Annotated in this window: 116 protein-coding genes and 1 pseudogene; 25 read left to right on the plus strand and 92 right to left on the minus strand. The window is 39.6% G+C overall.

Translation table 11 applies throughout. The features are described from left to right. The 4 genes from Q0590_RS24760 to Q0590_RS24775 all read right to left on the minus strand — a co-directional run. Window positions 1-247 (minus strand): DUF7002 family protein (locus tag Q0590_RS24760; protein ID WP_302040313.1); only part of this gene is annotated, 247 nt, incomplete at its 3' end. Continuing rightward, window positions 248-1,885, minus strand: coding sequence for an adenylosuccinate synthetase (locus tag Q0590_RS24765; protein ID WP_302040314.1), 1,638 nt, complete (start codon window positions 1,883-1,885; stop codon window positions 248-250). Continuing rightward, on the minus strand, window positions 1,861-3,492 hold the full coding sequence (locus Q0590_RS24770; protein WP_302040315.1) for an ImmA/IrrE family metallo-endopeptidase: 1,632 nt from the start codon (window positions 3,490-3,492) through the stop codon (window positions 1,861-1,863). Before Q0590_RS24770 ends, Q0590_RS24765 begins: the two co-directional genes overlap by 25 nt. Beyond that, window positions 3,489-4,079: a hypothetical protein gene (locus Q0590_RS24775; protein WP_302040316.1), complete on the minus strand. Its 591-nt coding sequence runs from the start codon at window positions 4,077-4,079 to the stop codon at window positions 3,489-3,491. Before Q0590_RS24775 ends, Q0590_RS24770 begins: the two co-directional genes overlap by 4 nt. A gap of 131 nt (window positions 4,080-4,210) precedes the next feature. Here Q0590_RS24775 and Q0590_RS24780 point away from each other — a divergent pair, with 131 nt between their 5' ends. From Q0590_RS24780 to Q0590_RS24795, 4 genes are read left to right on the plus strand one after another with little or no spacing between them, the layout of a single operon-like run. After that, the gene (locus Q0590_RS24780; protein ID WP_302040317.1) at window positions 4,211-4,897 is read left to right on the plus strand and encodes a multiubiquitin domain-containing protein; all 687 of its coding nucleotides are present in this window, start codon (window positions 4,211-4,213) and stop codon (window positions 4,895-4,897) included. Continuing rightward, window positions 4,872-6,044 carry a ThiF family adenylyltransferase gene (locus Q0590_RS24785; RefSeq protein ID WP_302040318.1) on the plus strand — a complete coding sequence of 391 codons (1,173 nt, stop codon included), beginning with the start codon at window positions 4,872-4,874 and terminating at the stop codon, window positions 6,042-6,044. The genes Q0590_RS24780 and Q0590_RS24785 overlap by 26 nt, the downstream gene beginning before the upstream one ends. Beyond that, window positions 6,025-6,462 (plus strand): ubiquitination-like system serine protease family protein, encoded by a 438-nt coding sequence (locus tag Q0590_RS24790; RefSeq protein ID WP_302040319.1) that lies wholly within the window; start codon window positions 6,025-6,027, stop codon window positions 6,460-6,462. Before Q0590_RS24785 ends, Q0590_RS24790 begins: the two co-directional genes overlap by 20 nt. Before the next feature lie 41 nt (window positions 6,463-6,503). Then, complete coding sequence (locus Q0590_RS24795; RefSeq protein ID WP_302040320.1) at window positions 6,504-7,430, plus strand: S1/P1 nuclease; 927 nt, start codon at window positions 6,504-6,506, stop codon at window positions 7,428-7,430. Between the two features lie 120 nt (window positions 7,431-7,550). Here the strand turns inward: Q0590_RS24795 and Q0590_RS24800 are convergent, their stop codons facing one another. The 17 genes from Q0590_RS24800 to Q0590_RS24880 form a co-directional block, all read right to left on the minus strand. Continuing rightward, window positions 7,551-8,480, minus strand: coding sequence for a hypothetical protein (locus tag Q0590_RS24800; protein WP_302040321.1), 930 nt, complete (start codon window positions 8,478-8,480; stop codon window positions 7,551-7,553). Between the two features lie 194 nt (window positions 8,481-8,674). Then, a complete protein-coding gene (locus Q0590_RS24805) occupies window positions 8,675-8,896 on the minus strand; it encodes a hypothetical protein (RefSeq protein ID WP_302040322.1) in 222 nt (73 codons plus the stop codon). 2 nt (window positions 8,897-8,898) lie between these two features. Next, window positions 8,899-10,359 (minus strand): hypothetical protein, encoded by a 1,461-nt coding sequence (locus Q0590_RS24810; protein ID WP_302040323.1) that lies wholly within the window; start codon window positions 10,357-10,359, stop codon window positions 8,899-8,901. A 46-nt stretch (window positions 10,360-10,405) separates the two neighbouring features. Beyond that, window positions 10,406-10,993: a hypothetical protein gene (locus tag Q0590_RS24815; protein WP_302040324.1), complete on the minus strand. Its 588-nt coding sequence runs from the start codon at window positions 10,991-10,993 to the stop codon at window positions 10,406-10,408. 419 nt (window positions 10,994-11,412) lie between these two features. Then, a complete protein-coding gene (locus tag Q0590_RS24820; RefSeq protein ID WP_302040325.1) occupies window positions 11,413-12,045 on the minus strand; it encodes a hypothetical protein in 633 nt (210 codons plus the stop codon). 6 nt (window positions 12,046-12,051) lie between these two features. After that, window positions 12,052-12,924: a hypothetical protein gene (locus Q0590_RS24825; RefSeq protein ID WP_302040326.1), complete on the minus strand. Its 873-nt coding sequence runs from the start codon at window positions 12,922-12,924 to the stop codon at window positions 12,052-12,054. Between the two features lie 61 nt (window positions 12,925-12,985). Beyond that, complete coding sequence (locus Q0590_RS24830; RefSeq protein ID WP_302040327.1) at window positions 12,986-18,652, minus strand: LPD1 domain-containing protein; 5,667 nt, start codon at window positions 18,650-18,652, stop codon at window positions 12,986-12,988. A gap of 22 nt (window positions 18,653-18,674) precedes the next feature. Next, the gene (locus Q0590_RS24835; RefSeq protein WP_302040328.1) at window positions 18,675-27,383 is read right to left on the minus strand and encodes a zeta toxin family protein; all 8,709 of its coding nucleotides are present in this window, start codon (window positions 27,381-27,383) and stop codon (window positions 18,675-18,677) included. A gap of 7 nt (window positions 27,384-27,390) precedes the next feature. Continuing rightward, on the minus strand, window positions 27,391-28,404 hold the full coding sequence (locus tag Q0590_RS24840) for an adenine nucleotide alpha hydrolase family protein (RefSeq protein ID WP_302040329.1): 1,014 nt from the start codon (window positions 28,402-28,404) through the stop codon (window positions 27,391-27,393). A gap of 12 nt (window positions 28,405-28,416) precedes the next feature. Beyond that, the gene (locus Q0590_RS24845; RefSeq protein WP_302040330.1) at window positions 28,417-28,950 is read right to left on the minus strand and encodes a class I SAM-dependent methyltransferase; all 534 of its coding nucleotides are present in this window, start codon (window positions 28,948-28,950) and stop codon (window positions 28,417-28,419) included. Between the two features lie 27 nt (window positions 28,951-28,977). Beyond that, complete coding sequence (locus Q0590_RS24850) at window positions 28,978-29,451, minus strand: hypothetical protein (protein WP_302040331.1); 474 nt, start codon at window positions 29,449-29,451, stop codon at window positions 28,978-28,980. Between the two features lies 1 nt (window position 29,452). Further along, window positions 29,453-30,685, minus strand: coding sequence for a phosphoadenosine phosphosulfate reductase domain-containing protein (locus Q0590_RS24855; protein WP_302040332.1), 1,233 nt, complete (start codon window positions 30,683-30,685; stop codon window positions 29,453-29,455). A gap of 22 nt (window positions 30,686-30,707) precedes the next feature. Beyond that, complete coding sequence (locus tag Q0590_RS24860; protein ID WP_302040333.1) at window positions 30,708-30,977, minus strand: hypothetical protein; 270 nt, start codon at window positions 30,975-30,977, stop codon at window positions 30,708-30,710. An 8-nt stretch (window positions 30,978-30,985) separates the two neighbouring features. Continuing rightward, complete coding sequence (locus Q0590_RS24865; RefSeq protein ID WP_302040334.1) at window positions 30,986-31,789, minus strand: Eco57I restriction-modification methylase domain-containing protein; 804 nt, start codon at window positions 31,787-31,789, stop codon at window positions 30,986-30,988. A gap of 711 nt (window positions 31,790-32,500) precedes the next feature. Beyond that, window positions 32,501-32,833, minus strand: a complete 333-nt coding sequence (locus Q0590_RS24870) for a hypothetical protein (RefSeq protein ID WP_302040335.1) — start codon at window positions 32,831-32,833, stop codon at window positions 32,501-32,503. 93 nt (window positions 32,834-32,926) lie between these two features. Then, the gene (locus tag Q0590_RS24875; protein WP_302040336.1) at window positions 32,927-34,249 is read right to left on the minus strand and encodes a hypothetical protein; all 1,323 of its coding nucleotides are present in this window, start codon (window positions 34,247-34,249) and stop codon (window positions 32,927-32,929) included. A gap of 229 nt (window positions 34,250-34,478) precedes the next feature. Continuing rightward, window positions 34,479-34,667 carry a hypothetical protein gene (locus Q0590_RS24880; RefSeq protein ID WP_302040337.1) on the minus strand — a complete coding sequence of 63 codons (189 nt, stop codon included), beginning with the start codon at window positions 34,665-34,667 and terminating at the stop codon, window positions 34,479-34,481. A 137-nt stretch (window positions 34,668-34,804) separates the two neighbouring features. On the opposite strand from Q0590_RS24880, the gene Q0590_RS24885 reads away from it, so the two are divergent. Then, window positions 34,805-35,092, plus strand: a complete 288-nt coding sequence (locus Q0590_RS24885) for a hypothetical protein (protein ID WP_302040338.1) — start codon at window positions 34,805-34,807, stop codon at window positions 35,090-35,092. A 214-nt stretch (window positions 35,093-35,306) separates the two neighbouring features. On the opposite strand, the gene Q0590_RS24890 is transcribed toward Q0590_RS24885, so the two are convergent. The 6 genes from Q0590_RS24890 to Q0590_RS24915 all read right to left on the minus strand — a co-directional run bounded on the left by Q0590_RS24890 (window position 35,307) and on the right by Q0590_RS24915 (window position 39,264). Then, window positions 35,307-36,113 carry a hypothetical protein gene (locus Q0590_RS24890; protein WP_302040339.1) on the minus strand — a complete coding sequence of 269 codons (807 nt, stop codon included), beginning with the start codon at window positions 36,111-36,113 and terminating at the stop codon, window positions 35,307-35,309. Window positions 36,114-36,210: 97 nt separating this feature from the next. Continuing rightward, on the minus strand, window positions 36,211-36,669 hold the full coding sequence (locus tag Q0590_RS24895; RefSeq protein WP_302040340.1) for a hypothetical protein: 459 nt from the start codon (window positions 36,667-36,669) through the stop codon (window positions 36,211-36,213). Between the two features lie 359 nt (window positions 36,670-37,028). After that, window positions 37,029-37,601: a hypothetical protein gene (locus Q0590_RS24900; RefSeq protein WP_302040341.1), complete on the minus strand. Its 573-nt coding sequence runs from the start codon at window positions 37,599-37,601 to the stop codon at window positions 37,029-37,031. 20 nt (window positions 37,602-37,621) lie between these two features. Continuing rightward, window positions 37,622-38,083 (minus strand): hypothetical protein, encoded by a 462-nt coding sequence (locus Q0590_RS24905; RefSeq protein ID WP_302040342.1) that lies wholly within the window; start codon window positions 38,081-38,083, stop codon window positions 37,622-37,624. Window positions 38,084-38,109: 26 nt separating this feature from the next. Beyond that, window positions 38,110-38,502, minus strand: coding sequence for a hypothetical protein (locus tag Q0590_RS24910; RefSeq protein WP_302040343.1), 393 nt, complete (start codon window positions 38,500-38,502; stop codon window positions 38,110-38,112). Window positions 38,503-38,922: 420 nt separating this feature from the next. Then, the gene (locus tag Q0590_RS24915; protein ID WP_302040344.1) at window positions 38,923-39,264 is read right to left on the minus strand and encodes a hypothetical protein; all 342 of its coding nucleotides are present in this window, start codon (window positions 39,262-39,264) and stop codon (window positions 38,923-38,925) included. A gap of 807 nt (window positions 39,265-40,071) precedes the next feature. Here Q0590_RS24915 and Q0590_RS24920 point away from each other — a divergent pair. The 17 genes from Q0590_RS24920 (at window position 40,072) to Q0590_RS25000 (ending at window position 53,711) form a co-directional block, all read left to right on the plus strand. Then, window positions 40,072-40,842, plus strand: coding sequence for a ParA family protein (locus Q0590_RS24920; protein WP_302040345.1), 771 nt, complete (start codon window positions 40,072-40,074; stop codon window positions 40,840-40,842). Window positions 40,843-40,853: 11 nt separating this feature from the next. Further along, window positions 40,854-41,153, plus strand: coding sequence for a hypothetical protein (locus Q0590_RS24925; RefSeq protein WP_302040346.1), 300 nt, complete (start codon window positions 40,854-40,856; stop codon window positions 41,151-41,153). Window positions 41,154-41,549: 396 nt separating this feature from the next. After that, window positions 41,550-41,690, plus strand: coding sequence for a hypothetical protein (locus tag Q0590_RS24930; protein WP_302040347.1), 141 nt, complete (start codon window positions 41,550-41,552; stop codon window positions 41,688-41,690). Window positions 41,691-41,865: 175 nt separating this feature from the next. Next, window positions 41,866-42,099 carry a hypothetical protein gene (locus Q0590_RS24935; RefSeq protein ID WP_302040348.1) on the plus strand — a complete coding sequence of 78 codons (234 nt, stop codon included), beginning with the start codon at window positions 41,866-41,868 and terminating at the stop codon, window positions 42,097-42,099. Between the two features lie 216 nt (window positions 42,100-42,315). Further along, window positions 42,316-42,552, plus strand: a complete 237-nt coding sequence (locus Q0590_RS24940; RefSeq protein ID WP_302040349.1) for a hypothetical protein — start codon at window positions 42,316-42,318, stop codon at window positions 42,550-42,552. Next, the gene (locus tag Q0590_RS24945; protein WP_302040350.1) at window positions 42,549-42,881 is read left to right on the plus strand and encodes a hypothetical protein; all 333 of its coding nucleotides are present in this window, start codon (window positions 42,549-42,551) and stop codon (window positions 42,879-42,881) included. Before Q0590_RS24940 ends, Q0590_RS24945 begins: the two co-directional genes overlap by 4 nt. 745 nt (window positions 42,882-43,626) lie before the next feature. Continuing rightward, entirely contained in the window at window positions 43,627-44,781 is a 1,155-nt protein-coding gene (locus tag Q0590_RS24950) for a replication initiation protein (RefSeq protein ID WP_302040351.1), read from the plus strand. A gap of 75 nt (window positions 44,782-44,856) precedes the next feature. Then, a complete protein-coding gene (locus tag Q0590_RS24955) occupies window positions 44,857-45,228 on the plus strand; it encodes a hypothetical protein (protein WP_302040352.1) in 372 nt (123 codons plus the stop codon). After that, on the plus strand, window positions 45,228-45,440 hold the full coding sequence (locus tag Q0590_RS24960) for a hypothetical protein (protein WP_302040353.1): 213 nt from the start codon (window positions 45,228-45,230) through the stop codon (window positions 45,438-45,440). Before Q0590_RS24955 ends, Q0590_RS24960 begins: the two co-directional genes overlap by 1 nt. Window positions 45,441-45,507: 67 nt before the next feature. Continuing rightward, window positions 45,508-45,933 (plus strand): hypothetical protein, encoded by a 426-nt coding sequence (locus Q0590_RS24965; RefSeq protein WP_302040354.1) that lies wholly within the window; start codon window positions 45,508-45,510, stop codon window positions 45,931-45,933. Between the two features lie 497 nt (window positions 45,934-46,430). Further along, complete coding sequence (locus Q0590_RS24970; protein WP_302040355.1) at window positions 46,431-46,772, plus strand: helix-turn-helix domain-containing protein; 342 nt, start codon at window positions 46,431-46,433, stop codon at window positions 46,770-46,772. Further along, window positions 46,769-47,686, plus strand: coding sequence for a PD-(D/E)XK nuclease family protein (locus tag Q0590_RS24975; RefSeq protein ID WP_302040356.1), 918 nt, complete (start codon window positions 46,769-46,771; stop codon window positions 47,684-47,686). The genes Q0590_RS24970 and Q0590_RS24975 overlap by 4 nt, the downstream gene beginning before the upstream one ends. Window positions 47,687-47,688: 2 nt before the next feature. Continuing rightward, the gene (locus tag Q0590_RS24980) at window positions 47,689-50,097 is read left to right on the plus strand and encodes an argonaute/piwi family protein (RefSeq protein ID WP_302040357.1); all 2,409 of its coding nucleotides are present in this window, start codon (window positions 47,689-47,691) and stop codon (window positions 50,095-50,097) included. Beyond that, entirely contained in the window at window positions 50,094-50,465 is a 372-nt protein-coding gene (locus Q0590_RS24985) for a hypothetical protein (RefSeq protein ID WP_302040358.1), read from the plus strand. The genes Q0590_RS24980 and Q0590_RS24985 overlap by 4 nt, the downstream gene beginning before the upstream one ends. A 1-nt stretch (window position 50,466) precedes the next feature. After that, window positions 50,467-51,615, plus strand: a complete 1,149-nt coding sequence (locus Q0590_RS24990) for a hypothetical protein (protein ID WP_302040359.1) — start codon at window positions 50,467-50,469, stop codon at window positions 51,613-51,615. A gap of 392 nt (window positions 51,616-52,007) precedes the next feature. Further along, window positions 52,008-52,166: a hypothetical protein gene (locus tag Q0590_RS24995; RefSeq protein WP_302040360.1), complete on the plus strand. Its 159-nt coding sequence runs from the start codon at window positions 52,008-52,010 to the stop codon at window positions 52,164-52,166. Window positions 52,167-52,253: 87 nt separating this feature from the next. Next, window positions 52,254-53,711: a deoxyguanosinetriphosphate triphosphohydrolase family protein gene (locus Q0590_RS25000; RefSeq protein WP_302040361.1), complete on the plus strand. Its 1,458-nt coding sequence runs from the start codon at window positions 52,254-52,256 to the stop codon at window positions 53,709-53,711. Window positions 53,712-54,235: 524 nt separating this feature from the next. Here the strand turns inward: Q0590_RS25000 and Q0590_RS25005 are convergent. The 39 genes and pseudogenes from Q0590_RS25005 to Q0590_RS25195 all read right to left on the minus strand — a co-directional run. After that, entirely contained in the window at window positions 54,236-54,385 is a 150-nt protein-coding gene (locus Q0590_RS25005) for a hypothetical protein (protein WP_302040362.1), read from the minus strand. A gap of 72 nt (window positions 54,386-54,457) precedes the next feature. Continuing rightward, window positions 54,458-54,904: a CHAP domain-containing protein gene (locus Q0590_RS25010; protein WP_302040363.1), complete on the minus strand. Its 447-nt coding sequence runs from the start codon at window positions 54,902-54,904 to the stop codon at window positions 54,458-54,460. Window positions 54,905-54,948: 44 nt separating this feature from the next. Then, window positions 54,949-55,317 (minus strand): hypothetical protein, encoded by a 369-nt coding sequence (locus Q0590_RS25015; protein WP_302040364.1) that lies wholly within the window; start codon window positions 55,315-55,317, stop codon window positions 54,949-54,951. Window positions 55,318-55,357: 40 nt separating this feature from the next. Next, window positions 55,358-56,041, minus strand: coding sequence for a hypothetical protein (locus tag Q0590_RS25020; RefSeq protein ID WP_302040365.1), 684 nt, complete (start codon window positions 56,039-56,041; stop codon window positions 55,358-55,360). After that, window positions 56,042-56,680: a hypothetical protein gene (locus Q0590_RS25025; protein ID WP_302040366.1), complete on the minus strand. Its 639-nt coding sequence runs from the start codon at window positions 56,678-56,680 to the stop codon at window positions 56,042-56,044. Window positions 56,681-56,888: 208 nt separating this feature from the next. Beyond that, window positions 56,889-57,149, minus strand: coding sequence for a hypothetical protein (locus Q0590_RS25030; RefSeq protein WP_302040367.1), 261 nt, complete (start codon window positions 57,147-57,149; stop codon window positions 56,889-56,891). Window positions 57,150-57,167: 18 nt separating this feature from the next. Next, window positions 57,168-57,398, minus strand: coding sequence for a hypothetical protein (locus Q0590_RS25035; protein WP_302040368.1), 231 nt, complete (start codon window positions 57,396-57,398; stop codon window positions 57,168-57,170). Then, entirely contained in the window at window positions 57,395-58,354 is a 960-nt protein-coding gene (locus Q0590_RS25040; RefSeq protein WP_302040369.1) for a patatin-like phospholipase family protein, read from the minus strand. The genes Q0590_RS25035 and Q0590_RS25040 overlap by 4 nt, the downstream gene beginning before the upstream one ends. 30 nt (window positions 58,355-58,384) lie before the next feature. Next, the gene (locus tag Q0590_RS25045; RefSeq protein ID WP_302040370.1) at window positions 58,385-58,987 is read right to left on the minus strand and encodes a hypothetical protein; all 603 of its coding nucleotides are present in this window, start codon (window positions 58,985-58,987) and stop codon (window positions 58,385-58,387) included. Further along, window positions 58,987-59,640, minus strand: a complete 654-nt coding sequence (locus Q0590_RS25050; RefSeq protein WP_302040371.1) for a hypothetical protein — start codon at window positions 59,638-59,640, stop codon at window positions 58,987-58,989. The genes Q0590_RS25045 and Q0590_RS25050 overlap by 1 nt, the downstream gene beginning before the upstream one ends. A gap of 4 nt (window positions 59,641-59,644) precedes the next feature. Continuing rightward, window positions 59,645-60,094 (minus strand): hypothetical protein, encoded by a 450-nt coding sequence (locus Q0590_RS25055; protein ID WP_302040372.1) that lies wholly within the window; start codon window positions 60,092-60,094, stop codon window positions 59,645-59,647. 27 nt (window positions 60,095-60,121) lie between these two features. Beyond that, window positions 60,122-60,697 (minus strand): hypothetical protein, encoded by a 576-nt coding sequence (locus tag Q0590_RS25060; protein ID WP_302040373.1) that lies wholly within the window; start codon window positions 60,695-60,697, stop codon window positions 60,122-60,124. 63 nt (window positions 60,698-60,760) lie between these two features. After that, the gene (locus Q0590_RS25065) at window positions 60,761-61,894 is read right to left on the minus strand and encodes a hypothetical protein (protein WP_302040374.1); all 1,134 of its coding nucleotides are present in this window, start codon (window positions 61,892-61,894) and stop codon (window positions 60,761-60,763) included. Between the two features lie 4 nt (window positions 61,895-61,898). Continuing rightward, window positions 61,899-63,047: a hypothetical protein gene (locus tag Q0590_RS25070; RefSeq protein ID WP_302040375.1), complete on the minus strand. Its 1,149-nt coding sequence runs from the start codon at window positions 63,045-63,047 to the stop codon at window positions 61,899-61,901. Between the two features lie 8 nt (window positions 63,048-63,055). Next, on the minus strand, window positions 63,056-64,240 hold the full coding sequence (locus Q0590_RS25075) for a hypothetical protein (RefSeq protein WP_302040376.1): 1,185 nt from the start codon (window positions 64,238-64,240) through the stop codon (window positions 63,056-63,058). 4 nt (window positions 64,241-64,244) lie between these two features. After that, window positions 64,245-66,329, minus strand: a complete 2,085-nt coding sequence (locus Q0590_RS25080) for a hypothetical protein (protein WP_302040377.1) — start codon at window positions 66,327-66,329, stop codon at window positions 64,245-64,247. Window positions 66,330-66,338: 9 nt separating this feature from the next. After that, complete coding sequence (locus Q0590_RS25085) at window positions 66,339-68,684, minus strand: pectinesterase (RefSeq protein WP_302040378.1); 2,346 nt, start codon at window positions 68,682-68,684, stop codon at window positions 66,339-66,341. 5 nt (window positions 68,685-68,689) lie between these two features. Then, window positions 68,690-69,439 carry a hypothetical protein gene (locus Q0590_RS25090; RefSeq protein ID WP_302040379.1) on the minus strand — a complete coding sequence of 250 codons (750 nt, stop codon included), beginning with the start codon at window positions 69,437-69,439 and terminating at the stop codon, window positions 68,690-68,692. 13 nt (window positions 69,440-69,452) lie between these two features. Next, on the minus strand, window positions 69,453-69,722 hold the full coding sequence (locus Q0590_RS25095) for a hypothetical protein (protein ID WP_302040380.1): 270 nt from the start codon (window positions 69,720-69,722) through the stop codon (window positions 69,453-69,455). Between the two features lie 41 nt (window positions 69,723-69,763). Then, window positions 69,764-69,964: a hypothetical protein gene (locus Q0590_RS25100; RefSeq protein ID WP_302040381.1), complete on the minus strand. Its 201-nt coding sequence runs from the start codon at window positions 69,962-69,964 to the stop codon at window positions 69,764-69,766. A gap of 82 nt (window positions 69,965-70,046) precedes the next feature. Further along, window positions 70,047-70,721: a transglycosylase SLT domain-containing protein gene (locus Q0590_RS25105; protein ID WP_302040382.1), complete on the minus strand. Its 675-nt coding sequence runs from the start codon at window positions 70,719-70,721 to the stop codon at window positions 70,047-70,049. 168 nt (window positions 70,722-70,889) lie between these two features. Further along, entirely contained in the window at window positions 70,890-71,051 is a 162-nt protein-coding gene (locus tag Q0590_RS25110) for a hypothetical protein (protein ID WP_302040383.1), read from the minus strand. Window positions 71,052-71,105: 54 nt separating this feature from the next. Beyond that, window positions 71,106-71,498, minus strand: a complete 393-nt coding sequence (locus Q0590_RS25115) for a peptidoglycan-binding domain-containing protein (RefSeq protein WP_302040384.1) — start codon at window positions 71,496-71,498, stop codon at window positions 71,106-71,108. Between the two features lie 47 nt (window positions 71,499-71,545). Further along, complete coding sequence (locus Q0590_RS25120; RefSeq protein WP_302040385.1) at window positions 71,546-71,782, minus strand: hypothetical protein; 237 nt, start codon at window positions 71,780-71,782, stop codon at window positions 71,546-71,548. A gap of 2 nt (window positions 71,783-71,784) precedes the next feature. Beyond that, the gene (locus tag Q0590_RS25125) at window positions 71,785-72,513 is read right to left on the minus strand and encodes a hypothetical protein (RefSeq protein ID WP_302040386.1); all 729 of its coding nucleotides are present in this window, start codon (window positions 72,511-72,513) and stop codon (window positions 71,785-71,787) included. Between the two features lie 12 nt (window positions 72,514-72,525). Beyond that, window positions 72,526-72,981 carry a hypothetical protein gene (locus Q0590_RS25130; protein WP_302040387.1) on the minus strand — a complete coding sequence of 152 codons (456 nt, stop codon included), beginning with the start codon at window positions 72,979-72,981 and terminating at the stop codon, window positions 72,526-72,528. Then, window positions 72,978-73,409 carry a hypothetical protein gene (locus Q0590_RS25135; protein ID WP_302040388.1) on the minus strand — a complete coding sequence of 144 codons (432 nt, stop codon included), beginning with the start codon at window positions 73,407-73,409 and terminating at the stop codon, window positions 72,978-72,980. Before Q0590_RS25135 ends, Q0590_RS25130 begins: the two co-directional genes overlap by 4 nt. Before the next feature lie 125 nt (window positions 73,410-73,534). After that, window positions 73,535-74,818: a hypothetical protein gene (locus tag Q0590_RS25140; RefSeq protein ID WP_302040389.1), complete on the minus strand. Its 1,284-nt coding sequence runs from the start codon at window positions 74,816-74,818 to the stop codon at window positions 73,535-73,537. 12 nt (window positions 74,819-74,830) lie between these two features. Next, window positions 74,831-75,883 carry a hypothetical protein gene (locus Q0590_RS25145; RefSeq protein ID WP_302040390.1) on the minus strand — a complete coding sequence of 351 codons (1,053 nt, stop codon included), beginning with the start codon at window positions 75,881-75,883 and terminating at the stop codon, window positions 74,831-74,833. Between the two features lie 3 nt (window positions 75,884-75,886). Next, window positions 75,887-76,636 (minus strand): hypothetical protein, encoded by a 750-nt coding sequence (locus Q0590_RS25150; RefSeq protein WP_302040391.1) that lies wholly within the window; start codon window positions 76,634-76,636, stop codon window positions 75,887-75,889. A gap of 236 nt (window positions 76,637-76,872) precedes the next feature. Continuing rightward, window positions 76,873-77,244: a hypothetical protein gene (locus Q0590_RS25155; RefSeq protein ID WP_302040392.1), complete on the minus strand. Its 372-nt coding sequence runs from the start codon at window positions 77,242-77,244 to the stop codon at window positions 76,873-76,875. A gap of 7 nt (window positions 77,245-77,251) precedes the next feature. Then, the gene (locus Q0590_RS25160) at window positions 77,252-77,647 is read right to left on the minus strand and encodes a hypothetical protein (protein WP_302040393.1); all 396 of its coding nucleotides are present in this window, start codon (window positions 77,645-77,647) and stop codon (window positions 77,252-77,254) included. A gap of 4 nt (window positions 77,648-77,651) precedes the next feature. Then, window positions 77,652-78,548, minus strand: a complete 897-nt coding sequence (locus Q0590_RS25165) for a hypothetical protein (protein WP_302040394.1) — start codon at window positions 78,546-78,548, stop codon at window positions 77,652-77,654. Window positions 78,549-78,603: 55 nt separating this feature from the next. Beyond that, window positions 78,604-78,963: a hypothetical protein gene (locus tag Q0590_RS25170; RefSeq protein WP_302040395.1), complete on the minus strand. Its 360-nt coding sequence runs from the start codon at window positions 78,961-78,963 to the stop codon at window positions 78,604-78,606. Between the two features lies 1 nt (window position 78,964). After that, a complete protein-coding gene (locus tag Q0590_RS25175; protein ID WP_302040396.1) occupies window positions 78,965-79,240 on the minus strand; it encodes a hypothetical protein in 276 nt (91 codons plus the stop codon). Further along, window positions 79,234-79,701 (minus strand): hypothetical protein, encoded by a 468-nt coding sequence (locus Q0590_RS25180; RefSeq protein WP_302040397.1) that lies wholly within the window; start codon window positions 79,699-79,701, stop codon window positions 79,234-79,236. The genes Q0590_RS25175 and Q0590_RS25180 overlap by 7 nt, the downstream gene beginning before the upstream one ends. 129 nt (window positions 79,702-79,830) lie before the next feature. Then, window positions 79,831-80,508, minus strand: a complete 678-nt coding sequence (locus tag Q0590_RS25185; protein ID WP_302040398.1) for a hypothetical protein — start codon at window positions 80,506-80,508, stop codon at window positions 79,831-79,833. Window positions 80,509-81,392: 884 nt separating this feature from the next. Next, window positions 81,393-83,810: a TonB-dependent receptor gene (locus Q0590_RS25190; RefSeq protein ID WP_302040399.1), complete on the minus strand. Its 2,418-nt coding sequence runs from the start codon at window positions 83,808-83,810 to the stop codon at window positions 81,393-81,395. Between the two features lie 244 nt (window positions 83,811-84,054). Continuing rightward, window positions 84,055-84,174, minus strand: a pseudogene (locus tag Q0590_RS25195) (transposase); the annotation flags it as partial. A 237-nt stretch (window positions 84,175-84,411) separates the two neighbouring features. On the opposite strand from Q0590_RS25195, the gene Q0590_RS25200 reads away from it, so the two are divergent. From Q0590_RS25200 to Q0590_RS25210, 3 genes are all read left to right on the plus strand, one after another. Next, entirely contained in the window at window positions 84,412-84,780 is a 369-nt protein-coding gene (locus tag Q0590_RS25200) for a phosphoribosylpyrophosphate synthetase (RefSeq protein ID WP_302040401.1), read from the plus strand. A 355-nt stretch (window positions 84,781-85,135) separates the two neighbouring features. Then, the gene (locus Q0590_RS25205; protein ID WP_302040402.1) at window positions 85,136-85,408 is read left to right on the plus strand and encodes an acyl carrier protein; all 273 of its coding nucleotides are present in this window, start codon (window positions 85,136-85,138) and stop codon (window positions 85,406-85,408) included. 332 nt (window positions 85,409-85,740) lie between these two features. Next, window positions 85,741-85,881, plus strand: a complete 141-nt coding sequence (locus tag Q0590_RS25210; RefSeq protein ID WP_302040403.1) for a four-helix bundle copper-binding protein — start codon at window positions 85,741-85,743, stop codon at window positions 85,879-85,881. A gap of 95 nt (window positions 85,882-85,976) precedes the next feature. Here Q0590_RS25210 and modA read toward each other — a convergent pair whose 3' ends face one another. The 26 genes from modA to Q0590_RS25330 form a co-directional block, all read right to left on the minus strand. Next, the gene (modA, locus tag Q0590_RS25215) at window positions 85,977-86,732 is read right to left on the minus strand and encodes a molybdate ABC transporter substrate-binding protein (protein WP_302040404.1); all 756 of its coding nucleotides are present in this window, start codon (window positions 86,730-86,732) and stop codon (window positions 85,977-85,979) included. A gap of 49 nt (window positions 86,733-86,781) precedes the next feature. Next, entirely contained in the window at window positions 86,782-87,366 is a 585-nt protein-coding gene (locus Q0590_RS25220) for a hypothetical protein (RefSeq protein WP_302040405.1), read from the minus strand. Further along, a complete protein-coding gene (locus Q0590_RS25225; protein ID WP_302040406.1) occupies window positions 87,363-89,522 on the minus strand; it encodes a DUF5916 domain-containing protein in 2,160 nt (719 codons plus the stop codon). Before Q0590_RS25225 ends, Q0590_RS25220 begins: the two co-directional genes overlap by 4 nt. An 86-nt stretch (window positions 89,523-89,608) precedes the next feature. Further along, window positions 89,609-90,403, minus strand: coding sequence for an ABC transporter permease (locus tag Q0590_RS25230; protein WP_302040407.1), 795 nt, complete (start codon window positions 90,401-90,403; stop codon window positions 89,609-89,611). A 1-nt stretch (window position 90,404) separates the two neighbouring features. Beyond that, window positions 90,405-91,049 carry an ABC transporter ATP-binding protein gene (locus Q0590_RS25235; RefSeq protein WP_302040408.1) on the minus strand — a complete coding sequence of 215 codons (645 nt, stop codon included), beginning with the start codon at window positions 91,047-91,049 and terminating at the stop codon, window positions 90,405-90,407. 46 nt (window positions 91,050-91,095) lie between these two features. Further along, window positions 91,096-91,176 carry a chromate resistance protein ChrB domain-containing protein gene (locus Q0590_RS37595; protein ID WP_366970513.1) on the minus strand — a complete coding sequence of 27 codons (81 nt, stop codon included), beginning with the start codon at window positions 91,174-91,176 and terminating at the stop codon, window positions 91,096-91,098. A gap of 48 nt (window positions 91,177-91,224) precedes the next feature. Then, the gene (locus Q0590_RS25240) at window positions 91,225-92,208 is read right to left on the minus strand and encodes a DUF1259 domain-containing protein (RefSeq protein ID WP_302040409.1); all 984 of its coding nucleotides are present in this window, start codon (window positions 92,206-92,208) and stop codon (window positions 91,225-91,227) included. 90 nt (window positions 92,209-92,298) lie between these two features. Beyond that, window positions 92,299-93,066, minus strand: a complete 768-nt coding sequence (locus Q0590_RS25245; RefSeq protein ID WP_302040410.1) for a 3-keto-alpha-glucoside-1,2-lyase-like domain-containing protein — start codon at window positions 93,064-93,066, stop codon at window positions 92,299-92,301. A gap of 26 nt (window positions 93,067-93,092) precedes the next feature. Beyond that, window positions 93,093-93,809, minus strand: coding sequence for an ABC transporter ATP-binding protein (locus tag Q0590_RS25250; RefSeq protein WP_302040411.1), 717 nt, complete (start codon window positions 93,807-93,809; stop codon window positions 93,093-93,095). Further along, window positions 93,796-95,358: an ABC transporter permease gene (locus Q0590_RS25255; RefSeq protein WP_302040412.1), complete on the minus strand. Its 1,563-nt coding sequence runs from the start codon at window positions 95,356-95,358 to the stop codon at window positions 93,796-93,798. The genes Q0590_RS25250 and Q0590_RS25255 overlap by 14 nt, the downstream gene beginning before the upstream one ends. Before the next feature lie 14 nt (window positions 95,359-95,372). Next, entirely contained in the window at window positions 95,373-96,392 is a 1,020-nt protein-coding gene (locus Q0590_RS25260; RefSeq protein WP_302040413.1) for an extracellular solute-binding protein, read from the minus strand. A gap of 142 nt (window positions 96,393-96,534) precedes the next feature. Further along, window positions 96,535-97,362 (minus strand): DUF1206 domain-containing protein, encoded by an 828-nt coding sequence (locus Q0590_RS25265; RefSeq protein ID WP_302040414.1) that lies wholly within the window; start codon window positions 97,360-97,362, stop codon window positions 96,535-96,537. An 8-nt stretch (window positions 97,363-97,370) separates the two neighbouring features. Continuing rightward, window positions 97,371-98,483 carry an efflux RND transporter periplasmic adaptor subunit gene (locus Q0590_RS25270; RefSeq protein ID WP_302040415.1) on the minus strand — a complete coding sequence of 371 codons (1,113 nt, stop codon included), beginning with the start codon at window positions 98,481-98,483 and terminating at the stop codon, window positions 97,371-97,373. Between the two features lie 58 nt (window positions 98,484-98,541). Next, on the minus strand, window positions 98,542-101,700 hold the full coding sequence (locus Q0590_RS25275) for an efflux RND transporter permease subunit (RefSeq protein WP_302040416.1): 3,159 nt from the start codon (window positions 101,698-101,700) through the stop codon (window positions 98,542-98,544). Between the two features lie 36 nt (window positions 101,701-101,736). Then, on the minus strand, window positions 101,737-103,134 hold the full coding sequence (locus Q0590_RS25280; RefSeq protein WP_302040417.1) for a TolC family protein: 1,398 nt from the start codon (window positions 103,132-103,134) through the stop codon (window positions 101,737-101,739). A gap of 94 nt (window positions 103,135-103,228) precedes the next feature. Continuing rightward, window positions 103,229-104,491, minus strand: coding sequence for a sensor histidine kinase (locus Q0590_RS25285; RefSeq protein WP_302040418.1), 1,263 nt, complete (start codon window positions 104,489-104,491; stop codon window positions 103,229-103,231). Beyond that, window positions 104,488-105,165 (minus strand): response regulator transcription factor, encoded by a 678-nt coding sequence (locus Q0590_RS25290; RefSeq protein ID WP_302040419.1) that lies wholly within the window; start codon window positions 105,163-105,165, stop codon window positions 104,488-104,490. The genes Q0590_RS25285 and Q0590_RS25290 overlap by 4 nt, the downstream gene beginning before the upstream one ends. A gap of 50 nt (window positions 105,166-105,215) precedes the next feature. Beyond that, entirely contained in the window at window positions 105,216-105,674 is a 459-nt protein-coding gene (locus Q0590_RS25295) for a thiosulfate sulfurtransferase GlpE (RefSeq protein ID WP_302040420.1), read from the minus strand. A 193-nt stretch (window positions 105,675-105,867) separates the two neighbouring features. Next, window positions 105,868-106,923: a Cj0069 family protein gene (locus Q0590_RS25300; RefSeq protein ID WP_302040421.1), complete on the minus strand. Its 1,056-nt coding sequence runs from the start codon at window positions 106,921-106,923 to the stop codon at window positions 105,868-105,870. Between the two features lie 128 nt (window positions 106,924-107,051). Further along, complete coding sequence (gene chrA / locus Q0590_RS25305) at window positions 107,052-108,389, minus strand: chromate efflux transporter (RefSeq protein ID WP_302040422.1); 1,338 nt, start codon at window positions 108,387-108,389, stop codon at window positions 107,052-107,054. 192 nt (window positions 108,390-108,581) lie between these two features. Beyond that, entirely contained in the window at window positions 108,582-108,770 is a 189-nt protein-coding gene (locus tag Q0590_RS37600) for a DUF2490 domain-containing protein (protein WP_366970511.1), read from the minus strand. Window positions 108,771-109,105: 335 nt separating this feature from the next. Next, complete coding sequence (locus Q0590_RS25310) at window positions 109,106-110,341, minus strand: MFS transporter (protein ID WP_302040423.1); 1,236 nt, start codon at window positions 110,339-110,341, stop codon at window positions 109,106-109,108. Next, window positions 110,313-111,149 (minus strand): nucleoside phosphorylase, encoded by an 837-nt coding sequence (locus Q0590_RS25315; RefSeq protein WP_302040424.1) that lies wholly within the window; start codon window positions 111,147-111,149, stop codon window positions 110,313-110,315. Before Q0590_RS25315 ends, Q0590_RS25310 begins: the two co-directional genes overlap by 29 nt. Window positions 111,150-111,161: 12 nt before the next feature. Continuing rightward, window positions 111,162-112,274, minus strand: coding sequence for an MBL fold metallo-hydrolase (locus Q0590_RS25320; RefSeq protein WP_302040425.1), 1,113 nt, complete (start codon window positions 112,272-112,274; stop codon window positions 111,162-111,164). Between the two features lie 31 nt (window positions 112,275-112,305). Next, window positions 112,306-112,971 carry an ArsR/SmtB family transcription factor gene (locus tag Q0590_RS25325; RefSeq protein WP_302040426.1) on the minus strand — a complete coding sequence of 222 codons (666 nt, stop codon included), beginning with the start codon at window positions 112,969-112,971 and terminating at the stop codon, window positions 112,306-112,308. A gap of 874 nt (window positions 112,972-113,845) precedes the next feature. After that, on the minus strand, window positions 113,846-115,111 hold the full coding sequence (locus Q0590_RS25330; protein WP_302040427.1) for a hypothetical protein: 1,266 nt from the start codon (window positions 115,109-115,111) through the stop codon (window positions 113,846-113,848). Window positions 115,112-115,343 lie beyond the last annotated feature (232 nt).

The following is a 115,343-nucleotide window of genomic DNA, read 5'->3' on the forward strand; positions in this document are numbered from 1 at the left end:
ATTTGCCTAGAGCCTTTTCGGATATAGGTTTCTGATCTCTTAAGGAAAATAAATTATCGCCAATTCTTATTTCCTGGTGAATTATTCGCCGGGATCGTTTAATCCGCTCAAGGGATTGATCACCAGTCATGTCAATCAATGCATTAGCACTATAGATTGTTCTTTCTTTGATGATGTTGATTGCATTCCTTTCACTTGTTAAATGGTAAAGGAAAGGTCTTTCTTTTATAAATTTTTGTAAATCCATTTAGATCCAGTTTCTCCGGTCAATTACAGCACGGAAATCAAATTTAGTTCCTATTAATGAGACTTTTACACCCGAACAACGTTCAATTTCCTCAATGAACCGACGGGTTTCTTCGGTGAGGTTTTCGTATCTTCTGGCCTGTTCATTCACCACCGAAATATAATCCGTAAATGTAAGTGCAATATCTGTGGGGGAATTTAACTCACAGGCTTTACGAAATAATGCCCAACTAAATTCGGCGATCCGACGAGGCCGTTTTGTAGTGGTAGTAATTTCTTTAGCTAATAAATTAGCTTCATTTTTTCCTGACCGTTTGGCAATCTCTCCCATATCAATTTCGATGCTTCCAAAACCTCCTGAATTACCACCCACTCGGATGGGATAGGTTCGGGTTACCATAATAATTTTTCGAATCCGGCGAGGAGAAATACCTGCTTCAGAAAGACAACCTGAGACGGAGGTATCCCGTGAAGTAACGTAAGGATATGGACCGTGGTGTAAACTTAACCCAGACCCTTGCGTGCCTTCCAATAGAATTTTTTTATTTTGACTATATAACTTTTCTAGTTCAGCAGCAGTATCTCCAATAAAATGCTTGAGGGCATTACAATGTTTAGCTTTATGGGAATCCTCCCCCATTAAACGAGCAATAATATTAGAAGCAGTTGCTGCTCCTACACCTTGTGCGGTGGAACCTATCTTTTCCTTAACTTTTTCCTCCAGTTCAATATCTTTTGGTGTAATGATATTTGCATTGGCATCAATTATTAATCTTCCTTTCTCTATCTCAAATGATTGTATTTCATCGAGCATTTTCGTTAGGTTTAATACAGCACCAGGCCCTATAAGAATCTTAGCATTAGGTGCTCGATATGATCCAGATGGCAACAAATGAAACACATGATTGTTAGGTTTCTGAAAAACGGTATGGCCGGCATTGGGTCCGCCTACTCGCATTAAACAATCGTATTCAGGGGAAATATGTGCAGCAATTTGCCCTTTTCCTTCCGAACCAAATTGACCACCAATGATGACATCCACCAGATTATTATGTGTAGATGGTAGAAGTCTGAAAAAGCTAGCCACCCGGATAAAAACATCCTCAGCGTTACATTTGTCAGTATCAATAATTAAATCAGCTTCTTCTCTCAGACTATTAACTTGGGCTTCAGTAGGATCAGATTTATATTGGCTATACTTTTCAAGTTGTTTATCAGGTGGAAGGTCTATATCTTCTCCCCTTTGAGAAAACCGTTTTTCTAATGTTTGAACTGAAGCTTCTAGATGAATGTGATAAACAAAATAACTATAAGCCTCTCGCATATATTGAATCTGCCCAAGAATGCGAACAGAATCAACAACATATAAATCATTACTTGAAAAATCGGAAGCAAATTGATGTTGAAAATAATCGAGAACCCATTTACCTCCTCCTTCACGATCCAGTTTTTCACCATACTGTTGAAGAAACGATCGATCAGGTAGTTTACCGTTCAGGTGTTTTTGAGCGAAATAGTATAGTCCTTCTTTTGTTTTGCAATGCTTAAAACCAAATCGATTTTCAAGCATTGCCGTTAAGGTACTTTTACCGGTACAAATTTCGCCTGAAAGAACTAAAATAACTTTTTTGTCTCCCACGTTGATTGTTCTTTAAATACGGTGAGGTTCGATTTTTCTTTTGGATTATAGGGTTTCCCAGGCAATAAATAGATACATACCTTGATATTGTAACTAGTCAGCTCATCGTGAATCATTCCGATTATTAAATTCCAATCTCCTCCAGCATGACCTGCACCAATTGTTGGCATATGAATCGATGCCTCCATATCTAAAGCGGTTGTCCTTAACTGGATAAGCCCTTTTCGAAGTTCATTATATTTCAATGGAATTTCATTATCCTTAGGGAATAATCCTTTCTGAGCCAGAATTTGAAAAACAAACAAGTCTCGATCTAATTGCACTAGGTTTGTGTTACCTAAAATGAAACGGGATCGATCTGCTTTCCACTCTTGTACTGCCTCCTTCACCTTGGGGTAATTCTTACTAAGTGATTTACCAAATCCACTTCCTAAAGCACCACTCGTATTGACCACCTGAGCAATAATTTTTTTCCCTTTCCCACGGGGTTTGGTTGCATCGCCAAATTCGATAATGACCTTTCTTTCATCGGCCGCAGTTGGCGCAAGGTGTTCTGGAACGAGCAGAATCCCCACTCGAGGTTTCTTTTCACGACGGTAGGCTGAAATACCAGCACTTGAAGCATGAAAACGGTGCCCATTTGAAAGTTCCCATGGCGTAGTATCCTCTGCTGTATGCCCTGGCGTAAAGCAATCAAAGGCTCCTGATTCTGCAGGTATTTCAAATCCTGGAGATAATTTTACAGGGAATGTTTTGGAAGCTGAATAATAATCGAGTGTAATTCTGTTATTCGATTCAAATATGCCAATGATTACTGCACATGGTTTATCGATAACCTCTGTATACCGAATAAAAACCGATTCTAAAGACGCTTTGTATCGAGTTGCTAATTGAATTAGTCCTTTCATAGAAGACTCTGCCTGATTTGCATCATGTGAAAATATTGCATAAGGTAGCTGTATCTCAGCTGCTGCTGCATTGCACAATCGCTCTAGTTGTCTATTCTCAACTGGAAATTCTTCTCGATTATGAATAGCTTGAGCACAATCCGAAAATAAAGTATGGGCAATTTCATGAGCAACTGAAAAATTGACTCTAGTCTGCTTTTGTTGCGGATTATATTGAATTTGAAAACTTGAATTTGGTTTAGGAATAATTCGTGCATCTATAACCTGATCATTAGGTATGATATCAAAACCTAAGTATCCAGCGAGTGCAATAGGGTCATATGGTGGGCCCTGCCATCCTAATTCAAATCCTTTGAATACTAGGTCACGAGCTCGACTTTTGATTTCATTTATTGGATCCTCATTTTGTGATTCGTAAATTAACTGCTTTACTGAAGGATGGTTCCAATACCTCTCAGAAACACCATAATTATTGTTTTTCCATTTCGATTCTTGTTTTTGTAACTCAGGTAAACTGGGCTGAAGCTGTTTTTGAAGCTCTCTAATTTTAGCCATTCCTTTAGAAACAACGGACTCTACGTCATACCCTTCTTCTGTCAAATATTCCTTTGCTCTTTGGGCTGAAGAGCTGTTATGTTCAATATTTGACATTATGAGCCGTAGAAAATTATCTTTAGTAAATTTGATGTCCTCGCTCATAGTGTTTGATTTATATTGTATTTTTTTGCTATTTTATCTAAGATCCTGTTTAACCTTTTCATGGCATTGTCAAAATCATTCTCTGATAATTCTGCTTCCTCCATAACTTCTCTCCGCTTATACCCCTTCTCTCTAATTAAGTTAAAAACCAGTAAAGCTAAGGTATCATTAGCCAATTTTGTATGAATTTCAGCAAGAATTAGTTGGTAATCTAATTCATCATCGAAATTAGCGCATACAAATGGCATAAGCGATTCAAAGTACCAGTCACTATCATCCGATTCATCTTGTGCGCCCCAAAAGGATAAATTTACTGTGGATTTGTTCTCAGAACTTTTTAAGTCATTACTGATTAGCCTTCGGAGAATATAATATTTAAGATAATTAACTAAAGATCCTTTAGAAGGATCATATAGTTCCGGGTTCATTAAATGCTGGCTGATAGATTCCTGCACATAATCATCCACTTGCATTCCCTTTGCATAGGAATCGGACTGCTTTCCACGAGGCCATTTGTGGGATTTTAAAAGCTGATGAGTAAAGGCCAGCAACTGAGTATATAGATCTTCCGAGATAACTGTATCCATGTAACATAAAGATTTTAGCCGCACCGGGTGAGTTTACTATTCTATGCTATTAAAGTAATTTTTTTTTCCACGTGCGGCAAAAAATACTTTTTGGATAGCATTGCTCTGTATAAACAATTTTTCAACTAATTATGGAAATACAGAAACACCACAGACCTGGCGCACCTCGCCAGCTAGAGCTCAAGATTGAAAATCAGCTATTTTATACTGATCAGCAGTATTGGACCGGAACAGAATTAAAAGCGAAAGCAGGCATTCCAATGGAAACAGAATTATTTCTTTCTATCCAAAAGCCTTACCAGGACGAACTTATCGAGAATGATACCCGTGTCAATCTTGCTCGCCCCGAAACTGAGTACTTCTATGTTAAAAAGAAGCTACTGTACACAATAAACAAAGTAGAATTTACCTCTTACAAACAGTACATCAGAGGAAGTCAAATTCGGGAGCAAGGCAAAATATCACCCGAAGATGAAATTTACTTGGATAATAAAGAAGGTTGGGAGGATGACCCGATTCTAGATGACGAATTTGTCGATCTAGCCCGCCCTGGTAAAGAGCATTTTTACTCAAAAAGGATCGGCACAGAAATTATCCTGATTATTAACGGCAGGGATCGTTCATGGAGTAAAAAAACTATCTCATTTGCAGAAGTGATCCACTTGAAGGATGGCACTGGCGAAAACGGTTCCAAAGCATATACTATAACATATACAGATGGGCATCCACAAAATCCATCCGGAGAAATGGCCAAAGGAGAAGTAGTACGAGTTAAAAACCAAATGAGATTTTATGTTACAGCAACTGATAAGTCATAGTCCTGATTTGAAAAAATTGAGAGACGAAGGGTATGAATTGGAAAGGAAAGGTGGATACTTGTGTATCCACCATATCCCATATGTAACCTCATCACGCAAGGTTGCATACGGAACCTTAATTAGCGATTTAAGTATTACAGGTAACAAGGCTGGCCCACCTTCAACACATGCGATCTATTTCATGGGAGAGGTACCATGCCACAAAGATGGAACAAGGATGGATGAAATCATTAATTCTAGTCCTAACCAACCTATTGAGGGGTTAATTGGCAACCATTATTTTTCGAGTAAACCTGCTTCTGGAAAATATGATAACAATTACGATAAGTTTACTCGCTACATCAATTTATTATCAACCCCAGCCCGGTCCATTGATCCTTTAGCCACTGCGCTTACCTTTAAACCATACATTGATGACGAAGAAAGTGTATTTCACTACTTTGATTCTAACGCTAGTCGAGCCAACATTGATCAATTGATGGATGTTTTTAAGTCACAATGTATTGCTATTATAGGACTAGGCGGATCTGGTTCTTATATCCTTGATTTTGTATCTAAAACACCGGTAGCTGAGATTCACCTTTTTGACGCAGATGTCTTTTCACAACATAATGCTTTCCGCTGTCCAGGTGCTGCTTCTATAGATATTTTGGAAAAATCGCCTTTGAAAGTTGATTATTTTGCAAACATATATTCTAAAATGCACAAAGGGATTCAGGTTCACCCAGAGTTCATAACCCAACATAATATCCAAAAGCTGAGCGGATTTAATTATGTTTTCATCTGCATAGACAAAAATTCACTTCGGAGTGATATTATCAATGGGTTAAGTCTTTTGGAAATTAACTTCATTGATGTAGGCCTAGGTGTCAATCTTCAGGATGGTAAGTTGATCGGCATAATCCGGACAACAACTGGTATACAACAATCCTATGACCATCTTATCAAAAGAATCAGTACTGAAGATACTGATAATAATGAGTACGTCACGAACATACAAATTGCCGACTTGAATGCAATGAATGCATGCAAGGCTGTGGAAAAATGGAAAAAGCTAAGTGGGTTTTACCAAGATGATATTGGAGAACTACATAGCACCTATACGTTAAGTGCATCAATGTTACTAAATGGAGACTTTACAGCCTAAGTTTGTCGATGTAATACCTGAAAAGCTTGAAGATGGTATAATATATATTTCAATGAATAGAAGTATTGCTCTACACTTATGTGTTTGCGGATGTCAGAATGAAGTAGTTACTCCCTTTTCACCAACAGATTGGGAGTTGCGATTTGATGGTAGTTCCATTTCGCTATATCCTTCGATTGGGAACTGGGAATTTCCTTGTAAATCCCACTATTGGGTTACAAGAAATGTTATTAAATATTCAAATACCTGGAATAAAAAGCAAATTCAGGCTGGCCGAGATCAAGACAAACGTAATAAAGCAATATATTCCAATCATAAAGTAGTTAATATGGCAATTTTAAAGCCCGTTATAGTAAAAAAATCTAGGTTGTTAAAATTATGTAATCAACTTTTGAGCTTATTGAAAATTAAAATATAGAGATATCTTCGTTTTCTCTGAAAACATGAGACCAATTTACTATGAAACTTATCTATTTGAAGCGTTTATCCTTTTTCCTCATTCTAATACTGAGCTTATCCTCTTTTACCTATGGCTGGAATAAGCCTACCCATATGGTCATCGGTGCCATTACCTATCGGGAACTGAAAGCCACCTCTCCTAAAGTATTAGAAAGGATACTGGCCATCCTCAAACAGCATCCGTATTATCAGACGCAGTGGAAAGATGAAATGAGCAAATACAAGCTAGTAGAGGAAGAAGATCTTTATCTGTTTATGATCGCTGCCCGGTGGCCAGATGATGTGCGAAGTGGAGAAGGTAACTATCACCATCCTACCTGGCATTATATCAACTATCCCTTTCAACCTGCAGAAAAACAAGCATCAGAGACTTATTCTATAGCAGGTGAAACTATTGTTACGGCATTTGAAGAGAACCTAGCTATCTTGAAAAGTAATGTAGAGGATAGTAAAAAGGCAGTTGCCTTATGTTGGGTCATGCACCTGATTGGGGATGTACATCAACCCTTGCATACGGCTACTTATATCACGGACCTATATCCACAAGGAGATAAGGGAGGCAATTTAGTGAAGATCAAGGTAGAGGAAAATGCCAAAACGATCAATCTACATGCCCTATGGGATGGATTAATTCTTGGTTCAGGAAATTATCAAGACATCCTCAACACAGCCATAGAGCTACGCCATAGAATCACTAGAAACACTCTGGTTGAATTGAAAGAGAAGGATTTTTCACAGTGGGCTAAGGCAAGTTATGAGTTAGCCAAAACAAAGGCCTATCTCAATGGAGCACTTATAGGCAGCACAGATGATAACAATGGCGCACTATTACCTAAAGGCTATACCACATCTGCAAAGGCAGTTGGTGAGAAACAAGTAGTCTTATCTGCTTATCGACTTTTCGAGTTGTTAATACATGTGTTATAAAAGTAACCTTACCTCAATTATCTTATAGCCTATTACACGTTTGAGCACCCATAAGTAGCGCTCATGCAGTGGTCCATCTGGTTTGTGCATACTTAGGTTATCGGGGTTAGTTTAATGAATTTATTGGATATAATGCATTTTCATCTGGCAAAAGGCATCTATGGCAGTCCGATGATCATACTTAGGTTTGCCCTTTTCATTGCGTTCAGCCAAGATGTTTTTAAGTATTTTTTTATTCTGAATAAGGTATTTTTCACAGGCAATTCTAAACCAATATGGCGTAGTACCGATGATTTTATTATCTAAGTTCCGCACATACACAAAATATCGTTGATTGCCTCTGTTATACTGTTCGTCTACGATAAGCTGAGCCAGTTTCATTAATTCATAATTGGGAATCCGGTTGCGGTACCGGTCGATATCGTCTAACTGGTGATGAAAACGGATAACCGAACAGTTCTGCCATACCCTAGGATGCAAGGCAGACAAAGACTGATAATGAATGAGTAAATCTAAATCTCTATGCCTGTTTGTGGTAATTGCTCCGATCAGCTCCACAGTATTTACGCCAATCACATAGTTGTTTATATCTTCCATGACTAGCATCCCATTAGTATAAGTAGTCAGCAATTGATACAAAGTCTGGCATTTTTCATCTATGGTCATTGGCTGGCCATCCGCTTTTAAGGGTACTACTCGTCTGGCCTCAATAGCTTTGAGCCTTGATACATCTTCTACAGCTACTGATACAAACTTTTCGTAAGACCGTTCTAGTGGTGCATTCACATCAAAAACGAGTACTTTTCTGCCTTTTTTGGTAGGAGTAGTTTGCAAATACCTTTCGATTTCTTTGATAGAGGTATAGGTTTTTCCAACGCCCTTCATGCCACAAACGACCATCATTAACGGCTCACGTGGTTCTTTAGCTTGTTTTGGCACATTGCCAGAAGGCATTGGAGGCCTATCTTTAATTGTAATTTGAGCAGGCTTTTGTGACCGATTTTGGTCACCCTGCTTACCTTTTGCTGTAGTAACTTCTGCTTTGCTCATTGATTTAGGAGATTAAAAAATAGCAGATGAATAGGTCTATAATGCATTTTGGCCGTTTGTTATAGGCTTTGGTCAGTAGGTGAATGCAAGAGCGGCCATAAGCAAAAGGCCTCTGATTGGACCGTAATTGGTCCATAGACCGGAACCGGTCAAAGGACTTTGCCATAAAAAATAACTCTTGCGATTAAAAGTGATTACCATAAAATGACTACCATGAGCCAGAAAAAAATACTGAACATGGTCAGCAAGTGGCTCTCTGATATATAGCGAACAGCATTAAATATTCGTTCTAACTTCTTTTCCAGTGGATTATCAGTCAGCATTACATACACTGATACCGATGTGCCTATAATCAGTCCGACAGGTAAAGAGAAAAGGACTTTTACAAAGTTAAAAAATGTAAGTCTGTGTCTCATCCTTATAGCGGCTTTTTTTCATCCCTGTATGCTCGTAAATCTTCCATTAACTTTTTACGCTCACCGGCCATGCGGTTCATGGCAATAAAGAGCACCACTACTAACCAGATCCCATAGACTGCCAGCGCCAGACCTGGAGAAACCCGTAACCGCTCAGCCGTTACCAGGTTGGATAGTGGCTCACGCATGTAAGGCAAAATGGTGCGAACTTCTTTATCCAATGTTTGCAGATTTTCTCTGTTCATCTGCTTGATGTCATTGGCAACACGCTTACGAATTACGGCATCTTCATTTTCCATAATCCGGCCTGCTTCACGCTCGTTGATTTCTACAAAAGAGAAGGTAATACGTGGCAGCATAGCTTCAGCCATACCCATAATGGTATTGGTTGAAAACTTATTCAGTGCTTCTGAAGCTTCTGGAGGCATTTGATAGCCTTCAGCCTGTCCAGCTCCCTCACTTGTGGAGGTAGGGTTGATTGTAAAGGCTGGCGGCTCATTATAAGAAGTAGAGCTAGGTGCTCCCTGTGCAGCATTATTGCTTGATTGTTCACTACCGGCAAATTCATCTGCAAGGGCATCCACATTGATTTCTCCAGGTGCAAAACCTTCTTCGCTTGCAGGTGCCGTAGCATTATTGGACCTAGTTTGGTCTATAGGCGTTTCTACTACTTTGGCATCTTCTACCAAATTAGTATTATTCATCAATTTAGAGATACCATCGTTGTTATTACGCTCAATTACTGGCTCATTAAAAGGAGAAAAGTCTACGGAAGCTTCGGGAGATTCATTGCCAAGGCTTGTGTCTACTTCATCCCCGGTGAAATTCAGGGTATCCGATGAAGCCAAGGCAGCATCTATATTGGCATTTGTGGCCAGGACTTGTTCTATGTTACTGGATCTGGACGAATTTTGAATGATTCGGTGCTCGATAGGTTGAGCCATAGCAGCCTGGGTAAGGCTTGCAGCTACCGGCTTATTGGACCTAGTTTGGTCCACTGTGGTTTCTTTGCCAAAAGCCTCCATATAGGCCTTTACCTGACCAGCAATAATTTCATACTTTTTGCAGAGCTCTTTATTGTACTGAGGCGTTTCTAAAATATCCTCCATGTTTTTTACAAGCTTATGCACATAGGACCTTGCAGCCAGGTTATACAAATCAGCAATTTCATTTAAAGACAATGGCGAATGTTTACGTAGGATAGCTACGCAAATCATTCTGGCCTCAGATATATGATGATTACCTTTGGTATTGAGAATCTGTGCAGGTGTTGTATCGTAAAGTTTGGCAGCTACTTTGAGTGTATAGGCATTAATTGTTTCAGGCTTGGATTTTCCCATTTTAAGGTCTGTAGGATTCATTTGCAGATTATCTAAATAGCTTTTCACTTCTTTTTTACCATACTTACCCATGAGTGATTCTACTGTGTCATGGATTTGTTCATTACCGGCTACTTGTAGCATAGACTTGAAAAAATTAAAAGAATAGGGTTATTGTCAGCTTAAAAAATTAGAAACTGTACTGATCAAGCAGATTGGAAGCAAATGTTTCTAGGGTGCATATCTCAACTTGTGTGGGTTTACCTTGCAGACTGCCACCGGCATGAGAAAGAATTTGTACTACCGGCTTTTTCTTTACTACCTGCAAGTGGATAGAAGCTTTGCCATTATGCAAAAGGCTTTGTTCTTCCAGATAAGAAGTTATCTGGTCTAAGAAAGAGCCAAGCACCTCTCCATTAATAGAGGACAAATGCGGCTTAATCATAGAAGCTAAGGGACCAAATTCTGATAAAGCCTGGTCTGCATTTTTCAATACAACATCTAAGATTTCATCATTGGAGATATAGCTTTTCAGGTTGATTTTTTCTTTCAGGTTACCTTTAGATGAATCTTTGAAAGAATAAATAGAAATCATGGTAACAAGCTTGCCTTCCACATCTTCATTATAGATCATATACAGCAGCTTGCCACCATTCTGCACCTCTTGTTCTTCAATCTTTGCCTGTAGTTTTTGAGTAGCTATCGGGACAAAACCCTTGATCATACCCATTAGCGGATTAGAACCGGCAGTAGTGAAATTGGAAAATAAGTTTAACATGTTGGCTGAGCCATTTAAAAAGTAAGAAAAATGGGTGTCGCTCTTGTTTGCTTTGGATGAGAGAGGCAACACCTAAAAAATTTATTGCACCTCCCCTTTGGAGTGCTCTTGGTTTCTTCAGTGTGGCTAGACAGGAGAGAAAGGGCCGTAAAAAATTTACTTGAACTTACTAGTATTGGAAGCAAACGGCACGTACATAACCTTACACTTTCTCTTATCTATCTGAAACAAAATTCATTAAATAATCTAACTTGAATATTTCGTTATGGCTTCATAATGAATCTTATGTAAGTGAAACGGGCAAAAAAAAGCAGCTATGTAACCCCATAGCTGCAAAAGGCCTTAATTTTAAAAATAAGCGGTATTTTAACTACAATTGTTTACACACCCTCAGAAATGAGGGGTGTGTAAAACAAAAATTAAAGTTTCACTATCGTATATGCGGTGCTCTTTTTTGGCTTCTTTACGTCAAAAAATTTCCCATTGTGCCAGCCTGTAGAAGTCCAACCAAAAAAGCCTGGGTCAAAACCGGCTTGGATTAACTCAGCTTTGCTATACTCTACTTTACCGGTATCGTACAATCTTTCCAATGCTTTTTCTATGCCAGACATACGCTCGGAAAGCTTCTGCCTGGGCTGTTTAGTTGCAGCCTTTGGTGTTTCCACTGAAAGAGTAGCAGGTTCAATGACTTGTACTTGTTGTGTTTCTATCGGTGTTTCCACTGGAAGGGTAACAGGTACAATTACGGGTGCTTGCTCGGTTTCTACCGGTGCCGGTATGGTTGCATTGGACCTTATTAGCTCCATTACTTCCTCTTCTTCTTCCAATGACACATCAAACTGGCTTAAATGCTCGTCAATTTGGGCAGAAATTTCATTTGACCAGCTTGTTAATTCTTTATTCTCATTGGGTTTACCTTTTTCTACCCAGGCTCTGTTCCATTCCTTGATTTCATCTTGCAATTCTTCCGGAAAGGACTTTACACGAATGCCTTGGTTGGCAAAAAGCGAATCTAATTGCGCTTGATGCCTATATTTTTTTGGTGCAGGCATATAAAATTAAGCAGCAGCTTTTACTTCTTTTTTGGCAAACTTCTTATCTAACTTAGCCACTACTTCATCAATTAAGCGGCTACCTTTTTGCATAAAATCCTCAATATAGGAGTTAGCTTTTGAGCCGGTTAACGATACATGCAACCTTGGTAATAAGGTATCTACATAGTAGGCAAGCTCTTTTCTAACGATTCCCTTAAAACGGTGAGACTTATCTTCCCCTTTCAGTTCATCATTTGCCGCAGCAAGGTTGGCATTGGTTTTTACCACCTCTTCAAACATGGAGAATACATGATCAGTCACCCTGGCTGTTACTGACTTCTTAATAGAAAAAGCATCTTGATAACTCATAGCCTGTACTTGGGCTATTTTTTCTTCTAGCTCACTATCTGTCAAATCCACTTTTTCCCTTAAAGTGGTGATTCTTTTCTCTTTGTATTCATTCAATTTGGCCAGCTTTTTCTGGTTGTTACGGTCCCGTATGGCCAGTTTGCAATCCTCAAAATACTTATCTTCAGCCCTCAACTCTTCCAAGGTTTTCTGTTTTTTGGAAGGTTTGGCCGGTCTATCTTTGCTTACTTTGGCTACTGGTGCTTTTTTAAAAGCAGGCTTTTTTGGAGCAGGTTTTTTAGCCGCAGGTTTGGATGAATTTTTTTTTGGTACTGTGCTCTTAATTCCCAATGCTTCCGGGAAGTTTTTCTCCATATAGGCTTCCAGTAAATGGAAGTTTTCTGCTTCAATCTCAATTAAATCTATATCAGAAAAAGCTTCTGTACGCTGAGCTAGTTCTTTTAATTCTTTAATAATCGCAGCATTTTTGATCTTGGAGAAGTCAATAGATTCGTAACGAGCTTTAATTCCTGTAACTGGTGTTGACATAAGAAAAAATATTAAAAAATAGAGGCTACCAAAAGCAGCCTCTTGGTTAAATGAGTGTTTTTTACGCAGTAAGTAATAAAAGTCTGATTTTTGCCTCTGCAGCTTTGGCTTTTGCTCTGGCTAGTTTCAGCTTTTTCTCTCTCTTTTCATCTATGGCAGATTCCAGGGTAATACTTGATTCATCAGCGTATTGTCCCATCTGCACGTGATAAGCCTTTTTGCCTTGATAATCAGTGGCAGATACCTGACTTTGTGTAGCCGAAAAATCTTTCCGGTTCCTCTTTAGAGTACTCCAGAGAAGTGTGGCTATCTTTTTCAGTTCAGTTACCGAACCATCGTAAGGCGCATAGCTAAAATTAATAGCTTTTCCACTTAACTCCTTCACATCCACAACTACTACATTGGGTAATACCGGATAGGCTTGCGTATGTTTAAAGTCAAAATAGATGTTATCTGCTACAATTTGCGCTAAATCCGGATATTGCCCTAACACATTGGCTGGTACTCGCAGGTTACGTTTTATGGCATCAAAAACCACGTTTTTATGTACTGACTGCAAAGAACCATTGCCTAAATAAATACCAAATAAATCATCCGGCCAGGTAACTTGCTGTTTGCCATTCTCTGAAGGTTTCACCTGTGCAATCTTGGAAAACTCTTCAAAGGTGAGCATGTGCGGAAACTTTTTGGTGAGTTCAGCTACCGGCTTTTGCAGATCCGGATATAGTGCTAGGATAGAAGCATCTATTTGATGGCCACGTTCATAGGCATAGCGAACCGCATTGTAATGTAACTTCACACCCATTCGGATATAGGAAGGAACTTCACCGGCCAATACTGGCAGGTTGCCTTGATCAATCAAGGTGTAAAGGTGAGAATAGCTTTCTATTTCGGTAGAATATTCCCGGCCTGCATAACAGATCAGATAGTCTAACAAGCGCATAGCATAGGGTTGAGCTGTATAGGTTTGCCGTAAATGCTTGTTTTGTTCTTCACTCATACTAGCAGCTACCGGCTCTTTATAAAGGTGCTCTAAACCGTACTCTTGTAATACCTTCAGGGGTACATACCGGCCTTCTTCAGCCGCTACTTTTACATTTTGCTCATGCAGCTCACTGATTCGTTGCCGTTCCCATTGCGGAGAATTTTTCAGATATACCTCTCTTAATCCTTTTTTGGTATACTGCCAAGCATAGCCTGTTGAGCCAGTAGGGGCTTTCTCTACATTTGGATTGCCACGTAAGCGTACTTTGTACTCTTCTAGTACAGCAGTCGGTACCAGTTTTTCCTGGGTTAGTGCTTCTGCTATTAAGGCATAATGAATATCCTTGAGTAGCTGCATTTGCATTTCTTTTGATTTGCCATTCCACCACCTGGAAGTATTGCCATGCAAGTACTCTACTTTGTGCAGTTCTTTATTATTGAGTTTGGACCGGATTAAGGCATATGTTTTATAGGTATCATCATCAATTCTCCAGCCTAAGCTATACCACCTATCAAACTTCATTTCCCAGGCCTCTTGTTCTTTTTTAGGAGCTATCAAGGCAAGGTCCGGATATTCGGCCAGTACTCTTGCAGGTACCTCTTTACCCTCTTCTATGGCTCTTTTTACTAAGTCCTTATGGTGAGCCTGGTAATTAGAGACAGGAATATGCAAGGCACCCAGGAAAGCCATTTCTGTAGAGGCGGACCGCAAAAATTCACGTAAGGCATAGTGATAAGCAGATAGCTTGTAGGGCTCAACCTTACCGGCCTCTATTTTCACTGATACCTGGTAGAGCATATCAAAAGCATTTTTTACCTTGTTATCTCTGGCCTTAATGGTGAGGATAGAACCAGGTTGCTTTTTGTACTCAAATTCCCCTATTTGGGATGAAATCTTGATTTTTTTGAAATTGGCATTGAAGAACTTCTCAATTTCTTCTTCTGAATTTTCCAGGAAAGACAGGTTATGTTCAGCCATTGCTTTGACAAAACTATCATGAGTAAATTTGACAGGCAGCTTTACCGGTGTTAAAACCGCTTCAGCTTTCCAATACTCAATCTCTTCCGTTTTGCTTTGATCTACATAGCCAAACAGTTGTCTTTTAAACAAGGCTACCTGCAAGCGCAAATAATCTTTTTCTGACTTGTCATTGTAGCGAATAGAGATTGGACCATTGGCAGCTGTGGCATGAAGTTTTAATAAGTCATACAGCTCGTCATTGTCTCTCCTATCAAACTCTTGCCACTGTAGCCCAACTTTAACTGGTCCCGGTCTCTGTTCATTGGACTTAACTTGGTCCATTTCTTTGTTTGGCTCTTGCTTTTTAGCAGGCAAGGAATTATTCACGATTCCTGTAAGTACATGAGTAGTTAGTCCACTTACTACTACCTCTTTATTTTCCGGAAAGTCAACTTTAATTTCTGCAAACAGGGTTGTAATTTCCTTGTACAGCTCCCTTTGTGAAGTTTCATTACGGGTATACCAACTAAGTAAGTTCTTTTCAGCCATTGGCATATCCCACATTTTGCCCTCTACAGCTTGTAGTTCGGAAGGCCAATTGAGATACTTCAGCTTGTCATGGTATTTGTTCCAGTAAATGGTAAACTCTTTTTCAATATGATAAGAAGTACGCCATACTCTGGCCTTTCTGCCATAGCCTCTATCCTCAATGTAGGTCCATTTTTTATAAATGAATTTGCCTAACTCCAGTAACTCGGCATCCAGTTCAATAGCCATTTTCAGCTTTTGGTCCCTTAATAGCTCTATTCCAGACTTTTCGCCAAACCTTTTTACACACTCAGAACCAACTTTTAATAACCACTTTTTACTATCATTTTGCAGATAGTAAATAACTGAGATATTTGGCTTTGAGCACAGTTCACATGATAAAGTGCTTCCTGTTATCTTGTACTTACTAGGAGCATCCCCATAGCCTTTTGGAAAATCAAAAACAGGCATTTTGATAATCTCTCCATTGCGTTCTGTCTCAGAAAATCCATTAATCGGTACAGCCTGCCAATCGGTTCTTTGGGTACCCATTTGCCGCAAATTTTCTGCTACTCGTTTGTCATAGGTAGTCTCTTTGGCATTGGACCTAGTTTGATCCATTTCTACCTGTTCTTCTTCCCGGTAAACTGTCGTAGTGCTTGGCTGATCAATTGACTGTTCCCCTTCAATGGAGGTTCCGGCCTGCTTTTCATTAAATTCAGTCTTAACCTTCTCTAAAGCATCCAGTTTGTAGTCCTCAGCAAAGTAAGACATATAGGCTCTCTCCAGTTCTTCATTGCCTCTTACTTCACTGCCTGTTTGAGCAATAATGCTGCGGTACCGGTTGGCTACATTATGTGCTGCATAGTACTTATCCTTCACCGGTGCCTCATTGTACTCCTGCTCAATTTTGGCAAGCATAAACTCTTTGTAAGGTGTATCAAACAAACCAAGATAATTTGGCCCTTCATATAGTTCTTCCGTTTGATTATCACTTGCAGGTACATTTTGAACATCAAGCTCTCCTGAGCGAGTTTGCTCAGGTAATGTAGATTCATTTACAACTACCGGTTGGGGTAATTCTTCGTGGTTTTTGTCCGTTTTATGTGACCGTTCTTGGTCACTCTCGTTTTCTTCATATAGCTCCACATATTCATCTTTGCGGATAGCAGAAACAGGAGGTAAATAATCCCCAATACCATATATTCTTTTAAAAACAGCTATTACATTTTCAATTTCAGCATCTATGAGTTCAGCTTCTTTGCCAAATGGGTAAGGCCTAGCAGGATCTCCATTTTTCTCAATAGATACCAGGTAATTATTGGTCCGGCCTTCAGCCTCCAGTTTCCTTAAAATGAAACTTTCAAAAGCACGTGCGAATAACTCATGCGGCTCAATCCAGTACTTGGAACCCATTTTTTGTGAGATATGGTAGTACTTGGAAGTAGAAAGGCGCATAGGTACCTCAATCACATCTTTATTAAATTTGTGAGCCAGGTACCCATAATAATTTACTACACTAGGACTTTTGGCTTCAGCAGAACGGGCATAAATCGGATAAAGCTTCTGTATTTTGGCAATACACTCTTCCAGGGTATCTCCATAGGCTACATACTTTTTAGTAGTCTGCCTCCTAAAACGGACTGTTACGGTCTCATTGGTATACGGGTCACCATTGCGGATAATATTCATGAGATTTTCAAAAGCTTTTCTCATATCCTTATTATCCACCTTCAGATGTGTTGCGAAAGTATAGCTGGCTCTGTGTATATCTTTTTCAGAAATCACATTATCCAGGTAGTGCGCCCATTCGTGCGCTGTAGAGCCATCCCCGTTATTTTTATTGAGATTGATGATTTTACGTGCAGCAAAGTATACGGCCTTACTTCCGGCTACTCCACGTGTGGCAAATGCAATAGAGAGGCCTCCTAATTGATTTACAGCCTTAATATCCAGGTTGAGCATTTCTGCCAGGTCTGCCATAGCACCCAAAAAATGCCGTACATCTTCTTTGCTGCGCTTATCAGATACCGAATTACCAAATTCTACTTCTTTAAAGCCAAACTGCTCTTGGATAGCTTTTACAGAAATATCGCTAATTTGTATACCACCAGCCCTTTTGATAAAATGCAATGGCGGCTTGGTATTGATCTTTTCTTTATTTTCTGATTCTGTAGCCGGTTTCTTTGTAGCTTTCTCTTGCTCGGTCCAACTCCAATCCTCTTCTCTGGCTTGATACTTTGCAGGGGTAGACCAACCGTTGCCTGCTTTGAAGATATTGCTATCTAATGTTTCTAAATGATTCTTATACCGGTTCTCAATCAATATGCGGTATTCAGATTTTTTAGCCTCAAAATCAGCTTTACTGGCCAGCTTGCCATAGGTTTCTCTAACTTCTTTCCATAGCTGCTCTTCATTATTCATCAGTACAGAGAGCTTTTCCTTCATGTTGGCTTTTCTCTTTTCCTGACCGGCTATATAATTGACTATCCATTTTTGCTCAGTTTCCTTGCTTGAAGGTTCTCGTAGCTCTGCCTCAGCATAGGCTAAATAAGCCGCATCCGAAGAGGCATTACACTGATTGATGAAGCGAATACCGTAAATGGTCTGCATTTTAGCTTTCAAATCCGTATGTAAAGGAGCATACCCTTCATATTCAACCTTTACCGAATTTTCCAAACGCCAACCTTTAGAAAAGTACTGTTTGAGCTGAGATAAATCGCCCAGGTAGTGTCTCTCTACCTTGATGAATTTCCTGGCATAGCGGTTTACTTCATCCAAGGTTTTGAGAACATTCAGCACACTGGCAAATTCAGTGATATTTCTCGTATACACCTCTCTGGCATCGGCAGAATCATAGGGTTTACTTCCAAGTGCCTCACGCAACTTTACTTTGTAAAAAGCAGCACCGGCAGACACACCCATAGCTTTTTGCTCAGCTATATCTATTTCCGGCCAGATCTTTTCCTTGGTAACCTGCTTATGAGCATTAACAGGGTCCTTTTCTAAATCTGCTAAATGTTGAACAGAAATAATTTTTACGGCCACCTGCTCTTTGCGAGAACCCCCTACCCGACCTTGGGAATCTTGAAATTCTTTGTGCTTTTGTGCCTCACGTAAGCGCTGTTCGACTAACTGATCTAACGTTTTGTCCCGCTCAAAAGAGTTAGCGCCACTTTCCCCTTCCGTTGTATTGGTATTGTCAAATAAATTAACCGACTCGACACCAGTTAATTCTAGGTTATTGTTTTCCATAGCTGCTTGAAAGATTAAAAAATTAAGCAGCCATAGCCGTAACTATGCGGATTCTAGCATTAGCTGCAGCCGCTTTTGCTCTAGCCAATTTTATTTTCTTTACCTTGGCAGCATCTTCATTCGACCGTTCTTGGTCAATAGCTGTTAGCACCGTAGAGGATTGCTTCATCTTAGCAATCAAGTTGTAATAGTTGTCCTGTAATTCTTTCCAGGCAGCTACCCGATCTTGGTCCCTAAAGTATGCTGTGTAAATATCCTCCAGGTTAGAAGTAGCTCTTTTCTGACCATGGGAATCTACCCACTCATTGTACTGATCTAACAGGCCTTGCTTATCGAATATGGCTTCAGGGAATTGCTTAACAAACTTCTTTTTGATTTCTCCTAAGATATACTCCACGTAGTTCATTGGATTGTCTGCAGGTGTTCCTTCATTCCTATCTGTGGCAGGAGCACTCGATTGCGCTGTAGCTTGGCCTACATCGGACCTAACTTGGTCCGTATCATCCATATATTCTCTACTTTGCGGAATAGATTTACCTCCTTTTTCCAGTTCTTCATAGGTCACCCCATCTACTACAATGTAGCCATCCACCATTGTTTTGATCTGATTCAAGGCCGTATCACCGGCTGCATAGGCCTCTTCGATTACTGTGATTGGCACAAACCGGCCAGAGTTCTGGTAGCGCTTCAGTACCCTTTCTTTTGATACCTCAAATGGCACACGCACGAACAACACATAAATCTGATACCCATAATTGCGCAGTTTCTCAATTAATGGAATATAGTTTTTCATTTTGTTCATGGTTCCATCGTACACCAGGTCATAGGTACAAGGTATGCCAATCTGGTCCAAAATCATGTTTACTACATCCTTGGTTTCATCATGCGTTGCATTAGCGTTCCATCCTCTGTATTCAGGCAATTTGGCTCTTACTTCGTCAGCATCTACATGGACAAGCTTGGAAGAATCGTTAATCCACTTATAAGGAGACTTCTTTAAGAAAGTAGATTTACCACTACCTGGCAGGCCTCCGGTAAGGATAGCTACCGGCTGTTTGGTCTGGCAAGGCTTATTCTGTGTAAACTCAGCGACAATTTTAGCATGAAGTGCTTGCCTGTCACCGGTATAAATACCTTGCTCATTGATGTAAAGCTTTTTGGTGGATTCCTGTTTGGCAATTTGTTCTTCCAAAAAGGCAATTGCTTCTTCTGTAATCAGACGTTTACCATCCGCATCCATTGGAGGCACAGAGTTAAACTTAGGCCTGATAACCGCTTGTGGTACTACTGGTGTAGATTTCTTACCATACTCCATCCGTTCAGCAAGAAGCGGCAATACTTTTGCAAACTCTTCTACACGCTCCATGACAGATTTAGAGTTGTAGTTTTCACGCTTACGCTGCTCAATGATTTCATCGGCAATTTTCTGTATGGCATCTTTGGCTGTAGCAGTAGTCTTTTCTTTCTGAACCTGTTCAATCTGGGCTTCCAACTTCTGAGTATGCGTATCTAGCGTTTCATAGGTTAGGCCATAGGCTTTTAGTATGGTTTCATCCCCTTTGAATTTGGTCCTGGCCACTGATTGCAGCTCATAGGTGAACGAGTAAGCATAATCTAAGCGGTTGGTTTCCAGAAAATCATTCATAATTCGCAGTAGCGCCTTCACATCAGCTTTTTGAATCTTATCCAGCTCTTTAGCCTCTTTAGCAAGCCCTCGCAAATTGTCCCGTAGTTTCTCCGTGAGTTCAGCCGTTTTCTTAATCGCCTCTTTATAGCGTTCTACTCCAGCAATATCTGACCGGATGCCATCTATTTTATCTTGCAGCCTTTCTCCAATGACTTGTATTTCAGATTCAGCAATCTTGTATGGGTCCGTAATCAAGGCTGTTTTCAGCTCAGCAGGGTTTAACTCTTCTAGTTTCAGTGTATTTTCCCGGTTGTTGTCGGCAAAAATTTCATTGATACGAGAGGTTTTTTCCTGTAGCTTCTGGAAAATGAAAGAATCAATAGAGTTCTCCATTAACGGATTGATAATGAAGGTATGCTTATAGATGTTGCCATAGCGCCAGATCCGGCCTTCGAGCTGCTTGACATCGGTTGGGTTCCAATCCAAGAAACAATTAAAGATGAAGGCTGCACGTTTCTGCAAGTTCATACCCTCTTTGATAGTGGAGCTACCAATGAGGACTTTTATACGCTTCTCTTCCGGTAAATCGAAGTTCATACCGGTTTTTTCATCATAGCCAATGCCTAAGAATTTATTCTTGATAGATTCTTTTCTGGCAGCAGCTATACCACTGATTGCAATACCTACTTCATCCTTGGTATAGCCAATTTCATACTGCAAGTAGTCTTTAATATGCTGAAAGAAATCGGTCCCCCGGTCCATGTAGATAATTACACCAGGTACCGGCCAGCGATTCGCCTCACAGAACATTTTTATCCTACGGATACATTCTATCACGTATTGTAGCTTGGGTGACTGCTCTATATAGGATTTATAGGTTGGCATACCTAGTTGAGAGCAAGAGTACAAATGCGGAGATAAAGCAATATTTCTAGCTAGAGACAAACCACGTAATACCTTTACACCTTGTTTTTCATCACTTGACAAGGTAGATTCATCCACCTCTATACCTTCAGAACGCATGGCATCTTCATCTTCTACAAAATCCATTGAAGACTGGTTGGTACATAGGTCCTCAAAACTGAATGAGGCTTCATTCATATAGTTTTCTACATCCTGCATATAGCGTTTTTGCTGTGCAGTCATAGGAAGTTTAGTCTCTATGCGCTCCTCATCAGACAGAGGTATGAGTACGCCATCTACCTTTTTATTGAGTAGCGGCAATACAATCTTATTTGGCCTCTCTACACCCACATCTTCACCGGTTTTGTAGTTGATAAACCTGCGGATTAGCTGTTGCATAGCTACCAGGTTATCAAATCCCATCACTACCTGTTTTCTTTCCGGCTTCATCTTGGCAGAAATCACCAGTTCATTAGAAGTAGCTACATAGGTATCGAAAAAGGCTTTTAAGTTATTCACCCCGGCAGCTTCTAGCTTGTTGTAAGCGACTAGCGCCAGCATAGAGTAAATTTCTAATGGAGAATTGGTAAATGGCGTTGCAGTGAGCAAAAGCACATTCCGGCCTTGGTTGTGGTGCTGAATGTAGTGTGAAATCATAAATCCTTTCAGCGCTATAGCCGAAGGTTGGCCAGACTGAATTTTATAGGGTGACTTATCCCGGCTCTTAACTTCTAGCTTGCTATCACCAGAGCCTACTTCACGCTCAATTAAATCTCCTTTTACAGAGGTAAATACTTTCTTCAGCATGTGCGCTTCATCACAGCAGAAAAAATCAAAGCCAAAGTCTTCCAGGTTATAGAGACTTCCTTTGATACCTCTACCCATTAAGGTTTGCAGCTTTTCACGTAAAGCCGCTTTTTCTTTCGCACTTTGGGTATCTCCTTGGTTTAAGATGTCATAGAACACATCTAACATATCCGCTTCAGTAGTTTGGGTGAAGCCAATTAACTCCAGGGCATCCTTGGTAACTACGGTAATGGAATATTCATCTACCTGCCTTGCAATACCCCCATCGGCTATTTTCTCAGCCATATCTACACCCAGGTTGTAATATTCATTTACCTTGATTGTAGGCAGCAAACCTTTAATTTCTGCAATGAACTGCTTGTATACCTGGTTAGGTACTACAATCAGAGGCCTGCGGCAATAGTCAGCCGCCATAAATTGAGCTATGGTAAATATGGCACAAAACGTTTTTCCAACTCCTACGTCATAGGCAATAATGCCACTTCCTTCATTTAAGATAAAGGCTACACCCTCTCTCTTTTCAGGACGAATCGAAACATCTCCATTGTAGAACTTACCAAACTCAAAGGCTATCGGTATTTTATCGTAATTGATCTTTTTGAAACCGTTATAGGTCTGGTTCCATTCATAATCTATTCTGAGCTGCGTTGCTGGAGATAATTCTTCACGCAAGAAAATATCAAACAAACGTAAGCCTTCCGACATCGCTCTTTGCTTCTTACGCATGTTATCCGCTTCTATTTGCTTATCCTTTTTTGGATTAGACAAGCTGGCATTATCCAAAAAGAAGCTAATCACTTCATTACTGGTTGCTCCATTTCTAAACTCATTGGCTGTAAGTTTGCTCAGATAGCCTCTGAAAGATTGATTAAGGGACTGGTTATACTCTTCTATCCCAGCCTTTACATACTTGCCATTTTCATGTTTATAAGACATACGGGTAAAGGGGATGCCATCTTTCAGTGAGGAAATGGTAAACTGCTTGGCAAAGTTGGAAATAGGATTAATCTTTAACCTACTCTGTGCATTTGGGTCCGTAATAGAGAGTTTTGGAGGGAATAACTTTTCTAAAGTATCTATCTGCTTGTTAAACTGTTGCTCTCCTACTACTTCTATGATTTTAGAAGCATTTTGCTTCATCAGGGAAATTTTCTGATAGAGGTTTCCACTATAGAAAATCGGTGCATACACATACGCTGAGCCATCATAGCAACATACCCCATTCTGTAGCCATTGCGTAAAGGTATCTTCTGAGTAGCTGTAATGGAACATGATGCTCCACATGCCGCCTAACTGTTCTCCCTGGCTCCATTTGTACCATACATAACACTCAATTTCGCCTTTGGTCAACTGGGGGTTATAATCTTGCAGGGCTTCCTCAAAACAGTAAACTGGTCCACAATCCCTACCGGTTTTGAACTGCTTTTCTGCTACCAGGTGCTTAACAACTGCATTTTTTGTATTCTCGATTGCTTTAGAAAGATTTTCCAGAGCAACCTGGTTCTCAACCGGTAATTCATGCGCTATTACCGTTTCATTTACTGATTCTTTCATCGTAGAAGGAAGATTATAAGGAATTTTAGTAAGGGCAACTGATAAGGTGCCGGTGACAATGTGTATGATTTTACCAAATCTGGTAGTAGCTGCTTTTAAGGTACCTAAGACTTTCTCCGGATTCTTTGTAAAATATTCTCCGTTGACAATGGACCGAGAATGGTCCATTGAATTTGATCCTATCGGTTCTAGGCTTTTAATGATTTCCAAGCCAGGTACATGGTCAGCAAGGCTAGGCACCTTTGTAGCGGATTGGGAAGTTTCTAGTTCTTCTTCATTTGAGCTAGTTTGCTCAATAGCAGGCTCATTTACATAAATGATATTGGAAGTAGCCGTAACAACATGATTCCCTTCAGCCATGCCATATTGATCAAGAAACTGAATAATTCTCAGGTTCTGACCTATGGTATGCGTAACCATGGCTTGTTTTTGCTCCCCATTATAGAGTACATAGTGGATTTGCGGCTTGTCAAGTGCTACAGGCGTTTCTTGTGGCTGTTCAGTCAGCACTTTGCTACGGTCAACCTCAATAGTTTTAACAAACTGCGTAGGATTGATAATATCCTTAATTTTAAGGACTACTCTATTGCCATCCGATGAAGAGGTAACAGCCTCATTGTAGAAACCATTGGCATTTTTTACCCATACAGTCCGGCCAGATAGAGTTGACCGATCCTCTTCAATGGCATCAGGCCGTATGTGCTCAGTGGACTGTATCTGGTCCACCCTATTTGAGTCAAAGGGAACATGGCCTGTTGTAGCTGCATATTGCTCTTGTTGTTTTAAAGCATGGTAGGTAGTAATTAAGTACTCTTTTACCAGGTCTAATTCATGCACTTTATAGCTACCTCTTGGTTTACCACCTTCCGGACCGGTAACATTAATCCGGTTGTCACCATGCCAAATAATTACTCGCAACACTTCATCTTTCGATACTTTCTGGTCGGTAGCGATTTCATAGTGTATAGGGTAATTATCAGAAGTTTTGGTAACTTTTCCTTTGCATACCACACCGGCAGCTTTCAAATCAGCGAGTAGCTTTTCAAAATGTTCTCTTTTACCTTGGTTCTCCAGCTTTGGCAGCGTATCACTATCATCTACCAAACTTGGATAATGTTTGATATGATCAGCTAAGTCTTTTGGCTGCACCATATCCGAATTAGATACCAAATTGGACCATTTTACCGGTAATCCCTTTTGCAAGGCATCTATCAATACATGGTAATGAACAAAGCCTACGCCATATACATCTTTTCGTTTGTTCCCCTCTCTTCGTTCTTCATATTTTCCATCGGCTCTGCGGTGATAGGTACCCATTGCCGGTGAAGGCATATATTTTTTAAATTCTTCCAGGCTCATCTCCCAGGAATTTTTGCTCTCCAGTAAAGAGGTAAACGGGTCAGCCTGCATAACTTCTACCGGCTGAGAGGCCCGCTCAAATGGAAACTGTTCAACCGGCCTAACTTTTCCTTGCTCCATCATTTCTAACCACTGATTAGAACCATAAGGGTCGGTTTCATCAAAGTCATTTTCCGGCATCCGCGCGTTGACAAGTAAGGAAGTAGCGGTAGATTCTAGGATAGTGATATAGAAAGTATAATCGGCATCTGCCATTATAAATTTCTTACCTGGTGCAAATTGCTCTTTATCTAAAAGGGCATCTAAACTAAAATGAGATAACTCTTTTTTAGGGATCGGTTTGCTATAGACAACAATGCCAAATCTCTCATCCGGACTTGTAGCCTCTTCAAAGCGCAAGAAATTTTCTTTGGGATAGGTACCTATATCAAATGGCCTAAGAGCCATTACATATTTGTACTCTCTTTGTGGCAAACTTGGTACTTCTTCGATACTAGAAGCTACTACCTTTTCAGCTGTCGGTGCAACCAAACTAGCCTCTACAGCCTGTGCAGGCACATTTGAAACAGGGTAGATCCTGTCTAGGAACTGTACAATTTTTGGATTCAGTTTGGAAACAATATGTGTCCTAAGAATTTGCTCTTTGGTTGGTTTCTCTCCAAACAAACTAGCACCTTGGGTATCGGCTACAGAGTAGTTATAAGCCTCTATAGACTTCTTAAAAATGATTTTACCTGCTGAAAGTAGTTGATGTAACAGTAAGCCATCACGTGTAGGCTTTGCATCAAAAACAGACAATTGCAAAACATAGTCAGTTATGGTTAACTTAGAAGAGTGCATTTTCTTTTGGAGCACAACAGCTTCATTAATGGCCGGTATGAGTGAAAACCCATCTTTAAACCCTCTGTTTTTCAGTAATACAGTCAGTGAGCCAATAATAATCTGCCTAAAAATCTTTACTCCTTCCAGGTTGGCTGCAATCAGTGGTTCCCGTTCTAGGACCATACCGGCTGCAAGTGATTCTATCAAATCTTTCCCGGCTGAAGTAAAGCCTTGCTCATAATAGCTGCTCATTTGTGCCTCTGTAATGATATTGCAATCAATGAGCTGCTTTTTAATATGGTTTTGTGAAGAGTAATTAGCGTAAAAATCAGAGAACGTATCATAATAGGATAGTTCATTGATCATGGCCTCTTGGCAACGGGGTGACTGTGCGAATATGGCACCTAGCTTAATAGCTCTGTCAACAGGGGATTCCCCTTTTTTAGTATCCTGGTTGTATTTTGCCATTTCAGCCGTATTATAGGCTGCAAAATCATAATCTACCCGTACCAGGAATGGCTTACGAATCTTTAAATACTGGTTGGTATAAAAGGTACCGGTTGGATTTTCTACATTTGGATTAATTACCTGGTCACCTAAGATTAAGGCCGTAAGCGCCTTTTCTTCTATGCCATAGCCACCTCTTTTGATTTTATGAAGCAATACCTTTTTATACTCCTCGTACTTTTCCGGATATTGTCTGGCTGCCAACTTGGTTGACATGGTGCGGTTGTTTCCTGAAATGACAATGCCATCTACTGTTATGATCGGAGTACCGGACACGTTCACAGAAGTAGAAATAATGCGTTCTGCATCTAAATTCTGTGCATACTCTACTACCTGCTTTTGTGCATTGGTATCATGCAGGTAATTACGGTCATTGATATTGGCACCGGTAGCATTTAACGGATAGCCTTTTGTGGTAACAAAGGTTCCTTCATTATGCGAAGCTAGAATTTCATCCAGGTCAACAATGGCATAATGGACCTTATGCTTTTCACCATTGGCCAGGGTTAATATTTCATCATAGCCTAATAAGGCATTTTTTAAAAAGTTAGGCCGTAAACTTCCTACCTGTGGATTCACCTGGCTAATGAATTCAGCCGGCTTAGTATCAATTTTATTTGAAGGCGTGATAGCTTGTAGGAAAGCCGGTTTTTGTAAAGACTGTACCTCTTCCAAAGCTTTATTAATAATCTGTGCAGCTTCGTCTGACCGTTTATGGTCAACAGACTGTTTCAAGTCTGAATGTACATCATTGTTCATACGAAGAGTAGTAGCAGTATGGCTAGTAGGGTGCGAATCATGGCTATTAGTTAAAGTAAGATCAGTTGCATGAGTATGGCGTGAATCCGGATTAGAACTTCTAATTGAAGGATTGGCAGCAATAGCAATGTCATCATCATCATTGGAAAGGGAATTAAAACCATCGTTGAACACATGGGCATTTTCTTTTTCCCAGGCAGACTTTACCTGTAGTATGGCTGAATCTTCCGGGAACAGCTGGGCGAGTTTAAAAAATAGCTTATTGTCCAGCAGGTCTAATTTCCCATTAGACTGGCCGGTATACCCATTGAGCACCCGTAGCGCATTTTTAAGTGGCTCTGGTGCCTGGGTAAAGTCAAAGCCGATATTGGTTAGTTGCTCGATTAATTTCATGGTTATTTTAATATTGGGATTGTACACAGTGACCATGCGACATTTTGTACTCATTGAGTTGTTCCATCGTCATGTGTCCATATAATGCTTCCGCTTCTTTGAGTGCTTCCGGCAATAACTTTTCGCCAAAAACGCCCAGGTTCACCGGTGAATCTTTAAATTTTATAATCTTGTTGGCCTCAAATTCTACCCACTCGTCAAAGTCCCCAGGATAATTGCGGTATAGCCATAGCAGCTCCACCAGGTTCATGTAAGGACAAATTTTGCAGTTGGAAGGCATAGGCACCTTTTCACCGACACTCAGAATGTACTGCTGGCAAGCTTTTCTATCCATTTTAAGGTCCACTAATGGATATTGCTTTTCGATTGTAGAAATCATCCAGGCTGGCAGGTCCTTATTATCAGAAATGCGTTTCTCTTCTTTTTGGGCTATGCCAATAAGGACTGTTATTTTTCCAAATGCCTCTACAAACTCCCAATAGGCCGCTTTTTCTCCAATGGTGCGAAGCTTATATCTGGTATAGATATAATCTTCTAAAAAGCGGTAAATGACATTGATTTTAAGGTTAACCGTACAGTTTTTCCGGAACCGGTTTGAGCCGCAGGTACTAGTTGCCCTATACTGTTCTTTGAGGCTCTGCCAGGTACGGCCATGAAAACCCATATCTTTTGTGATGAAGTAAAACTCTATGTTATGCTTCTCACAATAGGTTTTGATGTACTCAATGTGCTCATAGGTATATTCGTGCTCATTGCCTGTGTCTGACATGATTACCACAAAGTCATTAGGGGCATATGTTGACCTAAATGCCTTGTCGTTCACATACAAGTAAAGGAGCGCTGTAGAATCCTGGCCACCTCCAAAAGAGAGTACAGTAAGCTTTTGATTATTGGAGTAACGCTTCTGCATCAGGTTCTCCCGGTCCCGTTTATCGGCCTGTATGATTTCCTCTAGGGTTGTTGCTCCATTGAGTAGCTTATCGGTAAATAAATCATACTGTAGGATATGTGCCTTTTTCATCCCCTCTCCCTCCTACTTTTTGCAGATAATAATTCCTTCAAGCAAGGCATAGCGCTTGAATACTGTAGCAATTTCCGGCAGGTAGCTTTCCATTTCCCGGTTGGCCTGGTAGGTACCTCTCCCGGTGATTTTCCCTTTGCCGGTGCCGTTTCCTTCATAGATAGTGATATAGCACTGGCCACCTTTTTTTAAATGCTTGTAGGCAGTCTGCAATAGCTCCAGCCGCAGGTCCTTTTTCTCAATGACATTTAAGGTATTGGATATGGTAACTGTATCTACATATTGCTCAGTGAGCTGGCAGGCAGTGGACTGGTTAATCTCAAAAGGAAGTGAATACGGGTCATAGCGTAGATTCTTTACCTTTAATTTCCGTAGGTAGGAAGTAGCATGAGCATACTTGCCAGCGCCTAAATCTAGGTTTGTAGTGCCTGATAAAAATTGAGCAATCTTAAACAGCCGGGGTACCTGCTTAATGGAAGTAGCAGCTACATTATTTTTTTCTCTTCTATCCTTTAGCTGAGAGGGTTTACTTTTACACGTGATCATAACAGTTGAAAAAATTATTGGCTAAGGTTATTTTGGCAGACTATTGCGCCTCAATACACCATCCCAATATGATTTATAGCCTATTTTATATTTGTTTACATGCAGGTCGTAGGTATCAGCAGACCGTTTTTTAGCTTTCTCTATGGAAAAGCCGGTGTAATCCTCTCCTACCATAAGCCATTTGTGGTGATAGACCATTGGCTCTGAACGCTTATTAGGATACTGTCTAACGGTTCCATCAAAATGCACCACTACATAAGGTCCTACTAGTGGTTCATTGGCTTTATCAAAGTCTGGCGAGTAGATAAAACTGATTTTCTTTTCGCTTTGATTGTATTTGACAATGTTATAGACAAACTTTTTGGGTAAAAGCTTTTTAGCCTTGGTTAACGGTCCTTGGGGTAATACATGCTCATACTGAATATGTACATAAACTGCATCTGCCATTTGTTTACCAATGCCATAAGCCGCAGAACGTTTAAGTCTTGTTTCGATTCTCATACTAGCTTGCTCCAGATTCTTTCATATTTGAGGCACCGGCAGGCAATACCCAATTCTCTACTATAATAGGTGCCGTAAATTCATCTATGGCCTGGTTTACCCAATACACTAAGTTTCTATCATCCCCTTCAAAATTTTTGCGTAGGAATGAATTACCCAAGGCCGCATGAGCAGCTACCGAATATTCATTGAACATGGTAAAATCAAAGTCCTTTTCTATCTCTACCAGGCGCTTGATTTTTTGAGGTGAGATTTCAGCTATGGTAGCGAAAGTATCTTGATCATTGAATATGCAGCACTGGCAGCTACATCTTGACCAACCAAGGACATAGCAAGGGTGAGGCTGCACTTTATACTTTTCCATAATCGCCCATACTTCCTTATCGGTCCAATCAATGATAGGCCTCCAAACCAAGGCTCTCCTGGTCCTGGTCATGCCATTGTAGGGCTTTATTTCATCGTACTCAGCTCGTTTGTCAGATTCCAACCTGCGTTCACCGGTGCAGATCATAAGCTGGCAATTGTAAAAGCGGTCAGAATTGGTAATAGCTTTTGCCATTACATCAATTTTTACTTTGCCAGAGCACCAACGAACTTGTATATCCTTATGCTTTGCAGGGAATTTTCTTCTAGTTGAAAAGAATTTGGGTTGTTGTTGACATTCTACCTCTGAATATTCGCCTCCCGGTTCCTGCTGAAAGAAAATAGATTGTGAGGTTTCATTGGTGCGGTACATTTCCCGAACAATGCCACCTTTTCTATAGGAGAATAAAAGCTTGAATCCAAAATGGTCAGCAAATGCCTGACAATAGGAAGTAGTACATGCCCAATCAAACAATAGCTCTCCATGCCCATCAATTTCATGGTGCCACAATTCGATGCGTTCTGTTCCCAGGCCTAACTCAAAGGCCAGGAACAAGGCCATAGCAATAGAATCTTTGCCACCAGAAAAAGCGATCAAGATTTTTACATGCTCTTCTATGAGCCAATTTTTAATCATATCCCGTTTAGAAGAAAAGTCAGCTTCATCAATAATGCGCTGCGCTTTGTCTTTAGGTCGGATAGAATCTATTTCTTCAATCAATTTGTCTACATCAAACAAGTTGAGCTGATCATTTGACCGTTTCAGGTCAATCTCAGGCCTGAGCACTTTAGCCGGTCTTTTTGCTTTACCGGTAAGCTTTTCAATCTTGGCTCTGCTTTCTGTAGCTTTTTGTATGGTTGTCTTTGCCATTGGGTAAATTCACTAGGCCGGATTAGTACACATCCGGATGAAAAGGATTGAGTTCTCTTTCGATTTGTGCAATGGCTTCACTAACAGTCATGCCGGTTGCTCCACAAATGCGAACTATTTTTAAAATGATTTCCTTCATACCCTCTATGGTAGACTTGGCTACACAGACATGAGGTGTGTTTTTCTCATTGCAGAGTGTCAGCTCCACCTGGGCAAGGCCTATGATTTCTTCTAACTTTTTGCGGTAGGAAGGAGTAAAGCCATTCAAATACTCTTCAAAGTCAATTTTCATTGTGTTGATCATTTTAATTTTTCAAAAACCACTATTTCTGTAGACACATCTGTATCGGTAAAAACCTTTTGTGGCAAGCGGTAAGCATCTAGCAGTTTACCTTTGCGTAGAATTTCTATTTTCACTTTGGATAGTGGCCGGTCTAAAAATAGGGTACCACCATTCTCCAGCGCTGCACCGATCACAAGAACCAATAGGCCACCAGGCAGCAGTATATCTAAGCCACGTGTGATAAAATATTCATCGTAGCTTTCTGCAAGGGTCGCTTTTTTCTCACCCATACCGGCATACCGGCCTTCAAACTTGCCATAAGGAGGGTTGCCAATGATTAGATCAAAGCCAGGTTGCTTTCCGGACTTGATTTCTGCCATGACTTCTTTGGCATTTGGGGTATTGCCACGAAAGAACATAGCCTCAAAAGATGCATGGCGGATAGTGACTTGGCGAGCAGGTGTGCTTGGATATAAAATAGAGGCTATCTGAGTAGCTACGGGTGAAATATCAAAACCTACCAGTTCGCATTTGGAAGGAGCATAAGCGAAAAATTTACCTATGCCGCAAGCAGGCTCTAGCATACGGGTAAAGTCACGCTTGGAATGAGCATAGGCCATAGCCCACATTTTCTCAATTAGTGGCTCTGGTGTATAATACTCATACAAAATGCGAGAATCTTCAATGTCAGTCCCTTTTGTGCCGCCATAACCACTGTACGCTCTCAATAGCTCGAGTTGAGCTGCGCTAAATGTTGCACTTCCTTGCTGTAAGAAAGCCTCAATCTCTCTGTTAACTTCTACCCTAGATGTTTTCTTCATGGAGTATGGATAAAAAAATATATTTCCAGGCTATAACTATTGCCATAGTCACCTGACAGTTGGAAGGAAGGAAGAGAGCAGATCTGGAAGGTAAAGAACGGACCGGGAAGTGGTCTAACGTAATCAATTTTGCCCTTGATTACCGGCTAACCTATAGAGAAAACTACTCTAAAATGAATCACAGACCGTTTCGGGTCTTTTGATTCTTCGTGTTCTACAGGTTAAAATTCGATAATTTGTTAGAGGACTATTCGCCAATCCTACGTGAGAGTGAAAACAGGTAAGGATTATAGTCACTTTCTTAGGCTATTTTTTGGTTCTCTTGCAGGCTTTTGCCATACATCTTGAAAAAAAGGCCTATTCAAGTAACCGGCTGAAAAACTTTAAACTACATCAAGCCTGTAAGAGAGTGAGCAAAAAAGAAGATACATTCCACGAATTATGACAAAAACCACGAAATTATTACGGCTAACGTTATAATATTCCGTTATAAACTTTATATAAAACTTCTCAAAAACAAGCTAAGAGTGTTTCATTTCTCGGTTTTGCCTCTCTATTTTAATTATAAGATTTATAACATTTACTTATAATTACCTATGATTTTTATTTACAAATTACCTGTTCTCTCTTTGCTTCTGCGAGAGAACAAGAAGGGATATAAAAAACTGCTTCATTTTAAAAATTAGGTCATTTTTTACCATTTGTTCTCTGCTAGAGAACAAAATCAGAGAACACTTTTTTGTGTCTACCGAAAGCATGAGAACAAAGAACAGCATTTTTCGGCCTCAAGGTAGGCAGTAGAGCACCGGGAATCATGTAAAAAGTGGTTAAATTTATTATCTTGGCCTTTTTTTGTGCCGATGAACCGGTGTGAACCGCAATTGACATGATTAGTTTTAGCCATTTTTGGAAGAGAGAACAGCCATTTTTAGCCATTTGTTCTCTCTCTAGGCCAAACCAAGAACAAGAGAGAACAGGTACTTGGATAGTAAAAAGTGCTTCATTCTCTAAATTTGGCTGTTTTTGATAAGTTTGTCTGATCAAAGCACTTTTGATATTGATTTTTTATAAGCGATATTACCCGGGAATTGTCAATGACCTTCGGGGTAAACTGCTCGTTCACTACAGCCTAATTGGTTAGGCCGCTTCCATTTCCGCTTGTTTATTGGACCGGCTATAGGCAGTCCGGCAGAGGTCAGAACAATAACTTTTTCTACGATTAGCTGTTTTGAAACTCTTTCCGCAGTTCTTACAAGCTTTCTTAGTTATCTTCAGCTTGGAGTTTGACAGGTTTCTTTTTTTATTTATTGCAGGTTTGGTTAAATCTACCTCTGGTAAATGGTTTAGCGGATTGCCTGAAAGAAAATCTTCCTCTTCATTTATATGGGAATCCTCATATTTATATTCCGCTACTTGTAACAATTCTTTTACTGGTTCACTTACTAGCATGGCACCGGCAGTCAATGGTTTATTTTCCGCATCTATAGCAGGCTCTATTTGATTTTCTTTTTTAGTTGAGGCATTGCCTTGATTTACTACAGGCAAATGATTTACGGTATCTGCAATGGCTTCATTTGTCACAATTTTTTCTATAGCCGGTGTAACGGTTGGGACCATACCTGGCAGAGATTCTATACCTTTAGTTTGTAACGGTTGTGTTACGGTAGATTGTAACGATTCTTTGTCTTGATCAGTTGATAGTTGTGGCGCTATGGCCGGTATTGATTGTAACAGTTCTTGTTGCAATGCTTGTAACGGTTGAGCCGTTGCAGTTGTCACAATTGGCGTAACGCTTTTTGAACTGTTTTCAGTGTTCTCTTGTGAGGATTTTAGGTGTTCTCTAATAATGGTTTCTAGCTGCTTAGAGAACGTTACAGCATTGTGCTTCATTTCTTCTGCAACCCACTGTTTAACAGTTTCTTTCATATCATTTAGAGAACGCTCAGAAGTGCCAGTAGAGAACACTTTTGGGGTGTTCTCTTTTCGTGGTTCACATGTTCTCTCCTGTGTTCTCAGATAGCTACTAGAAACATGCTGTTTTTCTGGAATTAAAGCAGCTTTTTCACGCTCTGCCATGACTACTTCAGTCAGGTAATAAACCATGCCGGAAAGGACAATAGAAAAAAGGACCGTAGTAAGGATGGCTTCAATGTAGAGCCATGCCTCCGGATGAATAAAATTGATTACCTGGTTGAGCTTTCCCCCTCTCCCATAGTAGAGCATATTGAGCACGAATAACAGGCCGGTATACATCTTTACGGCTTTATTTTTTTTACGCATCACAAGCACCCATAAGCCTCCTTCAATACCTAGTGCAAAGTTTAACGCAATCAGTTTGTCTAACCACTCATAGCCGGTGCTCATATTGGCCGTTTGCATAGCCAGGTAGGAATTATGGATAATGGCCATTAAGGATAAGGAAATAATTGGCCAGTAAATCCAACTCTTTGAAAAATTCATTTTTTACGATTCTTGTTATGTTGATAGGAGAATAACTTTTGAAACCATTCCGGATAAGCAAAACAGATATTGTACTGGAGAACATAGCGGATGATTAAAATTTGAATCGAAAGGTAGAAGGTTTTGTACTTGTAAGGAGATTGAAATTCATCAAATAAAATACATAAACCAATAGCATTTAGCTTTTTGATATGAAAGGAGATTGTATGGACCATAGGCAGTGTAAACGTTACACGTTGTGGTGTAGCTGCTGATAAAACTCTAAAAATTCTTGATCGGCTTTCTTGTGGTGGACAACAAACATAATCAGTCCATTCTCCAGGCAGAATTTATCCACTATATTGATACTGGCATCTGCCTGAACTGCTTTATAAACTTCTGATTGATTTGTTCCCGGTGGGTTTGCTATTCTCTTCATGCACGATGATCATTGCGCATTATTTTTTAAGCGTTTTTCTTTCCTATTCTTTAGCTGTTCTCTGTTCTCTTTTTTCATGCAATCCTGTTCACTTTTTCGGTATAACATTGTATAAAAATTAAACAACTCAAATAATTATGGAAAGTGCTTCATTTTACCAAATTGAGCTAAAACAACCATTCAAGTCTACTGAAGAGAACGCCCTTTTACAAAAGGTAACAAACTTTTTTGGGTGTCAGAAAGAACATACAGATATACGCACTCTGGCCGATGAATTTGAAAAGCTCATAGATCAAGAGACTTTATCTGGCCACTTCCTATATGCAACCTATACCAAGTACAGAGCTACCGTAAATATGAAGCTGAACGGCCAATATAAAGGTGCCTGGTTGGAGGTTACTATGGATAAGGACTTGCAGGAGTAAAAAGTATTGCTTTGGAAACCGTTCTTTACTCTATTGCGTAGAGAGCAAGAGCACTTACTATACTTTTCGGTCATTTCTAAATCTTTTCAGCGTAAAGGCCATTACAGAATGGCTTTTTACTATATTTACCCTATCACGCATCTATCTACAGCAAATATTTTTGCCACAAAAGCAGGCTCATTGGAGTAATTTCTAATGGACTGCTTTTGTGAGTTTAAAGGCTACTTGGCTGCTCCCGGTTTTCATACCATTGCCTGCCTGACTCTATGGTATGGGTTTCCTGCTCTATGCGCTCGGTATTGCTCCGGATGATGTTTTCTTTCATGCGGCTCAAAATAGCCTGGGCTTGTAAAGGCCCTTCTTTTAAAAGCCTTTCAGTCAAACGGTCTGCCTTTACTTTGATTAGGTAACGCTCGTCTGCAGTATCTCCTACATAGTTGTAGTCATGCAAACTACTTACGTTGAGGTCATAATTGCACCAGAGCCATTCTTCTATCTGCCTTTTACCTGCATAGTAGGTAAACATGGTTCGCCCAAAGTGAGAAAGCTTTCGTTGATATAACCGGTTGGCATGGCAAGTAACTACAATGTCAATTCCGGTTGGCAGTGAGCACAGATAGTCAAGTAGCTGCTCATGGCCTTGTTCACTTACCTCGTAACGATATTTAGGCCGGTCACTGCTTTTTATCATTGGCGGCATGGGTGGATCTACATACAGCACTACTCTGCCAAGGGTGGTAAAATCTAATGCTTGCAAAAATTCCATATAGTCAGCGTTCCATAGCTCTATCCAATCAAAGTTCATTTGCTTCCATTTATGGATTACCTCATAGTCTATATCATTGCCTATGGTCCGTTTACACGCTTTGATGTTCTGTACTACTGCACAATTACCCAAAAATGGAACAATGAGCGTGTCATGTGGTCTGATCAAGTTAATTACCGGTTGGAAATAATTTTTGCTACCTCCTTTAAAGTGAGACAATCCCTCTACTTTGGCTGGTATTATTTTTTTTATCATAGTGGTTGCTTGTCTGAAGTAATAGAAATACGGTATACGAGAGAATTGTTCTAAAAACCGTTTCACTAGGGAATTGAAACGGTTTTTGGCTATTGTTTTAATCTAGCATCTCTCTTTCCTGCATAATTGGCAATACGTAGTGTAACCGATATAGGGCAAGTTGCTCATGTGATAACTCTAAACAGGTATATCTACCTACACCTACCATTTCTATTAACTTTTCATTGTCGGGTAAATCTACTGCTCGTTTATTTCCTTTTTTATTGTTTACCCAAATCTGGCACACAGCAAAATCATTTTTGTTTCTGAACATTAATTTTAACATTCGCTCAAATTGTGTGTTTGCTTCCAGGTCCGGCCTATCAGACCAAAACCGGGAATAAAATGTAAGTGTTTCCATGCCTTTTTGTTTCTGAACTTCTTTTTTCCAAGCAAACCATATCACATATATGGAGTTCTCTTTATCCATTTTGGATTTTGGCAAATCCATTACTGCCTTCCTTGGGTCCAGCTTTGCTAGGTAGTCTTGTTCTACTAAAGAATATATATCAAACATGAGTATTGGTCTGTTTATAGGTTTTTTTATAGATTTTTGGCAATAGAAGGAGAGCTATGGGTCTATCTTTCCCATAACAGCCATTTTTAGCGTATTTTTGCGCCCCGGCCCCCTGGTGCATTTTTAGATAGAAAAGAAATAGAAAATTTTTCTGGTCGCAGATGCCCAGGTTCAAAAGGTCTACCTTTTTTTGGAAATTCAGCTTTTTCCTACTTTTTTTAGCAAGGTTTTGTACAAAAGCCGGATTTCTACCCTGACATCTTGGCAGCGTTCAATTAAACACTAGCCGCTTACTTTTCTATTATTATATATTTCTTTTCTATTATTTTCAAAGTAGAAAATAGTATATGCAAAATTTTCTACGGGTGATACCGTAGATGTGCCTCTATTAAATCGGTCATAGTGATTTTGAAGGGTGCTTTATTTTGCCTTTTTCCACTTGCACCGAACTTATCTACAAGTTTATCCACAAGAAAATCTAAATTATCCACAGAAAGGGACATTGGAGCATCCTTTTTTTCTACTTTGAATAGTACAAATTTTGGGTTTAATTTTAGCTCAATACAGTTAATTAGCTCGTCTGTGAATTTGTGCTGTATTTTGCGTTTGGAGAGCACCAGGCCTGCTTTCATCAACCTGGGTATGATATTATGGCTATTGCGTTCCCGGTTCTTTTTACCGGTACATAAATAGCCAATATTGGAGTGCGTAATAGGAAGCAGATAGGTGAGGTCAGTGGTGACTTTGTTCTTTAGGCAATAGTCGCTGTAAATTTCAAACATGGCATCTTTGGTCTGGCCACGTATTTCATCCTTCAGATCACTGCAACTGAGGTTATACTCTTTAAAATAATTCTTTAAAGCTAGTCTTGTTTTAAACTCATTGGTCCGATATAAGGTAATTTGTTTGGGAGAATATTTTGGCTTGTCCATGGATAATATATTTTAATGGTTTAGCGGTTTTGGAAATTGGTAATTAATTGAGCAATGGTAGGTTGCTCAAATAGTTTATTAGATAGATTGAGTTGGATTTCAAAATCTGTTTCTGCCTTGGTCGTAGGTATGATATGAAAAGAGCGCACAAAGCCGGTCCGTTGCAACCTGCCCAGGCTGGAGAGCACCGTTACATCTTTCTTATCCTGTTGAAAGAAAGATTCTGCTATGTGTACATATCCTTCGTGGCTCACGTATTCCTTGGTCTGTGTATAGCACTCATAGAGATAAAACATGACCAACTTTCGCAGTACGGTCAGCTCTGCACTTTTGATAAAATCCTTTTTTTTAGTTTGTCTTTTATTGTAGCAGTCTAGCGCCCGCTTAAAATCCGCATGTAGGTAGCTGTTATTGGCAATGGTTTGAAATTCTCTGCACGCTTCATTGTATTCTGCAAGCGTTAATGCTTGTAATGGTGGCATAGTGGTTAATGGTTAAGAGTGGAACATCAAATGAATAAAAGTTCTTGGGTAAAGCTCACGTAAACAGGCCTGGAGGTATTGGAATCTAAAAAGATGGCTGAATCCTGGTGCAGGGTGATCATACCCGATTGCTGAAGCTTGAGCAAATGCTCCCGGATGGTTTTGGCGTTAAGGTTCCATACACCACAGGCCTGTATTTCTGGATAATAACAGGCAAACACATTATATGGGTCTACCTGGGAAGCGGCTAAATGCCTCTCATATACCTTCAATAAGGCTCTAGCTACTTCGGCATCGGTATTAGTGATATGATCCGCCTGTCTACGGTTGTAGTTATAACTACGGACAAAATCATTGAGAAAGGTTAAGCTTTTCTTTCTCGAAAAGATTTCTCTTTCGCTTTGTTTGGATTGCTGCATAAAAAATAAAGTTTAAGTTGAACAATAGGTGAATTGGAAAAAGCTTACTCAATATCCAGGCTTGAGGTCCTCTGCCTTACCAGTAATAAGAGGATTTATTTGGTCCATAGGCAGTATTTGTTCGAGTTATGGGAAAGAAAAAAGGCCTTTGCGTTCACCTGCTTAACTTGGTGAAACAAAGACCTTGGATATTTCTAACTGGCTCAAAAAAACCTTTTTTCGACAACCAACGAATGTTTTTTTTAATATCTTTGTCATGATATTGTTTCGTTCATGGATAACCAAAATGGTATCACTCCCTTAAAATTTAGCGGTTTTAAGGAATTTCTTTGGGTTAGCTCATCGGACTGGTAATCTTGAAGCTAACCTGCCAAACTATAAGTTTGAAAAACAGGGAACTGCTATTCCCTGTTTTTTTATTTATGCTGATTCTGCCAGCATCATCCTTTCTGCATCCAGATCAATGGCAAGCTTGTCTCCTACTCCTTTAAATTCTGCCGGTAATTTTAGCCGGTGTGAAGTTAAATCTATGCCAAAGAATGATTCGTACACTTTCAGCCTACGCAATGGTATATCCCATATTGCTTTGTTAGCCTGCGAATCACTTACCAGGAAATTTTGCCATGATATACCTAAGCAACGAAACAACTCTCGTAGTTCTCGCTGTTTAATTACAGATAACTCCATGTACAATCTCCAGAGAGCATTGCCCTCTGTTTCACTGCGCTTGGGTTTTGATTTAAAATTGCTTGTTTTGTCCATTTGATTGAGATTGTTGCTTCTCTATCTACAGCAAACATTCTCAAAAAATTGAGTTGTAAATCAAAACCTTGAACAGAGAAATTACAATTTATAACGCTCGTTTATATTACTTATAAGGTTATGTTATAAAAAATTTATCCTTACCCCTCTCCTTTTTGAAATTTCAGGCTTTTAATTGTACAGATAGCTAAAATCCAATTTTTGTTAGTAAAAATTTATATTGCCACAAAGAGCTGTAACATGCTAAGTAACAAATAGGTAAATACCTACATGGGATAGGCTAAAACACTTATGTGGAGTATTGGCAGAATATTACATCTACCATACTAAACATGTTCATTTAACACCTTTGAAACAAAACTTAAAAAAATTCTCATATAACCGTCTAAAATCAAGCATTTTACGCTATTTGCTAAACTTTTTAAACAAATTGTATTTTTCCGATGTTATAGACAATTTATTAGGTGAATTGGGCGTTACAGACAGGTTATTCGCTGATTTTTGGTAAAAAACGTTAATTTTCTTACGTATTGCAACAAAAAAAATTCTTTATTTTTTGCCTTTTTTGAAAACATTTTACTAAAAATCATACATTATTTTTTAAAAACCTTGCTCTATTTCTGGTATTGAGCCTTTTAGTAAAAAATCCTCTCCATTTTTCTTGTTTGGCTTACTTGATCTACATATATTGCCATATAGATATGTAGATGTATAGATATGTAGATATGTAGGCAAAAAGATGTATTCATGTATAGCTATATAGACAGCTACCGCAAAAACAAGTTCCAAACGTTAAATAAACACAGAATGGCAAAAATCATTTCCATTGTTAACCACAAAGGAGGTGTAGGCAAAACCACCTCCAGCGTAAACATTGCGGCCTCTCTCTCGCTCATGGGCTATAAAGTCCTGGGCGTAGATATGGACCCCCAGGCACATTTTAGTATCCTTTCCTCACAGATCAGAGACTATGGTGAAGAGGTAGTAGGCAATTTGATGCTCAAAAGGCGAACATTCGACCAGGTAGTACAAAAGTCCACTACCTATGAGTTCCTGCCTTCCTCCAAAGAAATGACCAGGTTAGAAAAAGAAATTTCATTTTCTGTCTCTCCGGTCAAAGCCTTGGCTCATGCTTTTACCAAAGCAAAGGTTTCAGAGCTATATGATTTTGTAATCATTGATTGTCCTCCGGCCTTGGGTACCCTTACGCTCAATGCGCTCAATGCCTGCCAGTATGTAGTATCTAGTTTTACACCAGAGCCACTTACCTGGGCAGGCTTTACGGATATGTTTACAACCATTAATGCTGTAGCCGAATACGACAATCCAACGCTCAAATATGCCGGTGTGTTCTTTACCAAGTATCATCCCAACATGCGAAACCGGGAAGCACATGCCATAGCCGATGTTGTACGGCAAACGGAAGGAGAGCAAGCTTTTACCACTTATATCCGGTCTGATTTGAACTTACAAAAGATGCTGCTGCAAAAAAGGTCAGTCCTAGAGTTTGCGCCAGAAAGCAATGCGGCCATTGACTACAAGAATCTAACCGATGAATTATTAGAAAAAATTAATTAACCTATTTTTTTATGAGTGATAAGAAAGAAAATCCCTATGCAGCCATAGATACACGTGGCAAAGGCAAAGATAAACCGGTAAAATCTACCTGGAAACCCTCTTCAAGCAAACGCCAATCTCGCAACTGGTCTTTCAGAGAAGATGTACTTGACATTATTAATCGGGTGAATTTTCATCAATACAAAGATTTTAACCAAATTGTAGAAGAGGCCATTTTAAATACCTATGGCTCACTTTCCAAAGAAGAACTTCCGGATATACCAGAGCAGGCATACGGCAAGTATGGCAACTTTTACAAAGACCGTAAATAATACTAGCCTTTACATGAAATAAGCCTAAGTAGGGCAAACTACTTAGGCTTTATAGATATGTGCAGCACACGTACCTAGCGTTCCAAACGGTCATTTCAAAGGTAGCAACAAGACAGCACTAAAAAAAATTCTATCTGCTTTGCTTTTTTAGCACTCTGCCAATTGCAGTTACCTTTTTAATAATTTATTCCAAATGAGTAACAAGCAGAACATTGATTTAATGACTGATTTAGAATTTGTCAACTACTACATAGAAAACCGGGGACCATTTGCAGATCCGTTCCAAGTTCGAACACAGTCAACCGAAAAGGCATAATTGGTATTGTCAGCCATTTACCCATTGAAAAGCACAGAGCCAAAGCTGTAGCGTATGCTAGGTTAGGCAAATCGGGTAAAGTGTTTGGAGATACTGAAATAGATGCCATTGCAGGCCGGATCATGAAGCTAGAAAAGTTACGTAATGAGTTTATGCGTGTGTCCATTACCGATGTGCATACGTTTCAGGAACTACTCTACAAAATGAGTGATCTAACGTAAGAAATAGCGAATTACTTTCTAAAGGAGGATTTAACTATTACCGGTACTAGTGATATGGCATAAGTGTCTATATATCTACACATATAGTCATATTTACATCTACATATCTATACGTGTAGATATGTAGATGAATTAAGAATTTAGCTGATTATCGCTTTTTATCAAACGCTCTTTTATGAACTTTCAGCCACAAACACTCTCCATTGAGCAAGCAGTCAGAGTGCTCCTGACAGGAGGGACCATTATGGTTAAAGACTTTCCTGATTATGCCTATGAGCAGGTGAGTGGTATTTCTTCTTTTACTTCCTTTAACCTCTGCATGCTGGAAGGCAGGGACCCCATGAGCCAGGAAGAGCTGACCAATTACCTGAAGCAATACCAGGCAATCGAGTTATGGAATTTTAATTAAGCAAGCTCATACCAACAAAAAGCCTAAAAAAACTCAACAGTCAGGTCCGAAAATCCATTGATGTATAGAAAAACTTTTAAAGGAGGCCGGTGCCAGCCATAAATTTCCAAACTGATAGACAATGGCCAGGTTACCGGCATCTACTTTCAGATCACTCTAGACAACCAGCCATTTGTTTTTAAGCTACCGGCTAAAGTAGATCTAGCGTTTGAGAAAATGTACAGGCAGGTAAAGGGTAGGAGTGAGGCCACAAGGAAATCAACCTTGGAGCAGGCACAGCGAACAGCCTGGAAAAGTTTGCATGAATGGGTACATCTGCAACTAGATAGGATTGAGCAAAAGCATATTGAGCCAATGGAGGCTTTCTTTCCATACCTGTATGATTTGCAGAACACCCATACTTTGTATGAAAAAGCCAAGGTGCAAAACTTTAAACTTTTAGAAAATCCATGAATAGAATATCCCTTACTAACGGTTGTAAAATTGAGTTTACTGAATCAGTCTACACTCCTTATGAGGAAGGTAAAGTATCAACCTTTATTGGTGAGCGTACCATCACAGGAAGAATCATAAGTGAAGATTACTCTAAAAAATCCGGCTATCATTTCTTTACCATTCATGTCTATTCCTGTATAGGCACCAATGCTTATCTAGTTGAAAAGGGCAGTAAGATTGTTAGGAGAGGCACAGTAGTCTATCCCAAATTGCAGGTAATTTCTTTTCCGGATAATTATCAGCTGCTACTAGAAGAAAAAGAAAAAAGAAAAGGAAAGACTTATTAGAACCTCTAACCCAAAATAAAGCCCTATAAACCATTTTCCCTGGCTAGCCATACAACGCACCAGGCCTACGGCAAGAATCGCCTATATGCAGCCATATTCATTTTAGAACCTTGACAGTGAAGAGTACATTAAGGCCTATATGGATGAAGAGGATTATCAAGAACTTTGCAAAATAACTGGTGGAAGGTACTAAAGCAGGAGGGGAGATGCTGTCCTTTATAGTTTGGCCAAAGGAGGAACAAAGTTTGGGAAAACTTTTTGACGCAACTTTTTGAAAGAGAAATTGGCCAGCAAGTGCTAAGGTGGTTTAAACTTGCACATTTTATACCACCTTTAAATACTGGGTTACAAAGGTGAAACCAGCCTTTTCTCATTTTCACCTTTTCAGTTTTTTTAAAAAAATGCTGATGTTCAGAACTTAGTTAGCTAATTTATATACTAATTTAACTAATTAGAGGCCTTGTAACTGTCTGAAAAACAAAATATTACAGCGATAAAGGTGGTGTAAAATGTGCAATAAGGTGTAATAAAATGTGCAAAACGGCTGTGAAAGGTGGTGTAAAATGTGCAAAAGGTGGTGTAAAATGTACGCTACGTCTTTGAAAGGTGGTAGAAAATGTGCAAAGGTGGTAGAAAATGTGCAAAACGGCTGTAAAAGGTGGTGTAAAATGTGCAAAAGGTGGTAAATACTATTGTTATTTTACCACCTTTTACTATTTTTAGCCAACCAACCTAAACCCAATTTATGTATCATCAACTCTCGATATGGGAAGAACAGAAAAATCCCATTGTTCGGATGCATAACCATTTGATTACAGCCAATTTAGGATACTTTGAATTGCTTTCTATGCGAATATTCCTGCTTATGATCGCAAAGCTCAAATGGGATGATAAAGATTTATTGCCAATCCGGATTAATTTATCAGATATACTTCCAAGCTACAAAGGAGGGGATCATTTGCAAGTGATCATCAAAGCCTGTGACGAGCTGAAGGAGAAAATGAAAGACATTCGCATACTATCCATTAACAGCAAAGGCAAGCAGGTCTATGAACGTATGACTGTTATTGATAACGTTAAGTATGTGGAGGATACCGATTACATTGAGGCTGAGTTTGGAAGGAAGATCAAACCTTATCTGATTGATCTAAAAGAAAACTTTACTCAAACAGAACTGCAGGAAATCATAAAACTGAAAAGTACTCATGCTATCCGGATTTACCTACTAATAAAAACCCTTTACCGTTCTGGCCAGATTTATACTACTACAGTCAACGACCTCAAATTAATGCTCTTGGGTACGACGGAACGTTATAGAGAATACAAAGAATTTAAAAAGTTTATCCTAAAGCAAACTCAGACGGCACTGGATAATACCACTGCTGCTTTCGATTTTGAGGAAGAACGGAAAGGCAGAGCCATAGAAACCTTGTATTTTAAGCCAAAAAATCAACCTAAATATATTGTAGCCAACTCTAACCTCACTGATTCGACCAAGGCCATTTTGGAAGCATACCAGGTTAACCTGTCACGCATCAATGAAATGCTTGCAGATGGTGAGGTTACAGAGGCCTATATCCTGTATGTAGTGGATATAAAACTGAAGGATAAAAAAGTAAAAAAACCGGGAGGTGCTATTTACAAAGCCATTATAGAGAAACACTTATGGACCGATTTTGAGAAAAACAAAGCTAAACCCAAAAAGCTGGTAACAACTCCAAAGGTAGCGCCAGCCGGTACTGACCATGTTGAGCAAGCCATTCAGGTAATTACAATGGCGCAGGCAGAGCAAATGTATGCCGAAGAAAAAAAGGCCGGTACTACTAAATGGCCTTTTGCCGGATATGTAAAAGGACTGAAAACTGGCCGTAGTATCCTTGTAGATGGATTTGTGTACTAATTATCAATTATCAACCAGTTCCGAGGAGCGGTAAAAGCAGCAAATAAAGTTTAGCTGTAACTATACCTTAAACCTATGCCAAGTGACATTCTTTTATACGGAGATTATAAAACCTGGGAAGAGATTTCTCATTATATCCGCTTTGTTCGGGCTAACGGCAAGTGTGAACGATGTGGAGCTATACATGGAGAACCGCACCCCAAGAACGGAAAACCGACTCGGTTATATTGCTGCCATTTGGACCATACCAAGTCCAACCATAGTGAAGAAAACCTGCTATCTATGTGTGATCTATGCCACCTGGAACATGACAAAAAGCAACATGCTTCTGGTAGAAGCTTTTCTAGGCGCTATGGCAAAAGAGCCAAAGAAGTGCTCTATGGCTTATTTGATGAAAAAATAGAAATCGTAGGCAAGCGCAGGAAACGAATCAAACGAGCTGACTAATGGAGAATACCGAAAGATTACAGATTATTCAGGCCATAGACCACTACTGCCAGCAGTCAATGGAAGAGTTAGCGGCCATGCCTATAACAGAGTTGCAGCTGCTATACAACAGATTACTAAATGACCGCTTACGGACCTGTGTATTTTGCCATACCAGGTTTGCCGAGCATGAGCTGAAGTGTCCTAAATGCAAATCCACTTACCTCTACTGAGCAATAAACCAATTGACTAAACTGACAAAACTATTTTAATCCATTTTCCACCCTACTTTGTAGGACCATGAAAAGAGCACCGATCAGAGAAATGCACTACAGCTTTATAGGATTAGCTAATGCTGATAGTGAGTGCCTGCTAGATATTTTCTATTTTGATAGTGGCGCTGCCTTAGTTATTGCTACAGAGATAGCCGAAAATCCAGGAACTACCATTGTTAATGCGGCTGAAATCTTAGCCAATGAAATCTGTGAAAAGTTTGATATTGACCCCATGAAGCTTGTTTTTGTGGAGCGTACAACGCCTCAGACCAGGCAACAATCTTTCAAAGAATTTCAGAAAGAATGGATGCTGCCCGATGATATAACAGAGGCCTGTACCTTAATTTATTTTCCAGATAAGCTCTCTGGCAAAGCCTTACGCCATGCACAGTTTAAATATCTAAAGACAGAAGATATGAAAAAGTTTTATGAGGCAACCAACGGCAAATAACCTTTCGTAAATAGAAGCAATTCAGCCAGCTATGAGTGGTTCTAGTTATAAATGGACGAAAACCGGTGTTTTCAACTATTTATTATTTACCTGAAAAAGACAGATATTTGGTATAAAATTTTAAATATTGATTATTCCATTATTCTAATAAGAACGGATATGGATGATTAATATAATACATGTTTGAAAGGTTTATTTCCTTCTTTAATTTTCTGGCTTTAACTGCATAAAATTGTATAATATTCATATTTAGAATAGCTATACAAGGTGGAAAATGACATGGGAATGAATATTGAAAAAAGGAGGGGAAAATCAACCGAAACTATTTTGCCTTATGGTAAAAGGGAAATTATCCAACATATGACCAAGACTATGTAGTGTATAGTATTTGAGTTTATTATTAATCATAATCTAAAATAATTATTAAACTTTTTGCTTGACAAACTTAGCAATGTTTGTTATTTTTGCTCGACAAACTTAGCAACGCTTATTATTATATGGCAAATTATGGAGAATATTTCAAGGCATTACGGGAAGCTAAAGGTTTAACACTCAGAGAAGTAGAGAGAGCTACCCAAGTTTCAAATGCTTACTTAAGTCAATTAGAATCGGGTAAGATTAAACAACCTTCACCAATTAACTTACATAAACTCGCACAATTATATGAAGTTAGATATGAAGTTCTAATGGAACGCGTTGGATACCCGATTCCTCAATCAGAAGATCATTCTGATCTTAAGAAAGAGAATCCTTTATTGACTAAGTTTGGCCGAATTACGGATGAAGAAGAAAAAGAGTTATTGGGGTATTTAAAATTTATTCGTAATCGAAAAAAATGATTTGGTCTCCCTCTGCTCATAAGATATTTTCTCGTTGCCCAAGACAATGGTTTTATAAAAACGTTATGGCTGATGGGCGGGTCAAGAAAGATCCATTAAGAATAGAAGCCACCAGATTATCCAAGTTAAAAACTATAGAAGCTTGGCGCGGAATGGTTGTCGACCAAGTAATAAGTGACTTTATTATTCCCCGCCTAAATCGGAAAATGACGATTGTTAAGGATGAAGTAATATCTATTGCTCGAAAAATTTTTGACAAACAGTTTGAATTAGCTTGCCTAGCTCCACAAAATTACTCTAAAATAGAGGTTGGTCTATTAGAAATCGAAAATGGGAGCTCCATATCGAGCGAACAAATAGAAAAAGCTTGGGCAGAAGTAGAAAGTGCTCTCAATAATTTTTTACTGGATGAAGAGCTGCAATCTGAACTCAAATCTGGAGATTATTTAGTACCGCAACGTCCTTTAACATTTAAGGTGGGTTCATTTTCAGTACGTGGATTTCCTGATTTAATTCTTTTTCGTCAGAATTCACCTCCAATAATTTATGATTGGAAAGTCCATTTCTTTGGTACTATTAGTTATGAGCAGCAATTAATGGTATATGCCTTGGCACTTACTCGAATAAAGCCTCACGTAGATTTTGAACGGTATATTATAGGACATGTCGGGGAAGATATTCGCCTTACCGAGGTACAGTTGATTTCTCATAACTCAAATTATAAAAGGCATTATTATGTAACATCCTCAAAGCTAGAGGAGATAGAGTCATTTATTTCGGACAGTTTACTAAAAATGTATTTGGCTGGTGGTTATCGTAAGTATAGTGAGATCTCAGCTAGCGATTTCGATACTACCCATTATCCGGAAAATTGTACTTTCTGTTCATTTACCAAACTTTGTAAAAAAGCTTAAGTATGAATCAATATGAAACTAACATTTTCTCTATTCTGAATGTAGGAAAGCTTTCGGCGCATTATCGTTTGTTTAAAATCATTGGCCTTAGCGAATCAAGTGAGGAATACGATGTAAATGTGCAATACATCATTAAACACCTTAGCTATAAACTTAGCCATCCTGTTACAGTAATTTCAGATGAGAAAGTAGCTAATCAACCTACACTTTATCTGGTTGTGAAAAATGAACCCAATATACTAAAGCAAATTCCAACAGAATTTGAGGTAAAAAAGAGAGAGATCGTATTTTTTAAATCAACCGATCAAGTATTTCGGTTAGACTTTCTACATTATGATAATTTTACAAGAGAGATTTGCCGAAGGTTCTTACAGTTTGAACTAAATAGTGAAATTAAAAAGTACAGCAGCCTATGGCAACCCGGTGCAGGTCAGCCATTTTACAGTAAAATTTCATATGAAGGTAATGATAATGTTGTTATTTATAATGGATTTTTACCCCGTATTGTTGAATTGCCAGGCGGCGGTTGGGGGATTGCAGTTGAAATTACTAAGCGATATGCTGTAAGAACTCCTTTGCCTCCTTTTATTACCCGTTCCGAATTTGATCAAGTAAAGGACAATCACTTTATTTATCACTACGGGCACACTTGGTATGAGGTACATGCACATGAGTTGAGTGATTTAAATGCTGCTGAATACCGATACAAACGAGAGGATGGAGTTTGGACAAATGTAATTGAAGACCTACATCGGCAAGCTGGTTCGACTATGCCACCTGAAGTATCACAGTTACCTGATGATGTGGCATTACTTATTTATTCTAATAATCGCGGCGAAGAACGTCGCATACCGGCTGGTTTATGTTATCGGGTTTTAGATACAGAAGATCCATTGGTTGGTAAACTTCACCAACATTCTATTATTGCGCCCTTTAATAGACGAAAAAATGCTTATGTAGTACGAAATAAATACTTTAAACAGCTTAGATATGGAGATACGCTCCTTCATATTGATAATAAGGCAATTCAAGTAGATAAAAAAGTATTTGCATTTCCTGATCAGGAGCTTGGTAATGGCACAATTCTATCTACCATTGGTACAGAAGGGGCTTTTTCAATTTCGATCAATGAATTAGGAAAGCAACGTAAGAAACTGTTGCAAGACCCCACTGTTGGTTGTTATACTCAGCGGCCTTTTGAACGCCAGTATTTGGTGTTACCCCAAAGCATTGCAAATTCTTTTGGTAAAACCCATTTTCTAACGCATTTGAAGAAAGAGGTTGAACGGATGCATCCTAGTAAAGAGGGATGGAACCCTGAAATTATAACTTATAATGATCGGAATACTCGAAAGAGCTTAGAGTTAGGTCTAGAGATCTTGGCGAACCTTCAAAAAAGCATTAACCTACGAGTAGGTGGATATGCATTAATAGTCATTCCACGCCTAAACCGATCTAAACGCACCCAAGATGACTTAGCAACTCTTTGTGTGGTAGAGGGCCATAAATTGTTGAATTTAGAAGTGGCTGTAATGCACTCAGACACCCTAACCGAATGTTATGATTACCAACCGAATAGAGGTTATTATATAAAAGAAGACATGAAAGGTTTATATTTTGGTTATGTGCAAGGTGTTGCTTTAAATAAAGTAATTTTAAATAATGAGCGTTGGCCCTTTGTTTTAAAAACACCTCTCCATGCAGACTTATATATTGGAATTGATGTAAAACATTCAGTAGCAGGCTTTACTTTTTTGACCAAACAATCTGATAATATTAAGCCTATTCGCTATAAAACAAAACGTAAGGAACAGTTAGCTACTTCTAAGGTTAGTACAATACTACAAAAACAGATACAAACTTTGTCTGCATTTGAGACAATTCATACAATTGTTATTCATCGAGATGGGCGCATATTTAAGTCTGAACTACAAGGTATTTTGCACGCTGTAGAAGAACTAAAAAAAATAAGCGTATTACCTATAGATACAACAGTTACTGTGGTTGAAATACCAAAGCACTCAACTATGGGCCTTCGTTTGTTCGAAGAAAAAAGCTCATATGATATTCTACAAACAAAAGTTGATAATGGAGCTGTTATGAATCCCCAAGTTGGTTCTTGGGTCGCTATCAATGAACGAGAAGGTTTTGTATGTACAACTGGAAGAGAATTCTACCATCGTGGCACTTCCTTACCACTGTATGCAAAAATTGCGTTTGGGGTTATGTCATTAGAAGCCGTGTTACGTGATATTTACTATCTTTCTACCTTATCTTACACTAAGCCAGATGACTGTTCACGTGACCCATTAACAATTAAAATGACCGACCGCCGTATTAATGACTACGGTGGTAAGTATGATGATGAGAGCTTTGAATTACTAAAAGAATTAAATCTTGATGACTTATGAGCAAAACTGGAGTAAATACTAATATTGTCCGTGTAACAGGAAAATATTTGGATTTGATCAATGACTTTATTGTGAGTCGTAGAAGCTCAATAGACCATCATTACAGAGGAAAACAAGAGGAAGTAGTTTCTTTATTGACTAAAATTACCGATGATAAAAATACTGACTTACCCATACAACTACTTACAGTAATAATAGAAAGAGACCTTAGGGAGCATAAAAAACGGCCAAAGGAGTTTCTGTTAAACCTTGTAAGAAAGTTAGCTAGTGAAGAGTCTTCTGAAGAGACATTGCATGAGTTAGAAATAGTGGCTTCTGCACTTAATAATAAACATATAGAAGCTTTGTCTAAGATTAAAGGAGAATAGAATGCTAGAATACATTGACGGTGCCATATTAGAGGCCATTGAAAAGGCAAGGACATTAAAGACAAAGATACCTGGCGCTGCTAATTTATTTCCAGATTTTGAAGCATTAGTTGTTAAAGCTGAAACAGAAATAGATTCCTTAATAGGGTATTTAATGCATATCTATGAAAGTACTGATTATCAAAATCCAGACAATCTTCGACAAAAGATATTACAATATCAGCGTATAGTGGGTTCCTTGTCCATATTGGAAAATGTGGTAATTGCTGCCATTGCACGAAGCCATAAGGACGATGAATATGTAAATAGGCTAGTAAGAGCTATTTGTCGGGAGATTAATTACCCATTACAAAAACCAATAGCTTCTTGTTTATCCCAGAAATACTATCATATATATCCAGATTACGGACTTTTATGTATTCCACTTCTCGAAGCCGATTTTTTGTTACACATTGCTGATATTTATCATGAATTAGTTCATCCACTAATTGAGTTGGACAATCCAAAACTAGAGCGATTTAAGCAAGAATTGGGAAGTTTTAATGTAATTGTTAAACAATTTTTTGGAAAAGAAATTGAACGAGTAGAGCGTAATAGTTCCCGCAAAGATTTTATTGATATGTTACATTTGTGGAGCGATTGCTGGATTGAGAAATGGTCAGTTGAATTCTTTTGTGACCTATTTGGGCTTTATACGCTAGGACCGGCGTATGCCTGGTCTAACTACCACTTATGTGTAAAAATATCTACAGATGTTTTTGAGACCCCACTTTTTGCTGTGACATCTCATCCCCCGGATGATGCACGTATGCAAGTACTATTTCATGCACTGGAATTGATGGGATATGGCGTAGAACGTCAAAAAATAGGTTTAAAGTGGAATGAATATATTAATATTATGCAATTTAAAAAACATGCAGAATACGCTTATGCTGTACCGGACACCCTACTTGAGCAGATTGCCGTTTCTGCTTTTGAAGCTACAAAAACTATCTCATGTCATATTGCAACCGAAGGAGAACAAGGTGCAATTTCAAAAATGCTTAATGATGCTTGGCTTGAGTTTTGGAAGGAGCCTGTAGCTTTTCCTGAGTGGGAACGAAAAACGGTTAAGAAATTTAAAAGTAGTCTGGTTGCTCAACACAATTAATTTTCTAAACCTACTAATAAATATTCTACAAAAGTGTTATTTAACTTCGCGCTTTAGTTTAAAGAGCAATGATAAAAGAATTAGCTGTTCCCACAACCATTATAATCAGATTAAGTAAATATCTTTTTTCAGCATTAGTACAATCATAGAAGATACTATAACTATCCTACATCTAAGCGTTATAAACGCTAATAATAAAGTTAAATGTAATCTTGTAAGTATCCTAATTATTTAATTATCTTAGCCAATAATTGAAAAGGTCACATTTGATATAACAAGTTGTATAGAACGTGTATGTTATAAATTGTTAGTACAACAATACAAATCAATTCTATAATTTATACGTTATATAAATAGATACTAACTATAGACTTTCACCTTAATTAATACTCATGAAAACATCCGAAGTCGCTCAAAAAGAGAATGAAGTAGTTAAAGAAGTTCGTTTGAACGCGCTAGAAAAAGCGTATATACCTGAAAACTCTAGTAAGTCTTTTGTATTAAAAAAGACTTCTGGTTCAGCAAAGATTATGATCAAAGGCAAACGTTAATTGTTTTTATGATATATTAAAAAATATACCGGCTAAATGGCCGGTATATTTTTTTAAAAGCATTTTTCATTTATTGTATTACGCTTTATGCAATATACCAAAAGAGACAAAGTAAGAATTCAAAATATTAGTTCTGAAAAAGAAAGTTATCGGACAACGTGGAGAAAAGATTATGCTAGACTAATCCACTGCCCTGCTTACCGACGGTTACAAGGTAAAACACAATTGTTTCCTGGACATGAATCCGATTTTTTTCGCAATCGTCTTACACATTCACATGAGGTAGCCCAAATTGCTAAGTCAATTGCTATACGTCTGAATTACCTTTTAAGGAAAAGGGGACTCTCCTACAGGATAAATACTGATATTGTGGAATTCGCGGGTATTGCACACGATATAGGTCATCCGCCCTTTGGCCATCAAGGAGAAGAAGCTCTAGATGAAAGAATGATAAATTTTGGAGGATTTGAGGGTAATGCACAAACTTTACGATTGCTTACCAAACTTGAGAAAAAAGAGCTTATTCCAGAGACACATTACGGTTTCTCGGAATCAGGGGAAGATAAACGTGTAGGATTAAATTTAGCTTTTCGTACGCTAGCATCTATACTCAAATATGACAAAATAATATATGCCACAAAAGAGGAACGGGAAAAAGCGCTTGCTGAGGGTAAAATTCACAAGCTTATCCCTGTAAAAGGCTATTATGGCTCTGAGAAGGAACTTGTAGAAAGTATAAAAAATCACGTACTAATTAATCCCAATATAAAAGGATCATTCAAAACCATCGAATGCCAAATTATGGATATTGCTGATGATATTGCCTACTCTACTTATGATCTAGAAGATGCCTTTAAGGCTGGCTTCATTAAGCCAATTGACCTAATTACATTGAATGATTCTGAAGTGGTGAAGGAAATAATAAATAAAATTCAGCTTGCGTTAGGGAAGCAACTAAGTCTAGCGGACATTATAAATGTTACAGGTAGAGTGTTTAATAATTACTTTGGTTATAAGAAGATTTATTCGTTGGGAGAAGATGTAGTATTGGATGATGAAGTTTTAGAAAATATACATACTACCTCTATTCGATATGCAGTAGCAGTTTCAGATCAGATTGCTAAAAATGGTTATTATCGCACCGATTTTTGTTCACAATTAATTGGAAAATTTATTCAAAGCGTTGATTTTAGCCAAATCAATGAAGAGAATCCTTGTTTATCTAAGATAAAAATGGACGAAGATATAGAAATGGAAGTAGAAACACTTAAGCAATTCACTTACCAATATCAAATTATGTCACCTAAACTAAAAATGGTGGAGTTTCGAGGAAAACAGATTGTCAGTTTTATTTTTGACACTTTATTAGAAAATCCTGGTTTGATGCCTGCTGACTTTAAGATTATATATGATTTCGCTACTAACGAAACTGGAAGAAGGCGAGCGATTTGTGACTTTATTGCCGGCATGACGGATAAGTATTGCGTTGAATTTTATGCGAAGCTAACATCGGAGAACTCACAAACTATCTTCAAACCATATTGAATGTAAGAAATGTGTAGTAAATCCCCTTCTATTCAGATATTTTATGAAATTTAATCTATTTGCAGTAGTTGAATAGGTACGCCTATAATTTTGGTAAATAGAAATCAAATCCAACCCTGAATATTTTCCTCACAATTTTTAACTAAAAAATTATTCGATAACTAAGTTTATTGCTAAATAGTAGTACCATCCTAAAAAAGGACACTAAAGTTATGGCCTTAAATAGAATCACAAAATAATTTATCGTCCTACTTTTTGGCCCTAGATTTTGAGCCTTTTTAGATATATGCCGTATGAGAAAGGGGAAGACCAGAAAGGTAAGCTTATCAGGTTGCTTTTTTTACTAACTGATAGGAGAGCAAATTTGGGAAAGCGGATAAGGTAGAAATAAATAGCTGCTGCAATAGCTCCGATCACAGGCAGAGAAACAAGGAATACCGGCCTTTTCATAGTTGAAAAAATAAGTCGTAAAGCGCCTACTGGTTACACCGGCAGGCGCTTATCACTTTGTATGGATTCATTGATTACTGACCGATATAGCTTTTTTCAGCTGAAGCTACTTTTGGCTGGCTCTTTTGTACACGCAGTTGTTTTACTAACCAGATAATGGTCAACACAGCTACGACAAGTTGAAGCGTAAAAAGAATGTTAGTTTTTGTTAAATGCTTAATCATTGTATTGGAGTTTAAAAAATTGGTTGAGAAAAATTACAGTTGAAAAAATTTGGATTATCTCTGTTGGAGTGTTTAGTCATGGATATAGCTGGCTACCGAATGTAGCTGACTTTTGAGCCGGTATTTGCGGTAAACACCATCTCCTTCACGTGAACCCTGAGAGTTTGTGTTTCCTTCAATACAAGTGGCATATTTGCCTTCACCCCAAGATTCGATAAAGCCAATATGTGCTAACCGTTTCTTACTAGCGAAGTAAATACCAAATACATCACCTTTAATTGGAATACGCTTAATTACCTTACCTGCTTTGTAAACGAGCTTGTTTGCCGGAAACCATGTAGGCACCCATCCGGATTTTGGCGTTTTTACCTGGCACATCTCATAAATGAAGTTGACAAAGGCCGCACACCAGGCCTGACCTTTTTGTAAGTTGACTGAAGCTAAAAAAGCTTCAACCTCTTTTCCATCATTCTGGCCTGTCAGCTCCCTGGTGCCAATGTAGCGTTTAGCCGAAGTCATAACAGCCTCTCTCTTATCTTGCTCTGGAATAATATAACCTCCTGTTAGACTGTTTGCAAGGACCAGATTACAAGAAGCATATAAGCAAAATAGATAAATAATGAATATTTGGCGCATGTGAGCAGGGTATATTTAGTTGTATCATTCGATTTTAAAAAGTCATTCTCCATAGTCTCAATGAAATAGCCATAGAGTTTTGGAAAGTTGAGCCGGTACCCTAGCCATGCTACAGAAGAGGCGACCAGGACCTTAATTACTCCGAAAAAAATAATATTGAGCTGGCCACTGTCAAAAGAACCAGCTTCAGGGTCAATAAGCCGGATGAAAGAGGGACCAATAAAATAGAGCACTAATGCAATGGGTAATCCTATCCATTCATTAAATAATTTGAGTAATCGATTGAATTTGGACATTAGTTGAGAGTTGAAAAAATAGAAAAACATGATTAGTTAATTAATTGGGTTTTTTCTTATTGACACGTTCTGATACTACTACCGTCCGGACGGTATCTACTCCAGATAATGGGTTGTAGAGATAGGTTTCAGAAAGAAAGGGTTTAGGTTTCCAGAATTTGGGTATTATCCAGATCAGCTTAGGCCTAGCGCCTTGGTAAACGGCAGTCGTTACATCATTGCGGATAGTAGAGCCTGGTAGCACTTCATAGGTTTCTCCATTATCCATAATGGTGAACTGGTTGTAGGTATCATCATAGTGGCCTACTTTTCCTTTGCGCTTTGTGGTATCTCCCACAATGGTTATCACATTGATTGTGGTATCAATCTTTGCCATTTTCAGACCTTCCAAACGGGTTGTAATGGATAGATCAGTCATAGAGTGAATCCTTGTAGAGTTTTTATTGAGTTCGGTATTAAACTGTTTAGAAAGGATGGAGAGCTTTTTATCCATTAGCTCCGAAAAAAGCTTGATAGATAATTCGTCTACCTCTACTGTGGCCTTCATCTGGCTGGCAGCATTGGTTTCTCTGATAATTTCCTTTTCCTTGTAAAACTCTTTGGTCTGAATCGCTTCCTTTTCAAACTTGTCAGCCTTATTGTAGAAATACTGAATACCGGCCTGTTGCATCAGTAGAAGCAAGATCACTACTACTCTGAAAATTAAATCAATGCTGAATTTCATCTAGTTGTTGGTTAAAAAATTATCAATTTTATACTCCAGCTCTTTTTTGTATTTGAGTACTTGATGTGAGTTGATGGATTTAAAGTCAAAATTCTCTGACAGGTAAGCAATACAGAGCATACCTACTGACACTAAGCGGTTATCATTTTCCCTTGGCGCATGTAAGAGCACACACACCATATAGCTGTAGCCTCTTGACTTCATGAACTTATCCATGTGCCAGTCGTCACAATGGCCTTGTTGCAGGCTCACAAACTCATTTTCCGACATTGCCACAAAGGTTTTTGAGAAGTTTTTAAGTGGCAGGTTCTGGCTTTGTGCATCTACATGCAGACTGTCTGTAATCGCCCATTCAGTATACATGGAGAGCTTCTTAATGGAATCTCCCCCGGCATAAAATTCTCCGTTATGTAGCCGCCATACCGATACGTGTTGCGCTTTTGTCTGGTCCCCAATGACTACGCAATGATTTTCTATATCATTCTTTTTCTGCATGAGTACTTTTGGGTCTGACTTAGCCTCCGCTATTTTGGCCGTTCGCAGTTGTTTGACACGCTTGATTACTTCTAATCCCACGTACCCCAAAAAAAGCACTAGTAATTCACTTGATTCTTTTAATAACTCTTTAATAGATTCCATTCATTTCCTTACCTTTTCGGCAAGCGGTTACAGTTTAAAAAATTAGCTTAAAGCTATATGACTAAAGAATGGTCATATTGACCAGGAATGGTCAAAAGGTTAAAGAGTGGTTTGTTTATGGTCTACTACACATCTACACATCTACACATCTACATATATAGATAACTATATGGATAGAGGTATAGGCAGGTCTGATGAATGGTTGGTTTTAGTCGAATCTTTCTTTAAAAAGCTTTTCAGCTTCTTTTAAAGCATTTCTTTGTTTTCGTTCTTCTAGGAGTTCAAAAAGGAGTGAAACAAGGCTTATACCAATGCCAATAGCCATTATAGGTAAAAAATCAGTTGGCAGGCTAGGAGCATTTTTCATATACTTCATGAGCAGGATAATACAGGTAATGATTAAATACCAACCAAACTTGGATATCCTAAAAATGCTTCCTAAGAAAAAAATGCGAATTAAAAGTTTCATACTACTTGCTGCTTAGACTTACTTAACTATTTTATTGTGCATGTTCTTTTGCAGCATATCCATAAATTCATCCCAAAGCTGTTGCTCCTTGGCAGATAGCTTATTATAATTGACAAACATAGGCTCTACTTTACTATACCGGTGTATCCCTCTGGCCAACCTTGCCTCCTCACTATAATCCATAATAACGGCCTGCTTGATAGATTCTTCTACTTTAGGAAAATGCACAATCATACTTTCTAAAATCATACGGCCTCCGATAAGATACTGCCAGAATACCGGTCAATCCTTTTTTCATCCAAAGCTGTATTGTAGCCAAGTTGCCACCAAGCGTTCATTTTAGCCTTGTCGAAAATGAGCGAATTATTGGTTAATTTCTCTGGAATCCAGTATACGTTAACTTTTACTTTATAGGCATGTGCATACAGCAAACCTGTCTCTAAATCGTTGGCTTCAATCTCATGGCGCATAATATCTGCAAGCCGGAACACATTATGAAAGAAATCTTTGGCCGGTGACTTTTGCAGGGCATTTCTGCGGCACCGGTGTATGATCACATCTACATGGGTAGCGCCCATCTGAATCACTTTCTTAAGTGACAATAGCTCGGTTACCCCTCCATCACACCATTCTCCTCCATTTTTATAGCCGATACTCATTACCCCAGGTGCATTGGCCGAAAACCAAAGGTAGTCTACCATATCCTCATACGAACAATCTAAGGAAGAAAAATGATGAATCTGTTCTGGCTCTCTGGAAGTTTCCTGGCAGGCCACAATGATCTGTTTGCCCGATTGCTGCAAGCATTCAAAATCAGCCTGAGAGAAAAAGCGTTTAATGGTTTTCCGCAAAGCTGAAGAATCCCCTAGCGTAGTTTTGCCTTGCAGAATACGCCAGATAGCCTTCCATATGTGAATTTTTCCATCGGCCTTGAACGGATTATAGGTAAAAATATCCTTTTGGGTCACAGTCGTATAGGCTTCCCGTAGCCGGTCCCACTCACGCAAAGCGACCAGTGGCGAAAGCAGCGAACCGGTAGAAACGCCTGAAATAATCTGATAATCTTTATTTAGTCTGGCAAGGGTACCTCCACCCAAAGCGCCTAATGCCCCACCTCCGGAAATCACAAGGGCATGGACCGGCATACGGTCTACTGGTGCAAGGTTGGGGAATTGATCTAAAACAGGTGCAATTAACTTGTTCATAGCAGTTGAAAAAATGACCGGTAGGTCTTATTAAATAGTGACAAAATTGATTAGATAGGCTCTGACAGTGGTTTGTCCATCTGAGAGAAGATTATCCAGGTATGGCTCTGTAGAGGCAGCTAATTGGGTATGTAGCGGTTCTAGTACCCCTTCAATGTAGAGGTCTATGTTTTGCTTAAAGACAGACATAATTTTAAATCCATCTAGGGGACCTAACAGATACCAGGCATTAAATTTTACTTCATTAATGATATTCTGCCTTCTAATTTTGCCCTCTGTGATAGCCTCTAAAGGTGAATAATACTTAATGGTTTCTTTTATTTCTCCGACAAACCCGGATGCCAACAACCATTCAATTCGTTTTTCTCGCTTATATACAAAGTCGTCTTTGCGGATATAGGTATTGTACTCTCTTACGCATAGCCCGGAATAGGCATTACTTACTTCATCAAACTTTTTGTAGTAATCTACTCCAATTAGCTCTCCTTTGACGAATTTGCGCACTTTGTGCAGGCCTAAAATATCATAGTTCAGATTGGCTGGCGATTCCTCCAGGCCGGTGAGCACAAACACGTTCAAATTTGGCCTTGGCTCTACAGTCAGCGTAAGTTGTTGTTCTTGTATGGGTTCCATTACTTAGCTATAATTTTAAGCGTGAAAAATTCAGGACTATAGTTGATATCACTCATAAGCGAGTGAGTAGCCGGAAACTGTGCTGGCAGGCCACTAGCCGAATAGGTAAGTGGTGCCTCTATCCGGGACACTCCAGCGGTAGCCGAAGGGGAATCATAGTGCAACACTATATCCTGAGATACGGTAGAAAAGCCTCTGAACACTAGCGGTTTTTTCGTATCTGCATGATCTGTAGTCAAGGCAAGGTAGTACAAGCCTGCCTCCAAGAGCACATTCATACCCGAAACCACATACTCAGCTCCATAGGTGGTTATGGTAATATCCATTGTCTGCAAAAGTAGCTCTGAAGGCAAAAAGCTGTCCAGATTGGATTTATAAAGACCAAAGCGGAATTTGGTAGCGTTCAGATTACCTCCTTGCAGCAGGTATAAACCCATTTGCAGGATTCTGGCAGAACGGGTTATTTTAAAAGGAATAGCCCGTAGCTTGCCTGTAAGCAGGCCTGTTGCATTACCCATTGCAGGGTTACCAAGCAGGTAAGGACAATATGGCCTTCCTGTGCGTATAGCCAGGGTAGACTGCGCCAGCCGGTGCTCCACACTGTCGGTAAACAGCCGGTCAATATCTTTATCATCGTAGGTAAGCCAACCCATAGTGTTACTTATAATAGCCTAAAATTCTAATGGAAATTATGTATGCTGTTGCCTGAGCCACTAGCTGCTTTTTTAAGACAAGAGCTGTGTTGGCCGGTACCACTGGTGTAGCTCCGTTAATGATCATCGGCATGAAGGTGTCCATGCGTATCTCCGAAAGGTCCAGGTACTCAATGAGCCAGTTATAATCCTGTGAGAGGAAACCTACGGAAATGGCCGGTGCCTGCACTAGACCAGAAATATTCTCCGGAACAAAGTCAATCTTTGTAATAAACAGCCGCTTGCCATTGTCAATGGCAGGCATCAGCTCCACTAAGGCAGCATCAGCCAGGGACACATTTTCTAGTACTTTCGTTACGATATTGATATTAGCCGGTGCATACAGGTTTCCTTTCCAGAACAGGCCTTCTTCGGTTTCAATTAAGTTTTGCGAAATGAAATTTTTGTACCCCATGACTGAAGCTGTTTAGTGTGAGAAAGATTATTGAGGCAATTCTACCTGTGGCGCTGGCCTATCGAACTTCCCGGCAGCAGCCTCTAGGGTTAATTGCTGATCAATAATTACTCCTTCCGGATAGACTTTAGACAGGTCAGCAAAATGCTGGTATTCTGATATCATTACGTCATTTACCTCAATCATCCGGTCTTTGGTCCCTTTTAGCACTACGGTAAAATCCGGAATTTCCCCTGGTATATGGATGCCATTGCGGAAATGACGTACCACTACTGGCAATTGAAACTCTATGCCAGGTATCACATCAATTACTCTGTTGCAGTAAAGGGTACGGGTAACGGTAGCATCGTATGGGTCAGCTCCGATTTCTTTTACGTTATGAAAGTGCTCGGTAACTTGTGGGTGTTTAGCCTCAAAAATGGCAATACAGGCATTTACTAGATCTGTATAAGTTGTTTTGAATGCCTCTGACTGATCAGCCATCAATACATTGTGATGTGCCTCCGGCAAGCTACTTGTCAGGTTGCTGACAGCTTCCCGTTGCATGAAAATCCGGTGTAAGGCAGTACCGTTAGCTTTTAATTGGATAATTATTCTGTCCATGAGTTGAAAAAATGAAAGTTAAAAAATGCTTAGTTGAAAAAATCGGCCTGTTTGCCGGTATGATTAATATTTGGCTGTTCTAATGTTGATCGTTTCTACTACTGAGTTGAAGCCTAAACTTTCTGTAGTATTGGCTATTCCTGTGTTGAAATTAGCCTTGTTGTACTGGCTACAAAACAGTTCCAGCTTGGGTCCAAAGTTCGTGTTTTCCAGTATACTCGGTGCAACAGCTCCGGCCTGGAACTGACATTGATAGAATTTCATCAAACCTACATTTTCTACAATGTTGCTGTTATGCTTGAAAATGGATTCATCGGTGCAGATAAAGCGAGAGTTATAGGCATTGAATGTCAACGCTTGAGCATAAAAGCTTTGCAGTTTGCTCTTAAAAGTCACATTCTGACAATGGAACAGTCTGAAAGGCCTCCATAGATCATTGTGTATTTTGCCGTTCCTGCACTCAATAAGGCCTATGTTTTCTATTGTGTCTAAACTAATCTCATTAACCGGATTAAATACCCTGGCAGTAGCCAGCTCTGAGGTATTGCGAAGGATGCGGATATTGCGGAGTATCGCATTGCGGTTGGTGGCATGGCCTTCCACATTATCCCCTGTTCTGAAATTCCACTCATACGAACTTTCAACAAGGTCAATATCTTCGATAATGCAATTAGTTGTGAGCGTATCTGAAAGTGAAGTAGTGGTTGTTGACCATGTACGCAGGCCTTTAACTCTTCCAGAGCCATTAGGCATAATTAGTTGACCATTCCAAATGCCAGAGCCATCACTAATGATCATACCTCCGAAGGTGCCAGAATAGCTACCGTTCACCCTGGAACCTTGCAGCAGGTACATTACGCCAGAGCCAGTATTATTATTGATATTGATGTTGCCATTAATGGTTGCTCCCCGTAAAACCAGGTGTGTAAAGCCGGAAACTTTGCCGGTGACGTTTTCATTGTAGGTCCCGGTCATTACTTCTATGATATCACCCGTGTTAGGAGCAGCAGCTATGGCAGCAGAAATAGTCTTATAAGGCTTATCAAACCGGCCACGTGCGCCGGTGGTATCATCCCCATCTGTGCCGTTGACATAGAAAATTCTTCCCATGTTTAAGGCCAGAATCACCTCTCTGTTTTTATAAAATAGCCCAAGAGAGCTATCTACCAGGTTTTCATTTAGATAGTGCTTTGGCATAGCCTTAAATCGTTATATCAGATAATGTTTCTTCAAAAATGTAGTTGCGGATCACTGACTGGTAGCGAACAGCAGGCAGGTCCTTATTGCCGGTGCAGTTGATAAACTTCACTGAGGTTGCTCCATACTGGTCCACATAGGCAAATATTTGCGTAGCTGAAGAGTGAGCAATCAAGCGGCAATTCAAAAATTCCTGTTGGTTAGGAAAATCAAGCAAAGGCTTGAAATACACCGGAAACGTTGTCTTGGAGACAAAATCACAGTTCTGGAACCCGAACCTTTGAATATAATCCTGTCCGGACCAGGCATAGGTCTGGCCAATGAACTTAGAGTTAATGGCTCTAATGCGACCAAATTGATAATCCCGTAGGGCTTCGTAGAGTTTTGATTCTGTGGTGCAGCCTTCCAGAATAAAGGTCATATCCACCCCTACAATGGCCTGGTTGCTGTTAGAAAGCATATCACAATCCCGTAGGATAGCCCGGTTAGAGCCTCCGTAGAGATTTAGGCAACGGCCTAGATCAGTACGGACAGTTACTCTCTCAAACAGGTAGCTATTGCCATTGTGAGCTTCGTTACAGGCAATGCCATGCCCTCTTCCGGTAATACTAATCTTGCCATCCCGGTAGGTAAAGTGTCTGCCTTTAGCAAATTCAAAAGCAGCCGCATTGGTGCAGGTTACGTCAATGCCACCTACAAACAGGTCAATGTAGTGTAGAAAAGGCATCCATACAGCTCTCGCTGTAGCCGTATCTGCATTGGTAACACCTGTGCGCTGAATGGTCCCAACACCTAGAATGTTTATCTTTCTTTCTACATTCAGGCCAGTATAGGTAATGGTATGTTGGGTAGCATCGGCAGAGGTATTTCTCAGCGTAGCTCCATACAGAAACAAGGTGACAGACTTGGTAAGATTAATTTGTCCATCATAGGTGCCGGTAAAAATATAGACAAAGCCAAAGTCCGGTGTAGCATCTACAGCCGCCTGTATGGTCCTAAACGGTTTATCTATCTGGCCAACCTGCGCTATAGCATTATCTCCTTCCAGGGACACGTAGCTGATTGCGCCAAACTTGGAGGAAAGCGCCAGGGGTATGCCTTTGTAGCTAATTACCTGTCCAGTATCTATTAATCTATCATTAATTTTGTGCATGGCTGTTATTAGTAAGGAGTAATCATAAATTCATACAAACAAGGCAGGCCTGGTATCACCATATTGTTCCATTCCCGGAAGCGGTAAGCCGGATTTACTCTTGGGTCAGAGGTGAAAGCATAGGCTTTGTTCATCTTGCTATTGGCAATCTGAATCCGAACCCCGGCCTGAACGTTCTCATACATATCAAATGTGTAGTTGAAAACCTGACCGGTACCGGCATAAAACTCACAATTGTCAAAGCGCCCCATCATGTTTTCTGAGCCTGCATGGTGAGAGTGTCCATACCAGTCAGAAAAGATGCAATCCAGTGCTCCTTTGAAAATGCAGTTGATGTGGCTGTTTCCACTGCCCCCTCCATAATGCGCCATAGCATGATGGTTGTCTGAATATATCTGACAGTTTTCCAGCCGGTTCCAGGCTCCAGAGCTAATCATGCCAAAGCCGTTCACTGAGCGCATCTGACAGTTTCTATAAAAAGAACCTCCACGATCTGGCCGTACAGCTGCTTGATTGGCAGAATAAAAGGAACAGTTTTCAAAAAGGATATGCGAGTTGTGATAACGTTGGGCTACACAGGCATTGCTATTGGTAGAGATACAGTTGGTATTAGTTACCTTACAATCCACTGCCCAAAGAGCCGGAAAGTCAGCCGGTGTCGTTGTATTTCCAGCATTCTCAATCCGCATGTTATGGATAGTTGCCCCAGAGCCATAGACTGCAATGCCAGTGCCGATATTGAAGATTCTGGAACGGCCAATGCCAATGATTCTCCCTCCTACGGCTACAGTAGCAGAAGCAGAGTTGTTAGAGATTTCAGAGTTTTCCAAAATCAAGGCAAGAGTACCATACTGGCCGGAAGCGATAGCGGAACCGGCACCCCCTGAGAGGTTAGCATTGACAAAATGCAAGAATACATTATTGCGTGTAAAAGTAACGTTCTCATTCCAGTTGCCTCCTAGAACCATTATTTTATCTATCACATTGGTATTGATATAGGGTGCATTTACAGCCGCTTGTATGGTACGGTAGGGTCTATCCATCCGGCCTTGGAGTGCAGTAGCATCGTTGCCCGTTGGAGAGACAAAGGAAACTCTGCCATAGGACTGTGTTGTGGCAATAGGCAAGCCTTTATATAAAAGATCTGTTTCGTTATCTAACAGATTATTGGTAATATGCCTTGGACCAGCCATAGAATTAAGCAGTTAAAATATCTTCGATTAGAACATTGTGAATCACTCCGGCACAGTTAGCGTTGTGCGGCTTATTCATGCTCACATTTATTAAATTGAATTTCTTATTGGTTGTATTTGAGTTGACAACACAATGGGTATGGCTTGCTTCAGCGATCAGCTTGGATTCTCTGATTTCCACTTTACCGCTGGCCACATTCTGGTTTACATCCACTGGCAAGCTGGTTGTTGAGATAAGTTTGGAATTAACTATTTCAATAAGGCCAGTATTATTGCCTTGAATACATTTGCCGTTGGCCCTTATAGTCGAATCTTCAATGGTAATGTTGTTTGCTCCATTGTAGGCTGGCACCGTATTTATTGCATACCCAACGGTTGTTTTTAGATTGCATCCTTTCAAGAGTAGTGGCAAACTACCCATCGAAGACAGATTCAATCCATTAGCAGCCGACAAATAGCAGTTAATCATTCTTCCTGCTAAACCAGCATACCCATCTGATTCATAAATGAATCCTCCTGTACTTTGGAAATAGCAGTGTTCAGCAAAAATGCTTATTTGTGTTCCATACGTATCATATAAGCAGCGTTTTTCGGCTACAAACTTGCAATTACGGGCAATGAACTGGTTAACAAACCAAACGCTAGCAGCTCCGGTACCTGTCCCTCTTGATTCAAAGGTTATGTTCTCTGCCTGTACGGAAATGTGGCCTGGGTTTCCCCCTCTTTCCAGGCAATGCCCATCAACGTGAGTATTAACAATAACAGATGAATTAAGTGTTATATATTGAGCATAGTTAAACTGAAACTGTGCATCCAGCATAAATCCTGCATTGCCGATCTTTACCGTATAGAGTTGATTTGATTCGATTCTGGCACCAAACCAAAGTGAAATTCTTTCACAGGTATGGGTACCGTTCTCTACAGTAACTTGCTCATAATAGGTACCACCCAGCACAATCACCGTTTTGCCTTGATTAGAATTGATAGCACCCTGAATGCTAAGAAATGGCCTGTCTATCCTGCCTTGCAATCCTGTGGCATCGTTGCCGTTTTTAGACACATATACAACTGAACCTTGATTGACAACAGTAGCAATACCTAAGCCCTTATAGAGCAGATCCGTATTGTTGTCTGTCAGATTAGGTGTTAGCCTGAAATCAGTCGTAGTTGAAGTAACGCCACCTTTAACAAACGGCACCTTTTGTATATCACAGCCAATAAAGGTGAGATTCAGCTTGGTGTTGGGAAAGGAAGCATTCAGCGCCATATCCAAGTGATAGGCAGCGCCAGCGATAAACCGGCAGTTTATCCATTTGATATACCCATTGGCAATATCCTCTCCATTGGCCTGGAAGTTGTAAGACTGAGTGCTCACAAATTCACAGTCATTGAACACAATCTCATTTACCCCTAAGTTGTTGGTGCCAAAAGTCAGGTTGCGAGTATTGGCAGCAGAAGTAAAGAAGCGGCATTTGCGGATAGTAGCGTTTCTTGCCCAGGTAAGCGAATTTTGCGGCACAATTTCCCGGACATTTACTAGCTCTGTGACCGTAACAAGTATACCTGTAAGGCGCTGAACATTATGGATATAGTAAGTGGCTACATCCGATAGGGTATGCAGCTCATGTAGCCCATCCACATAGATTGTTCCCCGAAGCAGGCCGCAACGTCTTAAATTTTTGATGTAGTAGGTTTTGCTGAAGTCAATGCCAGCATAGCCAACAGAGCCGGTAACTATACCACTACCATCAGAAGCAATCGTAAAATTGCCTCCCTGCATAGCCACATCCCCGGTAAGTGTAGCCGATTGCAGGTAAAAAGAAACGTCTGCTTTGTCTGACTGCACATTCCCGGTTGCATAGCTACCAGGCATAAACCAAACCTTATCACCGGCTGCAAGTACTTCTACTGCTTTGGCATAGGTCTTAAAAGGCCTATCTCTTCTTCCTTTGATTCCGGTAGTATCATCCCCTTTAGAAGCCGAAACAAACAGCGTATTTTCATCTATGGTAAAAGCTACCGGATTGTTCTTATAAAGAAGATCTAGTCCGTTATCAATTAAATTCTTGGTTATTTTAAAAAATGACATAGCTGTAGATTAAAGAGCCGGTGAACTCATGTTATTAAAATCGAGTGTGTTTGTCAGCCTGGTAGCATCGTAGAGCACATCGGTATTGTAGATGGTATTATTGACTTCAGCCGTATAAGCGCCTCCCTGGTAGGTTCTGATCGGAAGTGCAGCCACATTACCCATGATAATCCGATTGCGAGTAAAGCGAGACTTTACAGAAGGTACTTCAAAAGAATTACCATACAGAATACCACTATCGGTTGTAAAAGTAGATTCACAGATAATTTCACAGTCATCAATAATATTTACTACTGCGGCACCTGCTTCTATTACTTGTCCCTGACCTCTGAACCTGGTTCTTCTGGCATTGATACCCATTGGCCGGTGTATGGCTTTAATGGCGGCATGAGTAAGTGAGAACACTTCGCCACAATCTACTATATCACTGCGGTTAGAATCCGGATAACTGATAGCTATGGCTACATTGGTATTAGAATAGATTTTGCCACACCGGTAAAGCGAATAATAACTAACTTCGATAGCCTTGTTGGTAGTAGAGTAGATCTGGTCTACATCGTAGGCATACAAAGGATTGTACTGAAAATTGCCATGAATGGCTATGTTGCTTGTAGAGAATACCCTACCCATGTTGCGTAGCAGGATTCCCCCTCTAGTATTGCCATAGATAGCCGCACCGGTAGCAGAAGAAATTTCGGAAATTCCTTCAACAAACACGCTGTAGGTACCGGCATCCAATACAGAACTGCGGATAGCATTACCGGCACCGGTGTTTTCAATCTTGGTAGCTGAGTACTTACCTAGCCCTAAAATATAGAGATTGCGGCCAAGTACGGCATTGATCGTAGCTGTAGCATCAGCAGAAGTAATGGTTACCCCAGAATGCAAAAAGAGCAATATGCTTTTTTGTGCAGCAATGCTTACTACTTCAGTATAGGTCCCTTCAACTACTTCTACCTTATACCATTTAACATAGCTTGTAGGGGTAGCAGCTATGGCTGCAGAAATGGTTTTGTAAGGCCTGTCAATCCGGCCAGGCAGCGCTTTGGCATCATCCCCACTTTGCGAAACATAGTAGGTTTCTCCAAGGGTAACAGCCTGTACGATGTTTGCTGGATTGATACCGGTATTTTTCAGATTCCCCTCTATGGTAGAGGCCAGTAATTCATCAGTACCGGCATGAATGAGCGCATTAGAACCTACTAAACCATTGCCTTTTACATCAAGTCTGAGGCTTACAGAGTTTTCAGAACCTTTGGCCGCTATGGTCCGGGTATTTCCGGCTGTAGCATCGGTTCCCAGGTTGATACCAAAGAAAGAAACTACCTGCGAGAAATACAGGCCTGCTCTTGTTTTTACATCACTCCACCAGGCACCCAAAGCTGAAGGCACAATAGCCTTGTCTGTTACCTGTTCAGCAATGACTTCCGCATTGGTCGCAATGCGAAGCAAACCTAGCACTTCCGTAGTAGCCTGGTCCACATTAGACTGCACCACAAACCAATCAGCGGCTACAGCTCCGGCTACATCTTTATCAGTAAAGAACAGATCACCGGCCTGAAGCCTTACGTTCTCTACGATACCTGGCAGCGTTACCCGGTAGGTATCTCCTTTTACCCCTGAAGGAAAAGCGGTTGCAATCGAAGCATCAAACGCTTTGGGTGACTTCAGCGCATTGTTGATCAGATTGTCTACATAGCTCTTTACTGCTTTTTGCGAAGCAACTAAGGTATCTGAATTACCCAGGCCTATGTTTACATCAATCTGGCTTTGGGTAACCCTTTGCAAGATCAACTCATAAATTTCCTGGAACGTAATATATACGCCACCGGCTCTAACGCCTCCAGTATCTTTATTTCTTTGGTGAGCCAGCGAATCAATCGAAGATTCTCTCCAGGCGCTTACCGGCTCTAAGGTCAACGGGTCAATTTCTGCTGGCGTGAAATTATTGTCAGCTACCGTAGACTGCCATATTTTGCTGTCATAGACAACAAAATCCTCATTGGCATAGGGCTTATCTTCTGCTTTCCATAAGGACAAACCGCCTTTATTCATAGCCGTATCTTCAGATTCGATACGCCACACTTTCCAGTTGGCGTTATCCATAATATCCAAAGATTTATAGCCTTTGATCAGCTTATAGGTAATTCCCTTATCTGCGGCATAGGCCAGCATGTTCCAGGCTCTGTGGTGCTTGCGGATGCCACACACAGACATTTCCGTACCGTTACTCCAGAAATCATAGGTATGATAGCCACCCAAATGCTCATTGGGAAATGAAGCAGGCTGTGGAGTGTCCGGGTTATTTATTCTAAATGGGGCTGTCCCCAATGTCCCTATCCTGTTTTCTGCCATGTTGATTAATTGATTTGATAGTTAGCAAGTCCGGACACAGTAGTATTGGACATCCACACATCGAATGATGAAGAGAAGCCATCTGAATTGACAAATGCCCCGGTGCGAACTCTGGTGAAAGCTGTATTTGGCAGACCGTTTACTGAAAATTGCGGCACACCCCAAGCGGTAGGAAACACATAAATGAAGTACTGCCCTCTGCCATCAAAACCGGAAAGGGGTTTCACCCGATTAGAAGCAAATTCCTGCGATAGTATTAGAATATCCGCATCGGTAATTGCCTGGTTGATACCATCCTTTGTTGTGGTTCCCCAAAAACGTTTATGGGACCAGCCAATCGTATTAGAGGCATAGGCCGTATCTTTTCCGGCCTTGGCATACATCTGGAAGGTAGTGGCTATGTTTTGCTGAGCCATTACAGTCAGTGTTCCGGATTGATTATTACCGGTTGGTACAATGGCAGTACCGGCAACATTAATCTCGGTAATAGCAAACGTGTTCTTTACCACTGACCAGGAAAGGGTAACTTCCGGTGAAGCTCCAAACTGCCTGGTGCCACCTCCTACAAGCGAAGCGCCAGGAGGCACAGCCGGGAAGAAACCTTCCAGAAATTCAGGAATGGTCACCCCTCCTAATGTATGGCCGGAAAGTCCTGGAATGTTAGGCTTTGTGATAGGCCTTTGTCCGTTGAAAGCAAGTACTTTGGCTGTGCCTGAAGTAGTAAGGCCTCCTTTTTTATTAAATCCGTATGACATTTGGCTTTAGAGATTAAAATTCGTAGACAATCTGTGCTTTGCAGCCTGCGCCCAAAGCCACTACTGTTACAGCCGTTCTAATCTTGCCAATGAAATCATAACAGAAAGCTGAACCGGCAGTAATAGTTACCGTTTTGCCATTCGCATTTCTAAGCAGCAGAGGCAATTCTTCAGATAAATTTTCAATGCTTGCCACAGAGAAACCATCCGGAATGATAAACTCCTGGTTTTCGATTGTGATGTGCTCTGGTGTTTGCAGATTGCTATTGATAATCAGTGTCATGGCAGGAATGAGAAACAGTTGAAGAAATGAGTGTAGAAGGATTATCCTTTGGCTACAGACTTAATAATCACGTTGATTACTGTACAGATCAGAAAAGCCACGACCAGGGCAGCAACCAATTTGTAGTATAAATCGTCAGCAATCTTTACCTGCACATCGGTTTTGATGCCATCTGAACCAAGCACATTATTGAGAATTGTGCTGAAGCTTTGTTTTTGCGGAGTTGAATTTTGAGGTGACATAAGTTTAAAAAATCTGGAAAATTTCAAAAAGTGTATATTTTGGAGCTTCTACTATTTGTAGAATAGGCTCCCTAAAGGTCTGTTAAGCAGTCTTACCTAGCAGATCATTCAGTTTTAAAATGTAGTTGGAAGTTTCAGCGCCTCCCTTTTTTTGAGCAAAAGCAATGGTTTCCTCCACTGTAGCGCCTTGTGGCTTGTAGTTATAACCGGCATTGTAGCGAACCACTACCTTATCTAGCCGTACTAACTTGCCCTCGGTATGCTGATCAATCAAGGCAGATAACAGAATAGCCCCGGTCATAAGGTTAAACTCGGTATTGAGTAAATCTTGTTGGGTCACTACCTTGCCAGTATTGTTATTGCAGGCAAGCGGTTGGTTCATGTATTTGAAAGACAAAATACAGTCAAGCCGTTTGCCTAATACTTTTCTCAGGATAGCTTGTTCTTCCTTGGATAAGCGGCCAGCTTTTGCCTCAACATGGATAATATTGGTAGCTGTATCTGGGGTGAGCTGCATAAGGCCTACAGCGCCAGCTTTCGATACGGCTTTTGGATTCCCGGCAGATTCGATATAGATAAAACTGTTCAGTATAGCTACCGGTACATTGGCAAGTTTGGCTGCTTGATTAATTTGACTGCCAAACTCTCTGTAGGTTTTTGCCATTGCCGTATTGATTGTCGGCCAATCGGTAGGCTTATAATATTCTTTTAAGTTGCGAGACATCGGTACACGTACCTCTACCTTATTAGAAAACATAGCTTTGATAGTTGAAAAAATGCCCATACCAATTGTGGGAATAGAAAAAGCAGCCACTTAAAAAAACTGGTAGGGAAAGGACAATGGCTAAACCTTTCACCTACCAGGCAGGATATTGGCACATACCTGGTATGGCTGTATCCTAATGACCCGTTCAGGTCTAAAGTATTAAGCCTTTTTAATGCTTACCACTTTATCTTGCTTAGCCGCAAGTGGAGAAGTGCCAGCAGCTTTCGCAGCTAGCTTCTTTTTCCACACGATAAAACCTGCAACTGCAGCGATGATCACAACGGCAATAAGGGCATAAAGAACTTTCTTGTTTTTTAACATGGTATTATGGATTAACACTTATTTACTAATTGATTTAGGGTAGATTTTAGTGGCTTAGCTTTTATATACATAGGTTTTGAAGTCAGAAATGCGATTTGTTTTGAATATCGGCTCTGTTACTTCACTTATGCCTAGGAGCTTTTGTACATTTTCTAAGGTTTCTTGCCCAAACACTCCATCTATGCCGAACTTTGGAAACTTAGCGCCTTTGCGAGATTGCAAGAACTGTTGTAATTGCTCTACCCGTTTGCCGGTACTTCCTTGTTTTAATGGAAATTTATCATTGGCCGGTGCAGGCTCATTGGACCTAATTTGGTCCATTGGTACTGGCTCTATGGCCGGTCCTAAGTCATTGGACCTAGTTAGGTCCTTTGCCATTGGCTGTGCAGCTGCTTTTCTTTTCTTGTAATATATCCAGCCAGCCGCTAGGATTGCTAAACCTGCCATGATAAAGAGCAATTGTTTTTGTGTCATTGCCATTGTATGAGTATTACTTATTTGGATTTGCCGGTTACCGTATCATAGTTTTTGCCTTCGTGAGCAAAAGTTGTCGTTTGCTTTTTCATAGCTGTTGCCCAGGCAATAATGAATTTATTATCGAATCCTTTTGTCTTTGCCTCACCGATCACTGCTAGAGCATTGCGTACATTCATGCGTACAAACAGCAGGTAATAGCCTGCACCGATAGCAAGAATGGCAAAGAGGATGATCACATTGCGGTTGATTACCATAGCTAGTTAATTTGAATCTTGGGTTGTAAACTCTTTAATTTAGTTAGCCATGCAGAAAGCACTCCTTTCCGATAGAGCACAACAAGCACTATGAGGACCAATGCGAGCAGAAACACACTTGCTACAATTCGCTTCGTTTGTTGTCTAGCAGTTGTTTTCTCGTCAATGAGTGTGTAAGTAAACTTGTTGCCATACTTGTCTTTGTGCTTCCTGCATAGCTCTAAAAATTCTTTGAACTGTTGGGCATTGGCAAACACCTGGCAGGCAGCAGAATAATTATTAATTTCTTCTGTCGTGCCACTAGCAGCTGCACGATGTATGTTGATCCCAAACAGGCCGGTTTTTGTCTTGGCCGAATTAAAATTCAGTACATTATTCTTATCATCATCCAGCAAAGCAGTCACTTTGCCGGTCTGCACCAAGGCTTCATATTTGCCTTGGTGCAGACCAATCGAATAGGCATCTACATATTGACCTTGGGCAAGTATGGAGGTAGCATTTCCATTAAAGCCTTTTTCCAAATAATACTTGCCTGGGTCAGTGGTAATGCGGTACTGCTTATAGCGCCATTTTCCATTTTGCTCTCTGTAGAATACCCACATGGTATCATCAAAAGCGTTAGATAAGATCGTTGCAGCTCTCACACCGACAATATTCAGCTCATAAGGTCTTTCAAGGACCTTAAAACCTTTCTTTTTGAGTGTTACCAGTATAGATTTGAACTTGATCATCTAGTGTATTGCTTATTTGGCACTTTTAATAATAGTCAGGGCTCTCTCATAATTTGGATAGGAACCAGATAAGCCCATATCCTTATATGATTTGAATATCTCTTCTATGTACAGCTTCAGGGATTTGCCATGCAATTGCATCATGGTCTGATTGAGGGTAGAGAGCTGAGCCTTGGTTTTGCCTGATAGGATAGAAAACACCTTTGTTTCATCATCTGTAAAAAAGCCTTGTGCTTTGATCAGCGCCTGGGCATCAGCTTTGGCATCGTACTTTGTGTCAGTCTTTACATTCAGTAATACTGAATCCACATCTACTCCATTAGCGCCAATCCCATTTTCTAAAATGACATCTATCTGCAATAATTTTTTGCGTTTCTGTGCAGCCTTGGCTTTACCCATAATGAAAGCCACGATTACTACGATAACTAGCAGGACTGCTAAACCTAAAATCAGTTTTTGCTTTTTCATCTGATCATCCCCCTAGAAGCAAGCGTAGCGATCAGTTGTTGATATTCATTTGGGTTTCTCACTATGCGGATAATTACCCATACAGCCAGCAAGAACACGATAAGAAGGGCTACCAAAGCCATTTTAGAAGCTGTTCCGAACATAGAGAAAAATCCATCCAAGGTATCATCCAGGCCATCAGCTACATAGCTCATGGCACCTTTTTCTACCTGTATGCCTTCCTTTTGCAAATATTCCCGTAGGACAACTGTATTGGCTTTTCCATCCAGAATAAAGCCATCTGTATTGCGTTGTTTCCAGGCTTTGAGGAAATACAGATTCGCTTGTTTTTTGCCAAACTCGTCTTTCATGGCCTTATGCCATACAATCCATTCGGAATCAATGGCATCTTTCCTGGGAATACTACTAACAGTGTCTACTTTAACCATAAAAAAATAGGGTACCTTAGAGAGATACCCGTTAGTTGAAAAAGTTGAAAAAATCTTGCATCCTATACAGAGGCCTTTTGGCAGCACTCCTTCAGACAAAAAATCCCCTCCGGGTAAAAGTAAAATTATAGGAGTTTTGCTACCCAGGCAGGTTTTACGATAAGAGAAAAGAGAACAAAAAAGAGAACAGCTGCAGAGGCCAAGAGAACAACTTTATAGCGTTCTGAGGCCTTTTTTTGTTCATCCAGAGAACGTTCTTGCTGCAAAACATAAGGCTCTAGTATTTGCATCGTATGCTCAATGTTCTCCAAAAACTGTTCACTCTTTGAATAACCCGATTCAGCGAGTGCTCCGGCAAAAGAATAAGGCAAGGAAGAAAAATTGAAAACCTGTGTAAATCTTTCATCCTTATGCAGCCTTGCGTACTGGTCAGCAATCGAATAAGTAGGCGATTGATAGGCACGTAACTGCTTTTTTACCAAGAACAGTTCGTTAGAAATTTCCTTAATAATCTTCTCTTCTATGGTTTCTTTTACCCCTTTTACCTGCTTTTCCACCCAAACTGTCTCACCTTGCCATTTGCTAGTGACTACTTTATCATACAGGTTTTCACCAGGCCGGTTCACAGAGTAATCAGTCAGCATAGCCGCTTCAGCTAGGGAAAACAGCACCGGTACCCTGGCTTTGTCTTGGTAAGCACGAACATATTTAAAGTAGGTCTTCACAAATAGCTCTACTTCCTGTAAGTTGATTTCTTTCTTTTCTTCCGGCTTATCTGAATCCTTATCCTTTTCCTCTTCATCATCGTCCGGATCTAGGAAGTCCTGGCTTGGTTCTTCAAATCCTAATCCATCCTCTTCTGATTCGTAGAATAGGTCTAAAAGCAATATGGTACGTGGCAATACCACTACCTCAAACTTTTTATTGATGTCTAGTATGATTGTGCCAATATCATCTTTATCCAGCTCCACAATAATGCGGATAGAAGTCTCTACATACTTGGAAAGAAAGTCAAGTAACTCTGTTTGGTAGGTACCTGTAGCTGTTTGCTTGTAGTAGGTGAACTTTTCTACTAACTGGTCAGCATTGTTGGTGTATAAACGAATCTTATTGCATTTGAAGGGTGAAGCATACATAGAAGCATTGAGCTTTTCTATTTGGGCAGCCGTTATCAAATCAGATTGGGTTGGTGCTCCCTCTCCTACCTGGCCAATATAGGCCATTGGTAGCTCACCGGCCTGGGCAAGACCGATGTAGTTAAATTTGCCAGCTCCCTCTCCACTAGCGCCAATATATCCCTGCCTGCTAGTCAATACAGTTTCTTGCATAGCCCCTCCCCCGATATTCCAGGTCTTTGGCATATCAGATTCATTAGTGAGTACTAATTGTATATGTTGCAGGGTAGCCATTGAAAGAAAGGATTAAGCGATTCTTTTAATAAAAGCTAATACATAGTATGGAGGCCTGTTTTCATGCGCCTCAGTCTCATACACATTGTTTACTTCATCTACAAGCACACCACCTGCTACAGAGGATTCAGTAGTGGTAGTAGCTACTTTTTGGTAGGCATCATTTCCACCACTGTTTAAGCTAGTACCTGTGCCATCATCGGTAACTTTCTCATATTCGTGTACGTGTGCAGGTACTTCTTCTTCTGCTAAAGTCACCCTCTCTTCTCCCCCTTCAGCCTCAATGAAGTAGTCGCCACCTGGTCCCTGGTCAGGGTCATAACCGGCAATAAATTTACCTCTCAAATCCGGTGTACCGTTCTGGCCATCACATAGCGCCCAATTTACATAAATATCATCCCCCAGGCCGGTTACTACATCAAAATAGGCAATGGAATCTCCATCAACCATTATAATAGAGCCAACCGGTGAGGCCTGTTCTTCTAACACGGCCACTCTGTCTTGCAGGTCTGCAATATCATCCTGGGCTAGTTCCAGATCTTCCTGGGTAATGGCAATTTGTTCTTCAGCTATGCGTAAATCTTCTGTGGTTTGCGCTAATTCTTCACCGGTAGTAGCTGATAGGCCGTATTGCTCAGCTAAAATATCAGATGCCCGCCTGAGGCCTACAAAATCAACTTTGCCTGTGGTATCATCTTCAAAGGCAAAACTCATGGTACGAATCTGGTGAACGTACTTTAGGGTTTTGTCATAATACTCAACCGGATTAAATTGGGCATACTCTACCACAAATGACAAACAAGGCCACTGGCCATCAACAAAAGAGCCTTCATCCCCGGCTACAGCAAAGATTTCTCCCTGGTAGAACACATATCCATCGGTAAAGCTATAGTCATTGCCTACTATTTCTAGCTGGCAACCGGTAAGGATTGCAGCTTCTATCCCATCTGGCAGCATCATGCGGCCAAGGGCATTAAATCCCTCTTTGTAGGCCTGCTGGATAAAAGCAAAATCCTCTAATTGGATAGGGTGAAAACCGGTATGGGTTGTAATAAAATGATTCATCGCTTATTTTCTTTTGCTCTGAAAGTCTAAAATGAAATTCTTAATCTGCTTTACCCTCTCAATCATATCTTGCCGGTCATAAAAGATATTGGCAGTTGCGTAAATGGCTTCAGTAGCCGGAAAGCCATAGGAAAGATATACCCGTAAAGCAGTCAGATCAGCTTCTATTTCCTCAGAAGTATCTTGTTCATGGTGCATCCTTTCATGTAAAAGAATCAGCATACGCATGGGTACGGTATAGTCTAGGAACTTATGCCTAGCAATTTCCATAAAGCCTGTGGTACGGGATACTCTGGCCGGTGTAAACATTTTCTCTCCAGTATTGCGGTTGACAATATGCCGTGAGAAGTCTATGGCAAATTGCTTGTCATTGGAAACATAGCGGCCTGGTTTGATCTTACTGGCTTTTGCTGAAAACTCCATTGCAAATTCCATAAAAGCTTTGGTCTTTGGCCGTATCCAAAGTGGATAGGTCCGTAGGTCCTTTACTTTTAGGTCCACTATCTGTATATCTTCATCCAAGCCGTTTTCATTGACAATATCTACCATGAGCACATCCGGAGCTATCGGCAAAGGAAGCTCAAAGGTTTTTACTCCATCAATCGGCTTTTGCTCAGTACCGGCTCTACGGTCAAAGAATTTAGTTTTGGTATGGAAAGCATCATAGCCAGTGATACGAATAATGGCATCATTGCCAACTACAGTCACATATAAGGTTTGTGGAACAGAATCCAGTCTGGCAGTAAATTGCATGGAGCAGAGTAAATAGCTTAAAAAATGGCCTGTTATGGCATTAAAAAAACTAGGACAGACAAGACAAAATTGACCGGTAATGGTCTGTTATGTTTGGCTTGTCTGTCTAGGAAATATAATTGCGATAGAACTTATATACTGCGTAAAAAAATGCAATCATGCCTAGCAGATAAATAAGCGACATCACTTTGTTTTTGGGTGCAATATCTTCAGAATAGCCTTGAAAAAGCATATACTTACTTTTTGCTTGCTGCTTTGAAAACTAGGAAAAGCACTAACAGAAATACTACGCCAATGGCTGTATAGGCTGCTACCGCAGGCATACCCAGGATAGTCTCTACTTCTTTTTCCTGACGTAAACCGGCTTCAAAATCAATGGTATCTACCGGAGCAGCACCCCCATTTTTTTTGTTTCTAAGCATTTGGGCAGCTTTGGCAGAACCTATCGATACACCTTGTAGGATACCTTCAGCACCTCCAGCTTTTTTTACTAAATCACCAAGTAAATTTGGTTTCTTTTTAGCTGGCGCACTTACTTGTACCCCTGGTGCCTGTAGTTGGCTTACCCCTGAAGTTTTAACGCCTGGTTGAGATAATGTATTAATCATGGTTGGATTAGTCTAAAATAAAAAATAGTAATAGCATGAAAGCCAGCAGGCAGCATACAGTCATCAGCTCAGTTTTTTCGATCACAGGTTTTTCTTCTGGTCCGGCAAATGAAACTGCTTTTTCTTTTGGATCTACTACAGAACCAACTGGAGCAACCTTTGATAAATCGAAAGATTGTATAGAAGGAAGGTTCATGCGTAGATTCATCAGTGTAGGCTGCAAATCGTGTACTTTAAAGAAACCCATCACTTTAGGATAGTTTTCTTTAACAAAAGCGGCTTTCTCTGCATTAGACATTTTTTGCATTTTGTCTACTCCTGCCAGATTTTCAAGTATGTATTGTCCCATCATGGTCACATCATACTTGACAGCCGCAAAACCTTTTGCACCCTGGATTTCCATTGGATTATTTCTTTTTTAGATATTTAGTGATAAACCACACAAGCAGGCATAGCACGATAAGGGCTATTAGACTTGTCAAAAGAACTTTCTGATTCTTTTTCTTTTCTTGGGCAGTCTTACCAACAAAGCTTAGTTCTTCCTCATACATATCCTCTTCGTAGCCTTCCTCTTCGTAGCCTTCCTCTTCGTAGCCTTCCTCTTCGTAGCCTTCATCCTCATATCCACCATTGGCGGCTGCATTTTCAGCATCAGATACCGCTTGTGCTTCTTCATCCCATCCGGAGGTTGGCTGATCTAGGCTCTCCATATCGAAATCAGCACCCATATCTCCCATTTCTGGCTCAGTAGGTACAATAGAAGTAGTAGGAGTTAATGGCGTAGACAGGTTAGCTACTTGGTTCACAGGGTTTCTTACCTCTTCTAAAGCAGGAGCACTAGGAGTTGTTGTTGGAGCTATTGGCGCAGAAGTCTCTAATGGCTTTTTGTCAACCATTCCTGGCAGCACAGCACCTACAATACCTGTAGTCAGCCTGTTAAATAAACCACCACCATTGCTGATTTTAGCCACTTTTACATTCTTTCTGACTTCAGCATTCATGGTCCGGTTTTCACCTACTTGCCCTTTTTTAGCAATCCGGTTATCTGCTTTTACTATCTTTCTGTCAGCACGAGCTGTTAATACAGCCGCACGACCTGGATTTTTAGCTTTAGCAGCTTTAGATAGTAACTTACCTGCTTTCTTTTCAGAGCGCTTTTCGATACGGGCAGTTTTCTTTTCTACACGCTTTTCGATTCTTGCAGTCTTTTTCGCTGCACGTTTCTCTTGTCTGGCAGCTTTTTTAGCCTTGTTTTTACCAAGGAAAGATTCTGCAAAATCTTCGTCCCCTACATAGCTTACCATTATATTTGAATTGCATCCACACATGATGAATAAAAAAATTTAAGAAGTTGAAAAATTATTTTTTGACGATCATAAACACACCAAAAGCAATAAGCAGGAAGGCAATGGCAGCAATGATCATCGTAGGCATATGTGATTTGGTAGAAACTACCGGTACTACTGAAGCTGGTGCTGGCTCTGCCTGTAATGCGGTAATCATGGAAGCCTGGGCAGCTTTTACTTGATTATCCGTTTTTTTGGACTCTACCTTGGAGCGCTTATTCTCTAACTTAATTGCCCGTTTCTCTTTTTTAAAAGCCTGTTTTTCTTGTCTTTTCGCTTTGGCTTTCTTACCCATGCCTAAAAAGCTCTCTTCACCTAGATAGCTTTCTCCAACAAATGATAGCATAGAACCTTGTAAATAAGTAGGTGTCATGTTACTTGCGTTTTTTAAGGTAAAGGACAAAACCAAGGAAAATAAAAGCTATTAGCAATGCAGCTAGTCCGAAATAGAGTTGTTGCTGCTTTTGTTTGGCAGCTTGCGCTTGTTGTTGTGCGGCTAATTGCTGAGCTTGTTGCTTTTGTTGTAATGCAGCCATTGTCAGGTTAGCCGCATTTTGGTTATCCTGCAATTTCATATCCTGCTTACCTTTGATCAGCGAACCGGCAACGTTCAGGCCACCACTGGCCGCACCTAATATTGCACTTACCATATTGCGATAATGATTAAAAGAATGAGTACTATCAGCGCTAAGGCAGCTCCCTGGCCAGCAGCCGCTTCAGCGATTGGCATAGGATAGGCTTGCGCTACATTTTGACCAGTGGCCGGTTGAGCAAACTTTTCACTGCCTGTAAAGTTGGATTCAGCTGCAGCGCCTAACACAGAAGTTTGATCTGTTACAGCTACCGGCATATCAGACCTTTTACGGTCTGTATCATTTGACCTACTTAGGTCTACTGATTTGGAGAATACTTCAAGTATCAAATCCTTATCCGGATGAACAGAAAGTATTTTAACAATGCCTGCATCCCCTTCTTCTTTTACCAGTGATATGGCATTTTTTACTAGGTATGTCTGCACTGGTTCCTTTTTGGCATCATAAGGCAAAAACCCATTATGATACATTAGCTGCATAAATGACCTAGGAGATTGTACAGCGATATAGCGGCACATTGTCTCTAGGGAATTAACTTTTGTTGTTGGTTTTTGAGCTATTCTTTGCATAAGGATAAGAGTGTTTGAAGAAAAAAAGCCAAAGCCTTATATCAAGCTTTGGCTTTTATCAAGTATTAGTAGAAGAAATTATCTTACTCTACGAGCTTTTTTCTTCTTAGCAACTGCTAATACTGCTTTACCTTCCAATGTTTTAGCTTGGTCAACACGAGTAGAAACAGTCAGGATGATAGATACTTTTTCGCCAGCGTTTACTGGAACTTTCAACGTATGACGACCAGTGATTGGCATGGTGAATCCTGTATCAACCAAAATGTTGTTCTTGAAAGAACGTGGATCAATTTTGGTAGCAGGCTGATATTTTTTGCTGATAGTGGTACCGGCAGATGTTTCTTCTAACATTTCCATAGCGTTAGATAACTGGATTTCGTTTTTCACGAAATAACGCAGACCTTTTACTAGGTGAGGGTTAGACATTGTTTCTGCCAGGAATTGACCATAGCTAGATTCTGCAAGACCTACAGTAAGATCAGCATGGTTTCCATTGTTTAAAGAAGAAAGGTTTTTATAAGCTCCGAACAGCTCAGCTACACGAGTTTCAGCACCTTTGTTTTCGATTTGGAAAGTCAATGTACGGTCATTTGGATCAATTTTGTCTAAACCGGCAGTACCAGTATAGAAATCATCGTCACCATCATAAGATTCATCATCCTCACCTGCGTATGAATCTTCATCATCACCATCATAGCTTTCTTCACCTGAGAAATTTAAGAACGCTTCTTCAGCTTCGCTTTTGAAACGGTTCATTTGATTGTTGTTAAGGAACATTGTAGTCTAAAATTTTAAAAACAGTTGAAAAAATGATTGTTGAGGACTTGTCTATTGTTTGAGCGTCCTGCTAGCTCACTTAACCATTATATGCCTATCAGCGCAAAGACCGGTAGCATTTAACCGGTAAAAAATCTTTGCTCCACTTCCCATTCCTGGTTTAATGAATTTTTCAATTCACGCCTATTCGGTTTCCCTTTCGGCCAAAAAAGTTGAGTATTTAAACTCTAATAGGTAATCTGGTGTAGGTAAACTTTTGCTTACTTGCTACTTTCTATGTTTAGGAGCTTTTATTATGCTCTGCGAGGTAAAGCTTTGTCTAACATGGGGTTTACTAACCGAGAGAAAATAACTAAAGCAATAAGGACAACTAGCCCGATGATTGCGTATTCTTTCTTTTCCATTTTGTTTAAATGATTAAATGAGTAAAATTTTGTTTTTCGTTTTTTGAAAAATTGATAAGCAAACATAGGTGCAGGTTACGCATTAGGAAAGTGAGAACAGGCAAGAGAACACGTTCTCTGGATATAAAAAAGGCCTTTTTCAGTGAATACAAGTCCTTTTCGTGTTCTTTCTTTTGTTCTTACTTTTCCTTTTGGCAGGAAACAAAAAAGCCTGTTCTCTCTTTTTCGGGAACAGGCTTTTTGATGAATGGCAATGCCAATAACGGCATTTTTGTGATAAATAAGGAGTGTGGAATAAGGCTTAAAAACCCGGAATTCTCCTTACATTTATTTACACTGATAGTTGAGCAGGTCAATTTTTCCTCGTAATGGAGAACAGGATCATACTGAATCCCATAGCGGCCTGGTGCATGAAACTTTTCCGAAACTGCTAGAGAAAGCGTGAAGATACATCTATTCCTAGTTTGTGAATTTATTTTCCATAAGCTTCTCTTTGAAGCTTGATTTAAAAGTATAACCAAAGGTAAGCATAAAGGCTCTGGTATCTAACTTAAATATTCTGCTGAACACAAAATTGGTATCTGCATTTCTAAAGCCATAGCGTTGGGTATTGAATACATCTGTTACCGTTAAGCCTATTCTTCCTTGTCCTTTCATTACGCTTTGTTGAAACCCAAAGTCTACAAAATACACTTCCACATTTTCTCCTTGAGGAATAGCAATGGGAGAGGTATAATTGCCTATAAGCTGAAGCTGTCCCCTTGCCCATGGAGTGAAATTATTAATGAGCTTAGCAAAATAGGTAAACTGGTTGCGCTCAAGGTTTAGAGATGCTTCACTCGTTACAATCCTGGAATTATAAGCAGAAAGATTTAGATTAATATTCCAAAAAGCAAAGGGTTGGTAGACAAAAATACCTTCCATTCCGTAGGTAGTACCTCTACCAAAGTTCAATGGCAGAGTAAAAGCCACCCCTGTGTTATAAAGTATTGTATAGGGTAAAATCACCCGGCTAGTGCTTCTGAAAAATACAGAAGTAGTAAAGCTTCCCCCTTCAAAAAAACGGCTATAGGACAGCTCAAGTGCGTGTGCTAGTTCGGGCTTTAACTGCGGATTACCCTTTCGTTGATTTAAAGAATCTGTAATATCCGTGAATGGAATCAGTTGGCCAAAAGTTGGCCGGTTGATCCGTTTGCTGTACGCCAGTTTAGCCATTGTTGCTTTTTGGGGCGTATAGATAATGCTACCTGAGGGGAAAAGGTTAAAATAACGATTGCTGAATTGCATGGGATTTAACCTTAAATCGCCATTGTTCCAAACTTGCTCTCCTCGAAGGCCAACCTGGTATTTCCATTTCGCAGTAGATTCTTCTCCTATCCAGCCTGTATATTGCGTGTAGAGGGCATGAATTTGCTCCTTAAAGGAAAGTTGATCGGTGTTAGCAGCATCAATAGCAAAACTTTCATTTAGCTGATTTTCACGCAGAAAATCGTTATCCAGAAAACGCAAGATCGTTTTAGCTCCTGTTTCTATCAATCCTTTGCCTTGTAGGGGATGGGTATAATCCACAGAAAAAGAGGTTAAACTAGAATTTTCATAATTGTAAGTCCTTTGTAAAAAAGGATTACCTACCTCTATGTTTTGTGCGGATAATGCCTGCGTAGATATATCGGTATTTTCTCGATCAATATTCAAAGCAGAACTCAAGTTAAAGGTCAACTGCTTTTTGGGTTGATTAAGCTTCTTTGTATAGGTAAGCAACGCTTCACCTGTATGAAAATGCCTGACTTCATTGGAAAATCTTTGGTTTCTTCCAGTAAAATCCAACTCGGCAGTTTGGGTAGTATTAAGCAATGTTTCATTATTGTCTTCGCTCTGGAAAAGCCAGAGGGCTTCAAAACTTAACTGATTCTTTGTGTTAGGTGTATAATCAATGTTGACTCTTGCCGTTTGGTTTCCAACAGTTCGTTCATCAAATCTGCGTTGGGTGAGATAATACTGATCAGGTAGAGTAAATTGTGTTCGGTCTCCATGCACCCTTCGGGTCCTGGTGGTATACCAATTGTCATAGGCAATACCTACATTCCATTTACTTGTTTTATGATTCAGCATAAGAGTGCCATTCAAGCGGTACCGCTCCCCAAATCCTGCCCCTAAAGCAAAAGCTCCGTTGGTTCCCCCATCCGAACTTTTTTTGAGTACGATATTAATAATTCCTCCTTCAGCATCGGCATCATATTTTGCTGATGGATTGGTTATAATTTCAATCCGCTCTATGCTACTGGCAGGAATTTGCTGCAGGTTAGTAGAACGGTCAGTACCACTTATTCCCGATACCCTTCCATTAATCAATATTAGTGGGTTTCTGCCTCTCAGGCTAACTCCACCCTCTGCCCCAACTAGAACGCCTGGCATATTACGGAGTAGATCAGCAGCCGTTCCGCCTATTTGGGTAAGGTTTTGTGAGGCATCCATGACAATGCCTTCTTCGGTTCGCTGAATCATATTGCGGAGAGAGCGTACTTCAACTCCTTCCAGGACTTTAGCATCCGGTTCTAGTATAATGTCTGTCAATACGATTTGCTTATTATCTTGATTTAATGCTACGGCCTGCATTTGCTTTTTGTAACCCAGAAACTGCACATGAAGCATATAGGACCCAAAGGGGATATGATCCATTACAAAATGGCCCATACTGTCAGTAGTAGTTCCTGTTAGTATTTTACTAGAATCGTTTCTTGCAGCAATGAAAACAGTAGCAAACTCAACAAATTGATGTTCACTATCTTTTACATTTCCTTCTATGCTTCCCCTTTGCTGTGCATAGGTGAAAAAGGGAAATAGGATGGTAAATAAACATGTAAATAATCTTACCATCAGGGCTCTTTAGTAAGGTCACTTGACATCTATTATCGGTAACAGAAAACACAAAGGTATACTGCATTTTGACTTCTTGGGTTCTTAACCTTTTTGATTAAAAACAACTTTAACGTTTACGATTCTTTCAAGAACAGTACCATTTAACGCTAAGGCAAGTAGTCTTTATATACTCTGCAAAACATTCAGCACTAAAAAATTAGCTATATCGAATGCGCCAGCAGTATCACTTTTGATGATTTGGTCTAAAACTACTTAAATTGATACCCAGATGCCTGGCTACTCCAACTTTATTTTTACTCTCTGAAGCTAGTCTTACAGCCTCTTCTTTAAATTCTTTGTAATACTGTTTTCTTTGATCCATGGTTGACATTTTTTAAAGTAATTTACTCTTTTTAAATGTCCTTTTCAATAAGGGAATACCAGTTAATAGAGTCTACTTTTGGGTAGTGACAGGGAGCAGATAAGCATTGGTTGATAGAAGGGCTATGAATGAAAAGATGTATTTATTTTAAGCTTTAGGCAACAAAAAGTAGTTGAAAGAGTAAGGGCTGGAAGACGATCAATAGTCTATGAAAAAACAAACTTAACAATTAATTGTATGGCAACTTCCAGTAAAGACTATAACGATTTAGTTGATGCAACTAATGATTTGAAAGCAAGAGGATACAACTGTGATTTCAAAATAGTAAACAATGATGATCCTGCCAGGGAGGAAGATGCACCCGAATGCAAGCTTTTAAATCTTTCAAGTGGTAAAGAGTATAGGAGTGAAGAGTTAAAAATACGGGAGCACTACCGGTTTGAAGGTCCTTCTAATCCTGGGGATATGTCAGTAATCTATGCCATTGAATGTGAAGGAGGGGAAAAAGGCGTAGTTATCGATGCCTTTGGCACCTATTCTAGCAGACGTTTAACAGAGTTCTTTAGAAGTATTCCAATAGAGACAGATCCTTCACAAGCAGTATAAAAAATTCATTTATAGATCATTTGTCAAAAGCAAGACTTGGGCAGACAGTTAAAGGGCAGTTGATGTGATAGTAGTTGCCTTTAATGGCATACTTTTCAATGATGTTATATAATCTGGTAAAAAGACGCCAATGGCACCGTTTCATAGGGGTTCATTCGAACTTTTTCGGGAGAACCTATTTAGCCACTATATATAATGATGTTACATTTAAGTAAAAACCACTAACCTACTCGTTTTCTTTCATATAGGGCAAATGAGTTGACGATGGATAATTTAGGTAGGAAAAACTATAGTATATTGAGTGTATAAAGTGTACAATAAATAGGGGCATCTTACTTAAAAATATCCTATTCAGATGAAACAAAGCATACCGGATGTCAAGCAAATAGTAAGTGATATTTTACAAACAAAGATGGGAGTTGATAAAAGGCTCATTACTTCACAATCCCATCTGATCCGAGAGCTAGGGCTAGACTCTTTAGATAGGGTTGAACTCATTGTGGATGTAGAAACACAATTTGATATCACTATTTCTGATGAAGAACTGGAATCGTTAGTCACCCTGCAAGATCTTATTGTCTGCATTGAAGAGAAGCTATCTTTTGAGGATAAACGATCTATTATTTGATTGATATAATTTTTTACTCTCCCTTTAAACCTGTTTGTAACAATTAAATAAGGAATTTGCTTTACTTTTTAGATCCTATTTGCTTATTGCTTTTTTGGCATAAATTATTTTAGCAAAGCATAATCATTTAAGTTATCACAAACTCAACAACTTTCCTGAGAATGCAGGAATACAAACTTTGGAGAAAACATAAAAGTTGCCTAGATCCTCACTTTAGCTATTACTTTGTATACTCATCATAGGTGCCATTGAATAAAAAGTAAGAAAAACCAAACACTACCTCCTTTACTTGGTAGGTAAACGGATAGTATCCATTTAAACCTTTACTTACTATGACTAACGAGAAATATAAAGAATGTATTGATGCCTGCCTTGCTTGTGGGGTGGCCTGTAATGAGTGTTCTACAGCTTGCCTGAAGGAAGAAGATGTGAAAATGATGGCCCGCTGCATAGAACTAGATATTGAAGTGTAACCCAGTAAAAGACCTTTCGGGTAATGCAAGAGCTGGAGAACTGGCTGCTCTCAGAATGCAATTGCCTAAGAGTGCTGCAAAAAATGTTACTTCCTTCATAGCTTTTTGAACTTTTCAAACCCATTTCTTTTCAGAATTTTCTGAGCCTTTTTTTTAAACAAATAAGAATATAATGCCCAGCTGAGTTTTGTATTATTTGTTTTCCGAAGTAAGGCTACTTGTATAGGAATGGGTTGATAGGTTGATTTATTTATTTCTACCCACTTACCTATTTCTTGCATCTCTTTACTTACAACAAAAGCTTTGGTTGTAAAACCTAGTTTAACAGCTTCTGCACAAATATATTTGCTAACACCAAATAGGCTCTCAGCGAAAATAATCTTATTTTCCGCTTTTTCAAGCTTATAATGCCTAATAATATCTAAAGTCCTTCTTCCATATGGATCATTGGAGGAATTAGAAACAGCTATTCTATCTATATAAGGATCTAAAATTAATTGTGGATATAATGCATAAAATTCATCATCGAAGGGTGTCCATAAGACTATTAATGAATAACAAAAAGTTTTAGGTTGGTATATATAACCTTCGTTATATAGGCTCTCAGTTATTGTAGAATCATCCGATATAAAAATATCATATTGAGTCCCATTTTTTATTTGATCGGCTAATGTTTTAGAAGAAGCTATATGTAGTTCAATTTTATTCTTTGTAAATTTTGAATATCTTTCTTTTACTCCTCGAAGTGCATATTCTGAATCTACAGATATAGCAATTTTTACTATATTTTGACAAAAGACATCATAGCTAATAAATAATAAAAGGAATATATTTAATAGTAGAATTCTCATATTGAAAATGTGCTATGGCTAGCTTGAATTTTTTATAACTGGTTTGAAATCAGTTATTTAAAACTGTTAAGGTATCCTCAAGTTCTTTAATTCTCTTTTTATACTTTATATTTGTTCTCTTATTTATTTCATCAATAGAAAGCTTTAAAAATGATATTCGCTTGTTAGTCAACATATAAAACTCATGAGTTTTATATTTTTTTTCTATTACTTCCAATTCATCTTGATATTTCTTTCTTTTATTTTCTCTTTGAGCTTGGAGATTATCAATGATTTTCTCTAAAGAAGTATAAGAATTTGGATTATGTCCATGCTTAACAAAATGTTGCTCCTTTACCTTTGCTAGTTTATTCTCATACTCTTTTTCTGTAGATACAAGCTCTCTATTTATTATATCAATTTGGATTCTAAAAGGCTTAATAAATTGATTTAGTGTATCTTCTAATTGCGTCTTTTCCTGAAGTTGTGGCTGTACTTTGTATTGTGTATTTATTTCAATAGAATCTTTCAATCTTTTTATTTCCTTCTTTACCCTATCACTTTCTTCCTTTGATTTTTCCATTTGCCAAGTACAGGCATTGACAAATATGATTATTGCCAAATATAGAATTACATTTAATAGATAATTTTTCATAACGCAAACCTCCATATGAGTTTGCCTATTACAACCGTTTGGGCAAGTTTCCATTGTTTACCAGATGTATCATATAATTGGTTAACAATAAAGAAGAAATCGGCTCCAATTTTAGGGATAATCTGTAGCCTGTAATTGAGTATCACCTCTTCATCTTCATTATTCCACTGTGTAAAGAAGGAACCAAATACATTCGGACTAATCGCATACTCAATGCGATTACTTATTAGATTTGTCTGAAAACTTCCCTCCGGCAGGTTTACCCAATTATGTTCATAAATCATATTCACATTAAAATACCGGTTAGCCCGCCAGTTTACTCCTAGCTCACTTTCCACACTTTTGCCGTTATAAAACTTACCCCAGTTGATAGCTGTGCCAAAAGAAAATACCCGGCTCGAAAATGTCTCTGCTTGAATTTCATAACGTGTCTGCCAATAATCACCCTCCGGGATGATGATACTATCCCTGATTTCAAAAGGTTCCTGTAAGCCTTCTGCTCTTCGCTGAATATTAAATTCAAAAAATTCTCCGCTGCGTGTCTCAAAGCCTAAAGGCCTTATTTCGTAGGAAAAGGATTGTAATTTACCTGTATTATCATAGATGAAATAATTCATGTCTAAAGGCTTCAGACTAAACTGCCTGATCCATCTTAAAAAGTTTTTCGGCCTGGGCTTGAACTCTAGCTCGGTATAGAACTCCTGAAAATTGCTTCGGCTCAAAAATCCTACTTCCGGATTAAAATTGGTAGCATTTCGACTCCAGGCTGCATCAAATTGTATTCTATCATTAGGATAAGAGACAAACACACGGTGAGCGCTAGCATCTGCTGACAAGCTATCAGAATTATAATTTCGTGCGTAGGAAGCACCCACTACTAAGTTTTTGTTCCCAAATAAGTTGGCTGTGCTGTATCGGGCATACCCCCCAGTCGTACTATGAAGCCTGCCATTAACATATTTGTTGGTACTCATAATACCAACCGTTGATTGCTTAAGAACATCCTGCCTCCAGCTAAGCACCGTATAATTAGAAGTGGGTGTAGATACATCTCCATTTATCCCATCCTGCTCGGCGGTTTGAATACTCATTGCTCCAATGGTGGAGTTATTGACTTTGCCAAGTAAGCGTACACCGGCAAGGATGGGTACAGTCTGCCTGTTTTCATTCAATCCAATTCTGCGGCTATAAAAAGGAATGATTCTCTCCCCAAGCCCCATATCAAAGTAATCTTGTCCTTCCAGAAAAAACTCTCTTCTTTCAGGAAAAAAAAGAGGAAACCTGGTGAGATTAATTTGTTGCCTATCAGATTCGACTTGGGCAAAGTCTGTGTTCACGGTAAGATTTAAGCGAAGGGTAGGTGTGACCAGATAATTCACATCTCCTCCAAGGTTAAATATTCCTTTGTCATTATCTCCTTCTAGTTGCACCCCGCCAATTGAGTAAGGTTTTACCTCTACAAAGGCTTTACTTGCCACTTGGTTAAGCCCTACAAGGGTTCCTGCCCGGTTAACAAACTCCAGTTCTGAATCTCTTGACCACCCCTGCCAGAGTAATTGCTCTCTTTTCCTGCGGATATTGCGCTCAAAGTTAATTCCCCATACTTGCCTCTCTAGTCCGCTTCTAAATTTGAGTGTGGAGAAGGGGATTTGCATTTCAGCAAACCATCCTTTATCAGAAATAGTAGTTTTCACATTCCATACTCCGTTCCAGTTTACATTGAAGCTCTCTCCATTATCAAGCACCTGGGCATCTTTACGGGCAGCATTGGGATTGATGATAAAAAGAAACCCATTGCGCTTGTCATGGTAGGTATCAATAATGACTTCAAAATTATCTTCTCTGCTATGCTCAAAATCCCTTTTGAGCTCCCTGGCTACAATTTTATCAGCTTCTCTGTCATAACACCAGATACCAATATAGAGGGTTTTCTCTGTGTACACGAGAGCTACTTCTGTGCGTTCTGTAGCAGGCTGATTTACATTTAACTCCCGCTGTGTAAAGTTTGAAATATGCATAGCTTGTTCCCATACAGATTCATTGAGCACCCCATCTAAAAGGATTTCCTTTTCTGAAAAGAAGGTAATGATCGTATCTGGGCTACTGTGCTGTGATAGAGCTTTAGTATGTAAAGCTAAACATGCAAATACTATCATTAGATAGGGATAGCTGTACAGTTGATTATTGATCTTTATCATAAACTAACGACTTGAGTTTGCATATAAAGCATGCTACATAAGGGCTAAAGAATTTTTACTGCATTCGATTTGAAATTATCAAAGTCATCAAAAGCAAACTTATTCGCTATAAATATTGTCAAGACTACGGTGAGCAAAGAGGCTGTAAAAATGGCAATCATGATCATTATCTGGTATTTTATGGCTACACCCGGATTGCTGCCTCCTAAGATTTGACCTGTCATCATCCCAGGCAATGATACCAAACCGATCACAGCCATACTAGCAATGGCAGGGTTAGCTGCTTTTCTCAAAGCATCACGCATGAAAGGAATCAAAGCTTCCTCTCGGGTAGCACCATTAGCCAGGGCATAATAGTAAAGAAGTTGGTCTTCCCGAAGACGACTATAATATGCATTTAAACCGATGATATTGCTTTGTATACAATTTCCAAGTAGCATTCCTGCGATAGGAATCAGATACCTTGCTTCAAAAAAATAATCCGGTTTGAGTATAACAATGAAACAATACCCTATTACTACTATCAAACTTAAGGCTATTGCAGAGAATAAAGGAAACCAGTAAATTTTATAGGAGAGTGCACTCCTGCCTATAATGGTATAGGTAGCAAAAAGTACCATCAAAAGCACCCATAGCATGTTAATCCAGATATTGTTCAGCTTGAAAATAAATTCAAGATATAGGCCTACCAAAAATAATTGTACGCTCATTCTAGCAATAGCTATCAACGTATCTTTTACAAGGCCCGTTCGGAAATAGGCTATTGCCCAAAGAGGTAATACAAGCAATAGATACCCTACAGCTAAATCAAACCAATCTATATCTGTTGCACTATTCATCTTATGGTTGATTTACACGGGTTTCAGATGAGCTTAGATCAATAACTAAGCTTGAATGCCTAATCCAATCCTCATCATGAGATAGTGACAGGATGGTCAGTTCAGGGTTGCCAAATAGATAACTGATCACTTTATGCTTGGAAATGGCATCTAATGCGGAAGTTGGTTCATCCAAAAAAAGTAAAGGTCTTTTGAGTAGCACACAAGATGCTAGGGCAATCCGTTGCTTTTGTCCCCCTGAAATTTCATGTAATGATTTATTTAGCAGATTGCATTCCAATCCTAAATCAAAGAATATACTTTCTATGTCTTTTTCATCAGGAGTTAAGGCTTTATTACGAGCAAATGAGAAAGGCATTATTAATAAGTCACGGGCATTATTCAAGGAAAGGTTTAGCTCCTGCGGCAGCCAGGCAATATTAGATCGTATATAGAGTATGTGGTTTTTGTGTAATGGTTTACCTAAGATTTTAATTTCACCGCTTTGTGGAATAATAAAGCCCATCAACGTTTTCAAGAGCGTACTCTTACCAGAACCGGACAACCCTTTTATAGCAACTTTTGCTCCCTTCTCAACTTCAAAAGACAGATTATTCAATACAATATCTTTCTCAAATCCTACAACCAAATTCTTTACTTGAATCATTTATTATCGCAAAAGTCTTTCTAGGCAAAAATCATCGCTATAGAATTTATTTAAATTTAGGGTTGCCAAATCGCCGGATCAACCATGGGTAGGTGATCCGGTCAATTTTTGGGCGTTGACGGGTGATCTATTTCAAAGCCTTAGTACCCTAATAATTATTGAAGAGCTTTTCATGTTAATGCTTCATCTGCATTCCATTTTTGTGCTTACCTAATTGATCTAATGCTGCCCGGAATCCTTGTGCTAGCTTTGTGGCTGGGCCTCGTCCGTAATAATGCAAAAAGATCATGCGTGGATCATCCCCCAGCATATGATTGTGCAGTGCTACTACTTCCAGGTTATTTTGCCTGAGAGCCTTGATCACAGGGTTTACTTCTGCTTCTAGCATAGCTATGTCTCCGGCTACATGAGCATTTTCCTGTGTTCCGGCAAAACCTGCCCAGGAATTTAAGCCAATGGCGGCTGTCATTTCTGCTCCCATGGCCATCACATTAAGATCATCTCTTCCGACTGTATACTTATAAGTAGGCCCATTCACCGCACCACTATATTTCACAATCTTATCCAGTGCCGGCAGATCAAATATTTCTTTGCCTGTTTTAGCCGGAGAAGAGGCGGCAGTAGGTTGATTCGCAGGTGAAATTTTACTGTCTTTGATAGTGGCAGCATACTTTTTAGCCAGATCAGCAGGCTCACCCATACCATGCAAATGCATATAGAAAATGCGGGGCTCTTCATAAAAGAAGTGATTATGGATAGCGCTTATTTCCAGTCCATTGGCATGAGCAGCAGAAATTAGAGGATTTACTTCTTCTTCTAAGAGCACTGTATCACTCATGAGCACAGCCATTTTACCATCTACTGTTTTCTTGATGGATGCCCAGCCACCAAAGCCAAATGGTATGGGTACGGCATCTCCCTTGACTGTCACCTTTAGATCATTACGTGGCAAAGGAGTTGTATGTACGGCCTGCTCCTGGTTGTAATTTCCTTTTTTACCCATGGCCGATTCAATAGCAGCTATTTCCTGCGCACTAAGTGGAGGAGTTTTGCCTTTTATAGGAGAGGCTTCCAGGGATTTAAATCCTACAAAATTGGCTGCTCCTACTAATGCTGCAGCACGAAGCATTTTACGGCGGCTAAATTGATTGTTATTCATATAATTAATTGTTATGATTTAGGTGTTAGTAATTGAACTGTATCAATGATATAGCCTTTACAGATACTACTTTATAGCTTTGCAAATTGTTTAATCATTTACTGTAATTTGCAGATCATCGAAATAAGTGACAGCATCGGCTTTTGACCAAAACCCTACCTTTCCTGTACTAGTAAAGGTTTGATCTTCTACTTGAAATAATTCTTTTCCATTGATAAAAACGGTAAATAAGTTATCTTTGGCTTCCAGTTTAATGGTATGCCAGCTATTAGTTGGCACTTTGACATCAGCACCGTAAGTCCTTCCTTTACCTACCAAAGGCAAATCTGTTCTTTTTCCATTTTCTACCTTATATAGCACTACATTATCTTCTAAAGAGTTGGCTCTTACGATATAATAGTTGTTAGCATCTTTAAAACGCCATACAAATCCGCCACCCTGATCTATTTTTCCCTTGATAGATTTGAAGCGGGTCTCTAACGTCACATTTTGAGCATTAACATTATCAAGAGTAGCTACATTAAAGTGATTACTTGGATTGTTGTCTGTCAGCTGGGCAAAAACTTTGTTGCCAGCATCTTCTACTACTTCCCAGCGTATGGTGTTTCCCTGTCCGGTTTTATGGGTAGACCATCCCTGTGGCAGTTTGCCTGTGGGGGCATCATCAAAAGTTATACGCATAGTTTCACTATTTGTGCTAGTAGTATTTGTGCTAGTAGTGGATGAGTCTACTGCAGGCACAGCAGATACCTCGTTATTTACTCCCTCAGCTTGACTAGTTTCACTTCCGGTTTGATTGGTTTGATTACACCCTAGACAAAGGATAAGTAAAGACTTTAAAAAGATTATTTTTTTCATAAGTTTATGTTTATAGTTATAGTGTATTATAGTTCAATAAAATACTTTATAAATTCACTAGGTGATTCTCTTATTTGCTGGGGTGTTCCTACCGCTTCAACTTGAGCCTCATTCAGCACTACTATCTGGTCTGCCATGGTAAATGCTTCTCTATGGTCATGGGAGACGTAGATAATATTGATTGAGAGCAGCTTTTTTAATTCTAATATCTTCTCTCTTACCACTTTTTTTAGTTTTACATCCAGGTTAGCTAAAGGCTCATCCATCAGTAACAGGTTTGGCTCTAGCACTAAGCTTCTTGCAATCGCTACTAGTTGTTGTTGTCCTCCTGAAAGCTGATGGGGATACTTTGATAGCGTCTCACCTATATTTAATCTTTGGGCCATTTCCATTACTTTATCTTTATAGGCAGCTACTTTGCGTATCTTCAAACCGAAAGCAATATTTTCCATTACCGAAAGGTGCGGCCACAGAGAAAGGTCTTGAAAAATGTATCCAATTCCCCGCTCATGAGGTGCTTTAAGTAGCTTATTGTTACTGCTTACTTTTTCACCACTTATCCATATATCCCCTTTATCAGGCAGTTCGAAGCCTGCAAGCAATTTTAAAATAGTTGTCTTTCCAGAGCCTGAGCTGCCTAGTAAGCAAGTGAAGCTTCCATTAGGCAAAGCAAGATGAATATCTTTGAGTACGGTTTTATTTCCATAGGACTTGGTTATGTTTTGTAATTCAACTTCCATCATAAACCATAAATCTTGCTCTTTTAATCAACTGCCACAGACCTAAAATCCCGCCTAATACACTCGTAGTGAATAGCAAAACTATCAGGCACATAGCACTTGTAAGGCTTTGTGGGGCATTAGCCATAATAGTAAATATCTTGATTGGCAGTAGAGCTGTTCCCGGAGGATATACCATAATAATGGTTCCTAGTTCCCCTATGCAGAATATAAAACTAATAATAAAGGCACCCATTAGGGCTTCGCTCATCAGGGGCAAAGTAATCTTTCGCAGAGTAAGATAGTTTCCCGCACCGCATATACTTGCTGCATGTTCTAAGCTTTGAGGAAGTTGAATGAGGCGGTTATTTAGTATTCTTTCGGCTACAAGTACAAATCTCATCAGATAGGCTATAAAGATGATAGCCGGAGTAGCGTAGATAAAGTTAGAAAAAGGTGTATTGTAATAATTGATCAAGGCTATACCTGCTACAACAGAGGGTATAGCAAAAGTGAGCATTAGCATAAAATCTATCCAGCCATAGGAGCGCCTTGCTTTCAGGTAAGCGAAGCTAAATCCAACAAAAGCAATGATGGCTGCCCCTGTTATTGCAAAAAGTAAGGATTGTCCCAGCTCAACCCATAAATAGGAGAGCGCTTTGTAAAAATTTTCTCTGCCACCTGCTAAAGACTGAGCAATTAAAACAGCAAGGGGAATGATTATTGAAAAAAGAACATAGCCTATTGCCAAAGCTAGGGGTACATAGGTAGCTTGTGGAACTGGTGCTAAGCGGGAGTGATGACTTTTTCCAGTAACCGTTAGAAAAGGGGTATCGGCTAAGAGCTTTCTTTCTATGATGAGCCCAATCACACATAGTAGAATAAGTAAGCTTGATTGGGCAATAGCTACATTGTAGTTATAAAAGGCAGAGAACTGAATGAAAATATCTGTAGTGAGCACATCAACTGATAAGAAAGCAGGTACGGAAAATTCTGAAATGCTTAAAATGAAAATAAGTAATAGTGAAGAAAAAACAGCCGGCTTTATTAAGGGAAGAATGATTGTAAAAAACACTTTTCTATAATTAGTAATCAATAAAGCTGCCCCTTCCAAACCTGCATTGATATTCTGCAGGGCAGCAGAAAAGATAAGTACGGCAAGGGGAGTATAAATAAGGGTTAAGACAAATATGGCAGTTACCCTGCTATAAATCCAAGCGGAGCTAATACCTAGAAAAACAAAGAAATCAACCCAGGCTACGGCCGTAATATAAGAAGGCAAAAGTAGTGGAATAAGCAGCAGTACTTTAAAAAGCGCCTTATTAGGTAAATGAGACTTAATCAGTAGAAATCCAAAACCAAGTCCTAAAATAGTAGATAGAAAGCATACAGCTACTCCTATCAAGATGCTTTGAAGCAGCAACTGGAGTGTTCGTCCTTGAATTAATCCTATATAATTATCTAAGTTAATGGTACATTCCCTAAATAATGAGCCAAAAAGCAAGCTCAATAAGGGGAGTATTGCTAGGGCGATAAAAATCAAGGATAAAACTATCAGGTAGGTTCTTTTCATGGGCTATTACTTCATTAGCTGTTATTCTCTACCCATTCTTTTAAATAATTTTGTATTTCCTCCAGCTTTTTAGAGGTCTGATCATAATTCACCTGCATGGCTTTTACTTTATCTAAGGAGAACACGCCTTGTGGAACTTCCACACCTTTACTTAAAGGCATTTGTGCACAGGATTTAGCCAGTTTGAGTTGTGTTTCTTTACTGATTAAGTAATCAATGGCTTTTTTAGCGTTCACCCCATTAGGTGAATTTTTGATCAGTGAGACGGTATTAGGAATAATTAATGCACCAATATCAGATTGTCCTAAAAACACGATACCTACTGGCGCACCTTCTTTGATGGCTTCATTGGCATCATCTGTATCGGTTAATCCACACCATATTTCTCCATTAGATACGCGTTTCTTTACATCTCCATTACTTGTAGCAATAATCACGTTATTGGCTTTTAAGTCAGAGAGCCACTTTTTTGCTTTTTCATCTCCTAACGCTGAGAATATAGCAGCTATATGAAAGGAAGTAGTACCAAATAAAGGGTTAGCAATAGCTACTTTTCCTTTGTATTCTTCTTTGGTCAAATCAAGAAGGGAGGAGGGAATCTTATCTGATGGCACTAAATTTTTATTATAAATAAGTACCCGTGCTCTGGAAGAAAAGCCTGTCCAGTGCTTATCATGATCAATAAAATAAGCCGGAATACCTTCTGCTACCTTTGATTGGTAAGGCTCACTGATGCCTTTTTGCTTCAATACATTTGCCCTTACCGGATCACCACTCCAGAAAACATCACATTGGGGATTTGCAGCTTCCGCAATCAAGCGGTTAAGAACGCCTGTAGATTTAGTTTCTTCTGTATCAAATACCGCTTTCACCGTAATGCCAGTTTCTTGCTGTAAATCTTTCAGAATGGGTTCTGCAAACACCTGATCTACAGAAGTATAAATGACTACTTCATCGCTAGATTGAGTGCTGCAACTCAAAAACAGGAAAGCGCTTATGGTCAGTAGAAATAAAATAAAGATGCATCTGCTCATAGCCTTGGGTTTTATTTTTATAGTACTACAAAGGCTAAGGTAGATACCAATTCTGAGTTAAATCTGAATTTTTAGAAGGATGGAAAATTATTTTCGTTTAACTATAGAATAATTACATGTGATAACATAATTTTCTTTTCACCTATTCATGCAGTTTAAAGGGAAAGTACCTGGCCATAACAAACATAAATAAACCGAATATAAATAAACCACCTGCCAGGCAATACAGTAACATTAGCCCGTAAGGAAGCTGTAGTATGAGTTTAAATAAATCATCCATACTTTTTACCCAGGAAGGATTGCGGGTAAAGGCAGCTTTTAAAGTGTACACACCTATAGCAGTTAATAAGGTAGCTAGAGTAGTAAAACCGATGGCCCCACTCAAACGAATAATAATTTTCCAGAAACGGCTTAGATGATCTGTTTTCAAGCTTTTGTATAGCCCATTCTTTATTGCTTTTTTGCCTTGTACACTGGCCCAGGTTACCATGATAACTCCTGCTATTATTACTAGCCATTCACCGCCTTCCCTTTGCAAAATGGCAGCAATCCAAATTTGCTTTTCATTTTCTGGGCCACTTCCATTTCCTAATAATAGCTTTAAAGCAGTTAATGCTAAACTTGCATAGGATATACCACTGAGCAAATAAGTAAACCGGTGCAAAAGTCCACTTAAATTTGTCCCTTTGCCATACGGGTCGGAGAATACCTCGAACATTCGCCAAATGGTATGGGCCCCTAAAGCTATTGTAATCAAGCCTAATAGGATTTGACCCAAAGGTTGGTTAAATAAGGTTTTTAAGATCTCTTTCCGGTTAGCATCTTGGCTGCTTAAGCCAATAGCAGATAAAACAGCTAATATAGCTACGCCACAAAATAATATGCCTTTTACTACATAGCTCCACCGGGCTAGTGTTTCAATGGCCTTTTGTGAACCCTCTTGAAGCTTTTTAGTTTCAATAAAAGACATTGAATGGGCTACTTTGGCTCTGTTATCCTTACTACCACCCTTTTATCTGGTTTCAGTTCTTCACTGCCATTTTGTGCAAGTGTATCATTAGCAGAAACGTTACCAAATATTTCTATTTTATCATCCAAGGCCATTCCTTTGCTTACATCTACCCATTCAGTTTGCCTATTCTTTATTCGAACTATAAAATTCCTTTCCTGTGAAGTTACTACCGTTTTAGAGGGCACAAGAAATGTACTATCAGGCCGTGACATATTTATTTTTACATCAGCAAACATACCTGGCTTAAGTTGGCCATTTTGATTACTTACGTCAAACTCCCATAACTCTGTTCGGTTATTAGAGACAACGCTGTTGGTTTTGCGGGCAAGTGTAGCAGGAAATTTTTTTCCAGGAAAAGCTCTTACCGTAAAAAAGATTTCTTTACTGGTTAACAAGTTACCAACAGTGGCCTCAGGAACGGCTACTGCAAGTCTAAGTATTTTATTGTTTTCCATTTCGAGTAAAGGCTGGCTATTGTTTGCTCCAACTAAAGCTCCCGGATGAACATGTCGCATAGTGATTACTCCGTCAAAAGGTGCCCGGATAATTAAATATTCGTCTAAACTTCGTTTAGAACGAACGAGTGCCTTCATTGATTCATATTCTGCACTATCGGCATGCATTACATTTTTTGTGCGTTCTAATTCACTTGGGGCGATTACTCCCGGCTTCTTGGATGCATTTTGTATGCGTGTATAGGTATCTAAGCTGCTGGTATATTTTGCTTTTGTAGCTTGTAAGCGCGAATTCACTTCAGCTAACTGGGCATCCATTTCAGGTGCCTCCAATATGGCAAGTATCTGCCCTTTTTTAACCTCAGAGCCAATATCTACATTTATTTTCTTGACAAAGCCGCTCACTTTAGCAACAAGACTTACTTGCTCATAAGGTTTTAATTCACCCGGTAAGGTTATTTCTTTAGATAGCTTTTGTGATGTTAAAATAAAAGCATGAACTGTATCTGCCTTGGTAACTGAAGCCGACTGAACCTGCTTTTTTTCACCTTCTTCCTTACCATTGCAAGCTAGCAGATATAGTAGAGGTATGACTAACTTTAAGGAAAAGCTTATTTTTTTCATAATCTGCTAAAAATATATTTTAATCTCTTTGATTTTAATGCTTTCATGAATTTATATACTACATGCCGTGATATTTACTCTCTGTATCATCGGGATCAAGTGATCTGCTTATATAGGCTTTCCTTTGGGTAAGAGCATCATAGATAAGTGGCATTACAAAAAGTGTACTAAGTGTGGAAAATAAAAGGCCACCAATGACTGCTATACCTAAAGGAGAGGTTTGCTCACCTCCTTCACCTAATCCTATGGCCATAGGAATCATCCCGGCAATCATAGCAAGGCTTGTCATTAAAATTGGTCTTAAACGTGTATTGGCTCCCTCTAAGGCCACATTACCAGTATGCGATGTGTCCCGCCTAATCATCTCAGCATTCGTTACCAGTAAAATGGCATTAGCAACTGAAACACCAATAGCCATAATACAACCCATAAAAGATTGTATATTGAGTGTTTTACCTGTCAGCAACAATAATAACAGCGAGCCAGACAGAACAGCTGGCAGGTTAGTTAAAATAAGGGCAGATAGCTTGAAAGACTGAAAATTAGCAGCTAATAATAGAAAAATGACCACCACAGCTAATAATAAACCTGTTCCTAATTCATTTAAGGTTTGCTCTAGTAATTCTGCTTGTCCACGAATGGCTATTTTTAGCCCTGCAGGAATCTCTCCCAGCGCATCAATTTGCTTCTGTATGTCTTTCACAGCACTTCCTAAATCTTTATTTTCTATATTGGCTGTAATGTTTACAAAGCGCTGCTGATTTAACCGGTCATATTCTCCTACCAAGCTAGCTTTGCTCCACTCGGCTACATCCCGCACAAAAGCTGTCTGTGAACCTTTACCTGAGAGAGGAACTTGTTCAATATCTTGTGGAGTACTCATCTGATATTGAGGCAATTCTACTTGTACCTGGTAGGATGTACCACTGGATTGATCCAGCCAGTAATTAGGTTGTGTATATCTGCTGGAAGAAGTAGCCGCAACAAGCGATTTGCTAATGTCATTTACTGTAAGACCTAACTGTCCAGCCCTCACCCGGTCAATATTTACTTGCAAGCTGGGATAGTCGAGGGGTATGCCAAACTGTACATCGCGCAAATAGGAAAGACTTTGCAAATTTTTCTTAATCTTATCAGCATATTCCCGGCTTTGTGAAAGATTCTTACCTATAACCGCAATGTCTACAGGTGTAGTAGCTCCTAGGTTCATCACCTGATCGACCAAATCGCCTGGTTCAAAAGAAAGCGTAATCTGAGGAATGGTTTGTGCTACATCTTTTCTAATTTGTTCCTTCAGTTCCTGAATAGAAATATTTGATCCGGAATTAAGTCTAACTGTAAGTACAGCTTCATGCGGGCCGCTTGTCCACAAATAAATTGTATTAATAGGATAGTTAGGGGGTTGTACACCTACAAAAGCAGAAGATATTTCTATATTTTCGCCGCCCACTAAGGTCTTAATGCGTTCGATTAACTTCAATGTATAGTCTTCTGTACGTTCAATTCTTGTTCCGGTAGGCGCTCTTAAACGCAATTGAAATTGCCCGGCATCTACTTTTGGGAATATTTCAGTTCCAATAAGAAGAAATGAGCCAACTATTAGCAGTGAAACTACTGCTGTATAAAGGATAATTACCATTGTTTTTCTCTTGAAAAGCGGCAAAAGGCTTTCATTATACCGCTGTTTGATTTTCTCAAAGGAGAATCTGCTTGGCTTAATTGTATGTTTTTTTTCATGCAGTTCATCTTTCAGCATCCAATTGGCAAGTACAGGAACTAAGGTTTGGGATAGCAGGAAAGAAGCAATCATGGCAAAACCTACCGCTAAAGAAAGAGGCATAAACATGGATCTTGGTACACCGGTCATAAAAAAGGATGGAACGAACACGGCTAGTATACTAAAAAGAATTAATAGCTTAGGTAAAGCAATTTCTTTACAAGCATCCAAGATCGCTCTTGGTTTGGGCTTACCCATTTCTAAATGTCTATGGATATTTTCAATGGTTACAGTGGCTTCATCCACTAATATTCCAACAGATAAAGCTAATCCACCAAGCGTCATAATATTGATTGTTTGTCCAAATGCATAGAGAAAAATAACCCCTGTAAGGATAGCGATTGGAATAGTTATTATTACAATAATGGCACTTCTCCTATCCCCAAGAAATAACCACACCATTAAGCCTGTAAGTATGGCACCTAATCCGCCTTCAAATAATAAACTTTTAAGTGAGTTAATGACATAGCCGGATTGGTCAAATTCATAGGAAACTTTAATATCTTCAGGAATAGCAGCTTGCATAGCCGGCAACTCTTTCTTTATACGTTGCACTACATCCCAGGTGGATGCATCCGAGCGTTTAGTTACAGGGATGTATATCGAGCGTTTACCATTTACCAAAGCATAACCTGAAGTAATATCAGCACCATTTTCTACAGAACCGATATCTTTTAGATACACAGCTGGACCGCTTACAGCTTTCAAAGGAATATTGCCCAGCTCCTTAATGTTGCTTACAACAGAATTTTGAGGGGTAATTAGGGTCTGATCACCTACGCGGATATTCCCGGAAGGAGAAATAGTATTTCCATTAGCTAAAGCTTGTACTACTTCATCTGGTGATAAACCATAACTGCGCATTCGTTCAGGGTCTACTTTTATGATTACTGTCCGCTGGCTGCCACCAAATGGTGGAGGAGCTGACACCCCCTGTAAAGAAGCAAAGAGAGGGCGGACCTTAAACAAGGCTAAGTCTTGAATCTCACCTAATGTCTTGGTTTCACTCTGAAATACCAACTGGCCCACCGGAGCACTACCTGCATCATAGCGTACCACAAAAGGGGGAACCGTACCTGGAGGCATAAAAGCCCGGGAGCGGTTTACCTGGGCAACTACTTCGGCAATGGCCTGGCTCATTTCCGTTCCGGGGTGGAACTGGAGCTTGATTAATGTAACTCCTTGAATGGATTTAGATTCAACAAACTTGATTCCGGTAACATATAGGAAATGATATTCGTAGTAAGAAGTTACAAAACCTTCCATTTGCTGGGGCGATAATCCACCATAGGGCTGGGCAACATAGATTGTGGGAAGCCCCAATTGGGGGAATATGTCAATAGGCATCTTGCGGATTGCAAGTACAGAAAAAAACAAAATTCCGATGATGGCCACTATAATGGTAATAGGCTTTCGTAAGGCGCCGGTTATTAAATTCATAGCTTAAGTGGTATTTATTTTATTTAATGTTGCTTTTCACTCAATCTCATTTAGAAATTCTGACAGATCTCCCTTAATGTAAGATTGGTATAATTTAGCTTTCCAGAGATGAATAATGACGGAAGCATAATTTAATTCAGCACGATTCAGTTCGTATAAGCTTTGATATAATTCTGGTAAGGTAGTAAGTCCTGCCTGGTAGCGTGTTTGCATTTGAAAATAAGCATCACGGGCAGCACTGAGTTGTAAATCTGTTTGAGAAATGTTTTCGATTGCCGTTTGTATGTTGACTGCAGCTACCTTTATTTCACTATCCAGCTTGAGTTGTTGTTCCTGAAATAGCAACTGCTGCGCTTTGAGTTTTTCGTCTTCTACCCTTCCTTGGCTTCGAATCTTTGGATACACAAGAATAGGGAAAGTGAGTAATGCCCCTACTGCATAATTATACTTAGTGAAAGAAAGCCCACTCATGCTATAATCAAAATTTTCATTAATAGCGCCACCAGATCCCCTGGCAAAACCTGTAGCAAAGAAGGATAGCCTAGGAGCATAAGACCGGTTGACAAGAGATTTCCTGCTTTTACCTATATCTATTCTGGCTTGGTAGAGATCAAGAATAGGATGTGAGCTGGCTTTAGGAAGAGAGGAGTATGTGGAAGATGAACCTATAGAAAACACCTTCCCTGATGATAGCCTGATGCTATCATTATTGTATCCTATCTCTTGGTTTAGCCTGAGCAGGAATACCTTTTCAGCTTCTACGGCTTTATTCAATTCTACTGTTGCTTTGGCTATTTCCGCTTTTGTCATAGAAGTATCCACTCCGGGCCTTAATCCAGAAAGAGCTAATGTATGTACTGACGTATAGAGCACCTGTGTACGTTCCAGATTTGAATGCTGTACTTTAAGCATTGTTTGGGCAGTAAGCCAGTTAAGATATGTCTCAACTACCTGAATTTTATGCTCAAATATAGAATTTGTATATTCGGACTGTGTTTCGCGGAACTCTGATTGAGCTTGATCTATACTGGCTTTCCTTTGCCCAAAAGTAATAGGCTCCCATGCTAAACGGATACCACCTGCAGAGCCAAATACAGGATCATAATTGCTGGTATTACTTACCGGCCCGGAAATAGGAAGAACAATATCTTGTGGATAAAATATTCCATAGATATTGTTCAATGTAGCGTAATTAGCTTGCAAATGCAGGTCTAACTTTGGCAACGCATCTTTTTTTTCGACAGCAACCCTATTCCTTGATGCCTGTGCTAAATGACGCTTTGCCAATAATGAGGGATAATTTTCTTCCGATAGTTGAAGCGCTTGCTTAAGTGAAAGACTATCTTTTGAGTCTTGTGCAATAGATAGGAAATTAAGCCAAAGAAAGCAAAATAAAAGTAATAAACTTTTAAGGTATAAGTCTTTTTCTTTCATGTAAAAGGAGGTTTACCATTTAAAGTAAAACTTTGATAGTTACTTGAAATGTGCAACCAAAACTAAATACCAATTCTGAGTTAAATCTGAATTTTTAGAACTGAACAGAGATTTTATGCAAATTATCTTGGTAATTATAATTCACCTTCCATTTATTTATTTCACAAATGGTCTTTACAATAGCCAGCCCAAGGCCTAGGGCACCCTTGCTTTTTGATTGTTTTCTAAAGCGTTCAAAGAGAGTGTCTGGAGAAATAGCTAATTCTTCACCTGTATTTTCCACAAGAATTATTTTTTCAATGACGGCAACCCGAATGAACCCATTTTGTTTGTTGTGAACAAAAGCATTTTTTATTAGGTTGCTCAGCAATATTTCCATCAGCATCGGATTAGTATGTACATGTGCATTAAGCGGGATATCTACACTTACTTGTAAGGCATACTTTTCTGTATGCTCCTCAAAATAGGTTAGAATTTTCTCAACCAGTGGCTTGATGAGCACTCTTGTTTTATCAAAAAATTGGTTGTTTTCAATTTTAGATAATAGTAGTAAGGCATTATTTAGCTTAGACAATCTGTCAGTTTGAGAAAGAATTTCATGTAAAATCTCCGATTGGCTTTCTTCCAGAGTAGAGTTTTGAAATAGTAGTTCAATTTGGGATTGAATAATGGCTAATGGAGTTTGAATTTCATGAGACGCATTTTCAATAAATTGTTTTTGATTTAAATAGATTTGCCTGTTCTTACCTGTCAGTTGCTCTATAGATTGATTCAGCTGCTCAAATTCCTTTATCCTAGTAGGATCAAGCAAAAGGGACGATTCTTGATCCAGCCGGTACTCCCGCAATCGGTTAAGTGTAGAATAAAAGGGCTGCCACAACTTTTTTGAAAGCTTACGGCTAGTGAAGGCTAAGGCTAGAACTAATACAGCGTAGAGAGATAATAAAGTAATGGCAATGGTGTTGACGATCTCTGTCGTTTCCAGTCTTGGTTTAAAGATAACCATCCCGTAAGACTTTTTGTCAAAGGTAAACCTGGTGGTTAATTTCCTATACTCGTCAAATTCATTATCGGTAGGTTCATAGATGAGCGTATCTCCATACATATCTTGTGTATTTGGCAATAACCCTGAAGAAAGGGGATGAATGACAAAATCATTGTATTCATCCTTGGCAAGTGGAACTTCTCGGGATTGCTTGATGATACCAAGAACTTGATTTTTCCTGTTTAATAAAATTTCATCTGAATTTTCATATACTTCATATCTCATCACTGCATAAAAAACTAAAGACCATATTCCTAAAATAAGGAGGAAAAGCAGCAAATAATACCTGGTAGTAAGGGTTAACAATTTCATGTTTCTAGGAGCTGATAGCCAATACCATATACTGTTTTAATCTCCACTCTGGCACTTGCGCCACTTAATTTTCTTTTCAGATTTTTGATATGCGTAAACAAAAAGTCAAAAGAATCTACTTGATCTATATGATCGCCCCACAGCTGTTCTGCTAATGAGGATTTAGATACCACATAGTTTTTATTTGCTATTAAATGCAGCAAAATGTCTAACTCTTTTCTTGTTAAATTCAAAGGGGTTTGATTAGCAAAAGCTACGCGTTGAAGTAAATTGATTTGAATGTTTCCAAGCTCAATTACATCATTGGTATCAAACTTTTTTCTTCGGATAACCGCTTTTACCCTTGCATTGAGTTCAGAAAGGTGAAAAGGCTTAGTAAGGTAGTCATCCGCTCCTAAGTCCAAACCATTTATTTTATCATCGAGTGAATTTTTAGCTGAAATAATAATTACGCCTTGTGCTTTTTTTTGTGCTTTTAACGCTTCTAAAATTTTTAAGCCATTGCCATCAGGCAAGGTAATGTCAAGCAAGATACAATCATAATCATACAAATGAACTTTCTCGATAGCTTCATTAAAAGTAGCTACTCCTTCGCAAACATAATTCTCCTCTGAGAAATAAGAAGTAATACTTTTTAAAAGTGGTTGTTCATCTTCAACAATGAGAATTTTCATGATTTACACCATATTGTTAATAATCTGCAAAACTGAAGTGGATGATAGACTCACCTAAGGGGCACTCTAGCTTTTATCATCTCTTTCCAAGCTTCAATGCCTCCTGATAATAGTTGTACAGGATAACCTAACTCTAATAGGCGGTTAGTTACACCCTGGCTTACTTTATGTCCATGTACACAGTAGACAACGATAAGACTATCTTTGGGAAGTACTTTTGCCCATTCTTCAACATTAGTTGGATCAAGCCAGGTTGCGGTAGGTAATAATTGAGGATCAGCCTGAAAATCTTTTTTTAACCGCACATCCAGTATTCTTACTTTTGATCTTTTTTTAATCAGTTCTTGTAGTTCATGTGTAGTAATAGTAGTATCTGCTTGAGTAGTATCTACTTGATTTATACTACTTTTAGTATGTGAATGACTTAACTGTCCCAATGAATCTACATAGGCGGCAATTAAAATGATAAGTAAGCAGATACCTGTTTTTATTAAATCTTTGATTTTCATAATCTTAGACAGTATAAAAAATAATATATAATAAGAGATTTATTTGATGCCGGGAATTCTTTAAGTAAAATTACTAGTTAAGTAATGAGATAGCCCTGCTAAAGCACTTTTGCCAATCTATGAACAGAAAGCAGAAGCTATCACGTATTTTTGCTACCACCATTATACCAAACCATTTGGTATGCGAAATAAATTAAGAAATATAATCTTTTGAGTTCTTTTTTTTCATAAGTCTATGACTTACTTCTTCTACAATGAATGGAATAGCGCTGGGTGGAAAAGGCGAAACACAACTCACATTTATTTCACATAGGGTGTATTTTCCAACAGCCATATTGTGATTACTATCGTTTATAAAAAAGTCAGCATCCCAAATCACAGGCATCCTATCACTTGAAATGGCTAGGCTCTTTTGCAATTGAGGAATCCAGCTATTTTCCATGATTTGCTTCAAATCATTAAACAAACCGCAGTTTTGGGTGAAATAGTAACGTTTACTTGGGGGCAAACTTGTTTTAACGCCATTGATCGCTATTTCATACAGCGCAACAATTTCCTGATAGCCAAATCCGGCCACTTTATTTCCGGATACATAACATCTGACCATCCCATTGATTAGCCCTTCATGCCATGCTTGTTCGATTAGCAAGCCATTATTCGAAAAATAGGGTTTAAACTCGCTATAGAAGTCATTCCAAGAAAGAGTTTTAGCTTCCCCGCTATTTTTAGCATGAATAACAGTTACCTCATCTGCTGATCTACCTTGTATAATTTTATACACACCATTGCCTCCATTACCGCGGTATTGTTTTAATACTTTTATACCCGATCTCTGCAATGCCTCAGGAAACCGCCTAGCAAAGTCCTCAAAGCTTGTATACATGTCAGTTTCACTTCCCCAACCCACATCTTTTGTTTTATACAGAATATCCTTCGTGCCCATTTTCAATATTACTTCCGGATGAGTGGAAACAAAACATCCTTGATCGGATACTTTAGCAAGTAGGGCATCTAGTTTTCTTCGATCTTTTCCTTGCTCAATGGGATTCACCCAAACTAACAGGGCATCAAACTTGAGCAGATCACTATACAATGTATCAAGTGATTCATCATTATATAATACGGATTGGACATGGAACCCTTCTGATAAAAACGCACTTGCTAAATCCTTATACTTTTCCTCAGTTAAGGCATTTCTATCTGAGTTGATCTCGCCATAAATTAGTATGGCTATAGAATATGGCTTCATACTATTTTTTATTACTTGATTATTAAACTATTTAAATGACCTAAATAAACTTATGGCTAGTACCTATTTTCAGAAAAGCTCCAGTGAGTAAACAGTTTATAAGACAGCTCAAAGAGCCTGCATACCAATCAGGTTAGTATAAAATAATGTAACAGACCTGCTAAAGCACTTATGCCAATCCAGGGAATCATATCCATCTTGAACCCGTACATGGCTATAAAGGAAATAATAATCCAAGCCAGGCTAAAATAATCAACAACCCCTGCAGCCATTCCTTTTGGGAATACAACGGCCTGACCAAAGTATACAGTCAGATTCAATACAACCCCTACGACAGCAGCCGTTACAATACCTAAAATAGATTTAACTTTCATATTGCTTTGGGTCTTTTCAATAATAGGGGCTCCTACTAGTATAAAAAGGAAACAGGGTAGAAACGTGAAGAAAGTAGTAGTAAGCAGACCCACAGTCCCCATCAGCAAGGAGCCATTAAAATGATTAAAGCCGGCCATAAAGCCAACAAAAACGAGCACCATAATCAGTGGGCCTGGCGTAGTTTCGCCCAAAGCTAAGCCATCTATCATTTGCAAATTACTCAGCCATCCAAACTTCTCCACCGTTACTTGCGCTACATAAGGAAGCACCGCATAGGCTCCTCCAATGGTGACTAAAGCAGCCTTGGTGAAGAACAAGGATAAGTTTTTCCAAAAAGTAAAATCCTGCGTCAGATAATAAAATGAAATGAAAGGCGCTATCCAAAGCAGTAAAGCAATCAGCGTTTGCTTAATAATGCGTTTCCCATTGAATCCTGTCCCCGCTACTACGCTATTAGAATTTAAATAATATTCATCCTCATTAGCTGCCTTCTTACCTTCTTCTTTTTTTTGTTTTAATAAAGAAGGAAATAATTTCTGACCAATGAGTGCGATCAGGATAGCTCCTAAGATAATATAGGGGAAAGGAATATTAAAGAAAAATATGCCTATAAAACTCAGTGCCGCTATGGCATAATGGAAAGGAGTAAGCAGAGACTTTTTGCCAATCTTTATTAAAGCCAGTATGACAATGGCAACTACAGCAGGTTTTAATCCATAGAAAAGAGCTGACACCCAAGGAATCGTACCAAAAGTAACATAGATCATACTTAGGCCTAGTAGAATAAAAATGGAAGGTAATACAAATAATATTCCTGCTACAAGCCCTCCTCTCACTCCATGCAATAGCCAACCAATATACGTGGCTAATTGCTGTGCTTCTGGACCTGGAAGCAACATACAGTAATTAAGTGCATGCAGGAATTTAGAATCAGACACCCATTTTTTCTGATCTACGATGAATGTGTGCATAATGGCTATCTGTCCTGCTGGTCCTCCAAAGCTAATAAAGCCCAATTTTAGCCAGAATAAAAAAGCTTCTTTAAAACTAGGTTTCGTTACTGGAGTGGATGGTGTTAAGGTTGGCTGCATACTGTAAAATAAAAAGTGATTTAAAACTTAAAATTTAGAGAAGAATTCTGAGTTAATTCTGAATTTTAATGCTATGGTGCATTATTAAGCCAATATTTGTCTTTCTTAAATCAATAATATTGAAGAAATGAGGCGGATGGTATGATTATGATTGAAACGGTTTTCTGTGGGTAATTGCTGAAATAAATTCATTTAGCCAAGCTGAGTATGTAATGTCTTACTAAGTTGATAGCCAAAACCTATAGAGAAGCCGTTTTGATCAAAGTAGTTATAGGTAATCTGCTTACCTGCATTGATGTGTAGTTCATCAATGAATAACCCCGGGGCAGAGCTCTGAGAAATTCTCTCGATTAAAGTATGGCTGTTAAAAGGATAATTCAAGTGAAATTACTACCCTTTTGATATTCCTCCATAAATAAAGAGAGAACAAAAGGGGAAAGACAATTTTTCAAGGAAAGGTCATTGAATTCTATATTTTTCCTCTCTTGCCCAAAAGTGAAGTTTCAACAAAGGGGAAGTTAATTTAGCTTAATTTTTCTAGAGCATACGTATGCGTTTAACTGCTACCATACAAACAGCTCTTAACTTAGCTTTTACTTGTTGGAGGAAGTCCAATGTAGATGAATCAGAAGCTTTCTACTTAGCTTGAAAGAGCATATTAGCTTGAAAGAGCATATTAACGCTAGGAAACTAGGATGAAAACTTTGAAGTAGGAATCATATATAGGCCAGTTTTTTTCCACAGGACATTCGGTAGCCAATCACCAGGGCAGATAAGATAGTAATTCCTCCTACTACTAGCATCGCGTAATAAACACCAAATGTATCGGCAAGTACTCCGGTAAGCAAAGCACCGACAGCGTAGCCTAAATCCCGCCAGAAACGGAATACACCCATACTACCTGCCCGCTGATTGGGATGGGTATCTGAGGCAATGGCAGCTAGAAAGGTGGGATAGACTACAGCTGTTCCCAAGCCTAACACGGTTGCAATAGCCATAAAATGGGAGGGGCTCGTTGCCCAGGGAAAAAAGATAATTGCTAGCCCTTGGAAGAACATACCTAGAAAGAGTAATGATTTTTTACAAAACCTATCCGCTAGGGCACCAGTAAAGAGTTGCCCAACCCCCCAAATAGCCGGGTAAGTCGCCACAATGAGACCGATCTGAGGCAAAGAAAAGCCTTTACTACTTAACAAAACAGGCAAAAGCCCCCATACCATACCATCATTTAGATTATTCACTAAGCCTGCCTGCGTGACTGCACCGAGGTTAGAATGCCGAAAAGTAGTATCCCAGAAAACGTTTGGTAAAAGGGGCTGCGAAGAGAACTTCACTTCTTGCTTTACATGACTAGCCGTGTCTTTTATTAGAAAGATACTGCCAAGTAGCCCTAACAGGGCAAAGATGATCCCTATGACAAACGGATATGGCCTTAACCCATATTCCTTGGCCATCCAGCCAGTTAGAAATGCAACGGCTGCTATGGACAAATACCCGGCAAATTCATTGATCCCCATAGCAAGCCCTCTGTTTTTCTCCCCTACCAGGTCAATTTTCATCACTACCGTTGAAGACCAGGCAAGACCCTGATTGATGCCCAGCAGTACATTAGCCAGGATGATCCAGTTCCAGGTAGGTGCGTACATCAGAATTAAGGGTACAGGTAGGCCGAATAACCACCCATAGACGAGTAAATTCTTTCTGCCTACTTGATTGGCTAAGGCGCCTGTCAGGTAGTTAGTAAGGGCTTTAGTAAGGCCAAAGACCACAATAAAGGAAAGTAGGGCTGTTTTAGCTACTAGCCCAAATTCCCCTTCAGCTAGCTCGGGTAATAGCGTCCGTTCCAGGCCAATCATACCACCCACAAAAGCATTGATAATGACAAGGAGGGTAAACTGCTGCCAGTTTTCCCGTAAGCCTAATCTAGTTTGCGTGTAAACCCTTGTTTGCATAGTGATTAGAAATGATAGGAAGCAAGGTAGCTGCCGTATGATAGAGAAGTGCTAGGGAATCCAGGCTACCGTTTTCAGCTCCCTTTTCAAAGTCCTCCCCATGCTGGGCCATTGAGTTGGTTAAATGGGCATAGCAGACCACCGGCTTTCCTTTGGCTTGGGCAAAAGCGTATAAGGCTGCCGCTTCCATTTCCACGGCTAAAGCTCCTTGGGCTCTTGCCTTTGCAATGGCCTTTTCTGTTTCCCGATAAGGGGCGTCCGTTGTCCAGCTCTTGCCGGTTACAGCCATTAATCCTGCCTTTTCAAAGGAAGCCGATAAGGGAATCAATAAATCAGCAGATAGCGTTGCAGGCTTCTCAGGTGGCAGGTAATGATAGGAAGTCCCTTCATCGCGTATGGCTTCGGAAATGAGCACAAAGGAAGGCTCGCTTTCCAGCGGGGTAATAATGCCGGCTGAGGTAATGCTGACAAGGAGCCTGCAGCCAGAAACAAATAACTGCTCGGCTAGTAGGACAGCAAAGGAAGCCCCTACGGCACAACCGATAATGCCAAAGCTCATTCCCTGATAAGAGAAATCATACAACGTGGTGTGATAGCAGGCCCAACACGGATTGACGCTAGCCTGCCCGGTTTTGATCAAATAGCGTACGATGTCTCCATCCGGATCTAGCACACAGACCGAAGGAATGCTTCCTTTGGGAATGTTTTTCTGCCTTCGGGCTTCCCGTAGCAGGTTCTCCGGCTGAAAGACGGACTCACCAGCATAGTCTTTTCCTAAAAGCAAATTAATTTTTTCTTCTGATTTCATAAGAAAATGTTGTTAAGAAATAGCGCAACGATTGGCTCCCGCTTCTACTTCCATCGGCTCTATGCCCGAGAAGTCACCCCCTCTGTTGAGCTCACTTATGGTGAGATAATTAGGAGGAGTAGCCGGTATTTTAGCAAGTAGGGTTTGGGCAAACGCTTCTTCAGATACCTTTACCCAGGAAAGCTTAGCTGCTAGTTCACCGATGGTGGTTACAATCGGTTCTTCATCAAATGCCACGGGTTTAGAAGTATGCCCGGGCAAGACCTGCAGGGATTCTGGCAGAGCAAGTAAGGTATGGAGGGATCGATGTAAAAGGGTAGCTTTTTGCCGGATTTCATCCGCACTCGCTTTCAAGTCTGGCCTACCAATACCATCCACAAAAAGGGTATCTCCGGAAAATAAGACGCTTTCCCCTACCAGGTAAGAAAAGCTTTCCAGGGTATGACCCGGTGTAGGAATGGCTTTGAGTAGTGTTTTACCTAGAGGTAACGTTGTTTGGGAAGTAACTGGCTCATAGCTAAATTGAAACTTATCACTCTCTGGCAGTAGCAGCTTAGCCCCGGTTTGCAGGGCTAATACACGAGAGCGGGACAAATGATCAGCATGTAAATGTGTATCAAGTACATAGGTAATCTGCCATCCATGCATCATGGCTAAATCAAGATACACTTTTTCATCCAGGGAAGCGTCAATGACTAGTGCTTCCCCTTCGGAAGCAACCATATAGGACAGACAGCCTTTTCCAGTCCTTCTGATTTGCAGGATGGACACTTGGGGCAGAGACGTAGGCACTATTGCCGTATTCCAGGCAAGGCTCCAGGCTTTCATGCCACCCTCTAGGGAATACACTTCTAGTCCTTTTGCCTGCAATTGCCCGGCCGCTTTCAGGCTCATGCGCCCAGCGGCACAAACAGTGACTACAGGAACATGTTGAGCTACATTCACATTGTCTAACGCGTGCTCGTCGCCAGCCTTCAGCTTATCATACACATCCACATGAATGCTGCCTGGAATAGCCCATTCCTGCCGCTCGGCAAGCGGGCGTACATCAAGAATGGTGACGGGCTTTCCATTTTCCAGCCAATTTCTTAAAGTAGTTACATCAAGGGTTGGAGTTGTTTCCATAAAATATGGTTTTACAAAGGAATAGGCGGTTTTAAGAAATGGTTTGAAAGGGAAGGTTTCGGCTTTTCCAGTCAGGAAAGCCTTCCTCCAGGCGGATAGCCCGAATGCCTTGCCCGGTAAGGAGCCCAACGGCTTCATCAGCAAATACGCAGAAAGGTCCGCGACAATAAACCACCACTTCTTTGCCTGCAGGAAGATCGGCAATCTTTTGGGCCAGCTTTTCCATGGGCACGGATAAAGCTTGTGGGATGTGGCCAGCTTTAAATTCTTTTTCCGGTCTTACATCTAGAATAACTACCCCTTCCTCGGATATCTTCTCTAGTAACTGATCAATGGAGAGGGATTGAAAAGAGTTTTTCTCCTCACGGAAATCCTTTAAGGTACGCTCGATTTGAGCTAAGCGATCAATGCCTAATTCACGCAAGGATTGCCAGACGGTATATACCCGCTCATCTGCCAAGCGGTAATGCACATAATGCCCTTCCTTCTGTATGCTAACAAGATTGGCCCCTTTCATTACCTGTAAATGTTGAGAAGCATTGGCAATACTTATATCCACCTGAGCAGCAATTTCTTCGACGCTCCGGCTACCTTGAGCGAGCAGATCAATGATTTGCAGGCGGAAAGGATGGGCTAATGCTTTAGTAAGACTAGCTAACTCGGAATATACTTTTTCTTTGAATTCTCTTTTTTCCATGATTCTTAAGTGGAATGATGGAAAAAAGATAATATAATAATTCAATTATTCAATAAAGTTATTGAATATATTTTTACAGATTATTTATACCACCTGCGAGCCACTGTTCCAATGGGGTACATTGTTTATCCTAAAATAATTTGCTTTTTCACTTTTTGATACAAATGTACTTGTGACAGATGCCACATCCCGTATAACATAGGCATTGTTGGGGTCAATGGTTTTCAATCCATCTACTAGGAATGAATAAGTGTATAGATCTGATGGTAAAACTTTTGTAGTGTAAGACCATAGACCACTATCCCCTTTAGTCATAATTTCTGTGGCACGCTTAGAGCCCTCAAATGGCATCCAATCCCCTGATAGCTTTACTTCTTTGGCATTTGGAGCTACTATTCAGAAAGTCACAGTATTGTCATCATGAATCTGGGGTGAGGTAACTTGAGATCCTCCAAACAAGGACTGTTGTGCATGAATCGAGCCTGTAATACATCCAAAAAGTAAAATCAGAAAATAAAGTTTTTTCATATTAGTTACCTATTAATCCATAATAAACTACTTCCGGCTTTCTAAACTCTTACCTAGGCATTCTCAAAAGAATCTTTGAGGCAACTCATTTTAGCTTATCAGCAGGCAATAGATTCCAATCCTACCCCGCTACATGTAATATGGCTTGTGGACGAGATATCCGGTTCCAGGAGCCAATTCCAATCCCACTTTACTACAGGTTGTATCCCAAAAATGCTTATTAAAGGCATTTGTAATAAAAGTGAGTTTGTGAGTGATAATTTATCCTCACACTAAGGACGTGGAACCGCCCTGAACAATCGTAGAAGTAAGAGTATATTCTTACTATTTATATTTATACTATATGTCAAGGCTCTACTTCATGAATTAATCCATCATTCTTTTCCTTGTCACTTTGAATTAGCTGTACTACTATATTTTCAACTTTAGCTTTCTGTAATATCATGGTTTTTAATTCAAATCCTGCCCAATTACGGGCATAAAACTTCTTTTCCTCTTCATCCTTGGGTAGTTCTTTTATATCTTCTAATAAAATGGTTCCACAATTATATTTGAGGCACATAGCAATCACATTTTTTGAAAGCACATGGTTGTAAGTGCGTATCCAGTTGCGCTCTGCTTCCTTAATCTGATCTAATGCTTGTAGTTTTTTCCCCCTTCCATGTCCCCCTACTGTATCCTTCAAGGCTCTCTGCAGATTTCGATTTCTGGTCTGAAACTGCATGCGCTTACGTAAAATTTCATCGGCCTGTCCTATCAATTTATGATCTTCACTACCACTAACCCGGCACATTACAGGCACCTGGATACCTGCCTGTACATGAAGGGATTTATTAGGATCTAAGTATGTGTCCTTTTGTGGGAGTTTTAGACTTAGTAGCAAAAAAATCTTTCTACCCTTTATCTGCAAAGATGAATCTCCATAGTCATATTCACCAGACAAGAGGCGGTCTAACTCAGTATTTCTGGATGAACGGTCCCGGCCAAAAACAGTAATGAACTTAATATTTTTTATCCAGTTAATGTATAAATTCTCTGCATCTTTCTCAAATCGAAGGCTACTTGCCCTAACTGGTATTGGTATACCTTTCTTATAATTTCTTATACTGCGCTTGCCTTGCACAACACTTACATAATCATTTAAAAAATCTGCATTCACTTTGGCTATTAGTGCACCATATACATGGCTTCCCCAATGTTTATACTGCTCTGCGATCATGCGGTAGGAAAGCTGGCTGCGGCTTACTTCAAAAAACTTTTTTAATTCCTCTCTTGCTTCTACCCTTGCCTGCTTTAAGAGTTCATTCCTTTTTTTCTTTGCCTGTTCAATGTTTTTTTCAATTTCCTTCCTTTTCTTATTATCTTCTCCGGCTTCTTTTAACACTTTTATTTCCTGCTCGATAAGGGTCTCCATAGTGGCTATTTTCAGAGCATCGGACTTAACAAGTTTGTTTTCGAAGGTTGAATAAAACCACTGGTCCGAAATGATCTGATTGGCTGCCCGGAATACTTCTCGGTCTAACTGCCGAAGGAATGCCCATGCTTGGTTTTTTTCTGCTGATTGCCCAATGACAGCTAGTTCAAGTTTTCTGGTTATAATAGCTTGATTCATAACAAAGAATGGAGTATAAAAAATCAAAAGTAATCCGGTCTGTTAAATGGACCATTTTAAATACATTCTATCCGATATCTATATGTATAGTTTTCAGATTCAACGAAAAGTAATATCACTATGTTCAGTTAGTATACAATTAGCTTACAAGTTTTAACCTATGCTCATTGTCACTTAGCTTATCCGTTTATATTAAGTTTATCTATCAGCTTGTCCAGTGTGATAGGGTAAT

This window comes from Rhodocytophaga aerolata (assembly GCF_030503435.1).
GTDB lineage: Bacteria > Bacteroidota > Bacteroidia > Cytophagales > 172606-1 > Rhodocytophaga > Rhodocytophaga aerolata.

Bases quoted from the DNA above. Each gene is read 5' to 3' on its own strand.
- Q0590_RS25050 (WP_302040371.1), bottom strand. From the start codon at position 59,640: ATGGGTTGGCTTACCTACGATGATAAAGATATTGACCGGCTGTTTACC.
- Q0590_RS24950 (WP_302040351.1), top strand. From the start codon at position 43,627: ATGTATCATCAACTCTCGATATGGGAAGAACAGAAAAATCCCATTGTT.
- Q0590_RS24985 (WP_302040358.1), top strand. From the start codon at position 50,094: ATGAGCAAAACTGGAGTAAATACTAATATTGTCCGTGTAACAGGAAAA.
- Q0590_RS25095 (WP_302040380.1), bottom strand. From the start codon at position 69,722: ATGACACTGATTATCAATAGCAATCTGCAAACACCAGAGCACATCACA.
- Q0590_RS24850 (WP_302040331.1), bottom strand. From the start codon at position 29,451: ATGAGAATCGAAACAAGACTTAAACGTTCTGCGGCTTATGGCATTGGT.
- Q0590_RS24805 (WP_302040322.1), bottom strand. From the start codon at position 8,896: ATGAGACACAGACTTACATTTTTTAACTTTGTAAAAGTCCTTTTCTCT.
- Q0590_RS25190 (WP_302040399.1), bottom strand. From the start codon at position 83,810: ATGGTAAGATTATTTACATGTTTATTTACCATCCTATTTCCCTTTTTC.
- Q0590_RS25310 (WP_302040423.1), bottom strand. From the start codon at position 110,341: ATGCAAACAAGGGTTTACACGCAAACTAGATTAGGCTTACGGGAAAAC.
- Q0590_RS24905 (WP_302040342.1), bottom strand. From the start codon at position 38,083: ATGCCACCATTACAAGCATTAACGCTTGCAGAATACAATGAAGCGTGC.
- Q0590_RS25275 (WP_302040416.1), bottom strand. From the start codon at position 101,700: ATGAATTTAATAACCGGCGCCTTACGAAAGCCTATTACCATTATAGTG.
- Q0590_RS24875 (WP_302040336.1), bottom strand. From the start codon at position 34,249: ATGAATTTTTCAAAGAGTTGGATTTACTGGCCAATTATTTCCTTATCC.
- Q0590_RS25160 (WP_302040393.1), bottom strand. From the start codon at position 77,647: ATGGAAATCCAGGGTGCAAAAGGTTTTGCGGCTGTCAAGTATGATGTG.
- Q0590_RS25105 (WP_302040382.1), bottom strand. From the start codon at position 70,721: ATGTTTTCTAATAAGGTAGAGGTACGTGTACCGATGTCTCGCAACTTA.
- Q0590_RS24910 (WP_302040343.1), bottom strand. From the start codon at position 38,502: ATGCAGCAATCCAAACAAAGCGAAAGAGAAATCTTTTCGAGAAAGAAA.
- Q0590_RS25135 (WP_302040388.1), bottom strand. From the start codon at position 73,409: ATGGTTAAAGTAGACACTGTTAGTAGTATTCCCAGGAAAGATGCCATT.
- Q0590_RS25265 (WP_302040414.1), bottom strand. From the start codon at position 97,362: ATGTCTTTTATTGAAACTAAAAAGCTTCAAGAGGGTTCACAAAAGGCC.
- Q0590_RS24800 (WP_302040321.1), bottom strand. From the start codon at position 8,480: ATGAGCAAAGCAGAAGTTACTACAGCAAAAGGTAAGCAGGGTGACCAA.
- Q0590_RS24795 (WP_302040320.1), top strand. From the start codon at position 6,504: ATGAAACTTATCTATTTGAAGCGTTTATCCTTTTTCCTCATTCTAATA.
- Q0590_RS24945 (WP_302040350.1), top strand. From the start codon at position 42,549: ATGAATAGAATATCCCTTACTAACGGTTGTAAAATTGAGTTTACTGAA.
- Q0590_RS25065 (WP_302040374.1), bottom strand. From the start codon at position 61,894: ATGCCAAAGCACTATCTAAATGAAAACCTGGTAGATAGCTCTCTTGGG.
- Q0590_RS24955 (WP_302040352.1), top strand. From the start codon at position 44,857: ATGCCAAGTGACATTCTTTTATACGGAGATTATAAAACCTGGGAAGAG.
- Q0590_RS24770 (WP_302040315.1), bottom strand. From the start codon at position 3,492: ATGAGCGAGGACATCAAATTTACTAAAGATAATTTTCTACGGCTCATA.
- Q0590_RS25290 (WP_302040419.1), bottom strand. From the start codon at position 105,165: ATGAAAATTCTCATTGTTGAAGATGAACAACCACTTTTAAAAAGTATT.
- Q0590_RS24925 (WP_302040346.1), top strand. From the start codon at position 40,854: ATGAGTGATAAGAAAGAAAATCCCTATGCAGCCATAGATACACGTGGC.
- Q0590_RS24995 (WP_302040360.1), top strand. From the start codon at position 52,008: ATGAAAACATCCGAAGTCGCTCAAAAAGAGAATGAAGTAGTTAAAGAA.
- Q0590_RS25255 (WP_302040412.1), bottom strand. From the start codon at position 95,358: ATGAAAAGAACCTACCTGATAGTTTTATCCTTGATTTTTATCGCCCTA.
- Q0590_RS25325 (WP_302040426.1), bottom strand. From the start codon at position 112,971: ATGGAAAAAAGAGAATTCAAAGAAAAAGTATATTCCGAGTTAGCTAGT.
- Q0590_RS24970 (WP_302040355.1), top strand. From the start codon at position 46,431: ATGGCAAATTATGGAGAATATTTCAAGGCATTACGGGAAGCTAAAGGT.
- Q0590_RS25085 (WP_302040378.1), bottom strand. From the start codon at position 68,684: ATGGCAGAAAACAGGATAGGGACATTGGGGACAGCCCCATTTAGAATA.
- Q0590_RS25315 (WP_302040424.1), bottom strand. From the start codon at position 111,149: ATGAAATCAGAAGAAAAAATTAATTTGCTTTTAGGAAAAGACTATGCT.
- Q0590_RS24855 (WP_302040332.1), bottom strand. From the start codon at position 30,685: ATGGCAAAGACAACCATACAAAAAGCTACAGAAAGCAGAGCCAAGATT.
- Q0590_RS25075 (WP_302040376.1), bottom strand. From the start codon at position 64,240: ATGGCTGGTCCAAGGCATATTACCAATAATCTGTTAGATAACGAAACA.
- Q0590_RS25200 (WP_302040401.1), top strand. From the start codon at position 84,412: ATGGCAACTTCCAGTAAAGACTATAACGATTTAGTTGATGCAACTAAT.
- Q0590_RS25285 (WP_302040418.1), bottom strand. From the start codon at position 104,491: ATGAAATTGTTAACCCTTACTACCAGGTATTATTTGCTGCTTTTCCTC.
- Q0590_RS25005 (WP_302040362.1), bottom strand. From the start codon at position 54,385: ATGATTAAGCATTTAACAAAAACTAACATTCTTTTTACGCTTCAACTT.
- Q0590_RS25280 (WP_302040417.1), bottom strand. From the start codon at position 103,134: ATGAAAGAAAAAGACTTATACCTTAAAAGTTTATTACTTTTATTTTGC.
- modA (WP_302040404.1), bottom strand. From the start codon at position 86,732: ATGAGAATTCTACTATTAAATATATTCCTTTTATTATTTATTAGCTAT.
- Q0590_RS24935 (WP_302040348.1), top strand. From the start codon at position 41,866: ATGAACTTTCAGCCACAAACACTCTCCATTGAGCAAGCAGTCAGAGTG.
- Q0590_RS24880 (WP_302040337.1), bottom strand. From the start codon at position 34,667: ATGAAGAGAATAGCAAACCCACCGGGAACAAATCAATCAGAAGTTTAT.
- Q0590_RS25165 (WP_302040394.1), bottom strand. From the start codon at position 78,548: ATGGTAAGCTATGTAGGGGACGAAGATTTTGCAGAATCTTTCCTTGGT.
- Q0590_RS25175 (WP_302040396.1), bottom strand. From the start codon at position 79,240: ATGGTAAGTGCAATATTAGGTGCGGCCAGTGGTGGCCTGAACGTTGCC.
- Q0590_RS25125 (WP_302040386.1), bottom strand. From the start codon at position 72,513: ATGATCAAGTTCAAATCTATACTGGTAACACTCAAAAAGAAAGGTTTT.
- Q0590_RS24865 (WP_302040334.1), bottom strand. From the start codon at position 31,789: ATGAAGAAAACATCTAGGGTAGAAGTTAACAGAGAGATTGAGGCTTTC.
- Q0590_RS25235 (WP_302040408.1), bottom strand. From the start codon at position 91,049: ATGATTCAAGTAAAGAATTTGGTTGTAGGATTTGAGAAAGATATTGTA.
- Q0590_RS24940 (WP_302040349.1), top strand. From the start codon at position 42,316: ATGTACAGGCAGGTAAAGGGTAGGAGTGAGGCCACAAGGAAATCAACC.
- Q0590_RS25240 (WP_302040409.1), bottom strand. From the start codon at position 92,208: ATGAATAACAATCAATTTAGCCGCCGTAAAATGCTTCGTGCTGCAGCA.
- Q0590_RS24845 (WP_302040330.1), bottom strand. From the start codon at position 28,950: ATGATCACGTGTAAAAGTAAACCCTCTCAGCTAAAGGATAGAAGAGAA.
- Q0590_RS25245 (WP_302040410.1), bottom strand. From the start codon at position 93,066: ATGAAAAAAATAATCTTTTTAAAGTCTTTACTTATCCTTTGTCTAGGG.
- Q0590_RS24980 (WP_302040357.1), top strand. From the start codon at position 47,689: ATGAATCAATATGAAACTAACATTTTCTCTATTCTGAATGTAGGAAAG.
- Q0590_RS25025 (WP_302040366.1), bottom strand. From the start codon at position 56,680: ATGGAATCTATTAAAGAGTTATTAAAAGAATCAAGTGAATTACTAGTG.
- Q0590_RS25035 (WP_302040368.1), bottom strand. From the start codon at position 57,398: ATGATTTTAGAAAGTATGATTGTGCATTTTCCTAAAGTAGAAGAATCT.
- Q0590_RS25210 (WP_302040403.1), top strand. From the start codon at position 85,741: ATGACTAACGAGAAATATAAAGAATGTATTGATGCCTGCCTTGCTTGT.
- Q0590_RS24815 (WP_302040324.1), bottom strand. From the start codon at position 10,993: ATGTTAAACTTATTTTCCAATTTCACTACTGCCGGTTCTAATCCGCTA.
- Q0590_RS25090 (WP_302040379.1), bottom strand. From the start codon at position 69,439: ATGTCATACGGATTTAATAAAAAAGGAGGCCTTACTACTTCAGGCACA.
- Q0590_RS25205 (WP_302040402.1), top strand. From the start codon at position 85,136: ATGAAACAAAGCATACCGGATGTCAAGCAAATAGTAAGTGATATTTTA.
- Q0590_RS25230 (WP_302040407.1), bottom strand. From the start codon at position 90,403: ATGAATAGTGCAACAGATATAGATTGGTTTGATTTAGCTGTAGGGTAT.
- Q0590_RS25055 (WP_302040372.1), bottom strand. From the start codon at position 60,094: ATGGGGTACAAAAATTTCATTTCGCAAAACTTAATTGAAACCGAAGAA.
- Q0590_RS24790 (WP_302040319.1), top strand. From the start codon at position 6,025: ATGGAGACTTTACAGCCTAAGTTTGTCGATGTAATACCTGAAAAGCTT.
- Q0590_RS24890 (WP_302040339.1), bottom strand. From the start codon at position 36,113: ATGATAAAAAAAATAATACCAGCCAAAGTAGAGGGATTGTCTCACTTT.
- Q0590_RS24780 (WP_302040317.1), top strand. From the start codon at position 4,211: ATGGAAATACAGAAACACCACAGACCTGGCGCACCTCGCCAGCTAGAG.
- Q0590_RS25295 (WP_302040420.1), bottom strand. From the start codon at position 105,674: ATGAAAATCAAAGATTTAATAAAAACAGGTATCTGCTTACTTATCATT.
- Q0590_RS24915 (WP_302040344.1), bottom strand. From the start codon at position 39,264: ATGGACAAAACAAGCAATTTTAAATCAAAACCCAAGCGCAGTGAAACA.
- Q0590_RS25000 (WP_302040361.1), top strand. From the start codon at position 52,254: ATGCAATATACCAAAAGAGACAAAGTAAGAATTCAAAATATTAGTTCT.
- Q0590_RS24990 (WP_302040359.1), top strand. From the start codon at position 50,467: ATGCTAGAATACATTGACGGTGCCATATTAGAGGCCATTGAAAAGGCA.
- Q0590_RS25250 (WP_302040411.1), bottom strand. From the start codon at position 93,809: ATGATGGAAGTTGAATTACAAAACATAACCAAGTCCTATGGAAATAAA.
- Q0590_RS25155 (WP_302040392.1), bottom strand. From the start codon at position 77,244: ATGATTAATACATTATCTCAACCAGGCGTTAAAACTTCAGGGGTAAGC.
- Q0590_RS25100 (WP_302040381.1), bottom strand. From the start codon at position 69,964: ATGTCACCTCAAAATTCAACTCCGCAAAAACAAAGCTTCAGCACAATT.
- Q0590_RS24965 (WP_302040354.1), top strand. From the start codon at position 45,508: ATGAAAAGAGCACCGATCAGAGAAATGCACTACAGCTTTATAGGATTA.
- chrA (WP_302040422.1), bottom strand. From the start codon at position 108,389: ATGCAGCCAACCTTAACACCATCCACTCCAGTAACGAAACCTAGTTTT.
- Q0590_RS24810 (WP_302040323.1), bottom strand. From the start codon at position 10,359: ATGCTACAAGTAGCCGGTAATGAACAAATCCATGACACAGTAGAATCA.
- Q0590_RS25150 (WP_302040391.1), bottom strand. From the start codon at position 76,636: ATGCAATTTACTGCCAGACTGGATTCTGTTCCACAAACCTTATATGTG.
- Q0590_RS25225 (WP_302040406.1), bottom strand. From the start codon at position 89,522: ATGATAGTATTTGCATGTTTAGCTTTACATACTAAAGCTCTATCACAG.
- Q0590_RS24820 (WP_302040325.1), bottom strand. From the start codon at position 12,045: ATGCCTGCACCAAAAAAATATAGGCATCAAGCGCAATTAGATTCGCTT.
- Q0590_RS25060 (WP_302040373.1), bottom strand. From the start codon at position 60,697: ATGGACAGAATAATTATCCAATTAAAAGCTAACGGTACTGCCTTACAC.
- Q0590_RS25120 (WP_302040385.1), bottom strand. From the start codon at position 71,782: ATGGTAATCAACCGCAATGTGATCATCCTCTTTGCCATTCTTGCTATC.
- Q0590_RS24840 (WP_302040329.1), bottom strand. From the start codon at position 28,404: ATGAAAAAGGCACATATCCTACAGTATGATTTATTTACCGATAAGCTA.
- Q0590_RS25320 (WP_302040425.1), bottom strand. From the start codon at position 112,274: ATGGAAACAACTCCAACCCTTGATGTAACTACTTTAAGAAATTGGCTG.
- Q0590_RS25080 (WP_302040377.1), bottom strand. From the start codon at position 66,329: ATGTCATTTTTTAAAATAACCAAGAATTTAATTGATAACGGACTAGAT.
- Q0590_RS25115 (WP_302040384.1), bottom strand. From the start codon at position 71,498: ATGGCAGGTTTAGCAATCCTAGCGGCTGGCTGGATATATTACAAGAAA.
- Q0590_RS25330 (WP_302040427.1), bottom strand. From the start codon at position 115,111: ATGAATCAAGCTATTATAACCAGAAAACTTGAACTAGCTGTCATTGGG.
- Q0590_RS25260 (WP_302040413.1), bottom strand. From the start codon at position 96,392: ATGAGCAGATGCATCTTTATTTTATTTCTACTGACCATAAGCGCTTTC.
- Q0590_RS25180 (WP_302040397.1), bottom strand. From the start codon at position 79,701: ATGTGCCGCTATATCGCTGTACAATCTCCTAGGTCATTTATGCAGCTA.
- Q0590_RS24895 (WP_302040340.1), bottom strand. From the start codon at position 36,669: ATGTTTGATATATATTCTTTAGTAGAACAAGACTACCTAGCAAAGCTG.
- Q0590_RS25270 (WP_302040415.1), bottom strand. From the start codon at position 98,483: ATGAAAAAAATAAGCTTTTCCTTAAAGTTAGTCATACCTCTACTATAT.
- Q0590_RS24785 (WP_302040318.1), top strand. From the start codon at position 4,872: ATGTTACAGCAACTGATAAGTCATAGTCCTGATTTGAAAAAATTGAGA.
- Q0590_RS24830 (WP_302040327.1), bottom strand. From the start codon at position 18,652: ATGGAAAACAATAACCTAGAATTAACTGGTGTCGAGTCGGTTAATTTA.
- Q0590_RS25145 (WP_302040390.1), bottom strand. From the start codon at position 75,883: ATGAATCATTTTATTACAACCCATACCGGTTTTCACCCTATCCAATTA.
- Q0590_RS24860 (WP_302040333.1), bottom strand. From the start codon at position 30,977: ATGAAAATTGACTTTGAAGAGTATTTGAATGGCTTTACTCCTTCCTAC.
- Q0590_RS25130 (WP_302040387.1), bottom strand. From the start codon at position 72,981: ATGAAAAAGCAAAAACTGATTTTAGGTTTAGCAGTCCTGCTAGTTATC.
- Q0590_RS25020 (WP_302040365.1), bottom strand. From the start codon at position 56,041: ATGAAATTCAGCATTGATTTAATTTTCAGAGTAGTAGTGATCTTGCTT.
- Q0590_RS25015 (WP_302040364.1), bottom strand. From the start codon at position 55,317: ATGTCCAAATTCAATCGATTACTCAAATTATTTAATGAATGGATAGGA.
- Q0590_RS24960 (WP_302040353.1), top strand. From the start codon at position 45,228: ATGGAGAATACCGAAAGATTACAGATTATTCAGGCCATAGACCACTAC.
- Q0590_RS25110 (WP_302040383.1), bottom strand. From the start codon at position 71,051: ATGTTAAAAAACAAGAAAGTTCTTTATGCCCTTATTGCCGTTGTGATC.
- Q0590_RS24885 (WP_302040338.1), top strand. From the start codon at position 34,805: ATGGAAAGTGCTTCATTTTACCAAATTGAGCTAAAACAACCATTCAAG.
- Q0590_RS25030 (WP_302040367.1), bottom strand. From the start codon at position 57,149: ATGAAACTTTTAATTCGCATTTTTTTCTTAGGAAGCATTTTTAGGATA.
- Q0590_RS25300 (WP_302040421.1), bottom strand. From the start codon at position 106,923: ATGAAGCCATATTCTATAGCCATACTAATTTATGGCGAGATCAACTCA.
- Q0590_RS25220 (WP_302040405.1), bottom strand. From the start codon at position 87,366: ATGAAAAATTATCTATTAAATGTAATTCTATATTTGGCAATAATCATA.
- Q0590_RS25140 (WP_302040389.1), bottom strand. From the start codon at position 74,818: ATGGCTACCCTGCAACATATACAATTAGTACTCACTAATGAATCTGAT.
- Q0590_RS24835 (WP_302040328.1), bottom strand. From the start codon at position 27,383: ATGAAATTAATCGAGCAACTAACCAATATCGGCTTTGACTTTACCCAG.
- Q0590_RS25010 (WP_302040363.1), bottom strand. From the start codon at position 54,904: ATGACTTCGGCTAAACGCTACATTGGCACCAGGGAGCTGACAGGCCAG.
- Q0590_RS25045 (WP_302040370.1), bottom strand. From the start codon at position 58,987: ATGGAACCCATACAAGAACAACAACTTACGCTGACTGTAGAGCCAAGG.
- Q0590_RS24775 (WP_302040316.1), bottom strand. From the start codon at position 4,079: ATGGATACAGTTATCTCGGAAGATCTATATACTCAGTTGCTGGCCTTT.
- Q0590_RS24975 (WP_302040356.1), top strand. From the start codon at position 46,769: ATGATTTGGTCTCCCTCTGCTCATAAGATATTTTCTCGTTGCCCAAGA.
- Q0590_RS25070 (WP_302040375.1), bottom strand. From the start codon at position 63,047: ATGCACAAAATTAATGATAGATTAATAGATACTGGACAGGTAATTAGC.
- Q0590_RS24920 (WP_302040345.1), top strand. From the start codon at position 40,072: ATGGCAAAAATCATTTCCATTGTTAACCACAAAGGAGGTGTAGGCAAA.
- Q0590_RS25040 (WP_302040369.1), bottom strand. From the start codon at position 58,354: ATGAACAAGTTAATTGCACCTGTTTTAGATCAATTCCCCAACCTTGCA.
- Q0590_RS24900 (WP_302040341.1), bottom strand. From the start codon at position 37,601: ATGGACAAGCCAAAATATTCTCCCAAACAAATTACCTTATATCGGACC.
- Q0590_RS25185 (WP_302040398.1), bottom strand. From the start codon at position 80,508: ATGAACCGTTTCAAAAGCGAAGCTGAAGAAGCGTTCTTAAATTTCTCA.
- Q0590_RS24825 (WP_302040326.1), bottom strand. From the start codon at position 12,924: ATGTCAACACCAGTTACAGGAATTAAAGCTCGTTACGAATCTATTGAC.
- Q0590_RS25170 (WP_302040395.1), bottom strand. From the start codon at position 78,963: ATGACACCTACTTATTTACAAGGTTCTATGCTATCATTTGTTGGAGAA.